Here is a 115,343-nt window from a genome sequence, read left to right as displayed (position 1 = left end):
ATCGAACGCCTTCTTCGCCTTGCGATCCCACACCAGCGCCTCGAACCCGGTGTTGCCATGCGCCCCGCCGCTATAGATGTAGAGGCTGCCCGACAGCACCATGAAGCGCCGGGTATCGGCGGTCACCGACCACTCGCGGGCCATATCGCGGTTGCAGCCGAAACAGCCCTCGGCGTCGGCAAAGGACAGGCCTTCGACAAAGTCGGCCTTCTGATCGGCGAGCAGGTCGGCACGCTCGGCGGTGAAGCGGCGGACGAGCGCGGGGACGGCGGCTACCTCGGCGGGCCAGGTGTAACGGAACAGGCGGGCGACCTCGCTGCCGGAAACGGCGCGGGTTTCGCTGTCGGTGAACAGGACGGTGCCGGGGGGCAGGACTTCGGGTGCGGGCTCGGCGTCTTGCGCGGTGTCCTGAGCGGCGCCAGGCGCGGCGGCGGCGAGCAGCAGGCCGATCAGCACGGCTTTGCGCACGGTTTGTGCGATCATTGTCGCAGCTTTGTCGCGCCAATGCTGTTTCACGTGAAACATTCGCCCCGTCATCATCCCCTCCCGGTGCTGGCCGAATCTGCTGGTGACATCGGCGCAGGGGTGATTATGGAACGGGAATGAGCGAACCCAAAGCACTGATCCGGCCCGACCGCGGCGAGGATGCGATTGCCATTCACCTCATCAATAAGGACGGCTTCGAAGCCTTTGCGAAGGGGCTTTCCGCGAGCCAGCGCGCCAGTCTTGCCGCGCAGAAGTTCGAGGGTGGGGGCTATCAATACGCCATCGTGCCCGACGGGGATTCGTGGTTTGTTGTCAGCGGGGTCGCCAACCCGGACAGCCTCTCCAGCTGGTGTCTGGCCAAGCTCGCCGAGGAACTGCCGGAGGGGGTGTACCGGGTGGCGAATGTCGATCCCGGCCCGGCCATGTTCGGATGGGTGACCGGGCAATACCGCTTCACCCGCTACAAGAGCGAGGACAAGAGCCAGGGGCCGCGCGTGCTGCTCACCGGGCAGGTGGCGCTGATCGATGCGCAAGTTGCTGAGGCACAAGCCGAATGTTCCCTGCGCGACCTCGTCAATGCGCCACCTGAGGACATGGGGCCAGCCGCGCTGGAGGCCGAGTGCGAAAAGCTCGCCAAGGCGCACAAGGCTGACCTCACCGTGGTGCGCGGCGATGCCCTGGAACAGGACTATCCGATGGTGCACGCCGTCGGCCGGGCAGCGGTGCGGCATCATGCGCCGCGGCTGATGCACCTCACCTGGGGCGATCCGGCCCACCCGGTGCTGGCCGTGGTCGGCAAGGGGGTGTGCTTCGACAGCGGCGGGCTCGACATCAAGCCACCTGCCGGAATGCGGCTGATGAAGAAGGACATGGGCGGCGCGGCCCATGCGCTGGCGCTGGCGGGGCTGGTGATGGCTTCGCGGCTGAAGGTGCGGCTGCATCTGCTGATCCCGGCGGTGGAAAATGCCATTTCGGGCAATGCCTTCCGTCCCGGCGATGTGCTCAGGACGCGCAAGGGGCTGACGGTCGAGATCGACAACACCGATGCCGAAGGGCGCCTGATCCTCGGTGACGCGCTGACCCGCGCTTCGGAGGAAAACCCTGATCTGATCGTCGATTTCGCGACCCTGACCGGCGCGGCGCGGGTGGCGCTTGGCCCCGATCTGCCCGCCCTCTTTGCCCGCCGGGACGAGACCGCCGAGGCTTTCCTCGCAGCCGGCAAGGCCCACGATGATGCCGCATGGCGCTTGCCGCTGCACGAGGCCTATCGCGAATATCTCGCCTCGGACGTCGCCGACATGGCGAACTCGGCGAGCAATCCCTTTGCAGGGGCGAGCGTCGCGGGGCTATTCCTCGACCGGTTCGTGGGAGAGGGGATCGACTGGGTGCATTTCGACACCTTTGCCTGGTCACCCGCCCCCAAGCCGGGCCGCGCACGCGGCGGTCGGGGGTTGGGCCTGAGAGCCGCATGGCACGCGATCCGCGCCCGCTATGGCAGCTAAGCTTGCTCCAGAGGCGACTTGCGGCTAACGGGCCTGCCACGCTGCGCTCTGGGGAGAGGTCGCCGCGTCACCTGAGAAGGCCAACGGAACGCAGATGAGCGGCGCGACGCCCAACCCTACCGATTATGCCGTGCCTGAGGGCGTGCTGGGTCTGAAAGGCCCGGTGGAAAAGCCCGCGCCCGGCACGCTGCCCCTGCGCGGCGATCTGGCGCACATGGCGCTCGCCGGGAGCCATCTGGCGGCGCATTACGTGATCCCTCATGTCCATGCGGTCGGTGCCGAGGGCGCAGGGCTTCGCCTGAACCCACGCGCCGATGCCGATGTGTTCGCCCAGCTTGCCGCCGGGAGCCGGTTCGAGCTGCTCGATGTGGCGGGCGAATGGGTGTGGGGCTGTCCGGGGCCGCAAGGGCCGGCAGGCTGGTGCCGGGCGAGCGAACTCGCCCCTGCGGACGCCTGACGCGCGGTGGCGATCCGGCTCTTCATCGACGGCGCGGCAGGCACCACCGGCCTTGAAATCCGCGAGCGTTTGCAAGGGCGCAGCGAGTTCGATCTGATCGTCTTGGGCGACGCCCAGCGCAAGGACGAAGCCGCCCGCCGCGATGCGCTCCACGCCGCCGACATCGCGATCCTGTGCCTGCCGGACGAAGCCGCGAAAGAGGCGGTGAAGCTGGCGGAGGGCTCGGGGACGCGCATCATCGATGCCTCCAGCGCGCACCGCGTCGCCGAAGGATGGACCTATGGCTTCCCCGAGCTGGTCGGGCACGAGGCCATCGCCAATGCCCAATTTGTAAGCAATCCGGGCTGCTACCCGACAGGCTTTCTCGCGCTGGTCGCGCCGCTGGTGCAAGCAGGACTGCTGCCCGCCGACTGGCCCTTCACCGTCAACGCCGTGAGCGGCTATTCGGGCGGCGGCAATGCACTGATCGACCGCTTCGAGGCCGAACCCGACATCGCCTTCCGCGCCTATGGGCTAGCCATGGGGCACAAGCACCTGCCCGAGATGCAGGCCTATGCGGGCCTTGCCCACCAGCCGGTGTTTTCACCGAGTGTCATTCCGGCGCATCGCGGCATGGTGGTCGACGTGCCGCTGCCGCTGGGCGCGCTGCCCGGCCAGCCGCGCGGCGCGGCGCTCCACGCGGCGCTCGCCGCCCATTACGCGGACAGCGCCTTCGTCACGCTCGCCCCGCTCACACCAATCCCGAGCGAACTGCTTCTGCTTAAGTCCGCAGCGCCATGGGACGGGCTGTCACTGCACGTTTGCGAAAGTGCCGACGGCACACAGGCGCGCCTGATCGCCGTGCTCGACAATCTCGGCAAGGGCGCATCCGGGGCCGCGATCCAGAACCTCAACATCATGTGCGGCCTGCCCGAGACCACGGGTCTTCGCCTGTAACCGCATCAAGGTTTGCTTAAAATTTAGGCAGGGCGTGATCTTATGCTGTGCACCATTGCGCAGCGCACCATAATCTTGCTAACCGCCCCTCATCGGCGAAAGACATCCTCTTCCTTGAGTCTTCAAGCGGCAAGGATCGTTCACAGCCACACCTTTAGGCTTGGCGCACAGCTTGGCACGGTTCTTGTTAAGAATCTGTCAGCAACCAGCGAACAGGCGCGGATGGGGACGACGTGAAAAAGATCGAAGCGATCATCAAACCCTTCAAGCTCGACGAAGTGAAGGAGGCGCTGCACGAAATCGGCGTGTCCGGGATCACCGTCACCGAAGCCAAGGGTTTCGGCCGCCAGAAGGGCCATACCGAACTCTATCGCGGCGCCGAATATGTCGTCGACTTCCTGCCCAAGGTGAAGCTCGAAGTCGTGGTCGCCGACGATCAGGCCGAGCGTGTGGTCGAGGCCATCGCCTCTGCCGCTCAGACCGGCCGGATCGGTGACGGCAAGATCTTCGTCACCCCGATCGAAAGCGCGCTGCGCATCCGTACGGGCGAGACCAACGACGACGCGATCTGATTTTCCACCCTCTCCTGCCCGCCATGTGCGGCGGGCTACGCATAAACCGGAGGCAATACCAAAATGTCGAAAGCAAAAGACGTCCTGAAGAAGATCAAGGACGAGGAAATCGAGTGGGTCGATCTGCGTTTCACCGATCCCAAGGGCAAGTGGCAGCACCTGACCATGGTCGCAGGCGTCATGGGCGAAGACGAGCTTGAGGACGGCCTCATGTTCGACGGCTCGTCGATCGCCGGCTGGAAGGCGATCAACGAATCCGACATGATCCTCAAGCCCGATCTGTCGGAAGTCTGGACCGATCCCTTCAGCGCCACGCCGATGCTGATCATCAACTGCGACATCGTCGAGCCTTCGACCGGCGACTGGTACAGCCGCGACCCGCGCACCACCGCCAAGCGCGCCGAAGCCTACCTCAAGTCGACCGGCCTCGGCGACACCGTCTACGTCGGCCCCGAAGCCGAATTCTTCATGTTCGACGACGTCCGTTTCGAGGACGGCTATTCGGGCTCGGGCTTCTCGATCGACGATATCGAACTGCCGACCAACACCGGCAAGGAATATGACGGCGGCAACATGGCCCACCGTCCGCGCGCCAAGGGCGGCTACTTCCCCGTCGCGCCGGTCGATTCGGCCGTCGACATCCGCGCCGAGATGGTCTCGACCATGCTCGAAATGGGCCTGCCCTGCGACAAGCATCACCACGAAGTCGCCGCTGCCCAGCACGAACTGGGCCTGACCTTCGGCACGCTGGTGCAGACCGCTGACCGGATGCAGATCTACAAGTATGTCGTGCACCAGGTCGCCCATGCCTATGGCAAGACCGCGACCTTCATGCCCAAGCCGATCAAGCAGGATAACGGCTCGGGGATGCACACCCACATGTCGATCTGGAAGGACGGCAAGCCGCTGTTTGCGGGCAATGAATATGCCGGCCTGTCGGAAATGTGCCTCTACTACATCGGCGGTGTCATCAAGCACGCCAAGGCGCTGAACGCCTTCACCAACCCGACCACCAACAGCTACAAGCGTCTGGTGCCGGGCTTCGAGGCGCCGGTGCTGCTGGCCTATTCGGCGCGCAACCGCTCGGCCTCGTGCCGCATCCCCTATGGTTCGGGTGAAAAGGCCAAGCGCGTGGAATTCCGCTTCCCCGACGCGATGGCCAACCCTTACCTCGCCTATTCGGCGCTGCTGATGGCCGGTCTCGACGGGATCGAGAACAAGATCCATCCGGGCGAGGCGATGGACAAGAACCTCTACGATCTGCCGCCGGCCGAACTCGCCGAAGTGCCGACCGTGTGCGGTTCGCTGCGTGAAGCGCTCGACAGCCTCGCGGCTGACCACGACTTCCTGCTCAAGGGCGACGTGTTCACCAAGGACCAGATCGAAGCCTACATGGAACTGAAGTGGGAAGAGGTGATCCGCACCGAAACCACCCCGTGCCCGGTCGAATTCGACATGTATTACTCGATGTAATCCGACCCGGATTTCATCAAGACAGCAAAAGGCCCGGAAAGGTTCGTCCTTCCGGGCCTTTTTCGTGGCTCCTGCCCGGCGCTATTTGACAGGATTGGCCGTGAGTGCAGCGGCAAAGATCCGGTGGGTCGCCATCGCCCCGTCAAGGCACACCTGTTCGAGCAGCGCCGGATCGACACGGTACTGGTAGTTCGAAAAGTCATAGGCCCGGGTCGGCCGCCCCGGCACTGCCCCGCCCGGATCGGTCCACCAGGCATTGCTGGCGACATAGGAATTCCAGCGATCGACCTCGTCGCGGTTGTTGAAGCTGCCGGACTTGATCATCTCCCCCGCCTGCCCCAGCGCCACCCGATCCTCCAGCCGCAAATGGCCGCCCTCGCCCGCCAGCGCGATCTTGGCGTGATAGAAGCCGAAGCTGGTGAGCACCGGCACCAGATACATCCCCGGCTGAATCCCGACCGAGGCATTGCCGCCATAGACCTTGTGCCCGCTGCCGGTGAGCGCGGCAAAATCGAACACGATGCGCGGCAGCATCACCAGCGCCTTGGTCTCGACGCTGAGCGCATTGACCGCGCGCCAGTTGCCCAGCGCAAACGGCGACTGGTCGGACAGCGGCGCATCAAGGTGCAGGTTGATGAGCGGCTGATATTCAGGCGTCACCACCGCGATGGTGCGGGCATCGGCAAAGGGCTTCTTGACGAAGGGATCCTGCGTGACGGTGAGTTTCTGCACCGCCTTGCCCGTCATGAACTCGTCGGACGACACGACCGTGCGCCCGGTCGCCCGGATCTGGCCCACGAAGTCGGCGAACATCGCGTGGGCGATGCGGCGCAGCATCGCCGCATCGACCCCCACCAGATCGGCAGCGGCCTCCATCTGCACATTGCCCGCATCGCCCGTCGCACTGATCCCGCTGCGCAGCACCATGCCGAAACGGTAGGACGGGATCACGATGCGCTGACTGCGGGCGAGGACCTTGGCCATCGCCGTGTCGAAATTCTGCGCCGCAAGCGCGCCCACGCCGATCATCTTCTGCGCTGCCAGAGCCGGGGTGGCCGCTCCGCCGCCGATCAAGGCCGCGCCTGCCGCACCGATCGCTCCGCCCAGAACCGTCCGCCGATCCCATTGTGCGTGATCCATTACGCCCCTCCTCAAACCCCTATGGCCCCGGCCCAGGCTACCATCATGCGAGGGCCGACAACTTGGAAAAACCCGACCGGAATGCCCAGCCGCTGCGCAAGTGCGCTTCACCATGCCAACCCAAGCGGCTAAGCGGGCGCATCACATCCCTTCCGGAGCGCATCATGACTCAGTCCCTTCTGCTGGTGGCCGGCGGCCTTGTCCTGCTTGCGGTGGGCGGCGAGCTGCTGGTGCGCGGCGCGGTCGGCATGGCGGCAAGGCTGGGGATTTCGCCGCTGCTGGCGGGGCTGACGATTGTCGGCTTCGGCACCTCGACCCCGGAACTGGCGACCAGCGTGCAGGCCGCGATGGCCGGATCGCCGGGCATCGCGGTCGGCAACGTGGTGGGATCGAACATCGCCAACATCCTGCTGATCCTTGGGATTTCGGCGCTGATCCTGCCGCTGGCCGTCAACCCCCGCTCGTTCCAGCGCGATTCCATTGCGCTGGGTGGCAGTGCGCTGCTGTGCACCGGCGCGGTGCTGCTGGGGTCGCTCGGGCCGCTCACCGGGATCGTGCTGCTGGGCTGTCTGGTCGGCTATGTCTGGTGGGCCTACACCTCCGAGCGCGCGGCGGATGATGACGAATGCCACCGCCACGAGGCCGAGGCCGAAGACCGTCCCGTGCCGCCCGATACCGGCCCGGTGATCCTTGGCGGGATGATAATTGCAGGGCTGGCGGCGGCGATTTTCGGCGCGGGCTGGTTGGTCGACGGGGCCACCGTGCTGGCGAGCGCGGCGGGCGTATCGGAGAGCGTGATCGGTCTGACCGTGGTCGCGGTCGGCACATCCCTGCCCGAACTGATTGCCTGCATCGTCGCGGTGATCCGCAAGCACGCCGATGTGGCGCTCGGCAATATCGTGGGCTCCAACATCTACAATGTGCTTGGAATTCTGGGGGCAACCGCGATCATCCAGCCGATTGAAGTCCCCGCCGAAATTGCCGGTTTCGATATCTGGGTGATGCTCGGCGTCACCGCGCTGCTGCTGGTGCAACTGCGCAGCGGGTGGAAGCTCTCGCGGATCGAGGGGGCGCTGCTGGTGGTGCTCTATGCCGGATACACGCTGCTTCTGGCCACGCGCTGAGACATTCTTGCAACGCTGAACGCTTTATTCACAAAGACTTGGCGTGTGCAGGCTTGTCCTAGCAAACGGGCCGCCTAGTATGCCGCCACTGCACGGCGGGGGTTATGCCGTGCTCTCCAGAGAGAGGTCACCATGAAGATCACCAATGCGCCGCGTCGCCACCTGCTGGCGGGTACTGCCCTGTTTGCTTTGTCGATGGCCGCTGCTGCGACCCCGGCCATGGCCGTGGTTCCCAACGAAACCAAGACTCCCGCCGACATCGTCGACAACAACAATGTCTACAACGGCGTCGGGATGTTCTTCCGTTCCGATGGGTTCGTCTGCTCGGGCACGCTGATCAACCCGCGCACCGTGCTGTTCGCGGCGCACTGCGTCAATGACCTGCCGGAAGAGGCCTATAACGTCGATGACGTCCCGGCCGCCTGGTCGTTCAACGTCAATGCGCTGCCGGGCTTCCAGAACTGGTTTGCCAACAACTTCCGCAGCAACCCGAACCTCGGCGTGTTCAACGTCAACCGCATCTTCTGGGATGCGCGTTCGGTGCAGGACGCCTTCGGACTCGGCTTCATCGAGGCTGACATCGCGCTTGCGAGCCTTGATACCCCGGCGGCCGGCATCCCGACCTGGGCGCTGCTGTTCAGCACCCTGCCCGCGCCCGAGAGCATCGATCCGGTCACCGGCACGGGCTATCACGTCAACATCGTCGGTTACGGCGGCACGGGCAATGCGGCGCAGGGCGCGGTCAACGGCATCGACTGGCGCCGCCGCGCCGCGGAAAATATGCTCGGCGGGTTCTTCTCGCTCGATGATCGCGACAACGTGATCTTCGGCCCCGACGTGCCGACCTTCCCGCAGAACCTCTACCAGCTCGACTTCGACTCGCAGAACCGCCAGTTCTTCACCGACTTCAACGTTTATCGCGACGATGCCCTGCCCAACGAAGGCACCACCGCGGGCGGGGACTCGGGCGGCCCGCTGATCCTCGATGCGGCCAACAACGCGCTGACCAACGAGGACCTGGTGATCGGCGTCCTGTCGGGTGGATCGCGCTTCTTCGGCGGCCAACCGTTCAGCTCGATCGGCACCACCAGCTTCTACCAGCCGCTGTCGCTCTATTGGCAGTACATCGTCGAGAACAACCCCTACCGCTATGTCTCGGTCAAGGCCGGGAACGGCAACTGGGAAGACGCCAGCCGCTGGCAGACCGATCTCGACCCGATGTACCGCATCATCAATGCGCAGGGTCAGGTGGTCAACGGCCTGCCGACCACGCCGGAGCTTGGCCCTAACGGCACCGACGGTGACTTCGGCGCGATCTGCATCGAGTTCGAGGAACCGGGCGATTTCTGCACCGATCTTGCCACCGGCGAGACGACCGAAACCTTCCCCGGCGAAGGCGGCGGTCAGCAAAACTCGCGCGGCACCGCTGGCCTCACCAACAACCGCGCCCGCGTGTCGCTGGACGGTTCGATTTCGGCAGAGGAAGCGGCGCTTCCCGGCAATGTGACGACGCTCGAAGCCTCGCTCACCGCCCCGCGTGCCACCGCGCGCGCCGGTCTGGCAGCCGAAAACGCCGCGCAGAACGGCGCTGCAACCCTGCCTGCCCCGACGCTCGCCAATGGCCTGCCCGGTGCGACCGGCTTCGTGCCGAACAACATCAATGCCGTGACCACCGCGGAAACCCGCGTCGATCCGCGCTACTATGATGTCACCCTCGGCCAGACCGGCACCACCACGCTCAGCAGCACGGTCACCATCGACCGGCTGACCGTGCGTGGCAATGCCGGACTGACGGTCGCGGGCGCCGGCAACCTCACCTCGCTGATCGACATCAACCAGTTCGGCGGCCGGGTGAACGTCAATGGCGCGGTCACCTCGGTGGGCGATTACACGCTGTTTGCCGGGATGCTCGAAGGCACCGGCCGCGTGAATGCGCCGTTCCTCACCAGCGTCACGGGCATCTTCTCGCCCGCCACGATGGGCACCACCGGCACGCTGACGATCGGCGGCAATCTGGTGATGGCATCGGGCACCCAGTTCAACGTCGACCTCGGCACCGGCACCACGTCCGACCGGCTCGCCGTGACCGGGATCGCCAATGTCGGCGGTATCGTGAACGTGGGCACCGGCATCACCCAGCGGGTGAACGGCAATGGCCAGCTCTACACCATCGTCACCGGCACCGGAGGCGTCAGCGGCACCTTCACCGCGCGCTCGATCTCGGCGATCCTTGGTCAGCGCTTTATCTACAGCGCCAACGCGGTGCAGATGGAAATCACCGCAGCGAGCTATTCGTCGGTGATCGATCCGAACGATCCGGTGCAGGATGCCTATGCCCAGCTGTTCGACCAGAACCGCTCGAACGCTGCGCTGGCAGGCCTCTATGGCCTCGATTTCGAGACCGCTGGCACGATCCGCAGCACCTTCACGGGCCTTGCGCCGGTGAACGAACAGGCCACCCGTTCGGTCTCGCAGCTGTCGGTCAACCTGCTGCAGAACTTCAACGATGCCCGTCTGCGTGAGGCCGACAAGTCGCGCGCTGGCGGCAAGGTCGCTGTCACCGGGCGTCCGCTCGATCTGGCGCAGATGAGCTTCTCGCCCGCAGGCGCTCCGCTCGGCGGCGCGCTGATGGCGATGCAGGACGGCGGCGAAACCGAAATGACCGAGACGAGCCTGCCGGACAACGTCGGGATCTTCCTGTCGGGCGGCTATGTCAACGGCGACGCCGACAGCCTGCCGGGCTTCACGCAGGACACCGAGCTTGACGGCTACTTCATCGCCGGCGGTATCGAGTTCTATCCGGGCGACAACACCATGGTGGGTCTGTCGGGCTACTACAACACGATCGATGCCGACGTGCCGCTGGGCCAGCGCGTGGAGAGCGAGACCTACGCCGCCTCGCTCTATATGCGGCACGCCTTCACCGACGGGCCGGTGCTCGACGCGCAGTTCAGCATGGGGAGCCTCGGTCTCGACACAACCCGCTCGGTCCAGTTCCTGGGTGCGACCCAGACGCTCACCTCGACGTCGGATGATCGTCTGATCTCGGGCGCGCTGGGGCTGTCCTATGACATCAGCAGCGGCATCGGCACCTTCTCGCCGGGGATCGAGGCGCGGATCGCGAGCGTCGATCTGGGCGTCGCCCGCGAGACCGGCGGCAACACCGCGCTCGCTGTGTCGCGCGAGAACTTCGAGAGCAAGCAGGCGCGCTTCGGCTTCGATTACGAGAAGCTCGGCAAGGGCGTCTCGATCAACGCCAACGCCCAGCTTGTGTGGGAGTTCGAAGATGGCCCGCAACTGCTGGCTGCAAACTTCGCGCAAGGCACCGGACCGAACGCCAACTTCGTGCTCGACAAGGCCGATCACACCTGGGGTGAAGTCGGTATCAGCGCGTCGATCGGCGATGGCCCGCTCCAGCTGAGCGTCGGTGCGGACACCACGATTGGCCGCACCACTGCCGATGTGCAGGTGGTGCGCGGCACCGCGACCTACCGCTTCTGATTCCCTCGGATCAGGGCCACGAAAAAGGGGCGTCTGCCACGCGGCAGGCGCCCCTTTTGTTTGCCTTGGGTTTGCCGGTCAGCGGATGGTGAGCATCCCGCGGCGGCCGACCGCGATGAAGCTTGCGAGCAGCACCAGCACATAGAGCAGCGTCAGCAGATCGAGCGGCCGGGGCGCGCCGACATAGCCAAGGTGCGCGGCCATCGCCCAGACACCGATCACCAGCGACGCCAGCCCGTAACTCAGGGCGCCCGCCTCAAGATTAACGGCCGCCATCAGCTCGTCGCTGGCGCGATAGACCAGCACCGACAGGCCGATCCCGATCACCAGACACCCCGTGCCGATCGCCAGCGCAGCGCCCTGCGGCACCGGCCCATCGGGCGCGGCAAAGGCCAGCGTCATCAGCGACACGCCCCACAGCCCCATCGACCACCCCGACAGGATCAGCACCCGCTTCTGCTCGCGCAGTTCGTCGGCATCCTCGACATTGAGGAACCTGGCCCCGACGTTCGGACTGGCCGCACCCAGCCCGACGAACGCGCCGATCAGCACGTAAAGCGCGCCCACAACGGCCGCGATCATCGCTGAGGGTTCGAGGCCGCCCACCGCCGAACTGTCGATGAAATGCATCACCCCTGCGCTCATGGCGAAGCCCGCGACCCCGCCGATCAGTGCCGGGATCAGGAGCTTGCGCACCCAGCGCGGCAGGCCGGGTGCGGGGGCGGAGGACTTGTCTTGGGACATCATGCTTCAGGCTCCCAGTGATCGATGAACAGTTCCGGCACCGCGACCTCGAAAAGGCGCGCCATGCGCAGGGCGAGGGGGAGGGACGGATCATACTTGTCGGTCTCGACAGCGTTGATCGTCTGACGCGACACGCCGAGCCGCCGGGCAAGCTCGCCCTGGCTCCAGCCTTTTGCTTCGCGATAGTGCTTGAGGTGATTTTCCACCGTCGATCCCGGCTGCAAGTTGGTGAAGTGCATCCAGGCGCCGCCTTTGCTCGATCTCCGAATCCCGACGCCGCCTGACAAGAGCTCTTTACAGACAAGAACTCTTGTCAGTCAAGAACTCTTGTCACCTATCGCAGATTCCATTTTCCTACCTCGCAAGCCTGTGCCTAATACGCTGGTCTCACTGCATTTTCCTGCATCCGGAGGCGCTGCCATGACCGATCCGTCCCCCCCTTCCCTGCTCAGCGTCATGCGCAAGCTTGCCGCGATTCGCCGTCCGCGGACCAAGGTGCCGCACACCGTCAGCCCGGCGGGGATCGCGCTGATCAAGCGGTTCGAGGCTTGCGCCCGCCGCCGCGCCGACGGGATGATCGAGGCCTATCCCGATCCCGGCAGCGGCGGAGCGCCCTGGACAATCGGCTGGGGCGCGACCGGGCGCGACAGCTTCGGGCCCGGCATCATCGGCCCGCACACCCGCTGGACGATGGCGCAATGCGATGCCCGGCTGGTCGAGGATGTCGCCCGGTGTGCCGGACAGGTCGCCACCGTGATCGGCGCTGCGCCGACCACGCAGAGCCAGTTCGATGCGCTGGTCAGCTTCCACTACAACACCGGCGCCATCGCCCGCGCAACCTTGACCCGCAAGCATATCGCGGGCGACCATGCCGGAGCCGCGCGTGAATTCGGCCGCTGGAACCGCGCCTGTGGCCACGTGATGAAGGGCCTCATCCGCCGCCGCGCTGCCGAGGCGGAGCTTTACCTCAGTAATCCCGGCTGACCTGCACCAGCACCGAATCGCGCCCGATGGTCGACACCGTGCCCAGCAGGGCAAGCCAGCTGGTGATGCGATATTCGACCTGCGTCGCACTATAGCCGCGCCCGTCGGTGACCAGCTCGACATAGATCTGCCGGGTGATGTTCTTGCCGATGGCGATGCCCGTCTGCCGCCCGGTCAGCGGGTCGGCACTGACAATGCGCAACTGATCGAGCCCGATCGAGCGGCGCAAGCTGCCGATCGGGTCTAACCCCCCGCCCCCGCCCTGCAAGGCCGCCAGAGCCGCGGCCAGCTGCACCGCGTCCGTTGCCGAAAGCGAGGTCACCGAGCCTCCGAACAGCAACCGCGCGAGGATTTCCTCCTCGGGAAGCTCGGGGTCGGAGGAGAAGGTGATGGCGGGCGAAAGCGCGTTGCCGGTGATCGCAATATCGACATTGGTGCCGTTCTTGGCGGTTTCGGCCAGCACATCGAGGCGCGGGTTGATCGGCTCGTTCACGTCGAACAGGATCCGGCCGCGCGTGAGATCGAAGCGCGTGCCGGCGAAGGTGTAATCGCCCCGCACCAGTCGCGCGGTGCCGCCGATGCGCGGATCGTCAACCGTGCCGCGCAGGGCGATGTCGATGCCCCATTCGCTCTCAAGCCCGAGACCCTCGACCATCACCCGGCTCGGCGCGCTGGCATTGACGAGATAGCGCCACGCCGCATCGCGCGCGGAGACCTGCGTGCGCCCGCGACCGTCCTCTCCATTGATCTCGCGCGTGGCGATCCGCGGCAGCGCGCGATCCTCGTCGGCATTGCCCAGTGCCCACCGCGCCCGGTCGAGCGTGACCCGTCCGGCAATCGTGCCGCCCAGCCCATTGGAAACGATCCGCAGGGGGCCGGTGATCGTCGCTTCCAGCCCATTGCCGTCGAGCAGGCGCGCACCCTTGGCGGCGGCGCGCAGATCAAGCCCCGGCCCGCGCCCAGCCCCGATCCCGGCCAGATCGACCGTTCCGCTGCCGCTGATCGTGCCGCTGCCAGCGGTCGTCCCGGCAAAGCGTACAAGCTCGAGCCGCGATCCGGCAAACCGCCCGCGCGCATTGACCTTGGTGATGCGGGTGCCGGTGAGCGCGCTCTCGACCGTCAGATCATCGCTCGCAACGGTGCCGGTGATGCGCGGGTCGGCGAGCGTGCCTGTCGCCGTCGCCGCGATCCGAACCGGGCCAGCAAGGTCAAAGGCCTCGACCGCAGCCAGACGCCACAAGGTCTCAGCCGCGCCTTCGAAGGCGAGCCGCGCATCGAGCCGCCCGCGATTGAGCCGCTCGGTGATTGCGCCATCTTCGGGCAGACCGCCAATCCGCAACGCCACATCGCCGCGTCGTGCCTCGCCTTCAAACAGGCGCAGGGCGGCAGTGAGGCGCTGGGGCGCGAGGTCGACAACGCCAATCACGTTGATCGGCTTGGATGACAGCACAAGCCCGGCGCGGCTGAAGCGTTCGATCTTGCCCCGCGCCGAGGCCGAGGGCGGCGCGCGGCCGGTCTGGCGATAGTCGATCACCCCGGTCAGCCGCCCGCCAAGACCAAGGTCGGCACCCGCCAGATCGAGCAGGCGCAGCGGCATCTTCGAAAGCTTGAGTTCAAGCGCCGTCGTGCCGCCGCCGAAATTGCCGCTGGCAATGGCAAAGCCGCCGCCAAAGCCCAGCTGCGTGGGTGCAAGGTTCCAGCCCGGCTCGCCATCGCGCGAGGTCAGCACCGCGCGGCGGGGCATGGTGATCTCGGCCCCGCCATATTGCCCGCGCGCAACCGCCGCGATCCGTCCGGGCGCGACATCGGCATCGAAATTGAGCGCAAAGCGATCCGCCCTGCGGCCGGCGACGTTGCCGGTGACCTTGCCCCGGCCATTGGTGAGCGATGCCTTGGCGGTAAGGCTCGCCAGGCTAAGCCCGCCATATTCGAACCCTGCCGCCGTCACATCGGCATCGACACTGGTGCTGCCATCGGCATAGCGCCCGGTGGCGACGAGATCGGCGCGGGTGATGCTGATTGGCGTTGCGCCGCCAAAGGTGGCGTTGCGCGCTGCCAGATCGACCGCAAAGCCGATGGCGCCGGCCTCCTGGGATCGGAAGGCAAGCGTGCCATTGACCCCGCCGCCCACCAGTCGCAAATCACCGCGCGGGCCGGCATCCTCCAGCAGCACCTCGCCCGTCACGTTGGTGCGATAGACCTGAAGCCGGTCAATCGCGATCCGGGTGGGCGCATTTTCGGGCAGGAACAGGCCCAGCATCCCGTCGAACCGGCCGAGCAGCGAGTCCCCTTCAACCTCCAGCCCGAAGCCTTCAGCGCGCGGCGCGAGCGCGATGCGCACGTCCTTGAGGCCAGCGGCGGGATAGGGATCGGCCAGCACCAGCGTGCCGCGCGGGCCGTCAGCGGCCAGTTCGGCATCAATGGTGAAGGGGCCATATTGCGCCTGTCGCCCGCTGCCCGCAATCGCGGTGCGGGTGCCGCCGCTGCCGGGCACCACCTTGCTGTCGAGCCGGGCGGTGAGACGCGGGGCGGTGACGGTGGTGTTGCGCAGGATGATCGGCTGGCCTTGCCCCATCCCCAGCTCGCCCTTGAAGCGAACCGAGTCGCCCGCAAGGTTGACGATGGTGGCATTGCCGATCCGGCTGACGACGCCCGCCAGATTGGCGCGCAGGCTCCACGGCACAGCCGGGCCGAACTTCGCGAGGATCTTGGCATTGGCGGTGAGATCGCCCAACCCGTCGACCTTCAGGCGCTCGGCCGTGACCGGGCCGGCGATCGCATAGGCACCGGCTGGGATATTGCCCTCAAGGCTGAGCGTGGCGGCAAGGCCGGGAAAGCTGACCTCGGCGCGGTTTGCGGCGAGCCACTGGCGCGCCGTGTCATAGGTCAACAGGCCGGTGATGCGGCCACGAATGAGGCGCGGGTCGGCCTGCGGGTTGCCGGTCACCACGCGTTCGGCCGTCAGCGCCAGCGGCACGCGCAGCACGCCGCCCTCGAACCGCGCACTGCCGCTCTGGGCAAGGCCGCTGGCGACAACGCCCGAGGCGGCGAGGCGCGTGACGGCGATTTCGTGCTTGATCGCAAGATCGTCAAACGCGCCGGAAAGGCTCGCGGTGAGCGCTCCCCCTTCGATCCGCAGCGCCTCTCCGAACAGGTCGGGATCGCGCAGCGCCAGCTTCACCCGCGCCCCATCGACCTGCTTGTCGGCAAGGTTGGCGCTGCCCGCCGCGCGCCAATCGAGCGCGGAGGACACCGCGGCGAGGCGGCCTTCGACCACGCTGTCGGCCAGCGTGAAGCTCGCAGCCAGCGACAGCACATCGCCCGCAGCCCGGCCTGCCAGCGTCTCCGGCCCGAGCCCCGCGCGCAGCTGGCCGATCACGCCGTAGCGGCCTGCGTCATTGACCACCTGAAAGGCCGCGACCGGCGGGGTCTCGCCCGCATCGACACGCCGCGCCAGCGCCACGCCGCGCCAGCGCGCCCAGGTGCCATCACCGAGGATTCGCCCGCTATAGCCGCCCTCAAGCCCCGCCAGCCCCGCAATCACCCCGCCCGCAGGGGCAAGGGCATCGCCGGCAAGGTCGAAGCGGTCGCCATCGGGCTCGGCATCGAGCAGCAAGGTGAACCGGTCTGCCCGCCCCAGCCGCGCCTTGGCGTCGATCAGGGCGCGGCCCTTGCGGATATCGACCTGCGCGGTGAGATTGGCCCGCTCGTCCTGTGCCGTGGCGACGCCTTTGGCGATCACCAGATCCTCGATCGCGAGCTTGTCCACCCGGATGTCGAAATCGGGCAGCAGCGGCGCATCGGGATCGCCGGGGAGCAGTTCGGGGATCCGCGCCAGCCTGCCCCGCCGGGCGGTCACTTCACGGATGTCGAGCCCGCTCCACAGCCAGTTCAGCGGCCGCCAGTCGAGCCGCACTTCAGGGATGGTGAGGAACGCGCCCTTGGGATCGCTGACAGTCACCTGCCGCAGCACCGCCTGACTGTAGATGTCGCCCTCGATCCGCCCCACCTCGAACCTCAGGCCCGAGGCGGGAGCCACCGCTGCGATCTGATCGGCGATGAACCGCTTGCCCAGGGGTGTGGCGAGGAACAGCGCGACCAGCGCCAGCGGGCCGAACAGGATCGCCAGCGCCCAGCCGATGCGCTTGCCCCAGCGCCGCCCGCGCGGTGACGGCGGCGGCGGGGGCGGCGCGGTTGCGGGCATTTCGGGCGTGCTCTCCGCCATCAGAACGCCTGGCCGAGGCTAACATAGACCACCACCGGGCTATCGAAGGCGGTCTTGTTGAGCGGAGCGGCAACGTCGACGCGGATCGGGCCGAAGGTGGTCTTGTAGCGGATGCCGACGCCAGCGCCCCAGCGGATCTCGTCAAAGTCCGGGGTCGATCCGCGCGCGACCGATCCGGCATCGATGAAGGGCACGACCTCGACCGCACCGTCCATCAGCGGCGTTTCGATGCGCGCCTCCAGGGCGAATTCGACCAGCGAGGCACCGCCGGTCGGGTTGCCTGCCGCATCGCGCGGGCCGACGCCCTGGAACCCGTAACCGCGCACCGACGCCCCGCCCCCGCCATACAGCCTGCGCGAGGGCGCAATGTCGTCGATCCCCGCGCCCTGGATCGTTGCCGCGCGCACCCGCCCGGCGAGCACCGCGCGGCCGAAGGACTGGTAATAGCTCGCATCCCCCTGCGCGCGCAGATAAAAGCTCTCCGACCCGTCCGAACGCGACACTTCCGGTTCGAGGAACAGCGTTGCCCGGTAGCCCTCGCTCGGATCGAGCAGATCGTCGCTTGCATCCAGCGTGATGCTGCCGAAGAGCCCCGCGATCAGATAGGCCTGCCGCGCCTGCACCGCGCCCGGCGCGACCCGGATCAGGCGGTTGCGTTCATCGGTGTAGAGCAGTTCGCCGCCGACCTGCCAGCTCACCGGCTTCTGGAACAGGATGTTCGACACCTTCTCGAAGGTCGCCCGCATCCCGCCCCCGCGCGAATCCACCGCCTGCGTGGTGATGTCGCTCGCGAACAGATCCACGGTCAGCACCTGATCGCGCCCGAGGAAGTTGTTGCGCCGCACGCCCACGCTGCCCAGCACCTCGCGCGTGCCGAGGATGCCGCGCAGCCGCAGCGCACCTTCGGGCGGGAAAAGGTTGCGGTGTTCCCACCGGCCCTCGACCTTGAAGCCGTCCTCGGTGCCGTAACCGATCGCGCCGGCAATCGTGCGCAGGGGCGCCTTCTCGAGTGCAACGTCAAGCGCCACTTCGCCCGGCTGATCGGCGGTTGGCGCGCGGGTTTCGCGCGGGGTCACGGTCACGCTGGAGACAAGACCCGTGGCGATGATCGCGCGGCGCAGATCGGTCTCGAGGCTCTGCTGGAACACATCGCCCGGTTCAAAGCGCGCAATCCGCCCGAGATGCTTGCCCGACAGGAACCGCGGATCGCTGCTGACGACCTCGCCGAACACATATTTGCCCTTGGGTTCGACAGTCAGCGTGAGATCGCCTTCGGTGCGAGCGTGGTCGATCAGCAGTTCTGGCTCGGCCACCTCGGCGAAAGGATAGCCGCTTTCCCCCAGCGCCACGCGCAGCTCCAGCTCACGCTCGACGATCCGGTCGGCATAGAGGGGATCGCCCGGTTTGATCCCGAAGGCGGCCATCAAGCGGCTGGCATCCGGCTCGGGCAGCGCGGGCAGACGGCCCAGATCGATCACACCGAAGCGGTAACGCGGCCCCGGCAGGATATCGAAGCGCACACTCGGCTCGCGCGCGGCGGCCTCGGCAGCTTCGTCGCTGACGCTGCCCGCGCGCCTGCCGCCCGCCAGCTGGCGCACCACCTCGCCGTTGTAATAGCCATAGGTGCGCAGGATATCGCCGAGCAACTCTTCATCCGCCCGCGCCCGCGCAGCGATCTGCGGGACGGATTCGGCCCCGTCATCAAGCGCCCGCAAGGTCGACAGATCCTTGAACCGCTCGACAAACTCGCCCTTCTCCGGGAAGGCATCATCGGCCACCGGCAACGCCAGAACCAGCGTGCTGTTGATGCGCGTTTCCGCCAGTTCGGGTGCCTCGGCAAGCACCGGTGCGGCAATGCTGGCGAGCGCTTCGAGCGCGGGATCAGGCGGGAGCGGCTGCGGGTCTTCCAGCGCGAAATCGCTGAAGCTTGCCGCCATGCCGGGCGCGAGCGCGGGGGCGGGCGCGAGGCCTGAGGATGGATCGGCGGCGCGGTCGGGCAGACCGGTCTGAAGATCGGCAAAGGCCTCCTCGTTCAGAAAGGCTTCGCTGTCGGCCAGCGGGCTTGCCGGATCCGCGATCGGGGCGGCATTGTCCACCCCGCGGGTGGCCCAGGCTTCGGGGTTGCTGACCGCTTCGGCCGGGATCAGATCGTCAAGCGATTGCGGAACCGGGGCGGGTTCGGCCTCGGCTTCGGCCGGGCGCTGGTCGGTCGCAGGCGTTTCGGCGGGCTGATCCTGCCGGGCAGCGGCAGGCGCGGGGCTCATCAGCAGGGCGAGCGCAAGGCCCAGACCCAGCGACCCTGAGCCCATTCCGGTGACGATATCAGTACCGCTTACGCCTTTCGGCGCGGACTTAGCTGGCCGTGAATTTACCAGGCTGGCCATCCTTGCCCCGCACGCCTGCACCGGCGGTGACGAGGTTCTCATCCTGAGGACGGCGCGGCGCCGTGGCGGCGGCGATCAGCCGGTGCTGCTCGCTTTCCTCCATCAATTGCCAGCCTTCGCGGGTGAGGCGTTCGAGCGGGCGATACCGCACCTTGTACTGCATCCGCGGGCTGCCCTCGACCCAATAGCCGAGATAGACGTAGGGCAGACCTTCGGCTGCGGCGCGGCGGATATGGTCGAGGATAATGAAATTGCCGAGGCCCACGCGGCCCGGATGATCGGGCTCGTAGAAGGAGTAGATCATCGACAGCCCGTCACCCTGACGATCGGTGAGGCAAGCACCAACCAGCCGCCCCGGCTTTCCGTTCGGCCCGGGCTCGCGATATTCGGTGACCACCGTGCTGACCGGGGTGTGTTCGATCATGTCGGCATAATCGAGCTCGTCCATCGCCGACATCCCGCCATCGGGGTGGCGCTGGCCGAGATAGCGTGCAAGCAGCGCGAATTGCTCGTCGGTCGCCCAGGGGCGACATTCGGTGACGATGAGATCGCTGTTGCGCTTCAGATCGCGCTTTTGCGTGCCCGAAGGCTGGAACTGCCCGGCCAGCACCCGCACCGACACGCAGGCCTGGCAATCAAGGCAGGACGGGCGATAGGCCACCGTCTGACTGCGGCGAAAGCCGATGCGGCCGAGCGCCTCGTTGAGCTGGTCAGCGTGCGGCCCCTTCAGCTCGGTGAACACCTTGCGCTCGCTCCGGCCCGGCAGATAGGGGCACGGCGCAGGGCTGGTCACGAAGAACCGGGGAAAGCGGATCGGTGCCGTCACGGGTGGAGCCTATCCTTGCTGCGAGTGAATCGCGGGTCGTGAAAGTGTTAAGAAAATCTTATGCCCGCACCACAGTTCCGGTAAAAGTCCCTTAACCATGAAAATATCACGAAATACGCAGACACTCTCACGGCTCGTCGCAAAAGCGCGTCCGCTATGGCGCAAACCGGGACGGTTGCGCGCATTTTGGTAGAGGTGGGCGTCCCCGGCCTCAGCCGAGTTCGACGAGCTGCACTGTATAACCCTTGGCGCGCAGGCCTTCGACCAGCCGCTCGACCTGCTCGGCATCGCGCGCCTCACATTCGATGTCGGTGATCAGCCCCTTGGCCGGCAGGGTGGTGAAGATCCGCTGGTGATAGATCTCGATGATGTTGACGTTGTGCTCGTCGAACAGGCGCATCACCTTGAACAGCGCACCGGGGCGATCCTGCAGCGTGATCCTGAGGCGCGCGAGGCGGCCCTGCCGGGCAAGATCGCGCAGCAGCACATTGGCGAGCAGGCGCGTGTCGATATTACCGCCGCACAGCGCCAGCCCGATGCTCTTGCCCGCAAATCGCTTGGGACTGCCCAGCACCGCCGCAAGCCCTGCCGCGCCCGCACCCTCGACCACGGTCTTCTCGATCTGGAGCAGCAGCGCGACCGCCTTTTCGAGCGCCGGTTCGTCGACAAGCAGAATATCGTCCACCCGCTCAGCGATGACCTTCGAGGTGAAGTCGCCCGGCACCTTGACCGCGATGCCTTCAGCCAGCGTGTCGCCGCCGCACGGCAGGCTGCCACCCTTGATGCGGTCGAACATACTCGGGAACAGGCCCGCCTGCACGCCCACCACTTCAATCTTCGGATTGAGCGCCTTGGCGACCGTCGCCATCCCCGAGATCAGCCCGCCCCCGCCGATCGGCGTGACGATGCAATCGAGATCGGGCTTCACCTCCAGCATTTCCAGCGCGACGGTGCCCGCCCCGGCGGCGACATGGGGATCGTCGAAGGGGTGAACGAAGGTCAGTCCCAGCTCGCCTTCGAGCTTGCGGGCGTGGGCATAGGCCTCGTCAAAGGTCTCCCCTTCCAGCACCACGGTGCCGCCGACGCTCTCGGTCTGCATCACCTTCACCGTGGGCGTGGTGCGCGGCATGACGATGGTGACGGGCACGCCCAGCCGGGTGCCGTGGTAGGAAAGGCCTTGGCTGTGGTTGCCGGCCGAGGCCGCGATCACCCCGCGGCTGCGCTGTTCGTCATTGAGCAGCAACAGCGCATTCAAAGCCCCGCGTTCCTTGTAGGCGGCGGTGAACTGGAGGTTTTCGAACTTCAGCCAGATGTCCGCGCCGGTAATCTCCGACAGCGTGATCGAATGCATCATCGGGGTGTTGACCACCGCGCCCTTGATCCGCGCGGCAGCGGCGCGGACGTCGTCGAGGGTAAGGTCGGCCGGCGTGGCGGCGGCGCCCTTGGGATGCGAAATGGCTGGTTGTGTCGACATGGTGGGCGCGGATTAGAGCCTCGGGGACGCAAGGGCAATCAGCCTCGCGCCGATTTCGGCAAAGGAATTCTGTGCGGGGGTGAAAGTTGGCAAGCGCAGCGCAAGGCGATAGGCAGCGCGGCTGACGCATTTTCAATCAGGATCGCCATGCTTCACCTCACCGCCCGCGCGGCCCGCACCCTCGCTGCCGTCTCTGCCCTCGCCCTTGCCGCCCCTGCGCTGGCCGATACGCTGGTCGACAATGTCGATGGGGTGACGATCAATGCGCAAGGCAAGGTCGAACGCTTCAGCGGGCTTGTGTTCGACGATGACGGCAGGATTGTGCAGCTGCTGTCCCGCAACGACGCGCGCCCGCGCACCGATTACCTGATCGATGGCAAGGGGCAGGTGATGGTGCCCGGCATGATCGACGCCCATGTCCATGTCATGGACATGGGCTTTGCCGCGCTGACGCTCGACCTGTCGGACACGAAATCGCTCGATGAGGCGCTGGCGAAGATCAAGGCCTTTGCCGAGGCCAATCCGGGCCGCCCGTGGATTTTGGGGCGCGGGTGGAATCAGGAGAAGTGGGGCCTTGGCCGCTTCCCCACCGCCGCCGAACTCGACAGCGTGGTGGCCGACCGGCCGGTGTGGCTCGAACGCGCGGACAATCACGCCAATTGGGGCAACACGCTGGCGATCACCGGTGCAGGCGTGACCGCCAAGACCCCTGACCCCGCAGGCGGCAAGATCATCCGCGATGCCAAGGGCGCGCCTGCGGGCGTGTTTGTCGACAATGCGATCGGACTGGTCGGCAAGATCGTCCCCGCCCCCCGCCCCGAAGACCGCGACCTGGCCTTTGCCAAGGCGCAGGAGGTGCTGCTGAACTACGGCGTCACCGCGGTCGCCGACATGGGCACCAAGCTGCCCGACTGGATGACTTATCGACGCGCGGGCGACGAGGGCCGCCTGCAGATCCGGATCATGGCCTATGCCGATTCGTTCGAGACCCTCGAACTCGCCGCCGGGGCAGAGCCGACCGTGTGGCTGTACGACGACAAGCTGCGGATGGGCGGGATCAAGCTCTATCTCGACGGCGCGCTGGGATCGCGCGGGGCGAGCCTCAAGGCGCCCTATCACGATGATCCGGGGGCCAAAGGCCTGCCGTTTCTCTCGCCCGCCCAGCTGCGCAATCTGATGAGCCGCGCGGCGATGAAGGGGTTCCAGACCGCCGTTCACGCGATTGGCGATGCAGCCAATGCCGAAGTGCTGGGCGCGGTCGAGGAACTCTCCGAAAGCTACAAGGGTGACCGGCGCTGGCGGATCGAGCACGCGCAGATCATCGACCCGGTCGATATTGCGCGCACCGGCCAGCACGGGGTGATCGCCTCGATGCAGCCGCTCCACCAGACCTCCGACCGGCTGATGGCCGAGGCGCGGCTGGGGCCGGATCGGCTGGCGGGCGCCTATCCCTGGCGCAGCGTGCAGAAGGCAGGCGGGCGACTGGCCTTCGGCTCCGACGCGCCGGTCGAGCCTGCCGACCCATGGGCCGGAATGGCCGCCGCGATCAGCCGCACCGATGCCAAGGGCGAGCCTTTCGGCGGGTGGCTGCCGCAGGAGACGGTGAGCCGCGAAGCCGCGCTTGCCGGATACACGTCCGATGCCGCCTTTGCCGGGTTTGCCGAAGGACGCTTCGGCCGCCTGATCCCCGGCGAACGCGCCGACTTCCTGCTGATCGACCGCGACCCGCTGTTCGCCTCGCCCGAGGGCTTGCGCGAAACCAAGGTGATCGGGGTGTGGATCGGCGGGGTGAAGGTAAGAGGGGAGTAGTTACTCCGCCGCCTGCCCTGCCGCTTCCTCGGCCGCGCGCGCGGCCTTGTCGGCCGCGACCGCCTTCTCCTGAAAGCGCATCAGCACCAGCGAGGCTTCGAACAGCAGCCACAGCGGCACCGCCAGCACGATCTGCGAACCCGGATCGGGCGGTGTCACGATCGCCGCAATCACGAAGATCACCACGATCACATAGCGCCGCGCCGCCACCATCTGATCGCGGGTGACGATCCCGGCGCGGTGGAGCAGCAGCAGCAGCACCGGCAGCAGGAAGGTGAGGCCAAAGGCGAGGATGAACTGCATCACCAGGCTGAGATAATCGCCCGCGCTCGGCAAGGCCTGCACGTTGAGGCCGCCGGTCGTCCCGCCAAAGCCGAGGAAGAAGGTGAAGGCGACCGGCATCACCACGAAATAGGCAAGGCACGCGCCCGCCGTGAACAGGATCGGGGTGGCCAGCAGGAAGGGCAGAAACGCCTTCTTCTCCCGCGCATAAAGCCCCGGCGCGATGAAGGCCCACATCTGATTGGCGATCACCGGAAAGCTGACCATGAAGCCTGCGAACAGCGCGACCTTCAGCTCGACGAAGAACACTTCCGGAAGCTTGGTGAAGATCAGCTGGCCCTGCCCTTCGGGAAAGGCGTTCTTCAAGGGCTGCACCAGAATCCCGAGGATCTCGTCGGCGAAGTAGAAACACACCGCGAAGCCCACCCCCAGCGCCAGCAGCGCACGGATCACGCGGGTGCGCAGCTCGATCAGATGGTCGAGCAGCGGGGCGCGGGTTTCATCAAGGTCGTCGATCTTAAACATCGCCCGACCCCTTGGAGAGCGGCAGCGGCGGCTGCGCGGGGGGCGTTGCAGCGGGAGGAGCCTCGGGCGCTGGCGACGTATCCACCGGCGGCGTATCCACAGGAGTCGTTTCCACAGGAGGCGGCCCGGTCATCACCGGCGCGCCCGCCTCAGCCTCGGTCAGCGCGGCGGAACGGCGCATGATTTCCTCGTTCTGCGCCTTCCACTTCTTTTCCATTTCCTCAAGTTCAGCCTCGCGCACCATCGCGTCGATGCCGCTGCGGAAATGGGCCGAGATGCGCCGCATCTTGCCGATCCAGCGCCCGGCCGTGCGCATGGCGAGCGGCAGGTCTTTCGGCCCGATCACCACCACCGCGACGATCAGGATGACCAGCAGTTCTCCAGCGCCGATGTCGAACATATAGGGGTGCGGTCAGCCCGCCTCCTTGGGAAGGACGATCAGGCGCCGGGGGTATCGGACTTGTCGAGCGTCGTCGGCGCGGGGGTTTCGGCAGGCGTCGGCGCGGGGGCCGGCGGTTCGATCCGGGCGGCCTTGGCGGCGGTGTCCTCGGTCTCGTTCAGACCCTTCTTGAAGCTGGAAATGCCCTTGCCGAAATCGCCCATCATTTCGGCAATGCGACCGCGGCCGAACAGGATGAGCACGATCAGCAGGACGATCACCCAGTGCCAGATCGACGAAAAACCCATTGTCTCAACTCCACAAGTGCGGCCGGGGGTAAAAGGGCGCCGCATGACGGGGCGCGCCTCGCCGCTCTACTACCCCCCATCTAGGCCAAGCGGTTGCAGATTGCGAGTCAGTCCGCCAGATTCTCGTCGTCTGCGCTGGTGCCTTCGTCCGGTTCCTCGTCCGGCTCGAACCGCATCGCAGCCTCCATCGCCTCGTCGACGGGATCGAGCAGGCCCGCGGCGCGCAATTCGTCGATCCCAGGCAGGTCGCGGCGGCTGGCGAGGCCGAAGTGATCGAGGAATTCGGGCGTGGTGGCATAGATCACCGGGCGGCCCGGCACTTCGCGGCGCCCCGCCGGGCGCACCCAGCCCGCCTCCATCAGCACATCCAATGTGCCTGCGCTGGTCTGCACCCCGCGGATCGACTCGATCTCGGCGCGGCTGACCGGCTCGTGATAGGCAATGATCGCCAGCACCTCGGTGGCCGCGCGGCTCAGGCGGCGCACCTGCTCCTTCTCGCGCCGCAGCAGGTGGGCAAGATCGGGCGCGGTCTCGAAATGCCAGCGGCCCGCGCGCTCGACGAGATGCACCCCGCGATTGGCATAGCGCGCTTCGAGCAGGCCGAGTGCCTCGCGCACCTCACGGTGTTCCAGACCGCCCAGATGGCCTGCCAAGGCCTCGACGCTCATGGGGGTCTCGGCGGCAAACAGCGTCGCCTCGACCGCGCGTTCGAGCGTGCCGGGCTCCTCGCCCGTCATGCAGCCGCGTCCTTCAGCCGGCGGATGCGCAAGGGGGCAAAGGCGCCGTCCTGATCCAGCTCGGCCTTGCCGCGCTTGGTCAGCTCAAGCGCCGCGACAAAGCTGGAGGCGAGCGCCGAGCGCTTCAGCTCGGGCGAGGCGTGGGGCGGCAGGAAGTCCCTGATTTCCATCCATTCCAGCGTCACGCCCAGCATCGCCGCGACCCGCTCCAGCGCGGAATCGAGCGTCATCACCGGGCGGTTCGCAACATGGTAGATGCGCGGGGCTGTGCGCGCCTTGACCTGCCCGTAGGCCTGAATGAGCGTGAACAGGTCTGAGCGCCACACGGTCTTGCGATCCGTGCGCAGGCCTTCGGGGCTCCCTCGCAGAAACACGTCGCGCCCGATCCGGTCGCGCCCCATCAGCCGCGCCGCCGCCTCGCGCATCGCACCCAGCCGTTGCAGGCGCAGTTGCAGCTTGAGCGCGAGCTCTTCCGGCGAAGGGTCTTCCTGCTCGGCCTTGGGCAGCAGCATCGCCGATTTGAGGTAGGCAAGCCAGGCTGCCATGACGAGGTAATCCGCCGCCAGCTCCAACTTCAGCGCGCCCGCGCGCTCGATATAGGTGAGGTACTGGTCGACCAGCGCGAGGATCGAGATTTGCCTGAGGTCAACCTTCTGCCGCCGCGCCAGATCGAGCAGCAGGTCGAGCGGCCCTTCCCACGCGCCCAGCGCGAGGTAGAGCGCGTCGCCATCCTGCCGCCCGGCGTCGGGGGGGAACATGAAGGGCTGGTCGGCCTCGCTCATGCAGGGGTACCTGTCAGCGCCAGCAGCGCATCACGTTTCGCCAGCAATTCAGCTGCTTGCGGCGCGATGGCGGGCGCGATCCGGGTGCCCGCCAGCGCCCGGTCAAGCCGCGCGGCTGTGGTATCGGACATGGTCGGCAAGACCTCGCAGATGCCCACCATATCGTCCATTTTCGCCCAGCAATTCAGGATGATATCACACCCCGCCGCATGGGCGCGCGCGGCGCGTTGGGGGATCGAGCCGCCGAGCGCTTCCATGTCGATGTCGTCGGTCAGCAGCAGCCCGTCGAAACCGATCTGCCCTCTGATGATCTCGCGGATCACGGTTTCGGACAGGGTTGCCGGGTTTTCGGCATCCCAGGCGGTGAAGACCAGGTGCCCGGTCATGCCGATAAGCGCCTGATTCAACGTGCGAAATGGAGAAAGGTCATCCTCCAGATCGGTCGCGCTCGCGGTGACCGTGGGGAGCGCCTTGTGGGTGTCGACATCGGTGCGGCCGTGGCCCGGCATATGCTTGACGCAGCCCGTCACGCCGCCTGCGGCCAACCCTTCGAGCACCGCCCGGCCCAATGCCGCCACCGCCATCGGATCGCTGCCGAAGGCGCGGTCGCCGATCACGTCATGGGCACCCGGCACGCGCAAGTCGAGCGGGGGGTGGTAGTCGACCGTGACCCCCATCGCCGACAGTTCCAGCGCCATCGCGGTCGCATTGGCGCGGGCCGCCTCGATTGCGCTGGCAGGCGCGATTTCGTACAGTTTTTCAAACGCTTCGCCCGCCGGATAGGCCGCCCAATGCGGCGGTCTCAGACGCGCGACGCGGCCACCTTCCTGATCGATCGAGACCAGCAGACGATCCCGCCCGTGGATGCTCCTGAGGTCATCGGTCAGCGCCCGCAACTGCACCGGATCGACACAATTGCGCCCGAAAAGGATATAGCCCGCCGGGTCGCATTCGCGGAAAAAAGCGCGCTCGTCCGCAGTCAGGACGGGGCCGCCAAGGCCGAAGATTGCCGGAATCATAAGGCGACAAGGTTCGCATTGCGGCGCGCGGCCTGCAAGGGCGGGCGGGTCTCAAGAGCGGGGAAAAGACCCGCAAAACCACGACAAGACGCTGCAACAGCCGCGCAAGCCCGGCAACGCCGCGCCGCCACGGCGCAGCCTACTTGACCTGGCAATCGACCCCGTCAGCCTTCAGCGCCGCGCACAGCCGATCAGCCTCGGCCCGGCTGCCCGCGACCGCCTGCAAGCGATAGACCGTGCCGATATCGACCTTGCCTTCGACCACCCGGTGCTTGACCCCGGTGAGCGCGTCGGTGCGCCTTGCGAGATCGACCCAGCCCTGTTCGGCGCGGGCGCGGGTGCCGTAGGCGGCGAGCTGGACACCAATGCCCGGCACCGGCGCGGCAGTCGACGCGGCGGCGGACGGGCTGGCTGCGGGTGTCGGGACTGCGGGCGCGGGGGAGGCTTCGGCCACCACGGCCGGGCGCGAGCCGCCCTCGCCCACCACCGGCGCGACATTGCCGGTGCCCGCGAAGGTCTTGCCGCCCGGATCCTCGGGCTTCTGCTTGATCGGCCCGGCGGGCGCTTCGATCACGCTGCCATCGGCCACCACATCGGTGCTGCTGGCGCGGTTCGAGACCCACCACACGCCGCCGACCACCGCGCCGAGCAAGGCCACCAGACCGACCGCGAAAAGCACGATCTGGCCCGTATCCAGCCCGCCCGCATCCTCGTCCTCCTCATCGGATTCGAGCCACGGCAGGCTGTCGGTGTCGGCCAGATCAAGCTCGCCTGCACCTTCCCCAAGGCCTTCGTCGTCCAGTTCTTCGTACTCGGCGTCGATCATGGCGATCCTTCGCGTTCCTCTGAGCCGTTACATGGATTCAACCGCCTCGACGCCCAGAACGCCAAGACCATTGCGGATCACTTGCCCGATCGCGGCGGCGAGGAAAAGCCTTGCCGCCGTCACTTGCGCATCCTGTTCCACGATGAAGCGCTTTTCCGGACGGTCGTTACCGAGGTTCCAGTAGGAATGGAGATCGGCTGCCAGATCATAGAGATAGAAGGCGATCCGGTGCGGCTCGCGCGCGCGCGCGGCGGCCTCGATCTCGCGCGGGAACTGCGCGGCGCGCGCGACGAGGGCCAATTCCTCCGCGCCCAGCCGGTCAAGGTCTGCGCCCGACGGCGTTAGCCCCGCGTCAGCCGCCTTGCGCAACGTCGAGCGGATCCGGGCATGGGCATATTGCACATAGAACACCGGATTATCCTTCGAGGCTTCGACCACCTTGTCGAAATCGAAGTCCATCTGCGCGTCGGGCTTGCGGGTCAGCATGGTGAAGCGCACCACATCCTTGCCGACCATCTCGACGACATCGGCAAGCGTGACGAAATTGCCCGCGCGCTTCGACATCTTGAACGGCTGGCCGCCCTTCATCAGCTGCACCATCTGGACGAGCTTGACCTCGAAGGGCTTCGGGGCCGCGCCATCCGCACTGGTCAGCGCGGCGACCGCGGCCTTGATCCGCTTCACCGTCCCCGCATGGTCCGCGCCCCAGATATCGACGAGGGCATCGGCGGTCTGCGCCTTCTGGAAGTGGTAGGCAAGGTCCGCGCCGAAATAGGTCCACGCGCCGTTCGACTTCTTGATCGGGCGATCCTGATCGTCCCCGAACTTGGTCGAGCGGAACAGCGGGAGTTGGACGGGTTCCCAATCCTCGGGCGGGGCTTTGCCCTTGGGGGCTTCAAGCACGCCGTCATAGACGAGGTCATGGTCGCGCAGCCATTGTTCGGCGGCATCGACCTTGCCCGAGGCCTGCAATTCGGCCTCGGAGGAGAACAGGTCGTGCGCGATGCCAAGCGTGGCGAGGTCGGCGCGGATCATGTCCATCATCGCCGCGACCGCGCGGGTGCGGAACAGGATGAGCCACTCGGCCTCGGGCGCGGCGGCGTAGGTTTCGCCGAACTCGGCGGCGAGCGCCTCGCCCACCGGCTTCAGATATTCGCCGGGATAGAGCCCTTCGGGAATCGTGATCTCGGCCCCCAGCGCCTCGCGGTAGCGCAGGTGCACCGAGCGGGCGAGGACATCGACCTGCGCGCCGGCATCATTGACGTAATATTCCTTGATGACCTTGTGGCCCGCGAATTCGAGCAGCCCGGCCAGCGCATCGCCCACCACCGCGCCGCGGCAATGGCCCATGTGCATCGGGCCGGTGGGGTTGGCCGAGACATATTCGACATTCACGACCTTGCCCCCGCCCATTCCGGAGCGGCCGTAATCGGCGGCAAGCTGGGCGATGGCCTGCAATTCGGCGAGCCAGGCGGCGGGCGCGAGGCGCAGGTTGATGAAGCCCGGCCCGGCAATCTCGGCGCTGGTGATGCCGGGGTGCACGGCGAGCTTGGCCGTGATCGCCTCGGCGAGCGCGCGCGGGTTGAGACCCGCAGGCTTGGCCAGCACCATCGCGGCGTTGGTGGCAAGATCGCCATGCGACGCATCGCGCGGCGGTTCCAGCGTGACATTGGCGAAGGACGTGTCCGCAGGCAGCGTCCCTTCGGCGACCAGATCGGTCAGCACTTGTTCGATCAGAGCCGCGTGGGCGGCGTAGAGAGTCTGGGTCATGGCGGTCTCGTGGCGGTGCGCGATGGTTCGCGCGTGCAAAGAAGGAAGCGGGGCCCCGGGTCAAGCCCGGGGAGACGAAAGAGGGACGCAACAGCCGCAAGGGCGCGTGTGGCACCAGAACGGTGGCAAAGCCACCGCAAGGCCGACCGGCCGCCCGCAGCGACGCGGCCTTCAGGCCGCATGAGCGAGGATTTCGCAGCCCGGAGGGGCTGCGGAAACGTCAACGCGTCGCGTTGTAACGCAATTGCGCCTCGGTCAGCTGGAAGCCGACCAGCATTTCGAAGCGGGTGCGCGCGATCGCGGCCTTCACTTCGGGGTCAGCCAGCGGATCGAGCGCGGCCTCGGTGTCCCCGGCGCGTCGTCGCTTGGTGATCTTCTGGCGGATGTCTTCGGGCAGCGCCGCATCGGCGCGGTTGACGAAGCTGCCCGCCTTGGCGGTGCCGGTGGCGCGATCCTGCCCGTCGGCGAAGGTCAGGCTGACCGTGCCGATCCGCTTGGAGACGACCGCGCTACCGCCACGCAGGACGGTGACGAAATAGGGCAGTTCCACCGTCCGCGCGCCGCGGGTGTCGCTGCGGCGGGCGTTCACGGTGAAGGTCGCCTCGGAATAGATCTGGTCGGCGCTGTCGTTGCAGGTCGAGCGCAGGTCAGTCATCGCCGCGCTGACATCGAGACTGGCGACGGTGGTGTCGGCCGCGTTGCGGAAGGTGGTGATGTCGCCGGTATAGTCGGGGATACCGACCGCCGGACACAGGGTCAGCACGCTGGCGATGCCGATGCCCTGATCGACCACCAGCTCACCCTTCTGCGAACAGGCGGCAAGCGCCGACACAGCGGAAAGGGCCAGAAATGCGCGTGCGCCAAGCTTCATCAAAGCCGTCCTCGAATTAAACGATCCCGTGCGCCCTAGCGAGGACGGGCCAAAAGCGCTAGGGGGGGTAACATGAACGCGCCCTTTCCCGCTGCCGAAGCGCCTGCCGCCAATCTCCCGCCCCTCAACCTGCTGATCGCTGCCCCGCGCGGGTTCTGCGCCGGAGTCGACCGGGCGATCGAGATCGTCGAGAAGGCGCTCGAACGCTATGGCGCGCCGGTCTATGTGCGCCACGAGATCGTCCACAACAAATATGTCGTCGAAGGGCTGAAGGCCAAGGGCGCGGTGTTCGTCAAGGAGCTGAACGAGGTGCCCGATGATGCGCCGGTGGTGTTCAGCGCCCACGGCGTGCCCAAGACCGTGCCGGCCGAGGCCAAGCGCCGCCAGCTGCTCTATGTCGATGCCACCTGCCCGCTGGTGAGCAAGATCCACCGTCAGGCCGAACGCCAGATCGAAAAGGGCCGCCACATCATCTTTATCGGCCATGAAGGCCACCCGGAAGTGATCGGCACGATGGGGCAGGTCGAGCCGGGGCAGATGACGCTGGTCGAGACGATCGAGGATGTCGACAAGCTGCCGTTCGATTCGGACGAGGAGCTGGCCTACCTCACCCAGACCACGCTGTCGGTCGACGACACGCGCGAGGTGATTCAGGCGCTCGAATGGCGTTATCCCAATATCCTCGGGCCGAAGGCGGAGGACATCTGCTATGCGACTTCCAACCGTCAGGCGGCGGTCAAGGAACTGGCGCATGACTGCGATCTGGTGCTGGTGATCGGCGCGCCCAATTCCTCGAACTCGCTGCGGCTGGTCGAGGTGTCGGAACGGCTCGGCACGCCTGCCAAGCTGATCCAGCGCGCCTCGGAAATCGACTTTGCCTGGCTCGACGGTGTGGAAACGCTGGGGCTGACTGCCGGGGCTTCGGCACCCGAGATTCTGGTGCGCGAGGTGGTCGAAGCGCTTGGCCGGCACCGCACGATCCACGAAAAGGAAATCACCGCCACCGTCGAGAAGATGGTGTTCAAGCTGCCCCGCCAGCTGACCGAATAGGCGCGTCGCGGAGGGGGATATGGCGGTCTATACCCATCTGGGCGCGGAAGACCTCGCCCGGCTGATCGGCGAATATGACGTCGGCGATCTGGTGATGGCCAAGGGCATCGCCGAGGGCGTGTCCAATTCGAACTGGCTGGTCGAGACGACCGGCAGCGGCGATAGCGGCACGCGCTTCATTCTGACGCTCTATGAACGGCGGATCGACTATGCCGATCTGCCCTATTTCCTCGCCCTGCTCGATCATCTCGCGGGCAAGGGCTGCCCGGTGCCGCGCACCATGCATGACCGCTCCGGCGCATCGTGGCGCATGGTCGAGGGCAAGGCGGCGGCGCTGATCGAGTTCCTGCCCGGTGTCTCCCCCACCCGCCCTACGCCCGCGCAGGCCCGCTCTATCGGGGCGGTGCTGGCGAACCTTCACCTTGCCGCGCAGGATTTCCCCCACACCCGCGCCAATGCGATGGACTTCGCCGCGAGCGCCGCGATCCTCGCCCAATGCGGTGCGGCGGCGCTGGGGACGATCGACCCGCAGCTGCCCGCGATGCTCGCCCATGCCGAGGCCGCCGCCGCGCTCGACCTTGCGGCCCTGCCGCAATCGCAGACCCACACCGACCTGTTCCCCGATAATGTCCTGATGCTGGGCGACCGGGTGACGGGGCTGATCGATTTCTACTTCGCCTGCACGGGGCCGATGGTGCTCGATCTGGCGGTGACCCATGCCGCGTGGTGCTTCGACGCGCAGAATGCCTACCGCGCGGATTGCGGCGCGGCGCTGATCGAGGGCTATCAGAGCGTGCGCCGCCTGTTGCCCGAAGAGCGCGCGCTGTTCCCCGCAGTGGCCAAGGGCGCGTGCCTCAGGTTTGTCGCCAGCCGCGCGGAAGACTGGCTCGACACCCCCGACGATGCGCTGGTGACGCGCAAGGACCCGATGCAATTCGTCCGGCGCTGGCGCTTTTACGACGAGAACGGCGCAGGGCTGCTTGCAGGGTGAGGCCCGGCCCGCCAAAGCCGCCGCGATGAAACAGGTCGACATCTTCACAGACGGGGCGTGCAAGGGCAATCCCGGCCCCGGCGGCTGGGCCGCGATCCTGCGCAGCGGCGGGCACGAGAAGGAACTGGTCGGCGGAGAGCCCGAGACGACCAACAACCGCATGGAGATGACCGCCGTGCTGCGCGGCCTCACCGCGCTGAAGGAACCCTGCGCGGTCACCGTCCACACCGACAGCCGCTATGTCATCGACGGGATGACCCAGTGGATCTTCGGCTGGCAGAAGCGCGGCTGGGTCAATGCGGCGAAAAAGCCCGTCGCCAACGAAGACCTGTGGCGCGAGCTGATCGCGGCGGTGCGGCCGCACAAGGTGTCATGGCAATGGGTGAAGGGCCACGCGGGCCACCCGGAAAACGAACGCGCCGACGCGCTGGCGAGCGAGGAAGCGGTACGGCAGGCCGATCCGAAATCGGCCTTCGGGCACTAGGCCCATTTCGTCATTGCGAGCGAAGCGAAGCAATCCATGGCGGAACCGCATCACAGGCGGATAGTGCGCGTGATGGATTGCTTCGTCGCCTTCGGCTCCTCGCAATGACGAGGTTAGGGATCAGCTATTATCTTCAACCTCGGCGTCGGGGCCGTTCTTCTTGATCGAATCGATGGCGTTCTGCGCGCTCGCCTTGCTCGAATAGCCCTGGGTCGAGAACATCACTTCCGAATTGTACTTGAACCGCACCCGGAACTCGCCCGCGTTATCCTTGTAGATCTCGAACTTGTGCGCCATCGCTACTCCCTCCTCATGTGGTTAATCCACGGCAAGGAAATGCCAGATGGGCGCGCGCTTGCCTAGGCGGATTGTAGCAGGCGGTGAGGCGCATAGGCGGAGGCGTCGATCCCCGCCGTCATCGCGTCCGCCCCCTGCCCCAGCAAGGTCTGCGCCGCCAGCCGTGCGGCGGCAGGTGCGGTCTGGATGCCGAAGCCGCCCTGCCCTGCAAACCAGAAAAACCCCGCCACCTCCGGATCAAAGCCATAGACCGGCATCCGGTCGGGCGCGAAGCTTCTGAGGCCCGCCCAGCGCCGCTCGACCGCCTCGATCCGCCAGTCGGTGACGTTCTGGAACCGGTCGATGGCGATGGCGACGTCAAGCTCCTCGGGCGCGGCGTCGCAGGGGTCGGAAGGGATTTCGTCATGCGGGGAGAGCCACAGGCGGCCAGCATCGGGCTTGAAATAGAAGCTGCCGCCGACATCGATCACCAGCGGCAGATCGGCCGGGGCCGGCGGGGCGACCCGCAACACGGCGACCGTGCGGCGGAAGGGCGCGATGCCGACCGGATGCACGCGGGCAGCGCGGGCGACCATGTCGGCCCAGGCTCCGGCGGCGTTGACGATGGTGGCGGCGCGGTGCGTCTCGCCGCGCTCGGTGGTGATGGTCCACGCCCCGCTCTCGCGCAGCAGCCCCGCCACCCGCGCGCGGCAGGCGATGTCCACCCCGCCGCGCCGGGCAAGGCCGAGGTAATGCTGGTGCAGCCCGGCGACATCGATATCGGCGCAGGCCGGCTGGTGCAGCGCCTCGCTCCATTGGGGGCGGATATGCGGCACGATGGCGGCGAGCGCTGCGGGCGTGAGCCGGTCCAGCGCCACGCCGGTGCCGTCATAGCTGGCGCGGAAGGCATCCATCGCCGCGCGGTCTTCCTCCCGCCCGACATAGAGCGCGCCGCGCGGGGTGAGGAACCCGTGTTCGGCCAGGTATGCGCCCGAGGCACGGGTCAGCGGCACCACGCCGGGGCCGCCGTAACATTCCTCCCAGAAGGCGGCCGAACGCCCGGTGGCGTGATACCCCGGCGCGTCCTCCGCCTCCAGCAGCAGCACGCGGGCGTGGGGCGCGAGTTCAGCCGCAAGGCTCGCGCCCGCCATCCCGGCGCCGATGATCGCAATATCGTGGATCATGCCGGAACCACGGGCCGAGGGGCGGCGGTATCGAGGAAGGCGGCAATGCGCGCCATGATCGGCCCGCGCACCGCATCCACCTCGCGCAGGACTTCGTGGAAGGCTTCGTCGCCCAGCGCCATCAGCTCGCCCTTGGGCAGGCGCGCGGCGGCGCGCAGGTTGGCGGGGTGGCTCACCAGCTTGTCGGCAGCGGTCGAGACGATCAGCACCGGCACCTGCACGGCTTCAAGCGCCCCGGGGGCTTCGAGCCGCGCCCACGAGGCATAGGCCTGTTCGACCCAGCGCCAGCTCGCCGGGCCCATCACCAGCTCGGGCCGCGCCCCGCGCCACCATGCCTCGTCGGCATAGCGTTCGGGATCGTGGGTGAGCAGGTTCGCGCGCGCGGCGGGCAGTTCGCCCGGCTTCTCGCTCCACTTCCACGCCTGCCGCAGCGGATCGCCGATCGCGCACATCGCCTGTGCGACCTTGTGCAGCACGGCAAGCGGCAGCGGCGGGCCGTTCACCCCGGTCATCGGCGCGCTGAGAATGACAGCATCGGGGGCGACGCGCTTTTCCGCCAGCGCGCGCAGCACGAGGTGCCCGCCCATCGAATGGGCAGCCAGCACGTGCGGCCCGGGTGTCTCGGCGACCCACAATTGCCACAGGTGGGCAAGATCATCGATCCAGATCGAGAAATTCTCGATATGGCCGGTCACCGCGTCGCGGCCCAAACGCCCTGATCCGCCCTGCCCGCGCCAGTCCGATCCGGTCACGCGCCACCCGGCTTCGTGCCATTCGTGCAGGGTTTCGAGATATTTCTCGTAGGCGTCCCCGCGACCGGGGAGGAACAGGATCGAGCCGCGCGGCGCGGACGGATCGGCGCCGGGCCAGTCGATCCGGCGAATGGCGTGGCCATCGGCGGCGTGCCACGTGCTCTCGTGCGCCTGGGGCGGAATGGCGCGGCGGTCGATCATGGCGCAACGCCCTTCCCGTTTCTCACCGCGAGGCTGCGAACTTGCCCGCAGGGCCGGGCTTGGAGTGTGGTTACTATTTGGTAAGTCATGGTCTGTAGAAGTGTCCCAATCGAGGACGGCCGGCGCAATCTCGCCCGGCCTCAATCGCGGGGCACGATGTCGATGAGTTCCATTTCCTACGGTCTGCTGATCGCCTTGGCAATTGCGCTGGTCTTTGCCGCAATGACCGACATCCGCCGCCGTCAGATCGACAATTGGCTGAACCTCGGCATTGCGCTGACGGCCCCTGCCTTCTGGTGGGCAAGCGGCATGGCGCTGTGGCCGGATGTGGCCATCCAGCTAGGTCTGGCGCTCGGCGCCTTCGCGGTGTTTGCCGGGCTGTTCGCCCTCAAGGTCATGGGCGGCGGCGACGTCAAGCTGCTGACCGCGCTGGCGCTGTGGGTCACGCCCTATCACTTCATGGAGCTGCTGCTGATCATGTCGCTCGCCGGGGGCGCGCTGACGATCGTGATGGCGGCCTGGCACGTCATGCGCCGCGAGCGCGACAAGCTGAAGATTCCCTACGGCGTTGCCATCGCATTTGGCGGGCTGTGGGTGCTGGCGATCAATTACCTGCCTGCCGGTCTGGGCGCGGTTCAGGCCGCATAACCCGATTTTAACCAGTCAGGACTTACGCATCGCAACCATACCTGCCCGCTAACCAACCACGGGCTTTTACGAGGGGGCTATTTGAGCCATGGATAGGAAGAAACTGGTTCTGCTGCTCGGTGCACTGATCATCGCGATCGGCACGGCGATTGCCGCGCGCAGCATGTTCGCCGGAGGCGCTGCCCCCGATGCCGAAGCCGCGGTGCCCACCGGGCCGCGGGTTCTGGTCGCCAAGCGGGCGCTGACCGCGGGCACGATCATCACCGCCGACGCGCTGGGCTTCCAGCCCTGGCCCAAGGAGCTGGTGCAGGACGCCTACTTCATCGACGGCGAAGCCGACATGAACAAGCTGCTCGGCACCGTCGTGCGCTACCCGATCACCGCCGGTGAGCCGGTGACGCAGGGCTCGCTGGTCGCGCCGGGCGATCGCGGCTTCCTTGCTGCGGCGCTTGGCCCGGGGATGCGCGCCGTGACCGTGCCGGTGTCGGCCCAGTCGGGTGTGGCAGGCTTCGTCTTCCCGGGTGACCGCGTCGACGTGGTGCTGACCCAGCAGGTCGAAGGCGATTGCGACAACTGCACGCTGCGCACGGCCGAAACCGTGCTGCGCAACCTGCGCGTCCTTGCGACCGACCAGACCACCGAAAAGACCACCGACGAGAACGGCAAGACCGTGGTCGAGCAGTTCAGCACGGTGACCCTCGAAGTGACGCCCAAGATCGCCGAGAAGATCGCGGTTGCCCAGACCATCGGCACGATCAGCCTGGTGCTGCGCTCGATCGCGGACAGCCAGTCCGAGCTCGAAAAGGCCGTGGCTGCGGGCGACATCCAGATCCCGGCCGGTGCGACGCCGGAACAGGAAGAAAAGATGCTCAAGGCGGCAATGGCCCGTCCGCTCGACAAGGGCACCACCTTTGTCACCGGCGGTGATGTCTCGCGCTTCCAGCGTTCGACCGTGCCGCCCAAGACCATGCCGCAGGCCCAGTCGGCCCCGGCTCCGGCCCCGGCCCGTGCAAGCGGCGGCGGCGGCGGCGGCGCGGCTCCGGTCTACACCGGCCCGAGCGTGCGCGTCACCCGTGGGCAGGCCACCACTGAAACGCCGGTCAGCGCCAAGGCTTCGAGCACGGGCGTGGTCGGCAGCACCGCGGGCGGCGTGCGCCGCGCCGGGCAGACCGTGCCGGCCGCTGGCATGACCGTGGTCAACTAAGGACGGGCCTGAGCATGACGAACACCATGATCCATCGTGCGCCGCAATCCAAGGCGACCCGTGGCAATCCCGAAGGGGGGCAACCCATGACACCCAAGTTCAAGATCAAGCTGCTGGTAGCCGCACTCGCTGCGACGCCGATGGCGGCCATGCCGGCGGCCACCGCCACCGCGCAGCAGGTCGTCCGTCCGTCGCAGGAAATCGTCCTGTCGATCGGCAAGGGCGAGCTGGTGACGGTGCCGGGCACCATGGCCGACGTGTTTGTCGCCAATGAAGCCGTCGCCGACGTCCAGGTGAAGTCGCAGCGCCAGCTTTACCTGTTCGGCAAGGCCGGCGGCGAGACCACCGTCTATGCCAGCAACGAACGCGGCGATGTGATCTTCTCGGCCAATGTCCGGGTCGGCTCGAACATCGGCAGCATCGACCAGATGCTCGCGATGGCGATGCCCGATGCCAAGGTGAGCGTGTCGACGATGGGCACCAACACCGTGCTGCTGACCGGCACCGTGAGCGCGCCGGAAGACGCGGCCGAGGCCGAGCGCCTCGTCAACGCCTTCCTCGGCACGGGCACCAATGTCATCAGCCGCCTCAAGACGGCCACCCCCTTGCAGGTCAACCTGCAGGTCAAGTTCGCCGAAGTCAGCCGCAGCCTCGTTCGCGAGATCGGCGCCAACCTGACCTCGGCAGATTCGACCAACGGGTTCCAGATCGGGATCGGCACGGGCCGCGGTGCGGTGGTGCAGTACAACCCCGGCGGGCCGGTCGGCACCAATGTCACCGAAGGCGGCGACGGCACCTCGGTGATCTCGACCACCGGCGGCACCACGCTGGCAGGCCTTGGCCGCCTGTTCGGGGTTGACCTCGCCGGCACGCTCGACCTCAGCGAGCGTCTGGGTCTGGTCACCACCATTTCCGAACCCAACCTCACCGCGCTGTCGGGCGAAACCGCGACCTTCCTGGCCGGCGGCGAATTCCCGATCCCGATCGCTCAGGGTCTCGGCCAGGTGACGGTGCAGTTCCGCCAGTTCGGCGTGAGCCTCGCCTACACCCCGACGGTGCTCTCGAACGGCCGCATCTCGATGCGCGTGCGTCCGGAAGTGTCCGAGCTCTCGACCCAGGGCGCCATCACCCTGAACGGCTTCCAGGTGCCGGCGATCACCACCCGCCGCACCGAAACCACGATCGAGCTGGGCTCGGGCCAGAGCTTCATGATCGCCGGGCTGATGAGCGCCAACTCGCAGAACCAGCTGGAAAAGGCACCGGGCCTCGGCGATGTGCCGATCCTCGGCAACCTGTTCCGCAGCCGTCAGTTCCGCAAGGGCGAGACCGAGCTGGTGATCATCGTCACCCCCTATCTGGTCAAGCCGGTGGACGCCAAGGACATCAAGCTGCCGACCGATGGCTATCGTTCGGCCAACGAGTTCCAGCAGTTGCTCGGCTACCAGAACAACGCCGGTATCTCGGGCGAAGCGCGCCCCGGGCCGACCGCTGCCGATCAGGAAGCGCCCGCCCCCAAGGTGAGCGATGCCGGTTCGGACGACGCGATCGCGCCGACCAGCCCGGAAAAGCCGCGCCGCGCGGAAAAGAAGAGCCGCAAGGGCGATCGTTCCGCCGCTGCGGGCGCCACCCCGGGCTTCAGCCTCTAACGTGAGAAAGGTGATTACGATGCCGAATGCACGAAACATCACGGTCTCCAAGCTCGCGCTGGCGCTGACGCTTGGCCTGGGCCTGGCTGGCTGCGGCGGGATGCCGCAGAACACGTCGCTCTACAGCGTCAAGCAGCCGGTGGTGGAACGCACCAACATGACGCTTGATGTCGCCACCACCACGGCCGGGCTGCCGATTTCCGAACAGCAGCGCCTCAACGGCTGGTTCGAGACGATGGACCTGCGCTACGGGGATCGCATCGCGATCGAGAACCCGGGCCAGAACCCGGCGGTGACCAATGCGATCCGCGACCTTGCGGCGCGCTATGGCCTGATGATCAGCGACACCGCGCCGGTGACGGCGGGCTATCTCCAGCCGGGTCAGGCCCGTGTGGTGATCACCCGTTCGAGCGCCAGCGTGCCGGGCTGCCCCGACTGGTCGGCCAAGTCCGACATGAACTATTCGAGCGGCCTCAGCCCCAGCTTCGGCTGCGCGATCAACGGCAATCTGGCCGCGATGGTCGCCGATCCGCAGGATCTGCTGGAAGGCAAGAAGGGCGCAAGCGAAACCGTGATCGCCACCTCGAACAAGGCGATCTCGACCTATCGTGACATGGAACCGACCGGCGCGTCCGGCCTGATGGATGCAAGCGCAGGCGGCGGCGGTGGCGGCGGCGGCGGAGGAGGTAACTAAGCCATGAATGCACCCTGGAAATCGGGCTTGCCCGGCAATCGTGATCCCTTCTCGGCCTATATCTGCGACGACAACGCGCTGGATGTGCTGCGCCCGGTCGTGATCGAGCTCGGCTGGCAGCCGGAAAAGTGCAACAAGGGCGGCCTGCGCAACGCGGTGCAGTCGCTCTCGGTCAGCGCCTCGCCGGCGATCCTCGTGGTCGACCTGTCGGAAAGCGGCGATCCGCTCAACGACATCAACGCGCTCGCCGAAGTGTGTGAACCGGGGACGGTGGTGATCGCCATCGGCCAGGTCAACGACGTGCGCCTCTATCGCGATCTGCTCGCGAGCGGCATCCATGACTACCTGCTCAAGCCCTTGTCGCCGCAGGCGGTGCACGATGCGCTCAATCAGGCGCTGGCGGTGTTCATGAGCCCCAAGGCGGGCGATGCGGATGGCGCCAAGCGGCACATCTCGACCGCTGTGGTGGGCACCCGTGGAGGCGTTGGCGCTTCGACCATCGCGACCTCGCTCGCCTGGCTGTTCAGCGAGGCGCACAAGTCGCCGACCGCGCTGCTCGATCTCGATGTCCACTTCGGCACTGGCGCGCTGGCGCTGGATCTGGAGCCGGGCCGGGGTCTGACCGACGCGATCGAGAACCCGAGCCGCATCGACCCGCTGTTCATCGAACGCGCCATGGTGCGCGCCGGTGACAACCTCTCGATCCTCTCGGCGGAAGCCCCGATCAACCAGCCGCTGATGACCGATGGTTCGGCCTTCGTGCAGCTGGAAGACGAGTTCCGTCAGGCGTTCGAGATGACGGTGATCGACCTGCCGCGCAATATGCTCATCAACTTCCCGCAGCTGCTGGCTGACGTGAATCTGGTGGTGCTGACCTGCGAGCTGACGCTGGCCTCGGCCCGCGACACGATCCGGCTGCTGTCGTGGCTCAAGACCAATGCGGCCCACGCGCATCCGATGATCGTGGCCAACAAGGTGCAGCCGGCGCTGGCCGAAATCAGCAAGGCCGACTTCGAGGCTTCGATCGAACGCAAGGTCGACTTCGTCGTGCCTTACGACATCAAGGCGGCCTCGAACGCGGCCAAGCTGGGTCAGGTGTTCGTCGATGCCAACCGGTCGAGCAAGGCAACCGTAGCGATCCGTCAGATTGCCGAGCGCGTGATGGGCGTAAGCTCGGACGACGTGGCGCCGTCGGGCGGGGAGAAGAAGTCGCTGCTCGGCAACTTCGACTTCAAGGCCATGCTCGCCAAGAAGCCCAAGGTCGATCTGACCAAGGCCGACTGATGCAACGGCGCGCGGGGACAGCAGGGCCACAGCCCCCCTGCCCCGCGCCCGCCACCCCAAGGATTTGCGCCACCGCTTAGTGGCGGACCAGGCAGGACTTATCGATCATGGACGTCATCCAAACCCTGCTCATCACGCTGGTGATCTTCATCGCGCTGGTTCTGCTCTATTCGCTGATCGCCGGGTCAGGCGTGGCCAAGGCGCAGAAGCGCCGGATGCAGGCGCTGCGCTACCGCCACTCGGAAAGCGTCGATGCCAAGGTCGATGCGCAGTTCAAGCGGGCGGTCGCGGCGCGCAAGCCCAAGACCTACAAGGTCGCCGGCTCCGGCTCGCGCACCGAAGCGCTCGCCATGCGCCTCAACCGTACCGGCAAGACGTGGACGGTGACGCAGTACATCTATGCCACGGTCGGGCTGGCGCTGGCGTTTTCGGTGGTGATGTTCGTCTTCACCCAGGCGCTGATGCTGTCGCTCGGCGTCGGTCTGCTGCTCGGCGCGGGCCTGCCGCACATGGTGGTCGGCCGCCTCATCAACAAGCGCACCAACGCGTTTGTCTCCAAGTTTCCCGACGGGATCGAACTGCTGGTGCGCGGCCTGCGCTCCGGTCTGCCGGTGACCGAGACGCTGCAGATCGTCTCGACCGAAGTGCCCGGCCCGGTCGGCTATGAATTCAAGACCGTGATCGACCGCATCAAGGTCGGCAAGACCATGGAGGACGCGCTCCAGGACACCGCCGACAAGCTCGGGATCCCGGAATTCAACTTCTTCACCATCACCCTGGCGATCCAGCGCGAGACGGGGGGCAACCTTGCCGAAACGCTCTCGAACCTGGCCAACGTGCTGCGCCAGCGCGCCCAGATGAAGCTGAAGATCAAGGCGATGAGCGCCGAATCCAAGGCCTCGGCCTATATCGTCGGCTCGCTGCCCTTCATCGTGTTCGGGATGATTCTCTACATCAACCCGGAATACATGGGCGGCTTCTTCACCGATGATCGTCTGATCGTCACAGGGCTCGGCGCAGGCGTGTGGATGGGCATCGGGGTCGCCATGATGGCCAAGATGGTCAACTTCGAAATCTGACGGCGGGGGGCATATTCCAATGATCAATCAACCCACCGGTCCCACGCTGCTCGGCTTCGACGTCATCGTCGTCGGCACCGTGCTGGCAGGGCTTGCCGCCTTCGCGGTGATGCTGGCGATCTACGCTGCGGTCACGATCCGCGATCCGATGGCCAAGCGCGTCAAGGCGCTGGAAGGCCGGCGCGAACAGCTCAAGGCGGGGATCGTCACCTCCGGCTCGAAGAAACGCACCAGCCTCGTGAGGCGCACCGACACGACCGACAAGGTCAAGGAAGGCCTGGGGCGCCTGAACGTGCTTCAGGAAAGCCAGATCAAGGACATCCAGCAAAAGCTGGCGCACGCGGGTTACCGCAACAAGGAACTGGCGGTCATCATCATCGGGATCCGCGCGATCCTGCCGATCGTGATCGGCATCACCATGGCGACGCTGATCTACTGGCTGGAAATCTGGCCCGACCTGTCCCCGATGAAGCGCCTCGGCGCCTTCGCGATCAGCGTGTTCATCGCCTACAAAGGCCCGGAAATCTTCCTCAAGAACAAGGCCGACAAGCGCACCAAGGAAATCCAGAAGGGTCTACCCGATGCGCTCGACCTGCTGGTGATCTGCGCCGAGGCCGGTCTGACGGTCGACGCTGCCTTCAACCGCGTCGCCAAGGAACTGGGCCGCGCCTATCCCGAACTGGGCGACGAATTCGCCCTCACCGCGATCGAGCTGTCGTTCCTCAACGAACGCAAGATGGCGTTCAACAACCTCGCCTACCGCGTCAATCTCGAAGCGGTGAAGGGGGTGGTGACGACCATGATCCAGACCGAACGCTACGGGACGCCGCTCGCCTCCGCGCTGCGCGTGCTGTCGGCCGAATTCCGCAACGAGCGCATGATGCGCGCCGAGGAAAAGGCCGCGCGTCTGCCCGCGATCATGACCGTGCCGCTGATCGTGTTCATTCTGCCGACGCTGTTCGTCGTGATCCTTGGCCCGGCGGCCTGTTCGATCTCGGACAACCTCGTCAACAAGTAAGGCGATTGCCGGAAGTTCCTGCCAAACGGACTGCCGGACTGCTGTGGGGGCCGGGGCGGGGATCTACCCCTGCTCCGGCCCTTCGGCTGTTGCGCCGGCAAGCGTCATGGCCCGATCGCGCAGGCCGGCCAGCAGGCGGCGCAGCATGATCTCTTCATCGGGGGCAAGCCCGCTCAGCAGCTCGCGTTCGGTCGCGCGGGCGAGCGGCATGACCTCGGCATGGATCGCCGCGCCCTCCCCGGTCAGCGCCAGCAGGTAGGAACGGCCATCATCGGGATGCGGCACCCGCGCGATCAGCCCGCGTTCTTCCAGCACCTTGACCGCGCGATTGACCGCAACCTTGTCCATCACCGTCGCTGCGGTCAGCGCGCGCTGGGTCATGCGGCCGCCCCCTTCACCGCCGTCGCCCAACACCGCCATCACCCGCCATTCGGGGATCTTGAGCGCAAACCGCTTGCGATAGCGCTCGGCGATGAGGGCGCTGACGGCGTTGGAGGTGACCGAGAGCTGGTAGGGCAGGAACCCCGCCAGCTGGCCACCGCCGGCCGCTGCGGACGGATCACGCATAGGGCCGCGCGTCCCACCAGGGGTAGAAATCAGGCATATCGGCGCTGACCTTGCCGGGATAGGCGGGCGCACGCTTTTCAAGGAAGCTCGCGATCCCTTCCTTCGCGTCCGCGCCGCGGCTGAGGCGATAGATAGCGCGGCTGTCGATCTTGTGGGCCTCCATCGGATGATCGGTGCTCGCCAGCCGCCACATCATCGCCCGCGTCATCGCGACCGAGATCGCCGAGGTGTTGTCGGCAATCTCCCGCGCCAGCGCGTGCGCGGCAGGCAGCAGATCGGCAGGCGCGTGGACCGAGCGCACCAGCCCGCCCGCCTTGGCTTCGGCTGCGTCGAACACTCGGCCGGTATAGCACCATTCCAAAGCCTGCTGGATGCCGACGATGCGCGGCAGGAACCAGCTCGATGCGGCTTCCGGCACGATCCCGCGGCGGGCAAAGACGAAGCCGTAGCGCGCGGTCTCGCTGGCGAGGCGGATGTCCATGGCGAGCTGCATCGTCGCGCCCACGCCCACGGCCACGCCGTTGCAGGCGGAAATCAGGGGCTTCTTCGATTCGAACAGCCGCAGCGTCAGCAGACCGCCGCCGTCGCGCACCTTGGGGTCGGACAGGTCGGCGACCTCGGTGGGGTCGGAGAACACCTGCCCGCCGCCCTCGGGCGTGAGGTCAGCCCCGGCACAGAACGCCCGCTCGCCGCTGCCGGTAAAGATCACCGCGCGCACGCTGTCGTCAGCGTCGATGTCATCCATCGCCGCGATGATCTCCTCGCCCATGATGCGGGTATAGGCGTTCATCTTTTCGGGGCGATTGAGCGTGATCGTGGCGATGCCATCGGCCTTGTCGACGATGATCTGGGTGTATTGGGTCATGCGTGTCCTCTCGTTCCTGTTGGCGGTGTGATGCCATGCCGGACGCAAAAGAAAACCCCCGCAAATGGGAGCTTTCCGCGCGAGTTGCAGAGCTGATCCATCGGGCTTATGGCACAGGGCATGACCCAAGCAGCGGCACCCCTCGACGCCGGCCCGCGGGCGCGACTGCGCGATCCGGCCTATTTCGCGCTCCACCTCAAGGCCGCCGCCGCGATCCGGACGGTCGCCACGATGGGATGGTACGATTCCCACTTCCTGCGTCGTTTCGAGATTGCCCGGCACTATCTGGCCGACGTGCGACCCGATGCCCTGCCCGCCTTCCTCGACAGCTTCGCGGCGCTCAAGCCGCCCGCGGACTTCCGCGAGATGGTGATGGAAGATGTGTTTGATCCGGCCACCTGCGCCGCCATCCTCGCCGCCAGCCGCTCGGCCAAGCCGGACGATGCCGAGGAGCAGGCGACGGAAAACCAGCAATTCGGCCGCGACGTGGTGTGGGATCACCCCTTCTTCCTCGAATTGCAGGAACAGCTGCGTCCCCGCATCGAAGCGCTGGTCGGTCGCCCTCTGGTTTCAAGCTACAATTTCCTCAGCCGCTATGGGGCCAGCGGCAAGTGCGATCTGCACATGGATCATCCCGATGCGATGTTCACATTCGACTACTGCATCGAGCAGGACGCGGTCTGGCCGATCTATCTGAGCCGGGTGGTCGAATGGCCCACGGCCGAATTCGCACGGGGCTTTGACCAGGAAGCGATCATCGCCAATCCGGAATATGACTTTGCCGAACACCTGCTGCGCCCCAATCAGGCGCTGCTGTTCAATGGCAGCTCGCAGTGGCATTACCGCCGCCCCAAGGAAGCGGGCGGCTTCTGTCACCTGCTGTTTTTCCACTATATCCCGGCAGGGTGCGAGGCGCTGGTCGACCCGGCGCTGTGGGCAGGGCATTTCGGGATCGCGGAGCTTGAGCCGCTGTGCGACCTGTTTGTCGATCCGAAAATCGACGGCCTCGGCTGAGGCCAGGATGCCCCTCCCCGCCGCCGGGCGACGGGAAGGGGCGAAAGGTGATCAGCGCGGGGCCATGCGGATCGCGCCGTCGAGGCGCACGTCCTCGCCGTTGAAGTAGCCGGTCTCGATCATGGTCATGGCGAGCTTGGCATATTCCACCGGCATCCCGAGGCGCTTGGGGAACGGCACCGACGCGGCCAGCGCATCGCGCACGTTCTGCGGCGCGGCGGCGAGCAGCGGGGTGTCGAAGATGCCCGGCAGGATGGTGTTGACGCGGATGCCCTCGTTCATCAGGTCGCGCGCGATGGGCAGGGTCATGCCGATCACGCCCGCCTTCGAGGCGGAGTAAGCCGCCTGGCCAATCTGGCCGTCTTCACCGGCAACCGAAGCGGTGTTCACGATCGCGCCGCGCTCGCCGAATTCGTCGATCGGGTCGAGCGTCATCATGCCAGCCGCCGACTTGGCGATGCAGCGGAAGGTGCCGATCAGGTTCACCTGAATGACGAAATCGAAGGCCGAGATCGGGAAGTGCTTGATCGAGCCATCTTCCTTCGAGCGGCTGGCGGTCTTGATCGCGTTGCCGATCCCGGCGCAGTTCACAAGGATGCGCTCCTGCCCGTGGGCCGCGCGGGCCTTGGCGAAACCGGCATCGACGTCTTCGTCGCTGGTCACGTTGACCTTGCAGAACACGCCGCCGATTTCTGCCGCGAGGGCTTCGCCCTTTTCCTCGTTCATGTCGAAGATCGCGACCTTCGCGCCCTTGGCGGCCAGCGCGCGGGCGGTCGCCGCGCCGAGGCCCGAGGCACCGCCGGTGACGACGGCGGGGGTATTGGCTGAAACTTCCATTGGTTAGTCCTCTCAGATGGGAATGATTAGAGCGCCTCGATGATGGTCACGTTGGCGACGCCGCCGCCTTCGCACATCGTCTGGAGGCCGTACTTCTTGCCGTGGCGCTTGAGCGCGTGAACCAGCGTCGCCATCAGCTTGGTTCCCGACGCGCCGAGCGGGTGGCCCAGCGCAATCGCGCCGCCGTGGACGTTGAGCCTGGAGGGGTCAGCGCCGGTGTGCTTGAGCCATGCCAGCGGCACCGAAGCAAAGGCTTCGTTGACCTCGAACAGATCGATGTCGTCGATCGTCATTCCGGCGCGCTGCAACGCACGGTCGGTGGCGAACAGCGGCTCTTCCAGCATGATCACCGGATCGCCCGCGGTCACGGTGAGGTTGTGAATGCGGGCAAGCGGGGTCAGGCCATGGGCCTTCAGCGCCGCCTCGGACACCACCAGCACCGCCGACGAGCCATCGCAGATCTGGCTCGAAGAGGCCGCCGTGATCGCGCCATCGGGCGAGAGCAGCTTGACGCCCGAAATGCCTTCCAGCGTCGCATCGAAGCGGATGCCTTCATCGACGGTGTGCATCTGGGTGCCTTCCGGCGTTTCGATCTCGACCGCGACAATCTCGCGCTCGAAGGCGCCGGCCTTGGTGGCCGCAATCGCCTTTTCGTGGCTCGACAGGGCAAAGCGGTCGAGATCGTCCTTGGTGAAGCCATGCTTCTTGACGATCATCTCCGCGCCCATGAACTGGCTGAAGTTGATGCCGGGGAACTTCTCCTCGAGGCCCGCGGCCTTCTGGAGCAGGCCTTCCTTCATGTGCAGCGTGACGTTGGAGCCCATCGGCACGCGGGTCATGCTTTCCACGCCGCTGGCAATGACGACATCCTGCGTCCCGCTCATCACGGCCTGGGCGGCGAACTGGATCGCTTGCTGACTGGAGCCGCACTGGCGGTCGATGGTGACCGCGGGTGTCGACTGCGGGAGCAGCTTCGAGGCGAGCACGCCCATGCGGCCCACTTGCAGCGCCTGCTCGCCTGCCTGACTGACGCAGCCGGTGACGACGTCGTCGATCGCCTTGGGATCAATGCCCGAGCGCTCGACGATGGCATCGAGCGATTTTGCCAGCAGATCGACCGGATGCACCCCGGCCAGACGCCCGCCGCGGCGACCGCCGGCGGTGCGGACGGCTTCGACAATATAGGCTGTGGTCATGTCTCTCTCCTCCAACTGGCCCGGACGGGCCCGGCGCGCGGCCAACAATCAGTTTCGCTTCGCCACTCGCTTGTGGCAACGCGCGTATTGAAGCGCCACGCGCAAATCAAGCAGACAAAAATCGCAGGGGGTCAAATCGGGCGGCCTGTGGGGTCTATGCCAACTGTTGCAGAAGCGTAACACGTTTTGCGCAAGCGCAACGCACGGCGCGAATTGGGTTTGCACTGCACTATGGCTTGGAGCATTCCGCCCCGTGGAGAGGGCTATTTACGTGATTTGTCACGAGCCCTTGACGCATAAAGTGTCAATACACCTGGTCAAACCTAGAGGAGGAAGACCACCATGAAGAAGCACGCGCTTCTCAAGGCCGGTGCGGCAACCGCCGTTATCGCGCTTACTGTCGCCGCCCCTGCCTTCGCGCAGGACGCCGACGTCACCACTGATACCGCCGCAGAAGAAGATGCCGGTGCGCCGATCGTCGTCACCGGGACTCGTCTGCGCTCGCCGAACCTTGAATCGGCCAGCCCCGTCACCGTCGTGACCGCGGAAGAGTTTGCCCTGACCGGCACCACCCGCGTGGAAGACCTCATCAACTCGCTGCCGCAGGTTTTCGCAGCGCAGGGTGGTAGCGTCTCGAACGGTTCGACCGGTACCGCGACCCTCGACCTTCGTGGTCTGGGCGCCGAGCGTACGCTCGTCCTCGTCAACGGCCGTCGCCTCGCGCCCGGCACGCCGAGCACTTCGGCTGCTGACATCAACATGATCCCGGCCGCTCTGATCGAGCGCGTCGACGTGCTGACCGGCGGTGCTTCGTCGGTGTACGGTGCGGACGCGGTCGCGGGCGTTGTGAACTTCGTTCTCGACACCGACTTCGAAGGCTTCAAGATCAACGCCAACTACGGCGTGTACAACCACAACAACCGTGCCTCGGCCGACATTCGCGGTGCGAACGACGCGCGCGGCTTCGGCTACCCGACCGGCATGGTCACCGATGGCGGCACCTTCGACGGCACCATCGCCTTCGGCAGCAGCTTCGACGATGGCCGCGGCCGCGTCACCGCCTATGTCGGCTACCGTAAGATCGACCCGGTGCTCCAGGCCCGTCGTGACTACTCGGCGTGCTCGCTCTCGGCCAACACCGCAGCGTCGGTTGCCGGCGGCGGTCGTCTGTACAACTGCGGCGGTTCGGCCACCTCGGCCACCGGCACCGTGTTCTACAACGAAGGCTTTGGCGCTGACTTCACCTCGACCCTCGCGCAGTTCGGCCCGAACCGCACGCTGCTCGCAGGCACCACGCCGTTCAACTTCGGCCCGCTGAACTACTTCCAGCGCCCGGACGAGCGTTACACCGCCGGCCTTTTCGCCGACTACGAAATCTCGAGCGCGATCAAGCCCTACATGGAGTTCATGTTCATGGACGACCGTACGGTCGCCCAGATCGCTCCGTCGGGTAACTTCGGCAACACCCTGTCGATCAACTGCGACAACCCGCTGCTTTCGGCCGGCCAGCGCGCCGAGCTGTGCAACAGCGCCAACCTGCTCGTCAGCCCGCTGCCGGGTAACGCCTTCATCGTGACCGGCAACGTTGCCGCTGAAAACGCCGCTCGCGTTGCGCGCGGTCTCGGCGAGCCGCTGCTGCCGACCACGCCGTTCAACTTCATCGACCCGCTGACCGGCACCACCTACAACCGCGCCTTCGCACAGATCCTGCGTCGTAACGTGGAAGGCGGCGCCCGTCAGGACGACCTGCAGCACGTTTCCTACCGCGCCGTCATCGGCGTGAAGGGCGACCTGTCGCCGGCATGGTCGTATGACGCGTTCTACCAGTATGGCCGTAACAACTACGCCCAGACCTACCTGAACGACTTCTCGGTCTCGCGCCTCGGCCGTGCCCTCGACGTCGTCACCGGCCCCGGTGGCACCCCGGTTTGCCGTTCGACCCTCGATGGTTCGGACCCGAACTGCGTGCCGTGGGACATCTTCTCGCCGGGCACCGTCGCCCCGAGCGCGGCTTCGGTCGCCTACCTCTCGACCCCGGGCTTCTCGCGCGGCGTCGTGGAGCAGCAGGTCGCCAACGCGTTCCTGTCGGGTTCGCTGGGTGAGTACGGTCTGAAGACCCCCTGGGCCGACCAGGGCGTCGACATCGTTCTGGGTACCGAATACCGCAAGGAAAGCCTGCAGTTCAATTCGGACACCGCCTTCTCGACCGGCGACCTTGCTGGTCAGGGCGCGGCGACCCTGCCGGTTTCGGGCAGCTTCGACGTGACGGAATTCTTCACCGAAATCCGTATCCCGATCGCGCAGGACAGCTGGGTGTATGACTTCACCCTCACCGGCGGTTACCGTTATTCGGACTACAGCACCGGTGCCACGACCGACACGTTCAAGATCGAAGGCGAATTCGCCCCGATCCGTGACTTCCGCATCCGCGGTGGTTTCAACCGTGCCGTCCGTGCGCCGACCGTGCAGGATCTGTTCGCGCCGAACCTCGTCGCTCTCGACGGTTCGTCCGACCCCTGCGCCGGCTTCGTCATCACTGCCGCGAACACCGGCTGTCTGGCCCAGGGCCTGAGCGTCGGCCAGTTCGTCGCTCCGAACCCGGCTGACCAGTACAACGGCTTCGTCGGCGGCAACGCCAACCTCAACCCGGAAGAAGCCGACACCTACACCGTGGGTGTGGTGCTGACCCCGGGCTTCCTGCCTGGCTTCACCGCCAGCGTCGATTACTTCAACATCGACATCACGCAGGCGATCGGTGGCATCGGTTCGGACACCATCCTCGCGGCCTGTACCGCGACGGCGGATCCGTTCTTCTGCGGCCTGATCAACCGTGACCCGACCGGTTCGCTGTGGCGTTCGGCGCAGGGCTTCACGACCAACGTGACGCAGAACATCGGCGGCTTCTCGACCTCGGGTATCGACGCCCAGGTTAACTACAGCACCGAAATCGGCGATGTCGGCACCCTGACCTTCAACTTCCTCGGCACCTACCTCGATGAGCTGGTGACCGACACGGGGGTCACCATCCCGGGTCTCGACCAGACCTTCGACTGCGTCGGTCTGTACGGCAACGTCTGCGGTTCGCCGAACCCCGAGTGGCGTCACCAGGCCCGCGTCGGCTTCAACTTCCGCAATGGCTTCGGCGCTTCGGTGCGCTGGCGCTACTTTGACGGGGTTGGCCTCGACTCGGTGTCGACCAACACCAACCTGAGCAACACCGGTGGTACCGGTCCGTCGCCGGGTGGCGTTGCCCGTCCGGGTGCTGCCGGCTTCGATGCCGTCAACTACTTCGACCTGACCTTCACCTTCGACGCAGGCGATAACTTCAACTTCGTCCTCGGTGCGAACAACGTGCTCGACAAGTCGCCGCCGACCACCGGCTCGCAGGCTTGCCCGGCCGGCCCGTGCAACGGCAACGTCTACGCGCAGGTCTATGACGCGCTGGGTCGTTACCTGTTTGCCGGTGTGACGCTTGATTTCTAAGCGTCCACGTCGCTAGACAACGAATGGCGGGCCGAAAGGCCCGCCATTTTCGTTTGGGGAACCCGAAAGCTTGCAACCCGCCGAAGCCCAAGCCCGGATCGCGCAGTTTCCGCTGCATGATCCTGCTGCCGCGCTCGGCGCGGGGCTGGCCTTGTTGAAGGGCGATTTCCCCGAACGCCTGCTTCCCCTCGCCCGCGACCTTGCGCAGCGGCACCCCACAAGCGCGAAGGCCCACCAATTGCTCGGCCTTGCTGCCCGCGCCTGCGGGGAGAGCGTGATCGCTTACGAAGCCTTCCGCGCCGCCGCCGCCCTCGCGCCGGGCGACGCGCTGATTGCCCACTCCCACGCCCGCACCGCGCTTGAGGCCGGCCTGCCTGCCGCCGCCCTGTTCGCCGCCGCCGCCCCACTCGCCCCGCAGGACGGGACGGTCCTGATCGGCCACGCCACGGCCCTGTTTGCCGAAGGACAGCCCGAGGCCGGGATTGCCATGCTCATCCGCCTCACCGCCGCCAATCCGCTCTGGCTTGACGGGCACCGCAGCTTTGCCGCGCTGAGCGGGCAGATGGGCGGCGATCCGCTCGCCAGCACCGCCGCCGCGCTCGACCGCACCCCGCGCTCGCCCGAGTTGCACCACTGCGGCATCGCGATCGCCCTGCAGGCCCGCGACCTGCCGCGCGCCGCCGCCGCCTGCGCCGCTGCCGAGGCCGCACTCGGCCCCCAGCGCTGGATCAGCCTGATGGCCGGCCACATCGCTTCGGAAAGCGGCGCGCTCGATGCCGCCGACACCCACTTCGCCGCCGCCGGCCCGCCCGACAATGCCAGCGAGGCGTGGATGCACGCCCGCCACCACCTGCGCCGCGCCCGGCCTGAGGCTGCCGCCGCCGAGCTCGAACCGCGCCTCGCCGATCCCGGCGCGCTGGCGCTGTGGCCCTACCTCTCGCTCGCGTGGCGCATGATGGATGATCCGCGCGCCGCATGGCTGGAAGGCGATCCGCGTCTTGTCGGTGTCTATGACATTGGCCTTTCCCCCGCCGAGCTTGCCGCGCTTGCCGATCACCTGCGCAGCCTCCACCGCGCCACGGCTGATCCACTCGACCAGTCGGTGCGTGGAGGCACGCAGACCGACGGCAATCTGCTGCTGCGCGCCGAGGCGCCGATCCGCGATCTCAGGGCACGCCTGCTCGCTGTGGTGGAGCGCCATGTCGCGCAGTTGCCCGCGCCCGAGCCCGGACACCCCACCTTGCTGGCGGGCCGCACCCCGCTGCGGGTTGCGGGGGCATGGTCAGTGCGGCTGACCGATGCCGGGCACCACACCGATCACGTCCACCCGCAGGGCTGGTTCAGCTCCGCACTTTACCTCGCCTTGCCCGAAACACTGGGTCACGGGGGCGAGGATCACGCGGGCTGGCTTGGTCTGGGCGAAGCGCGCGATCTGGTTCCCGGCCTTGCACCCTACCGCTTGGTCGAGCCCAAACCCGGCCGCCTCGTGCTGTTCCCATCGACCATGTGGCATGGTACGCGCCCCTTCCCAAAGGGCGAAAGATTGACCGTCGCCTTCGATATTGCCCGCCCCCGACAGGACTGACTCTCATGCAACCCGCCCCCCCGACTGCCACTCTGCCGCCTGCCCTTGCCGAAGCGATCCGTCTGCGGCAGGCGGGCGATGCCGCAGGCGCGCTGGCACTGGCCGAGCGCCATGCCAGCCCCAGTGAGGCGGGCGCACCTTTCCTTGCGATTGCCGGCCTTGCCGCGCTCGAACTGGGCGATGGCGCGCGGGCGCTTTCGCACCTTGAGCCGCTCGCCCGGATGCGACCCGATGATGAGGAAATTCGCGGCGACTATGCCAAGGCGCTGCTGGCGGTGGGACGCGAGGATGATGCGCTGGCGCTTTCGGCTGGCTCTGCCTTGCCTGCGCTTGCTCGGATCGAGGCGTGGGTCCGCCAGCAGCGCAGCGAATTCGGCCCCGCGGTCGCCGCCTATGCCCGCGTGTTGCAGGGCGAGCCGACCGATGCGGCAAGCTGGAACAACCTCGGCAATATCCACGCCGGCGCCGGGCATTTCGATCAGGCGATCACGGCCTTCGAGCACGCGATCACCTATCAGCCCGACGAGCCGGGAATGTATCTCAACCTCGCCGACGTGCTGCGCCGCGCTGACCTTGGCGGGCCGCGCCTCAAGGTCGCGCGCGATGTCGCCGAGCTCGCGCCCGACAACCGCGCCGTGCAGACCGAGCTGGCGATGGCGCTGGCACATAACGAGCTGCTCGACGAAGCCATCGCGGTGTTGGAAGCGGCGGTGGCGCGTTGGCCGGAATTCGGCGAGTCCCATCTCGAACTCGGGCGACTCTACGAGGCGACCAACCGCACCGAGGCGCTGGCCGCGCTGCTGGCGAGCCTCGATCCCGCCACGACCCCGCCCGAAGCCGCCTTCCTCCACGCCTGGCTCGCCCAGCGCGAGGGGCGGTTCGAAGATGCCGCGCGCCATGCCGAGGCAATCCCGCCGACGATCCACCCGATGCGGCGCGAGGCGCTGATCGGCAATATCGCCGAGCGGCTGGGCGATAGCGCGCGCGCTTTTGCGGCCTTCACCGCGATGAACGCCGCCGCCATCGCCGAGGCGCCGCCGCGCAGGGGGCCGAGTTACCGCGAGGGCGTGGAAGCCGATCTGGCGCGCTGGACGCCCGGTTGGGCCGCGCGCTGGACGCCGCCGATCAGCCCCGACCCTGCGCACCGCGATCCGGTGTTCCTCGTCGGCTTCCCGCGCTCGGGCACGACCTTGCTCGATACGATGCTGATGGGCCTGCCCGATCTGGGCGTGCTCGAAGAACGCCCGATGCTGGCCGAGACCTTGCGCATGGCCGGCAATGCCGATCTGGCCGCGCTGACCGCAAGCCAATGCGCCCAGCTGCGCGCCGCCTATTTCGACAGCGCCCGCCGCAATGGCTGGGACGGGAACCGCTGGCTGGTCGACAAGCACCCGCTTAACATGGCGCGCGCGGTCGCGATCCACCGGATCTTCCCGCAGGCGCGCTTCATCCTCGCCGAGCGGCACCCGGCGGACGTGGTGCTGAGCTGCTTCATGGCGAACTTCACGCTCAACCACGCGATGCGCAGCTTCACCGAGCTTGAGGAAGCCGCGCGCACCTATGACACGGTGTTCCGCGCCTGGCACCGCGCGGGCGAGCTGTTCCCGATCAACGCCCACGCCGTGCGTTACGAGCGGCTGGTCGAAGATCCGCGCGGCGAATTGCAGCCGCTGGTGGAATGGCTGGGGCTTGGCTGGGACGACCGCCTGCTCGACCACACCGAAACCGCACGCAGCCGCGGACGGGTGCGCACCGCAAGCTATGCCCAGATCGGCGAGCAGCTCTACACCCGCGCGCGCGGTCGCTGGCAGCGCTACGGCGATCAGCTCGCGCCCGTCATGTCGATCCTTGCGCCCTGGGCCGAACGGATGGGCTACGACGCCTGAGCCGCGTTCTGCCGGTTTGCCATGCTTGGCTGGGCGGAGTAATCACACGCCAGAAGGAGCGGGCCGCACACGGCCCTGAGCGAGGGGAGATGACGATGATGAGCCGAACCCGTTACGCCGCCGTGGGCTGCATGACCATCGCCGCGCTGGCCGCCGCCGCCGCTGCTCCGCTGGGTGCCAAGGACAAGGACAGCGGGGACGAGAGCGCCTATGTCACTGCCCTGCGCGAATGTCAGGCCAAGACCGACCCCGCCGAACGGCTCGCCTGCTACGACACGGCGGTGGCCGCGATGGTTTCGGCCACCAGCGAGGGCGAAGTGCAGGTGGTTGACCGCGAGGCCGTGCGCGAAACCCGGCGCAAGCTGTTCGGCTTCACCCTGCCCGACCTCGGCATCTTCGGGGGCAAGAGCGACAAGGACGACCCCGAGCAGGAAGAGGAGTTCACCACGCTCAACACCACCATCACCGGGGTGCGCGGGGTGAGTGGCACCTATGTCCTGACCACCGCCGAGGGCGCGCAATGGCAGCTCGACGAGCTTCCCGCGCGGCTGATGAAGCCGAAAATCGGCCAGACGCTGGAAATCAAGAAGGGCGCGCTCAGCAGCTACTTCCTGCGGATCAACGGCCAGAAGGGGGTCAAGGGCCGCCGGGTGCAATAGCGGCTCAGGCGCGCTCTGCGGCGCAAAGCAAAAGGGCGCGGCCATCGCTGGCCGCGCCCTTTGTGTTTCGGCGATCGCCTGCGCCTTACAGCCCGCCCGGGCCGCAATCGTTGGCGAGGTAATCGAGCATCTTGGTGTAAAGCTGCTGCTGATGCTTGTACATCAGGGTGTTGTAGAAGTGATCGGCACCCGCCAGCGTGATGAATTCCCCGGTCTTCCCAGCGGCCTCGAAGGCCTTCTGGTAATCCTTCATGTGGTAATACATCACGCGCCGGTCGACATCGCCGTGGATCATCAGCAGCGGAATGTTGACCTTGGCGACTTCCTTCATCGGGTTGACACCAATCATCCCGCGCCGCTTCGACCATTCGTCGAGCGCCTTGAGATCAGGGTTCCGGCGGCCCATGTGCTGCTTTTCCGGATCGGCCACTGCCGCGCCGGCGATGGCGCATTGGTAGAGCTGCTCTTCCCGGCTGAGCGACACGAGCGCGGCATAGCCACCATACGACCAGCCAAAGAACGCCACGCGGTCAGGATCGACGAGGCCCTGTTCGATCAGGTACTTGACCCCATCGTCCTTGTCGTCCTGCATCCGGCCGCCGTGCTCGCCATAACCGGCATCGAAGTGCTTCTGGCCCCAGCCCACCGAAATCCGGTTGTCGGGGTGCAGCACCATGTAGCCGGCATTGGCGAGCATCTGCCCCCATTCGTCATAGCCGACCATGCCGTTGACGTGCGGGCCGCCATTGTGCTGCACGATCAGCGGGAACGGCCCCTTGCCCTTGGGGATCGTCACCCATGCCGGGATCTCGAGCCCGTCACGGGCCTTGTAGCGGATGTATTTCACATCCGAGAGCTGCTCGGGATTGACCAGCGGGTTACGGCTGCCAAGCTTGGCGAGCTTCCCGTCCTTGACCAACCAGAACGACCCCGGATCGCGCGGGCCGCGGTTGGTGACGATCATCGACTTGCCGTCGAGCGAACGGCTCGCGATCGAGACCTGCCAGGCATAGGGGATCTGCTGTTCGAGCGCCTGGTAAAGCGCCTTTTCCTCCTCGTCGAACCAAAACCGCTCCATCTTCTCGCCCGGATAGCGGGCGGCCACCAGCTTGTCGTTGCCGGGGATCGAATGGAGCTGAATGCCCATGACGTCGGCATCCTGCGCCTGGAACAGCTTCTTGCCGATCTTGCCGGTGGTGAAGTCGAATTCGTACAGCCCCGCCTTGTCTTCGCCATCGGGGTTTTCGATCAGGTATCCGATATTCGGGTTTTCCGGATCGAAGCCGACGATGCCGTGGAACCCGCCGAGGATGCGGTAGAGGTTCTTGGGATCGTTGAGGTCGAATTCCTGGAACTTCTTCCACTCGCTGTCGCCGGGAAGGCGATAATAGGAGCTGACCGTGCCCGCAGCCGTATCCTGCGACTGGGTGAAGCGCGGGTTGCCTTCATTGTCCCAGCGGTCAACCACCGGGAACTTGCCTCCGCCGCGCAGCACCAGCTCGCGCGCACCGGTCTTGAGGTTGTACTTGTAGTAGGAACGCGGACGGAAAGCGGCGAAGGGATCAACCCCGGTGCCGTCGCCCACCGTGGTGCCGGTGCTGACCAGAATGTGATCAGGGTCGTTGGGCAGCAGGTTGACGATCCCGAAATTGCCATCGACCGCGGTGAACTTGTTGGCCGAGACGCTGTAGGAATAGGTCTTGTAATCGCGGACGTCTTCCTCGGGACCCTTCACGGTCTTGCGGTTGACCTGCCAGGCCGATCCGAAAATCACGTCATTGCCGATCCACTGCCCCGAGACGATCTCCATCGGATCGGCGTTGAGGCGGCGCAGCGGCTTGGACAGGTCGTCGGTGCGATAGATTTCGAGGATGTATTCGCCCTCACGGCTTTCGACCTTGTGCACCAGCACGTGCTGGCCGTCAGGCGAGATCTGCACCTGATCGACGACATCGCGCAGCGCCCAGACGTCCACGGGCACGGTGCCCTGCGCCAGCGTGGGAGCGGGGGCCGCGATCAGCAGGCCGATGGCCGAGACGCCGATCAGCGCGGCGGCGAGCGAGGTTTTGAGAAGTTTCATGTTCCGAGCGTGCCCTGGTGTCATTGCAGATAACATGGGCGGGAGCCGATCCGGCTAGGGAGCCGCTGCCCCGCCCTCAAACGAAAAATGCGGCCTCTCGGCGTTCGCCGGGAGGCCGCATCCTTTCAGTCCATCAGACCTTCATCGATCAGAAGCGGTAAAGCAGCTGACCGAAGAATTCGCGGCCGTTGAGGTCGTAACCACCACCCAGCGGGGTGTTGCCGATCGCCAGCACTTCCGCGCTGTCGACCCGCGGCGGGGTGCGGTTGAAGACGTTGTTGACGCCGAAGATCAGACGCAGATCGCCATTGTCCCAACGGATCGAAGCGGTGTGCTCGAAGTACTCGTTGGCGAAGCCGACGTTGCGGCAGAACACGCCGTCACCCGGCACGATCCCGTTGACCGCGTTGAGGTTCGGAGCCGCCACGTTGCGCGAACCGCTGCCGAGGCAGGTGTTGGCAACGACGCCGGTCGCAACGCCATCCGGGCCGAAGCCGAAGGCATCCGAGAACGGATCGACGAAGTCCGGATCCTGCGACACGTCACCGATGTAACGGGTCTGCCAGGTGAACAGGAAGTCGTCATAGCGCACGTTGAAGGTCGCACGGCCAATCCAGCTCGGGAAGAAGAAGCGGCCGGCGAAGTCGTCGGTCAGACGGTTGCCATTCGCATCCCGGGTGGTGGTCGAACGCTCGATCAGGTGGTTGGCGGTCAGGTTCAGGGTGAGGTCGAATTCTTCACCGCCGACAGTCACAGGGTAGCTGAAGGTGGTGTTGATATCGATCCCGCGGACGCTTTCTTCATCGAGGTTGATGAAGGCCGCCTGCACCTGGGTGATCAGGAAGCGCGCCGAGGCCTGGTCGCTGAAGGTGATACGGTCACAGAACGGGCTGCGGCCACCTTCGAGGCGGGTGAAGCAGTCGTTCACGATGAACGTGCCGGTCGCTTCAACGATCGAGTCCTTCAACTTGATGTCGTAGTAGTTGAAGTTGAAGGCGAACTCGAAGCCGCTGGCCCAATCTTCCTCGAACGCGAAACCGGTCGTGATCGAACGCGAGGTTTCCGGATCGATGTCGAGCGAGCCGCCGCTGAAGATCTGCGTGCTGGTCGCCTGGATCGTGTTGCCGAGCAGCGGGTCGGTACCGACGCGGGTCGGGTCGCGGCCTTCGCGGCGGCAGTTGGCGAGGATCGCCGGGTCACGGGTATCATCGGCTGCGCTGTAGCCATTCACCGAGAAAGCGGCGGCCGGCACGGCGCAGGGGTCGATGATGTTGCCGAAGCCCGACTGGCTCAGCAGGAAGTTCTCGCGCAGGTTCGGCGCACGGAACGAGGTGCCGTAGCTGAACTTGAGCAGCAGCGGGGCCACCGGACGCCAGCCGCCCTTGAGCGAGAAGGTGCCGTTGGTGCCGTAGAACTCTTCGTCGGTCAGACGGCCCGAGAGGTTGACCGTCAGTTCCTCGACCAGCGGCTTGCCGGCCTGGAGCGGAAGGTCGATTTCGCCGTAGACTTCGCGGATCCACTTGGAACCGACCGCGCCGCCGTCAGCGAAGAAGCCCCAGAACAGGCCGTTCGAAGCCACGAAGTTCGGCTGCGAGTCGATCGAGTCTTCGCGCCACTCGCCGCCGAGCACCACGCCCACCGGGCCAGCCGGCAATTCGAACAGGTCACCGGTGATGTAACCCGAGATGATCTTCTGTTCGTAGACGGTGTTGAACGACCGCTCACCGAACAGGTAGTCACGCTCGGCCTGGGTGGCGAAATCGCCGATCGGGCTGCCGGTCCCCGGAGTCCCGTAAAGAGTCGGGGAGAACAGGTTCACCGGGACGCAGCCCGCGATGAGATCGGGAGCAGCGAAGGTCGGGTTGCGCAGGCCAGCCGCGTTACACGGCGTACCAGCGGCCACACCGGTGGTCGCAAGCAGCATCGGGCTGACTTCGAGGCTGATGTAGTCATCGGCAATGCCGTCGCCATCATTGTCGAAGGTGTTGCGCGGGTTGCCGGTCGGGTTGAAGTCGGCCGTCGGGTCGATCCCGAGCGCGAGCGCCAGCTTGTCTTCACGAATACCGCGACGGACGGTCTTACCGATCGAGCGCGAGTAGACGCCCGACAGGTCGAAGGTCCAGCTCGAACCGATGAAGGGCAGGTCACCGCGAACACCGATCACGCCGCGATACTGTTCGGTCTGGACGTCGACGTTGTTACGGTCGCCGCGGACGAACGGGATCGGACGCACGGCCAGCGTGGCCGCCGAACCCAGCGGAGCTGCGCGGCCGGCGTTGGGCTGACCGGGCAGGATCTGCTGGAAGTTGTTGTCGAGCGCACGACAGTCAACGCCGCCAGCCGCCTGGTTACAGGGGTTGAAGGGGTTGCTGGCCGGAACCCAGGGGAAGAACTGCGGGGTGCCGCTGTTTTCCGTGAAGGATTCAAAGCGGTTGTAGCTCGCTTCGAAATAGGGGGTGATGTTGGCATCGCCCGGCAGGACGTATTCACCATAGGTGAACAGGCTGTAGGTGTCCTGCTGCGGGATGAAGGTACGGCCCGGCTCGACCTGACCGTAATCGACCAGGAAGATGTCGGCCACGCCGTCGCCATTGCGATCCTGCGGCACGTTGAAGGCGTTGAAGTTGTCCGAGAAGCCCGGAACGCCGGTGTTGCCAGCGATCGCCTGACCCGAGCGGGTCAGACCATAGTTGCGCGGATCGAAGTACACGTCGCCAAAGCGGGTGCCCGGAGCGCCCGACAGCTGGATACGGCCACCGACGTTGCCCGGCTTACATTCCTGAATCGGAAGACCGATGGTGCCGTTGCTGCGGTTGCGCACGTTGGCATTCGACTGCACGTCGAAGGTCAGGATGTTGCCGTTCTGATCGATTTCGATGTGACGGTCGCAGCCCGCGAGGAACGGACGGTCATCGAGCAGGATCTTGTCGACCCGGCGCCATTCCGCCCCGATGCCGAACACGGCACGGTCGGTGTTGAAGCCCCACGCCGCGCTGACGGTGAAGTCGTCACCGGCGCCATATTCGTTGATGTTGCCGTTCAGCTGGACTTCGAGACCGTCAAAGTCCTTGCGCAGAATGACGTTGACCACGCCCGCAACCGCGTCCGAACCGTAAACCGACGAAGCACCGTCGGTCAGGATGTCGTAGCGGTCGACCAGCGAGGACGGCAGCAGGTTCAGCGACGGGTTCGACGGCGCACCTTCCACGCCCGCGGGCGAGAGGCGGCGGCCGTTGATCAGCAGCAGGGTGCGGTCCGCACCAAGGCCGCGCAGGTTCAGCGTCTGCGAGCCCGGGCCGTTGTCGAGCACGAAGCCCTGGAAGGTCGCGTCGATCTGCTGACCGGCAGCGGCTTCCGAACGCTGCAGAATCTGCGCCGGGTCGAAGGCGCCGACGGCCTGCTGGTTTTCGGTGGTGAGCACCTGAAGCGGCGAGATCGACGAGTAGGTGTCGCGCACGATGCGCGAACCGGTCACCGTGATGTTGCCTTCACCCGTGCGGCCCTTGGCGTCGGTGCCGACGCTGACCTCTTCTTCCTCTTCGTCCTGCGCCGGCTCGTCAGCGTCCTGCGCGTAGGCCGGCCCGGCGATCGCGAAGGCAATCGCCGACGCGGAGAAGGCCAGAGCCTTGATCGAATTGCTGTGAATTTTCTTCATGGTCACTCCAGTTGCCCAAACCGGAGAACGACAAGCAACCATCGCCGCCAACCACATAATTGCCCCATGTGGAAGGCGCGCGCATCAAAGGTTACCTACGTCAGTCCCCGCAGTGACCGTTTTGTGCAATGGCGAAAGTTTGATGTCAAAGCGCCCCGTCGCAAGACCGAAATTTTCCGGGGGGTGTTGCGTTAATCCCACATTCAGGGGGCGGTCACCGCTTACCCCGCAACATTGTTAGTTTGTGGCTTTGCGAATGTTAAAAGATAGGGTGGCTTGCACGCAACAAACCGCCCCACTTCCCGGATCGAACGACGCAAGCTTACAATCTTGCGCAGCCAGCTTTTGCCATTCTGCCGCGCCAAGTCAGCGAATCGTCATCTCCAGCTGGCCGTCACCCTCGTCGATCACCAGCGTGCTGCCATCGCGCAATTGCCCTGCCAGCAGCATTTCTGCCAGCGGGTCCTGCAGATAGCGCTGCACCGCGCGCTTCAGCGGCCGGGCGCCATAGACCGGATCATAGCCCACCCGCCCGAGCCAGCGCAGCGCCGCCTCAGTGAGGTCGAGCGTGATCTTGCGATCGGCGAGCAGCTTCTGGACGCGCCCGACCTGGATCTGGACAATCGGCGCCATGTGCTCCTGCGCCAGGCGGTGGAACAGGATGATCTCGTCGAGGCGGTTGAGGAATTCGGGCCGGAAATGCCCGCGCACCACATCCATCACGTCCTTCTCGACGCTGGCGACTTCCGCGCCGTCGGGCAGGTTGGCGAGATACTGGCTGCCGAGGTTGCTGGTGAGGATGATCAGCGTGTTGGCAAAGTCCACCACCCGGCCCTGCCCATCGGTGAGGCGGCCGTCATCGAGCACTTGCAGCAGCACGTTGAACACGTCCTGATGCGCCTTTTCGACCTCGTCGAACAGCACCACCTGATAGGGACGGCGGCGCACGGCCTCGGTCAGCACCCCGCCCTCTTCATAGCCGACGTAGCCCGGAGGCGCGCCGATCAGGCGGGCGACGGCGTGCTTCTCCATGAATTCGCTCATGTCGATGCGCACCATCGCGCTGTCGTCGTCGAACAGGAACCCGGCGAGCGCCTTGGTCAATTCGGTCTTGCCGACGCCGGTCGGGCCGAGGAACAGGAAGCTGCCGAGCGGGCGGCCCGGATCCTGCAGCCCTGCCCGCGCGCGGCGGACGGCCTTGGAGACCGCCTCGATGGCCTGTGACTGGCCGATCACCCGCTTGCCGAGGATGCTCTCCATCTGGAGCAGCTTCTCGCGCTCGCCCGCCATCATCCGGTCGACTGGAATGCCGGTCCAGCGGCTGACGACGCTGGCGATGTCCTCCTCAGTCACTTCCTCGCGCAGCATGGCGTTGGCGGCCTGGCCCTGGGCTTCGGCAAGCTGCTTTTCCAGTTCGGGGATGCGCCCGTATGACAGCTCCCCGGCCTTCGCCAGATCGCCTTCGCGCTGGGCCTGTTCGAGCTCCAGCCGCGCCGCGTCGAGCGCTTCCTTGATCCGGCCTTCCGCCGCGATCTTGTCACGCTCGTTCTGCCAGCGGGTGGTGAGTTCAGCCGACTGCTGTTCGAGGTTCGCCAGCTCCTCGCGCAAGGCGACGAGGCGATCCTTGGAGTTCTGGTCGGTCTCCTTCTGGAGCGCCTGTTCCTCGATCTTCAGCTGGATGATCCGCCGGTCGAGCCCCTCGATCTCTTCGGGCTTGCTCTCCACCTCCATGCGGATGCGGCTCGCCGCCTCGTCCATCAGGTCGATCGCCTTGTCGGGCAGGAAGCGGTTCTGGATGTAGCGATCGGACAGCTTCGCCGCGGCGACAATCGCGCCGTCGGTGATGCGCACGCCGTGGTGCAGCTCGTACTTGTCCTTGATCCCGCGCAGGATCGAGATGGTGTCTTCCACCGTCGGCTCGGCAATGAACACCGGCTGGAAGCGCCGCTGGAGCGCGGGGTCTTTCTCGACATATTTCTGGTATTCATCGAGCGTGGTTGCGCCGATGCAGTGCAGTTCGCCGCGCGACAGGGCCGGCTTCAGCAGGTTCGATGCATCCATCGAACCTTCGGACGCGCCCGCGCCGATCAGGGTGTGCATCTCGTCGATGAACAGGATGATCTGCCCCTCGGCGTGCTTGACCTCGTCGAGCACGCTCTTCAGCCGCTCCTCGAACTCGCCGCGATACTTCGCGCCCGCGATCAGCGCGCCCATGTCGAGCGACATGAGCGTGCGACCCTTGAGGCTGTCGGGCACGTCGCCGTTGGCGATGCGCAGGGCCAATCCTTCGGCGATAGCGGTCTTGCCGGTGCCGGGCTCGCCGATCAGCGCAGGGTTGTTCTTGGTGCGGCGGGCGAGAATCTGGATCGTGCGGCGGATTTCCTCGTCGCGGCCGATCACCGGATCGAGCTTCCCGTCGCGCGCGGCCTTGGTCAGGTCGCGGGCGAATTTCTGCATCGCGTCATAGGTGTTCTCGGCCCCCGCGCTGTCGGCCTTCTTGCCGCCGCGCAGCTGCTCGATCGCGGAGTTGAGCGCTTGCGGCGTGACGCCAGCAGCCTTCAAAGCCTCGCCAGCAGGCGTCGAAGACAGGGCAAGCGCCGTCAACATCCGCTCAACCGTGACATAGGAATCGCCCGCCTTATCTGCCAGCTGCTCGGCCGTATCAAGCAGGCGCACCGCGTCATTATCGAGCCCCGGCGTGGCCTGCGCACCGCTGCCGGTGACCGCCGGGATCTTCGAGAGGCCCGCATCCACTGCGGTCGCGGCGAGCGGCGCCTGCCCCCCTGCGCGCTGGATCAGGCCGGCGGCCATGCCCTCGTTGTCCTCCAGCAGCGCCTTGGCGATGTGGAGCGGGGTGATGCGCTGGTGATTGAGCCGGATCGCGACGGTCTGCGCGGCTTGCAGAAAGCCCTTTGCGCGGTCGGTGAACTTTTCGAGATTCATGGTCGTCCAAACCCTCCAAACATACCCGTCAGCAGATAGTGTTGCACAATGGCAACACAAGCCCTGCGCGCGAATATTCCGCATCAGGTGTATTACCCGAGTAGGTGGGTTCGCCAAGTGGTCGCTGCAAGAGGCAGGCGCCAGCCTTGACCTCGCCCGTGCGCCAAGCGAAGGAAGGCGCTCACGATTTGGGAGAGAAATCGGTCATGGTCTGGTTGAAGCGCGGCGCGATTGCGCTGGTGGGTGTGCTTGTGCTGGCCTTCGTGGTGCTTGCAACCTGGGAGCCCTTCGCCGCCAGCGCCGCGCCCGCCGCGCCGACCCGCACCTACACGGCCGAGATCATCCGCGACGAATGGGGCGTGCCCCACATCACCGGCAAGACCGATGCCGACACCGCCTTCGGCGTTGCCATCGCCCATGCCGAGGACGATTTCTTCACGCTTCAGGATGTCGTCGCGATGGCCCGCGGCCGCTATGGCGCGGTGGCCGGGGAAGACGGGGCCAAGGTCGACTATGTCTACCACCTGATCGACGCGCGCGGCACGGCGGAGCGCGAATATCCCAAACTCCCCGCCGATACCCGCGCGCTGTTCGAGGCCTATGCGGCAGGGCTCAACCAATATGCCGAGGCCCATCCGGGCGAGGTCAAGCTCGCCAATCTCTTCCCGGTCAGCGGGCTGGATGTCGCAGCGGGGTTTGCGCTGCGCCAGCCGTTCTTCTTCGGGCTGGACGGGGTGATCGGGCCGCTGGTGGCGGGCGAGGAACTGCGCCGCGAGCATGGCCCCGACATTCCCGGCTTCCCGCGCCCGCCCCTGCCGGGCGGTGAGCCTGCCGCCGAAGCCGCGCCCAAGCAGGCCCGCGCCCGCGTTCTGCCGCTGGGCGAGGATGCCGAACACCTCGGCTCCAACGCCTTCGCCGTCGCGCCGAAGAAGGGCGGCGGGGTCACGACCCTGATCTCCAACTCGCACCAGCCCCTGCGCGGCGGGGTGGCGTGGTACGAACTTGTCGTCGAAAGCGGCGAAGGCTGGCACTTTGCAGGTGCGAATTTCCCCGGATCGCCCTTCCCCTTCCTCGGCCACAATGAACATCTCGGCTGGACGAATACGGTCAACACCCCCGACATGATCGACGTCTACCAGCTGGAGCTGGACGAGACCGGCACGCGCTACAAGCTCGACGGGCAATGGCGCGATCTGGAGAGCAAGTGGGTGACGCTGCCGGTCAAGCTGGGGCCGGTGGTGCTGCCGGTGCGCAAGGAAGTGCTGCGTTCGGCCCACGGCCCGGTGATCCGGAATGCCAAGGGCGCCTTTGCCATCCGCTATGGCGGGATCGGGCAGTTGCAGCAGCTCGATGCCTATTACCGGCTGAACAAGGCCAAGACCTTTGCCGAGTGGGAAGGCCAGCTGTCGCGCCTCGCGATCCCTTCGACCAACTTCATCTATGCCGACGCGGGCGGCACCATCGCCTATGTCTATAACGCCGCGATCCCCAACCGGCCGACAAGCGTGAAGGCCGACTGGCGCAGCGTGCTGCCGGGCAACCGCAGCGATCTGATCTGGGACGGCGCGGTCGCCTACGAGACCCTGCCGCGGATCGTGAACCCGGCAAGCGGGTGGCTCTACAATTCGAACAACACACCCTTCACCGCCGCCGGCGCCGGGAGCGACCTCGACCCGCAGGCGTTTGCGCCGATCATGGGCATCGAACTCAAGCAGACCAACCGCTCATGGCGCGCCTACAAGCTGCTGAGTGAAGCCAGCCTGCTCGACAGGCGCGCGCTGGAGGCGATCAAGTATGACACCGGCTACGAGCGGCAGGGCTATGTCGCGCGGCTGTTCGATGCGCTGGCCGGGCTGAAGGCGCAAGGCAAGCTCGCCGAGGCGCGTGATCTGCTGCTGGCCTGGGACTTCAACGCCGACGGCAAGGGCCGTGCCGATGCGCTCGCGCTGCTCATCATCCGCGACTTCATGGCCGCCGATTACAACAACAAGCCCTTCCCCGACGTCGCCGAAAAGCTTGGGGCCGCTGCCGACCACCTCACCACCCACTTTGGCCGCCTCGATCCGCCGATGGGTGATCTGCTGCGCCTCAGGCAAGGCGAGCTTGATCTGCCATTGGACGGCGGGTCGGACACCCTGCGCGCCTCGACCACCTGGGACGTGGCCGAAGATGGACGGCTCAGCCTCAAGCATGGCGACAGCTTCATTATGTGGATCGAATGGGCGCCCGGCGCGCGCGTCTCCTCGCGCTCGGTGCAGCCCTTTGGCGCGGCGAGCACGCGGCCTGCCAGTCCGCATTACACCGACCAGATGCAGCTGTTCGTCGATCACAAGCTGAAGCCGGTGCATTTCTGGCGCGATGATCTGCTGGCGAATGCCAGCAGCCGCCGGACTGTCACCAATTCGGGCACCAAAGCGCGCTGATCTGCGTATCTCTCCTGTCTGATCCCTCCATCGGAGCTTTCGTCCATGACCCACCGTTTTGCCGCCGCCAGCCTTTCGGCGCTCGCCCTTGCGCTTGTCGTCCCGGTCGCCCCGGCGCTGGCCGATAATCACACCGCGCCTGCCGCGGCTGCTCCGCAGGCGACGACCGACCTGCCGACGCTCGTTTCGCAGGTGAAGATCCCCTACGAAGAGTTCGAGCTCGCCAACGGTCTCACCGTGCTGGTGCACGAGGATCGCAAGGCGCCCGTGGTCAATGTCACCGTGTGGTACAATGTCGGATCGAAGGACGAGCCCGAGGGCAAGACCGGCTTTGCCCACCTGTTCGAACACCTGATGTTCAACGGATCGGAAAACGCCCCCAACGACTACTTCCAGTACCTCGCGGAAATGGGCGCGACCGATTACAACGGCACCACCTGGTTCGATCGCACCAACTACTTCCAGACCGTGCCCAAGCCCGCGCTGGAACGCGCGCTGTGGCTGGAAAGCGACCGCATGGGTTACCTGCTGGGCGCGGTGACGCAGGGCAAGCTCGATAACCAGCGCGGCGTGGTGCAGAACGAAAAGCGTCAGGGCGACAACGAACCCGGCGGGCTCGTGTTCTACGACGTGCTCAAGACCCTGTTCCCCGATGGCCACCCCTACCAGCACGAAGCGATCGGCTCGATGGCCGACCTTGATTCGGCCTCGATGGAGGACGTGAAGAGCTGGTTCATCGACAATTACGGCCCCAACAACGCCACCCTGGTGATCGCGGGCGACATCTCGGCGGCTGAGGCCAAGCCGCTGGTCGAAAAGTATTTCGGCGGCATCAAGCGCGGCCCCGTCAACGATCCGGCGCAGGCCGATGTTCCGACCCTCAAGGAGCCGGTGCGCAAGACCTTCAAGGATCAGGTCGCGGCCACCAGCGTCACCCGCTATTGGGCGACCGAAGGGATCACCGGCAAGGACCGCATCGCGCTCGACGTCGGTGCCTCGATCCTCGGCGGGCTGGCTTCCAGCCGGCTCGACAATGTGCTGGTGCGCGACGAACAGCTCGCGGTCAGCGTTTCGGCGGGCAATTCGGCCTTCCACCGCATCGGCATCTTGCAGGTCGAAGCGACCGCCAAGGACGGGGTCGATCTCGCCGTGCTCGAAAAGCGCATGGACGAGGTGGTCGCCAAGCTGATCGCCGAAGGCCCGACCGAGGACGAAGTGCGCCGCGCGGTCACCAGCAACCTTGCCCGCACGATCCGCGGGCTGGAGCAGGTCGGCGGGTTCAGCGGCAAGGCGCAGACCCTTGCCGAAGGCGAAGTGCTGGCGGATGATCCGGCATTCTACGCCAAGGAATTCGAGGCGCTCGCACGGCTCACCCCGGCTGACGTCAAGGCGGCGCTGGCCAAGTGGATGACCCGCCCGGCGATGACCGTGGTGCTCGAACCCGGCGCGCGCGATGCAAGCTACGAGGAAGCCTCCTCGGTCAAGGCAGAGGGCGCAAACGCCTCCGAACGTGACCGCGCTGCCGAAACGATCACCGTCTCCGAAGTGCGCCCCGCGCCGCCGATCAACACCATCGCCGAGCTGGACTTCCCGACCATCGAGCGTGCGACGCTCAAGAACGGGATGAAGGTCAGCTACGCCCGCCGCACCGCGGTGCCTGCGACCTATGTCACCATGAGCTTCAACGCGGGCGGCGCGGCTGACCCGGCAGGCAAGGAAGGGCTGCAGGGGCTGACACTGGCGCTGTTCGACGAAGGCACGACCAAACTGTCCGCGCAGCAGATCGCCGAGGCGGGCGAACGGCTGGGGGCGAGCGTTTCGGCTGGCGGGAGCGATGACCGCTCGACCTTCACGCTCTCGGCGCTGACCGCAAACCTTGCGCCCAGCCTCGATCTGATGCGCCAGATCATGCGCGAGCCGGCGTTCAACCCCGACGACATCGAGCGTCTGCGCACGCAGACCGTCACCGGCATCCGCCAGTCGATGAAGTCGCCGCAGGGCATCGCCCAGCGCACCATTTCGCCCGAATTGTTCGGCACCGGCACGCCCTATGGCGGCGTCGCCTCGGTCGCGAGCGTCAGCAGCATCAGCCGTGATGATCTGGTCGCCTTCAAGGACAGCTGGATCCGCCCCGACAATGGCGAGGTTTTCGTCATTTCGGACAAGCCGCTGGCCGAGATCGTGACCGCGCTCGACGCCGCTTTCGGCGACTGGACAGCACCGGCCGCACCCAAGGGCACCAAGGCCTTCGCCGCCACTGCCGCGCCCAAGGGCAACCGGATCATTCTGGTGAACCGCCCCAATTCGCCGCAGAGCTTCATCCTCGGCGCGCAGATCACCCCGCTCGATGCCGGCGATCCGGAATTCATCGCCTTCAACAGCGCCAACAATGCGCTGGGCGGCAACTTCCTCGCGCGGCTCAACATGAACCTGCGCGAGACCAAGGGCTGGAGCTATGGCGTGCGCGGCGGGACGCAGGCGCGCGAGAATGCCGTGATCTATGCGATCTCGGGCGGCGTGCAGGCGGATCGCACCGGGGATTCGCTGGCGGAAATGCTGCGCGAGACCAAGGAGTTCCTGACCGTCAAGGGCGTCACCAGCGAAGAGCTCGAACGCTACAAGGCGAATGACATCGGCGCGCTGCCGGGCCGGTTCGAAACCAGCCCCGCCGTGCTCGGCGCGATGCAGAGCAATGCCCTGTTCGGGCGGCCGGACGATTATCAGGAAAAGCTCGCGGGCATTTACAGCGCGCAGACCACCGCAGCGCTTGATGCCGCGGCGCGTTCGGCGATCGACACCGACAAGTTCGTGTGGGTCGTGGTGGGCGATGCCAGCAAGGTGCGCAGCCAGCTCGAACCGCTCGGCCTGCCGATCGAGCAGCGCGAGATGGAAGGCGAGTAAGAAACAGGTCGGCGCGCTTTGGCCCAAATCCGGTTGAAGCGCGCTGACACTCGTGTAAATAGCGCATCCTGAAGTGCCGGGTCGCCCAAGGCCTGCACCCAACTCGAGGGAGTGGAATATGTCTGTTGCAGGTACCTACAAGACCACCGTCAAGAGCCCGATGGGCGACCAGACCGGCACCCTGACCGTCGTGCCCGATGGCGACACCTTCAGCGGCTCGCTGGTCGGCAGCCTCGGCTCGATGGACATTGCCGGCGGCACGATCGAAGGCAACACCATCAAGTGGAAGATGAACATGGTCGTCCCCATGCCGATGACGCTCGATTGCGAAGCGACCATCGACGGCGACAGCCTGACCGGCTCGGTCAATGCCGGCGCTTTCGGCGCGATGCCGCTGTCGGGCACCCGCGAGGGCTGATCGCCCCTCCCGCAGTTACCAGAAGGGCCGCCGGAGCACCCGCTCCGGCGGCCCTTTTTTCGTGGCTGGATTGCCCCTGTTCAGGTCAGCGCGCTATTCTGGCCGCAATCGCCTTTGGGGAATGATCCGATGAAGCCTGTCTCCGTGCTCGCCGCCGCCGCCACTGCCACGCTTGCCCTGGGAGGCTGCATGACCATCCCCGACAGTCACCCGCTGGCCGGCACCGAATGGCAGCTGACCGCGATCGACACCTCGGGCAGCACCACGACGCTCACCCCCGCCCTGCAACGCCGCCACACCATCGCCTTTGCCGACGGGGGCGAGCTTCAACTCCAGCTCGATTGCAACCGCGGGCGTTCGACCTGGACCGCGGGCCAGCCTGCCAATGGCGCTGGCCAGATCAGCATCGGCCCCATCGCTGGCACCCGCATGGCCTGCCCTGCCCCCAGCTTCGGCAACGACCTCGCCGGCCTGTCCGATGCCGAACGCTTCACCACCACGCTCGATGGGCGGCAGCTGGTGATCGAAACCCCCGGCTTGCGCTACACCTTCGCTGCCGCCGAATAGGCCAGCCTCCCGCCATCCGACCAAGGTCTAGCTTTCGCCGCAGGCCGTTCCGGGCGACTTTGCGATCCTCGACACCAACGGCGCGCGGGCGACGGGCAGGGAGATCGAGCGCACTAGCGGGAGAGCGACAATGGCGACGACATATGACGGCGCGCTGCCCAAGCATCACGAGGTCACGGGGACGGAAAAGCGCGTCATCCTCGCCTCGTCGCTGGGGACGGTGTTCGAATGGTATGATTTCTATCTCTACGGCCTTCTGGCGACGATCATTTCGGCGCAGTTCTTCTCGGGCGTAAACGAGACCACCGGCTTCATCTTCGCGCTCGCGGCGTTTGCGGCAGGCTTTGCGGTGCGGCCCTTCGGCGCGCTGGTGTTCGGGCGGCTGGGCGACCTTGTTGGGCGCAAGTACACCTTCCTTGTCACCATGGGCCTGATGGGCTTTGCGACCTTCACCGTCGGCGTGCTGCCCTCCTACGCCAGCATCGGCGTGGCGGCGCCGATCATGCTCGTCGCGCTGCGACTGGTGCAAGGCCTTGCGCTGGGCGGCGAATATGGCGGGGCTGCGACCTACGTCGCCGAACACGCGCCCAACAACAAGCGCGGGCTCTATACCAGCTTCATCCAGACCACCGCCACGCTCGGGCTGTTTGCCGCGCTGCTGGTGGTGATCGGCACCCGCACGATGATCGGCGAGGAAGCCTTCAAGGAATGGGGCTGGCGCGTGCCGTTCCTGGTGTCGGCGATCCTGCTGGGCGTGTCGCTGTGGATCCGGCTGCAATTGCAGGAAAGCCCGGTCTTCCAGAAGATGAAGGAGGAAGGCACCAACTCGAAGGCGCCGATTTCGGAAGCCTTCGGCAACTGGAAAAACGGCAAGTGGGCGCTGGTCGCGCTGCTGGGCGCGGTCGCGGGCCAGGCGGTGGTGTGGTACACCGGCCAGTTCTACGCGATGTTCTTCCTTGAAAAGATGCTGCTGGTCGATGGGGCCACCACCAACATCCTGATCGCGGTGGCACTGGCCATCGGCACGCCGTTCTTCATTTTCTTCGGCTGGCTGTCCGACCGGATCGGGCGCAAGAAGATCATCCTTGCCGGCTGCGCGCTGGCGGCGGTGACCTACTTCCCGGCCTTCCACCTGCTCTCCGAAGCGGCCAACCCGGCGCTTGCCCGGGCCCAGGCGGCAGCGCCGGTCAGCGTAATCGTGAATGATGGCGATTGCTCGGTGCAGTTCGACCCGATCGGCAAGAACACCTTCGACACCAAGAGCTGCGACATCGCCAAGGCGTTCCTTGCCAAGAGCGCGATCAGCTACACGGCGGTCGATGCCGAGGCCGGTGCGATCGCGCAGGTCACGATCGGCAGCCAGACCATCACCGCCCCCGATCCGGCCAAGGTGACGGGCGCTGCACGCAAGGAGGCCATCACCGCCTTTCAGGGCGAGTTGAAGGCCGCACTCGGCGCGGCCGGTTACCCCGCCAAGGCCGATCCGGCGCAGATCAACACCCCCATGGTGATCGCGGTGCTGACCTATCTCGTGCTGCTGGTGACGATGGTCTATGGCCCCATCGCCGCGCTGCTGGTGGAACTGTTCCCCACCCGCATCCGCTATACCGCGATGAGCCTGCCCTATCACATCGGCAATGGCTGGTTCGGCGGCTTCCTGCCCACCACCGCCTTCGCGATGGTCGCAGCGACCGGGGATATCTACTACGGGCTGTGGTACCCGATCGGTATCTGCGTGCTGACGGTGATCGTCGGCCTGATGTTCCTGCCGGAAACCTTCCGCCGCAACATCGACGACTGATCCAGCCCATACCCAGCCCGGAAGGGTCGCAAACGAGGGGCGGTATCCATGGCGGGTGCCGCCCCTTTGCATGGGCGCAAGGTTGCGATAGCTTGCCCGAGGAGGGAGAGGTCGGGGTCATGATGCTGGGCGCGGCGCTGGCTGCCGCCACACTCTATCTGGGCGCATTGTTCTGGCTGGCCGCATGGCGCGACCGGCAGCCGCCCGATGGCTGGCTGGGACGCCATGCCGGCACGATCTATGGCCTCAGCCTTGCGGTCTATTGCACCAGCTGGACGTTCTTCGGCGGGGTCGGGACTGCGGCGACTGCGGGCCTCGATTACCTGCCGATCTATCTCGGGCCGATCCTCGTCTTCACGCTGGGCTTTGGTCTGGTGCGCAAGATCCTCGCGCAGGCCAAGGCGCAGCATTCGACCTCGATCGCGGATTTCCTCTCGGCCCGCTACGGCAAGAGCGCGACGCTCGCCGCGCTGGTCACCGTCATCGCCACCTGCGGCACGCTGCCCTACATGGCGCTCCAGCTCGACGCGGTCGGCACCACGCTGCTGCTGATGGCCCCCGATCTGCGCACCCAGCTCGCCACGGACGAGCTGGTGCTGATCGTCGCAGGGCTGATGGGGCTGTTTGCGATCCTGTTCGGCTCGCGCCGCGCCGACCGCGCGGGCGACAATGCCGGGCTGGTGCTGACGATTGCGCTGGAGGCGTTGGTCAAGCTTGCCGCGCTGCTGGCGGTGGGGGCGCTGGCCGTGTGGGTGCTGGCGACGGGCGGCGGCCTGCCCCCGGCCAGCACCCCGCCCGCCCTGTTCGCCGCCGATCCGGTCGATGCGCGCTTCATCGTGCTCACCGCCATTTCCGCCGCCGCGATCCTGTGCCTGCCGCGCCAGTTTCACATGAGCTTTATCGAGGCACCCGGCGAACGCGCGGGGCGCGCGATGCGCTGGGTGTTCCCGGCCTATCTCGCCCTGACCGCCGCCGTGATCGTGCCGATCGTGCTGGCCGGGCAGTCGGTGCTGCCGCAGGGCACCGATCCCGATACGATCGTGCTTGCCCTTCCCCTCGCGAGCGATGCACCGTGGCTCGCGGTGGTGGTGTTCCTCGGCGGCTTTTCGGCGGCGACCGGCATGATCGTGGTGGCGAGCGTGGCGCTGTCGATCATGATCACCAATGATCTCGTCGCGCCGCTGCTGCTGCGCCGCGCGCTGGCCGGGCGCGGCGATCGCAGCCGGGTGCCGAGGCGGTTGCTGCTGATCCGGCGCTGCGTCATCGCCGCCCTGCTCGCCTGCGCCTATGCCTTCTATCGCGGCTTTGCCGGGATCACCGATCTCGCGGGCCTCGGCACACTCGCCTTTGCCGCGGCCGCGCAATTCGCGCCGGGGCTGGTGCTGGGCATGGTGAGCCAGCACGGCAACCGCGCAGGGATGCTGACGGGCCTTGCCACCGGCTTTGCCCTGTGGCTGGTGCTGCTGATCATTCCGGCCGCAAGCGGCACCCCGCCGCCGGTCAGCATCCATGCCGATCCGCTGGTTTCCGGCGTTGTCCTCAGCCTCGGCATCAATGCCGCGCTCTACTGGCTGGTCTCGGCGCTGGTGCGCCCCTCGCTGCTCGATTCCGCGCAGGCCGCCGCCTTTGTCGGCACGCCGATGCCGGGAGAGCTGCCGCGCCACGCCACCGCCAAGCGCGTGGGCGATGTGCGTGCGCTGCTGGTGCAGTTCGTCGGGCGCGAGCGGGCCGATGCCGCGCTCACGCCGCTGTCCTTGCGCGATGGCGATCCGGCGGGCGCAGCGGTGCTCGAGCTTGCCGAACGCGTGATTTCGGGCGTGATCGGCACATCATCGGCGCGGATGCTGGTGGGGTCGTGGGCGGGCGGCGATCCCATCCCCCTGCCCGAAGTCGTCGCGATGTTCGGCGAGACGGGCCGCCGCCTCAACTTTTCCGCCGACCTGCTCCAGACCGCGATCGAAAGCATCGATCAGGGCGTGGCGCTGGTTGACGGCGAGATGCGGCTGGTGGCGTGGAACAGCCGCTATCAGCAGCTGTTCGACCTGCCCGACACGCTGGTCAGCGTCGGCACGCCGATTGCCGATCTGATCCGCTTCAACTTGTCGCGCGGCCAGGCCTCCGAAGCCGAGATCGCCGATCAGGTCGAGCGCCGCCTCGCCTATATGCGCGCCGGGACAGAGCACCGGATCGAGCGGGTGCAGCACGATGGCCGGGTGCTCAGGATCGTCGGCGCGCCCACGCCGGGGGGCGGATACACCACCTCCTATACCGACATCACCGCCGACCGCCGGGCCGAACAGGCGCTTGAAGACAAGGTAGCCACCCGCACTCGCCAGCTCTCCGAAGCCAATGCCGCGCTGGCACTGGCGACACGGTCCAAGACCCGCTTCCTTGCGGCGGCCAGTCACGATCTGATCCAGCCCCTGAACGCTGCCCGGTTGTTCGCCTCGGCACTCGGCGAGGAAGTCGCGGGCCGCCCCGCGCTGGAGCGGCTGGTGGCTGATCTCGACGGGTCGATCGAAGCGGCCGACCGTCTGATCCGGGTGCTGCTGGAGATTTCCAAACTCGACAGCGGCGGCGTGGTACCCAAGCCCGAACCCCTCGCGCTCGACCGCCTGTTCGAGGATGTCGCGCGCGAATTCACGCTACAGGCGCAGGCCAAAGGCCTCACGCTGAAGCGCGCGCGCACCAGCGTGTGGGTCGAGGCGGATCGTGCCTTGCTGACCGCCATCATGCGCAATCTGGTGAGCAATGCGGTACGCTATAGCACAAGGGGCGGGGTGCTGATCGGGGTGCGGCGGCGCAGCGAACAGGCGGTGATCTGCGTGCACGACACCGGGCGCGGGATCGCGCCTGAGGATATCGAGCGGATGTTCGGAGAGTTCGAGCGCGGGTCATCGAACGACCGCGAAGGACTGGGGCTCGGGCTTGCGATTGTGCGGCGTTCGGCGCGCCTGCTCGGGATCGAGGTCGAGACGACGTCGATCCCCGGTCGCGGCAGCCGCTTTGCCCTCGCGCTGCCGGTGCTGCGCCGCGCCGCCGCCGCGCCGCCTGCGCCTGTGCCGCCAGCGCGGCGCTCCGGGCCTTTCGGCGGGGCGCGGGTGCTGGTGGTGGACAATGACCCGGCCGTCCTTGCCGCCACCGCCGCCTTGCTGGGCAAGTGGGGCATGGAGGTGGTCTGCGCTGCCAGCCGTGCTGAAGCCGCAGCCGTTATGCCTGACGCGCCCGACATCGCCATCATGGACTACCGCCTCGACGGGGCCGAGCGCGGCGATGCGGCCTATGCCATGCTGTGCGAGGCGTGGGGCGATCGCCCGCCGGCGATCCTGCTGACGGCGGAGGATTCAGGCGAGACCGAGGCTGCTGCCGGGCGGATGGGAGCACACCGGCTGCTGAAACCTGCGCCGCCTGCCGCGCTTCGCGCCCTGATCACGACCGCGCTGGCGCACGGCCGCGCTCAGGCTCTCGCCGAATCCGCGACCGGCTGATCGACCTCCAGCTTGGCTGCCAGCAACACCGCCTGCGTGCGGCTATTGACCCCCAGCTTGCGCAGGATCGCGGTGATATGCGCCTTCACCGTCGCCTCGGAGATCGCGAGTTCATAGGCGATCTGCTTGTTGAGCAGCCCCTGCCGGATCCCCGCCAGGATGCGCCGCTGGGCGGGCGTCAGGCTGGCGATGCGGGCGAGATCGTCGTCCGCGCCGGCTGCGCTTTCGGGAAACCAGGCATCGCCATCGCGCACCGCGGCCAGCCCTTCGCGTATCGCATCGAGGCTGGCCGACTTGGGGATGAACCCCGCCGCCCCGAGCTGCGCCGCCGCAGCCGCCACCCGCGGTTCTTCGCTCGCAGAGACAATCACGATCGGCAGGGCCGGGTAATCCTGACGCAGATCCATCAGCACGCTGAGACCGGAGGAATCGGCCATGTGCAGGTCGAGCAGCAGGGTCTCCGCACCGCCCTCGTGTAAGGCCGCGCGGGCTTCGGCGGCAGAGCTTGCCTCGATGATCGCCGCATCCGGCCACACCCGCCCCACCGCATGGGCGAGCGCGCTGCGGAACAGCGGGTGATCATCGGCAATGACGATGCGTCCCGACACCAGCGCCTCAGCGGTTCTGGCGGCCTTCGATCAGCCGGTCGACCAGCGAGGGATCGGCCAGTGTCGAGGTATCGCCGAGCGCGCCGAACTCGTTCTCGGCGATCTTGCGCAGGATGCGGCGCATGATCTTGCCCGAACGGGTCTTGGGCAGGCCGTCGGTGAAGTGGATGATGTCGGGCGTGGCGACAGGACCGATCTCCTTGCGCACCTGCGCCTTGAGCTCGGCCAGCAGCGCGTCGGTGCCCTCCTCGCCCGCATTGAGGGTGACATAGCAATAGATGCCCTGCCCCTTGATGTCGTGCGGATAGCCCACCACCGCGGCCTCGGCGACCTTGGGATGGAGCACCAGCGCGCTCTCGACTTCCGCGGTGCCCATGCGGTGGCCCGAGACGTTGATGACGTCGTCGACCCGCCCGGTGATCCAGTAATAGCCGTCCTCGTCGCGCTTGCACCCGTCGCCGGTGAAGTACTTGCCGGCATAGGTGCTGAAATAGGTCTGCACGAAGCGATCATGGTCGCCGTAAACGGTGCGTGCCTGCCCCGGCCAGGAGTGGGTGATGCACAGGTTGCCCTCGGTCGCGCCGTCGAGCACGGCCCCCTCGTTGTCGACCAGCTGCGGGCGGATGCCGAAGAACGGGAGCCCCGCGCTGCCCGGCTTCATGTCGTGCGCGCCGGGCAGCGTGGTGATCATGCAGCCCCCGGTTTCGGTCTGCCACCAGGTGTCGATCACCGGGCAGCGGCCCTCGCCCACGACGTCGAAATACCAGCGCCAGGCTTCGGGGTTGATGGGTTCACCGACCGAGCCGAGCAGGCGCAGCGAGGCGCGGCTGCGGCTGGTCACATGATGATCGCCCTCGCGCATCAGCGCGCGGATCGCGGTGGGGGCGGTGTAGATGATGTTGACCTGGTGCTTGTCGACCACGTCCCAGAAGCGCCCGTGATCGGGGTAATTGGGCACGCCCTCGAACACCACCGCCGTCGCCGCGTTGAACAGCGGGCCGTATACGACATAGCTGTGCCCCGTGACCCAGCCGATATCGGCGGTGCACCAGAACACCTCGCCGGGCTGGTAGTCGAAAATGTAGTGAAAGGTCGTCGCCGTCCACACGCCGTAGCCGCCGGTGGTGTGGAGCACGCCCTTGGGCTTGCCGGTCGATCCGGAGGTGTAGAGGATGAACAGCGGGTCTTCGGCGTTCATCACCGCGCAGGGGCAATCCTCATCGCTGGCGAGATCGGCGAGCCAGTGGTCGCGGCCATCAACCATGTCGATTGTGCCGCCGGTGTGCGAGATCACCAGCACGCCGTCGACCGGCGTCGCGTGCGCGGCCAGCGCGAGCGCGGCGTCGACATTGGCTTTCAGGGGAATATGCTTGCCGCCGCGCAGACCTTCATCGGCGGTGATGACGAAGCGGCTGCCGCAATCCTCGATCCGGCCTGCGAGCGCCTCGGGCGAGAAACCGCCGAACACCACCGAATGCACCGCGCCGATCCGCGCGCAGGCGAGCATCGCGACCACGCCTTCGAGGATCATCGGCATATAGATCGTGACCCGATCCCCGCGCCCGGCACCCAGTGCCTTGAGCGCGTTGGCCATCCGCACCACCTCCTTGTGGAGTTCGCCGTAGGTCAGGCTGCGGCTTGCGCTCGCCGGATCGTCCGGCTCGAAAATCAGCGCGGTCTTGTCGGCATGGGCGGGAAGATGGCGGTCGACCGCGTTGTGGCACAGGTTGAGCTGACCATCCTCGAACCACTTGATCCCGACCGGATCATAGGCCCAGTCGCCGCCGATGGTGGGTGCCTTGGCCCAGTCCAGCCGCTGCGCCTGCTCCAGCCAGAACGCATCCGGCGTCTCCACCGATGCCTTGTACATCGCGGAATATTGTTCGGGCGTGCAATGGGTGGGGGTGTGGGCGGTGGGCCGCTCGACAGCGTGGATCATCTCGACTCTCCCTTTTCTGACCCCTTGATACAACAGGCTACCAGCCGCGCGCCCTCAGACAAAGGTCTTACGACCATCGGCTAGCTGGGCGCGGATCATGGATCGGGCCATTCTCGCCTTCATAAACACAAGGATGGGAGGGTCTGATGTTTAACGTGTCCGCACGCCGAGGGCTGCGGGCGGCCTTGCTGGCCGCCACCGCTCTGTCGGCCACGCCGGCGCTGGCAGGGGAGGCAAGCGTCGAGGAGCGACTCGACCGGCTCGAAGCGCTGGTCGAAGGGCTGATCGCCCGGATCGACGCCGGGGCCGGAACACAGGCCCAGCAGGCGCAGGCGTTGCAGGAAGTGCGCGCAGAGACCGGGGCGATCCGCGCCGAACAACAAGCGATGCGCGCCGAGGTCGAAGCGACCGAGGAGGCCACCCGCACTCTCACAGCCAGGCAGGCGGAGATGTCGGACAAGCTGATCGACTTCGCAATTCCGCAAGGCGAAGGCTTTAAGGTGGGCAAGACCCGCGTCACCTATGGCGGCTATGTCAAACTCGATGCGACGAGCCAGCGCACCAGCGGCGGCCAGATCGCGGGCAATTCGATCCTGCGCGATTTCCTGTTCCCGTCCTCGATCCCGGTGGGCGGCCGGGCGAGCGGGTTCGACACCGATTTCTCCGCGCGCCAGACCCGCTTCCTGTTCAAGACCGAAACCGATGTCGGCACCGATCACAAGCTTTCCAGCCTGATCGAGCTCGATTTCAACGTCACCGATGGCGGGAATGAGCGGGTGACGAACAGCTTCTCCCCGCGCATCCGCCACGCGCTGATCAATTACGACAACTGGACCTTCGGGCAGGGCTGGTCGACCTTCCAGAACGTCGGCGCGCTGCCCGACAGCCTCGATTTCATCGGGGTCACGCCGGGCACGGTGTTCGATCGCCAGCCGCTGATCCGCTATACCAAGGGCGGTTTGCAGATCGCGCTGGAGCAGCCCGAAACCGTGGTCACCACCCAGACTGGTGGGATGGTGACTCCCGGCGACGATCAGGTGCCCGACATCATCGGGCGGTATAACTGGAGCGGCGACTGGGGCAGCTTCACCGCCGCCGGGATCGTGCGGCAATTGCACGTCTCGACCGACGATCTGATGGGCGTGGATGATGCCGCCTGGGGGTACGGGCTAAGCCTGTCGGGCAAGCTCAAGGTCGGCGAGACGGACGACCTGAGGTTCATGGCCACCGCGGGCGACGGGCTCGGGCGCTATATCGGGCTCAACATCGTCAATGATGCGGCGATCAAGCTGGACGGGACGCTCGATCCGATCTTCACTTGGTCGGGCTTTGCCGCCTATCGCCACGTCTGGGGCGACCGGCTGCGGTCGAACATCGCCGGTTCATATTTCAAGGCCGACAATCCCATCAGGCTCACCACCAATCAGGTCACCGACGAAAGCTGGAACGCCTTTGCCAATCTGATCTGGAACCCGGTCGGCCCGCTTAATGTCGGGATCGAGGTGATGTATGCCACCCGCACGCTGGAAGACGGGCGCAGCGGCAATCTGCAGCGAGTGCAGTTTTCGACCCAGTACAATTTCTGAAACCTCGCCCCTCATGCCAGAACGGCCGTGCCTCTGCTGCGCAGCAGAAGCACGGCCGTTCCGGTGTCAAGCCGCGCGCAAACCCCGCTTTGGATCGACAAGATCCCGCCAGAAACAAGCGATCCCGCCAGCCGCATCCGGCCAGCGGGATCGTGCATTTTGGCCAAGCGGCCAGCGTGGTCAGAAGCGGTAGGCGACCCCGGCGCTGATCACCCAGGGATCAAGCTTGTGCTCGGTCTCGATCGCCAGCGTGTTGCCGACATACCAGCGCGCGGTGGTGTCGATGAAATAGCGCTTCACATCCACGCTCAGACCCAGCCCCTTGTCGTTCAGCGGCACATCGAAGCCCGCTTGCAAGGCCACGCCGAATTCGTTCGACAGGTTGGTCTCGGTCACGCCCAGCGGCAAGGTCGCCGCGCCCGGCTTGTCGCCGACCCACAGGAAGTACGACGGCCCGGCCCCGACATAGGGTTTCACCCCGCCAAGGTCGAAGTGATACTTCACCGTCACGGTTGCCGGGATCAGCTTGGCATTGCTGACCAGCTCGGCCCCGGCAGGCAGGCCTGCGGTGGTATCGACATCGTGCTGGGTGATCCCGGCAATCGTCTCGATCGAGACAGCATCGCTCACAAAGTATTCGATCGCCAGCGTCGGCGTGACATTGTCGTTTGCCTTGGTCTGCAAGGTGGCCGGCAGACCGGGCAGATTGACGTTGATGTCCGTGATCTTGCCATCGGGCAGCACCGCCGTCCCGAGCACCTTGATCTGGATATCGCCGGCACCCGGCTTGGCATCTTCGGCCATCGCGGGCGCCCCGGCCAGCACCATGGCTGCGCCGCCAAGCATCAGAAGTCGCTTCATTTCCTTAGTCCTCATCAGCAGCAGTGGCCGCCCTCCGCGGCCCAGGATGGTTGCTGCCTGTGAGCGCCGGATAGCCGCGCTCGCACCTTGCACTCATTGATTCGGATCAAAGACCTTTTGCGCAGGCTGCCCCATTGCCGCACCATCATGGCGACACTCAGCCCACCTCCGCCCGGTCTCGGGCCTACCGATGCCCGCGATCCGGCAAGCGCTGCATTTCGTGCCGCGCTGCCAGAGGGCATGAGCAATGCCCCCATTGCCGACCAATTGTGGGCGCTGGGCGTTCTGGCGCGGCTGGCCAAGGGCGCGCAGCTCGCGCCCGATGCCGAGGACGACCGGCTGGTGTGGATTGCCACCGGCGCAGTCAAGCTGGTCGCCCCGCCACCGCAAGGCACGGCGGATAGTGTGCCTGGCGGACAGGTGCTGGCGTTCCACTTCGCAGGCGATCTCGTCTCGGTGTTGCGCCAGAGCGCCGGGAGCGCCTCGGGCGATCTGCGGCTGGTGGCGCTGAGCGATACCACACTGGCGATCTTCCCCGCCGACCGCTTTCTCGATGTCGCTCAGGCTGACCCGGCTGTGCTGCGATCAGTGCTGGCCCGCAGCCTTCAGGCGCTGCACCGCAGCCGCACCCGGATGATGCAGATGGGGCACAAATCCGCCGCCGCGCGGATCGCCGATTTCCTCGTCGCCATGGCGGAGCGGCTGGCCGATTGCACCTCCGGCCCCTGCACCTTCGCCCTGCCCATGAGCCGCCGAGACATCGGCGATTCGCTCGGCCTGACGATCGAGACCGTCAGCCGCCAGCTGACCGAACTGCGCGAGGCAGGACTGGTCGCAACCGAAGGCCGGTCGAACATCGCGCTCAAGGATGTGGGCGCTCTCGCCCGCATCGCGGGGCGCGGCCAGAACACCAGCGAGAAGCCGGACACAACCACAGAAATCTGACCGAATTTGATTTCGCTCAAACACAGGAATGACGGTGGCGGGTTAGACAGCCTGCCGACGGAAGGGATAAATCAACATGGAAACAGTCGTTAAGCGGCTGGGGGTCTGGGCGCTCGTCCTGCTCGCCAGCATCGCGGCCATCGCGCTCACGCCCGATGCGGGTTTTGCGATCCACATGGGCATTGTTGCTCTTGTGGCAGTGATCCTGATTGTCGCCACAGCCACCAGCTATGATCCGCTGGCCAAGGCCCAGAGCATCTTCAAGATGCCTCCGGGGCCGAGCCGCTATGACGATGACGTGGTGCGCTGGGGCGTGATCGCGACGATGTTCTGGGGGATTGCGGGGCTGCTCGCCGGGGTGTTCATCGCCGCACAGCTCGCCTTTCCCGACCTGAACCTTGAGCCCTACCTCAATTTCGGCCGCCTGCGCCCGCTGCACACCAGCGCGGTGATCTTTGCCTTTGGTGGCAATGCCTTGCTCGCCACCAGCTTCTACGTCGTGCAGCGCACCTGCCGCACCACGCTGGCGCTGCCGGGCGTCGCGCGTTTCGTGTTCTGGGGCTACCAGCTGTTCATCGTGCTGGCCGCGACCGGCTACCTGCTCGGCATCAGCCAGGGCAAGGAATATGCCGAGCCCGAATGGTATGTCGATCTGTGGCTGACCGTGGTGTGGCTTGCCTATCTGGCGGTGTTCGTCGGCACGATCCTCAATCGGCACGAACCGCACATCTATGTCGCCAACTGGTTCTACCTCGCTTTCATCGTCACCATCGCGATGCTGCACGTGGTCAACAACCTCGCGCTGCCGGTCAGCCTGCTGGGGGCCAAGAGCTACAGCGCCTTTGCCGGCGTGCAGGATGCGCTGACCCAGTGGTGGTATGGGCACAATGCGGTGGGCTTCTTCCTCACCGCGGGCTTCCTCGCGATGATGTACTACTTCGTGCCCAAGCAGGCCGGGCGGCCGGTCTATTCCTACCGCCTGTCGATCATCCACTTCTGGTCGCTGATCTTCCTCTACATCTGGGCCGGCCCGCACCACCTGCACTACACGGCGCTGCCCGACTGGGCGCAGACGCTCGGCATGGTGTTCTCGGTGATGCTGTGGATGCCGTCCTGGGGCGGCATGATCAACGGGCTGATGACGCTGAACGGCGCTTGGGACAAGGTGCGCACCGATCCGATCATCCGCATGATGGTGCTGGCGCTCGCCTTCTACGGGATGAGCACCTTCGAAGGCCCGATGCTGTCGATCAAGGCGGTGAACAGCCTTTCGCACTACACCGACTGGACCATCGGCCACGTCCACTCCGGCGCGCTCGGGTGGAACGGGATGATCACCTTCGCCTGCGTCTACTACCTCACCCCGCGCCTGTGGAACCGTGAGCGGCTCTACTCCCTGCGCATGATCAACTGGCACTTCTGGCTCGCGACGCTGGGGATCGTTTTCTACACCGCGTCGATGTGGGTCGCCGGGATCACGCAAGGGCTGATGTGGCGCGAATACGGGGCCGACGGATACCTGGTGAACAGCTTCGTCGATACCGTCGCGGCGCTCCATCCGATGTACATCCTGCGCATGGTCGGCGGGCTCATGTACCTCAGCGGCGCGATCATCATGGCTTACAACATCGCCATGACCATCGCCGGAAAGCTCCGCACCGAAGCCCCGATGGACGACACCGCGCATGACTATGCCGCCGATCGTCCGATCGTTGCCCAGCCTGCCGAATAAGCGCTCATCAGGGAACCAAAGCCATGAGCAAGAATGCTTCGCACTCCGACGTCTTCGAGAGCCACAAGAAGCTCGAAAAGAACGTCACCCTGCTGGCCGCCGCGACCCTTGGTGTCGTGGCGATCGGCGGGATCGTGGAAATCGCACCGCTCTTCTGGATCGACAACACGATCGAGAAGGTCGAGGGGATGCGCCCGTACACCCCGCTCGAACAGGCGGGCCGCAATATCTATGTGCGCGAAGGCTGCTATGTCTGCCACAGCCAGATGATCCGGCCCTTCCGTGACGAGGTCGAACGCTACGGCCACTACAGCCTCGCCGCCGAATCGATGTACGATCACCCCTTCCAGTGGGGCTCGAAGCGCACCGGGCCTGATCTGGCGCGGGTCGGCGGGCGCTATTCGGATGCCTGGCACGTCCAGCACCTGAAGGCGCCGCGTTCGGTGGTGCCCGAAAGCATTATGCCCTCCTACAGCTTCCTTGCGGAAACCGCGCTCGAGGTGCCCGATCCGGCGGCCAACCTTTCGGCCCTGCGCGCCGTGGGCGTGCCCTATTCCGACAAGGACATCGCCGCAGCCGAGACCGATCTGATGGCGCAGGCCGATCCCGAAGCGGATGCGGGCGATCTCGCCGCGCGCTACCCCAAGGCGCAGATCCGCGACTTCGACGGCGACCCTGCCCGCGTGACAGAAATGGATGCGCTGGTCGCCTATCTCCAGATGCTCGGCACGCTGGTCGATGTGAACAGCGCCGCCGCGCAGGAGGAACTCACCAAGGCAGGAGCAGGCCGATGAGCCTTTACACCGCCTTGCGCCATTTTGCCGACAGTTACGGTCTGGCGGTGATCTGTGCGCTCTATCTGACCCTGTGCCTGTGGCACTTCCGCCCCGGCGCCAAGCCCCATGTGGCCGCCGCCAAGCACTCGATTTTCAGGGATGACGACCATGAGCAGCAATAAGCGCATCGACGAGCCCACCGGCACCGAATTCGTCGGCCATGAATGGGACGGGATCGAGGAGCTCAACACGCCCTTGCCGCGCTGGTGGCTCTATACCTTCTACGCGACCATCGCTTTCGCGGCGGCCTATGTGGTGCTCTACCCCGCCTGGCCGATGATTGAGAGCGCGACCGCAGGCACGCTGGGCTGGTCGAGCCGGGGTGATCTCGCCGCCGACATCCGCGCCGCTGAAGCCGCGCGCGCCGGGACCGTGGCAAAGATCGCCGCCACCCCGATCGAAGCGCTGCCGGACAACCCCGAACTGATGCAGGCCGCCGTTGCTGGCGGGGCTGCGGCGTTCAAGGTCAACTGCGTCCAGTGCCACGGCGCGGGCGCAGCGGGATCGCCGGGCTATCCCAACCTCAATGATGACGACTGGATCTGGGGCGGCACGCTGACCGACATCGAATACACCCTCACCCACGGCATCCGCTGGGAAGCGGCCGAGCAGACCCGCGCCAACTTCATGCCCGCCTTTGCCGGCGTGGTGCAGCCGGCCGAAGCCAAGGCGCTGGCCGGTCATGTCCTCTCGCTCAGCGGCAAGGCCAAGGCCAGCCCGCAAGGCGCGCAATTGTTCGCCGACAATTGCGCCGCCTGCCACGGGAGCAGCGGCGAGGGCATAGCGGCGATGGGCGCGCCTGCGCTCAATGACGCGATCTGGCTTTATGGCGGCACCGAGGCCGACGTAACGAAGCAGATTCTCGCCCCCCGGCACGGCGTGATGCCAGCCTGGCAGGGACGGCTTGATCCGGTCACGATCAAGATGCTCGCCGCCTATGTCCACTCGCGTGGCGGCGGACAGCAGCCCGCTCCCGCGGCACCTGCGGCCCCCGCCCCTGCACCGCAGGTCGCAAGCACCAACTAAGGCTGATCCGATGGCTGACATGGACGAGCTTGAGCGCCCCACCCCGCCCCCCGCTCCGCCGCGCCCGGCTGCCCCGGGCGCGCGGGACTGGGGCAAGGCGCTCGGCTCCCCCGCCCCCGACACCGCGCCCGAACAGGACGTGGGGTTCATGGGCAGCGCGCTCTACGAAAAGGGCAAGACCGTCCATAACAAGCGGATCGACGGGCCGTTCCGGCGCTTCAAGTGGCTGGTGATGCTGGTCACGCTGACGATCTACTACGTCACGCCGTGGATCCGCTGGGACCGCGGGCCTTACGCCCCCGATCAGGCGGTGCTGGTCGATCTCGCCAACCGCCGCTTCTATATGTTCGACATCGAGATCTGGCCGCACGAGTTCTATTTCGTCGCTGGCCTTCTCATCATGGCGGGGATCGGCCTGTTTCTCGTAACCTCCGCCGTGGGCCGGGCATGGTGCGGCTATGCCTGCCCCCAGACGGTGTGGACTGATGTCTTCCAGCACGTCGACCGCTTCTTCGACGGCGACCGCAATGCGCGGATGCGGCTCGACAAGGCACCCTGGACGGCCTCCAAGATCGCCCGGCGCACGGCCAAATGGGCGGTCTATCTTGCCATCGCCTTCTGGACCGGCGGCGCGTGGATCATGTATTTCGCCGACGCGCCGACGCTCACGGTCGACTTCTGGACGGGCAACGCCGCGCCGGTGGCCTATGCCACGGTCGCCGTGCTGACCGGCACCACCTTCTGGCTCGGCGGTTTCATGCGCGAGCAGGTGTGCATCTATATGTGCCCCTGGCCGCGCATCCAGACCGCGATGCTCGACGAGAAATCGCTGATCGTCACCTACAAGGACTGGCGCGGCGAACAGCGCGGCAGCCTCAAGAAGGCGGCCAAGAACCCAGACGCCTATGGCGACTGCATCGATTGCAATATGTGCGTCGCGGTGTGCCCCACGGGCGTCGACATCCGCGAAGGCCAGCAGATCGGCTGCATCACCTGCGGCCTGTGCATCGACGCCTGCGACCGGGTGATGAACGAGGTCGGCCGGCCGCGCGGGCTGATCGATTATGCGACGCTTGACCAGTGCAAGGCGGAAGCCGCAGGCGCACCTGCCACCCCGGCGTGGAAGGCACTGCTGCGCCCGCGCACCTTCATCTACCTGGGCGTGTGGAGCGCGATTGGGGCGGGCCTGCTGTTCGCGCTCGGCACCCGCACCCACACCGACCTCACGGTCGCACCTGATCGCAACCCGCCTTTCATGTTGCTGAAGGATGGCTCGGTCAGAAACGCCTACACGCTGCGCCTGCGCAACATGGAGGCACGCCCGCGTGACATGGAAGTCGCGCTCACCGGCCTGCCGACAGGCGCGGTGATGTGGACCGATGCTGTCAGCCTCGAAGACGCCGCAAGCGTGCAGGTGATCGAAGTGCCGGCCAACGCAACCAAGGTGGTGCGCGCCTATGTCATGCTGCCGCCCGGCGCCACGGCGAGCAGCTTCACCTTCCGCCTGACCTCGCTTGACGAACAGCGGGAAACAGATCTCGCCGAAACCACCTTTGCCCAACCTGCCTCAAGCGTGCCGGAGAACGAGTGATGACCAAGCGCAGCAGCACCATCACCGGCAAGCACATGGCGATGATCTTCATCGCCGGCTTCGGCATCGTCATAGCCGTCAATCTGTTCATGGCGCTTCGGGCCGTGGGCGGATTTCACGGGACTGTGGTCGATAATTCCTATGTCGCCAGCCAGAAATATAATGGCTGGATCGCCGAGGCCGAGAAGGAAGGGCGGCTGGGTTGGCAGGTCGATGGGGCGCAGCGCGCCGATGGTCGCATCGTGCTGACCGCTGCCGGAGTGCCCGATGATGCGACATTCCATGCCGTCGCCGAACGCCCGCTTGGCGAACGCGAGACGACGGTTCTGACCTTCTCCCCTGACGGAGCCAACCGCTGGGTATCGCGCGAAGCGGTCGATCAGGGGCGCTGGCAGGTGGTGGTCAGGATCACCGCCGCCACCGGCAGCAGCGATCCGCAGGTGTGGAGCGGGATTGTCCACTTGCCATGAACGCTCCTGCCCTCATCCCGGCTGACGCCACCCTTGCCACCACCCGGCTGACCGTGCCCGGCATGAAATGCGCCGGATGCATCGGCAAGATCGAGCGCGAGCTCGCCAGGCAGCCCGGCATCACGGCCGCCCGCGCCAACCTGTCGGCCAAGCGCGTGGCGATCCGGCATGATCCCTCGCTCGACGAAGGCGCGCTTGTCGCGGCCCTGCTGGCGCTGGGGTTCGAGGCGCAGCCGGTCGCCGACAATCCGCTTGGCACCGAAGCCGCCGAACAGAAGCGCCTGAACCGCGCGCTTGGGGTCGCCGGGTTCGGGATGATGAACATCATGCTGCTCTCGGTCAGCGTCTGGTCGGGCGCGGATGGGGCAACGCGGGCGCTGTTCCACTGGCTCAGCGCGCTGATCGCCTTGCCGGTGATCGCCTATGCCGGACGCCCCTTCTTTGACAGCGCGTGGATGGCGCTCTCGCATCGCCGCACCAACATGGATGTGCCGATCAGTATCGGGGTGATCCTTGCCACCCTCATGTCACTCTACGAGACGATCACCGGCGGGGCGCACGCTTTCTTTGATTCAGCGGTGATGCTGCTGTTCTTCCTCCTCGCAGGCCGCGCGCTCGACGCCGAGATGCGCACCCGCACCCGCGCCGGGATCGGCGCCTTGCTCGGGCGGATGGGGCGCTCGGCCAGCGTGATCGCGGCGGACGGCAGCACCCGGCGCGTGGCGGCGGGGGATCTTGTCCCCGGCATGATGGTGCTGGTCGCGGCAGGCGAAGCGCTTGCCGCCGATGGCGAGGTGGTCGAGGGGCGCGGCGCGCTCGACAATGCGATGCTCACTGGCGAGAGCGCGCCCGAACCGGTCGGGCCGGGAACTGTCGTCCACGCGGGCGCGATCAACCTGGGCGCGCCCTTGCGCATCCGCCTCACCCATGTCGCCGAGGACACCGCGATTGCCGAGATCGCGCGGCTGATGGACGAAGCCGGGCAATCGCGCAGCCACTATGTCCGCATCGCCGACCGCGCGAGCCGCCTTTATGCGCCGGTGGTGCACACGCTGGCGCTCGCCGCCTTTGTCGGCTGGATGATCGCAGGTGCCGGCTGGCACGCATCGCTGACCATTGCGATTGCGGTGCTGATCATCACCTGCCCTTGCGCCATGGGGCTCGCCGTCCCCGCCGCGCAGGTGGTGGCGAGCGGCGCGCTGCTCAAGCGCGGCCTGCTGGTGAAGGACGGCAGCGCGCTGGAACGCCTCGCCGAATGTGATGTCGCCCTGCTCGACAAGACCGGCACGCTCACCCTGGGGACACCGCGCGCCGACATCGGCGGGCTGGATGCCGAGGCGCGCAGCATCGCGCTCGGCCTCGCGCAGACCAGCCGCCACCCCCTCAGCCGCGGCCTTGCCGCAGCCGCCATGCGCGATGGCGTCGTGCCCGCCGCTGTCGAGGATGTGCGCGAGACCAGCGGCATGGGACTGATCGGGCGCTGGCACGGGCTGCCGGTGGCGCTGGAACGGCCCGCCGATGCGGCCGAAGCCCTCGCCACCACGCTGCGGATCGGCGAGACCTGCCAGACCATTGCCTTCAGCGATCCGCTGCGTCCCGACGCCGCGCAGGCGCTCGCCGCCTTGCGGGCGGAAGGGCTTGCGGCGAGCATCCTGTCAGGTGATCGCGCCGCGCCGGTCGCGGCGGTGGCGCAGGCGCTTGGTCTTGATGCGCAGGCCGAAGCCTCGCCGCAGGCCAAGCTTGCGGCCCTCGAAAGCCTGAAAGCAGCAGGGCATCGCCCGCTGATGGTCGGCGATGGCCTCAATGACGGCCCCGCGCTCGCCGCCGCCCACGCCTCGATCGCGCCCGGCACCGCGTCTGACGCCAGCCAGCAAGCCGCCGATGCGGTGTTCATCGGCGAAGGGCTGATGCCGGTCGCGCTCGCGGTGCGCGTGGCGCGGCGGACGATGCGGATCGTGCGCGAGAATTTCGGCTTTGCGATTGCCTATAACGCGCTCGCCATCCCGCTTGCGCTGACCGGGCAAGTCACGCCGCTGGTCGCGGCCATTGCCATGTCGGCCAGCTCGCTGGTGGTGGTCGCCAATTCGCTGCGGCTGGCCCGGAGCGCCGCGCAGTGACCGGCCTCGCCTTCCTTATCCCGATCGCGCTCGGCATGGGGCTGATGGGGCTGTTCGCCTTCCTCTGGTCGATGCGCGAAGGGCAGTATGACGACATGGACGGCGCGGCCAGCCGCATCCTGATCGACGATGAGGACGAGCCGCGGTGAGCCGGTCGCTTCTGCCGTTTGCGCTTGCCGCTCTGGTGCCGGTGATGATCGGCCCCCTGCCCGCCTCGGCGTCCGCCGCGGGCAGGACGATCACCGCGCAGCTGTGCAACGGCGGCACCCTCACCATCCCGATCGGCGATGGCGAAAAACCCGCCGATGATGGCGCCTGCCATCCCAAGGGCTGCCACGCGGGAACCTGCCGCGAAAAGGGCCGCGAGGGGAAATTGATCTCGCGCAAAGACGGCTAGGGCCACGCGCCTATTGAGGGTGTCTTGGCGCGCACCGCGGGACGGGCGGCCTGCCGCGACGAAGGAGCGCCCGAAGCCATGTGGACCTATCACCCCGACCTGCTCGCCCGCGCCGTGCCGCGTTACACCAGCTATCCCACCGCCGCCGATTTCGGCACGCTGCCCGACGGCGCGATCGAGGGAGCGATTGCCGGGGCCGATGGCGATGTCTCGCTCTACCTCCACATCCCCTTCTGCGAGCAGATCTGCTTTTACTGCGGCTGCAACACCGGCAAATCGGGCAAGCGCGCGCGCGTGGAGGCCTATCTCGCCGCGCTCCACGCCGAACTGGCGACCGTCGCCAGTCTGCTGCCCGCCACCGCGCGGGTGCGGCGCATCGCCTTTGGCGGGGGCAGCCCCAACGCGATCCTGCCGGGCGAATTCCTGGCACTGGTGGACGCGCTTCACGCCCACTTCCCGCTTCACGCGCCCGCATGGTCGATCGAGCTCGACCCGCGCAGCCTCAATGCCGAATGGAGCCGCGTGATCGGCAGTGTCGGGATCACCCGGGCGAGCATGGGGGTGCAGACCTTTGCTGCCCACTGCCAGAAGGCGATCGGGCGCGAACAGCCGACCGCGATGATCTGCCGCAGCACCGATTGGCTGCGTTCGGCGGGCGTGACCTCGCTCAATTTCGATCTGATGTATGGCCTGCCGCACCAGACCGCGACCGACCTTGCCGATTCCATCGCCATGACGGTGAAGCTCGGCGCAGACCGGGTGGCGGTGTTCGGCTATGCTCATGTGCCGCATCTGGTGCCGCGCCAGACAATGATCCCCGATGGCGCGCTGCCGGGGGCCGAGGCGCGCTTTGCCATGGCGGCAGAGGCCTATGCCCTGCTGACCGCGCAGGGGTATGATGCTGTCGGCTTCGATCATTTTGCCCTGCCTCACGATCCGATGGCGCAGGCGGTGCGCAGCGGTCGGCTGCGGCGCAATTTTCAGGGCTTCACCGATGATCCCGCCGAGGTGCTGATCGGCATGGGCGCGAGTGCGATTCATGGCTTTCCCGGATTGCTGGCGCAGAACGACAAGCACACCGGGCGCTACCGCCAGCTTTCGGGCGAAGGGCGGCTTTCGGCCAACCACGGCATCGTCCGCAGCCCCGCCGATCAGCAGCGCGGCGCGGTGATCGAGGCGCTGCTGTGCCATTCCGAGGCCGAGCTGCCCCCCTGCCTCCTCGCCGATGTGCGGCCGCGCCTTGCCCCCTTCACCGACGCAGGCCTGGCCAGCCTCAATGCCAATCGCCTCACGATCCTGCCCGGCGGCCTGCCCTATGCCCGCGTCATCGCCAGCCTGTTCGACGCCTACCGCGAAGCCGCCCCGCGCACCTTCAGCTCGGCGATCTGACCTTTCCCCTCCCTTACGGCGCGGCCCCTGCCATGGAAGTGCCATTATTTGCGGCGATGCATCTGCCGCAAAACGACAAGCGAGGTGCATCCACGGCGCATATAGTCACTGTATCAAGGGGGGAGTAAATCATGGCAGTTACCGATCACGTCGATCTCAATGGCTTCATGGAGGGCGTCAAGAAGCGCAATCCGTACCAGCCGGAATTCGTCCAGGCCGTCCAGGAAGTGGCCGAGGACATCTTTGATTTCATGCAGGACAAGGAGGAGTATCACTCCCAGCAGATCCTGCGCCGCATTGCCGAGCCTGACCGCGTGGTCTCCTTCCGCGTGTGCTGGGAAGACGATAACGGCAACATCCGCGTCCAGCGCGGCTGGCGCGTCCAGAACAACAACGCGATCGGCCCCTACAAGGGCGGCATCCGCTTCCACCCTTCGGTGACCGAGTCGGTGCTGAAGTTCCTCGCCTTCGAACAGACCTTCAAGAATGCGCTCACCGGCCTTCCCATGGGCGGCGGCAAGGGCGGGTCGAATTTCAACCCCAAGGGCAAGAGCGTGCGCGAGATCATGCGCTTCTGCCAGTCCTTCATGACCGAACTCTACCGCCATATCGGCGCCGACATTGACGTGCCGGCGGGCGACATCGGCGTGGGCGGGCGCGAGATCGGCTTCATGTTCGGCCAGTACAAGCGCATCACCAACAACTTCACCGGCGTGCTGACCGGCAAGGGGCTGGAATGGGGCGGCTCGCTGATCCGCACCGAGGCGACCGGATACGGCGCGGTCTATTTCCTCGCCAATATGCTGGCGACCAAGGGCGAGGATCTGACCGGCAAGACCGCCGTGATCTCCGGCTCCGGCAATGTCGCGACCCATGCGGCGGAGAAGATCGTCCAACTCGGCGGCAAGGTGCTCACGCTGTCGGACAGCGGCGGCTTCATCCATGATCCCGACGGCATCAATCAAGAAAAGATCGACTGGGTGAAGACCCACAAGACCCACCGCCGCGGGCGGATCGAGGAATATGTCGAGGCTTTCCCGGGTGCGACCTTCCATGCCGGCAAGACCCCCTGGGGCGTGCCGTGCGATGTGGCCCTGCCCTGCGCGACGCAGAACGAGCTGCTGGGCGAGGATGCCAAGATGCTGGTCGCCAACGGCTGCCGCGCGGTCAGCGAAGGCGCGAACATGCCGACCGACCTCGACGGCGTGCACACCTTCAAGCACCACAAGATCCTCTACGCGCCGGGCAAGGCCTCGAACGCGGGCGGGGTTGCGGTCTCGGGCCTCGAAATGAGCCAGAACTCCGAACGCCGCTCGTGGAAGGAGGAGGAATTGCAGCAGATGCTCAAGGACATCATGTCCGGCATCCACAATTCCTGCATCAAGTACGGCGATCAGGGCGGCGGCTATATCGACTATGTGAAGGGCGCGAATATCGCGGGCTTCAAGAAGGTCGCCGACGCGATGCTGGCCTTCGGGGTGGTCTGACGCACGCTGCTGATCGGGAGCATTGCAGAGCGGGAGCCTGACCTTTCGGGCTCCCGCCGCTGCGGGGCAGGCTGATTTCCTTTGGCAGTCAGCCGATTTTCCGCCATGCACCCGCTGCTGGGGGGTGCGGGTGCCGATGGTGCTGCGAGGACGCTGGCCTCCTCGATCACCCGGAATTGACCGCCCCCATGAACTTTGCGTCATCAATCCCGCTCGACGAAGCGACACAGACCGCGTCGCGCCGCCGCTCAAATCTGATCTTCTTCGTTCCCTTTCCGGAACTGGCGCTGGCCCTGTCATTCCTGGCGCTGGGGTCGTTGATCGCAGCGCGTTTCGATCTCGATTTCTCGCTTCCCGCCAGCCAGTCGCTGGCCTTTACCGGGATGAGTTACGGCGTGCCGTTGACGCTGATCGGCCTGCTCGGCGCCTATCTGGTGGTGACCAAGCAGATGATGCGGCTGGTCTACTACGCCAGCGCCGCGCTTGCCTACGGCATCATTCTGATCACCCATTTCAACATCAAGATGTGGATGAGCCTCGTCAATCCGCGCCTGTGGGACGGGTTCTACTGGCAGACCGATCAGATGGTGCGGCCGCTGGTGGATCTGGCATTTGCCGTCCACCATCTGGTCGACCGGATCATGCCTGCGGGCGAGCATCTTTATCTCTTCGCCTTCCTGGCGATGTTTGCCGGCAGCATCATCGTCCATTCGATGCAGGCCTTCATCGTGTTCCGCAAAGTCATCTTCGCCGCGATGCTGGTGCACGTGCTGGGCGCGCTTTCCTATCTGATCATGCCGGCTGTTGGCCCGTTCCTCTACGAGCAGGGCGTCAATGCGCTGGAGGGCGCGCGGCAGGCGCATATGTTTGGCGGTTACCGGGCGCTGATCGCGGGCGGGCGGCCATGGATCGCGGACAACGGAAGCCAGTTCATGTTCGCCGCCGTCGCCGCCATGCCGTCACTGCACGTCGCCTCATCGGCGGTTTTCGTCCATTACGCATGGAACCACGCGCGCTGGTTGGGCGTGGCCTATCTGCCGCTGTTTGCCTTCATCATCTTCGAGGCCGTCGCGACGCGCTGGCATTACTGGATCGATGTGGTCGCAGGACTGGCGCTGACGGGCTTGGCGATTGCCATTACCACGGCGGTGTTCCGCGCCATCGAAGCCCACGATCCGGCGGGCCTTGGCGCGCCTATTCGATCCCCAGCGATGCCGCCTGCTGCCTGAGCTGCGCGGCCTGCGCAGGGTTCGCCTTCACCGCCGCCTCGAGCGCCGCTTTCGCCTTGGCAGGTTCGCCCAGCGTCATGCGGCTGCGCATCAGCATCACCCAGCCGTCGAGGTTCTTCGGCTCCTTCTGAAGCCGCGATTCAAGCTGCGCGACCATGCCTTCGGCCATGGCCCGCTGTTCGGACGGCTTCATGCTGCCCGCCGCCGCGACCTCCGCCGCGCTTGGCCCGCGCACATTGGGGCTGGCGGCATCGCCTGCAACGCTGCCCGATCCCGGCGCGATCAGCGCGCCCTTGCGCTGGCTTTGCGCCTTGGCGATCCGGTCGGCGACATCAATGGAATTGACCTTGCCCACCTGTTCGATGGTGCGCACCAGATCGGCCTCCCACGGCGCGCCCTGCGGCGAATCGGCCAGCAGATCGAGCCATGCGGCAATCGCGCCGGCGTGATCCTTGTCGAGATCCTTCTTGGCCGCGAGGAAATAGCGCGCGCGTGGATCCTGCGGGTCGAGCGACACGGCCTTTTCAAACGCCGCCAGCGCCTCGGGCGGCAACGGATCGCGCTCGCTCGCCAGCACCAGCGTCTCGCCCAGCGCCGACCACAGCACCGCCTCGTCCGGCGCGATCTCCAGCGCGCGGCGATAGGCAGCGGCGGCATCGGGGAACTTGCCCTCGCCGAACAGGGCGAAAGCAAGGTCGCTCCACGGCCCGGCATCGTTCTTGGAAGCCTCGGCCGCAGCGCGCAGCTGTTCGATCGACGGCGAACCGTCACCGGCAGCCGCGGGTGCCTCGGCCCCGCGCGATCCTTCATAGACATTGAACCCGATCGAGCCTGCCGCCAGCAGCAGCGCCGCCCCCAGCATGATCCACCCGGCGCGCGATGTTCCGCCCGTCGGCGGCTGTTCCCCTTGTCCCATGCATCAAGGGCTAGCAGCACGCAGCAAAAGGGGCAATTCTCTCTGGCATCGCAAGGCGTTTTGGGTATGGTGTCGGCAGGGGTGCGATCTATCCGATAGGGGGGAGGATAGGTGGGCGATACGTTCAAGGTGGCCATTATCGGTTCCGGGCCTGCCGGCCTGAGCGCAGCGGCGCGTGCGGCGGCGCTGGGGCTGAGCCATGTGCTCCTCGAAAAGACCGATCACCTGTCGGACACGATCTACAAGTACCAGAAGGGCAAGCACGTCATGGCGACGCCCAGCAATCTGGTATTGAGGTCCGACATCGACTTCGACGCGGGCAAGCGCGAGACGATCCTCGGGATCTGGGACGAACAGATCGAAGGCCACAAGGTCAACGTGAAATACATGGCCGAGGCCAAGGCGATCCGCGGCACGGGCGATGCGATTGCGGGTTCGGTGCAGCAAATCGTCACCCGCGCGCGCGACGGCACCAAGAACGTCAAGGAAATCCAGCGCCACGCCCCGCCCTATGCCATTGAATTGACGAATGGCGAGGTGGTGATGGCCGAGAACGTCATCCTCGCCATAGGCACGCAGGGCAACCCCAACCGGATGCGCTGCCCGGGCGCTGATCTACCCCATGTGCAGTACCAGCTCGACGATCCGGCCGAATATGTCGACGAGCATATCGTCATCGTCGGCACCGGGGACGCCGGGATCGAGAATGCGCGCGGCCTGGCCGAAGACCCGGCGCAGAGGAACACCGTCTCGATCCTCAACCGCGGCACCGAATTCCCGACCGCCAAGGCCGCCAACGTCAGCGCGCTGATGGCCGATCACGAGGCGGGCAAGCTCACCGTCAGGAACGAGAGCGAGACCAAGTCGATCGAGCCCGGCTGGATCACACTGACCACCCGCGACGGGGAGATTCGCATCCCCTGCGACCGGATCATCGCCCGCATCGGCTCGGCCCCGCCGCGCGCCTTTGTCGAGGAATGCGGGATCGAGTTCACCAGCGAGGATCGCGGCGCTTTCCCGCGCCTCAGCCCGGTGTTCGAATCGACCGCACCCGGCATCTTCGTGATCGGCGCCCTGGCGGGCTATCCGCTGATCAAGCACTGCATGAACCAGGGCTACGACGTCATCGAGTTCATCAACGGCAACACCGCGCTGAAACCGGCGGACGAGCCGATCATTGCCGCCAAGTTTGCGGGGCTCCCCGGCAACCGCTCGACCGAGGACTGGCTCGAATTCCTGCGCGCCAATGTGTCGATCCTCAATGGCATGAACCCGCTCCAGATGCGCGAATTCATGCTCGATTCGGAGGCGAAGTTCTTCCGTGCGGGTGAGGTGATCTTCGAACGCAACGCGCCGGGGTCCTCGCTGTTCGGGATCGCCAGTGGATCGGTGGCGGTCGAGGTAAATCCGGCTGACCCGTCGATCACCATTCCCATCGAACAAGGCTCGATCTTCGGGGAAGTCGGCCTGATTTCCGGCCGCCGCCGCGGCGCGACGATCCGGGCGGCGGAAGATACGGTGGTGGTGGAAATCTCGCGCCTTGCCGCCCTGAAGCTGCAATCGCAGGTGCCATCGGCCAAGAAGGCGATCGAACGCATCTCGATCGAGCGGCAGTTGCTCCAGATGTTCGGCTCCGGCCTCACGCGCGAAGACGTCGCGCCGCTGGTGGAGGCGGCGCAGGTGCAGGAAAAGCGCGCAGGCGATGTGGTCGTCACCGAAGGCGCGGACGACAAGGACATCTACATCATCCGGCGCGGATCGATGATCGTCGAAAAGCAGATCGGGGATCGCCCGGTGTTCCTCTCCTACCTGCCTGCGGGCAGCTACTTCGGCGAAATGGCGGTAATCGACGGGAGCGCACGCACCGCGACGGTCAAGGCGGCGATCAAGTCGGAAGTGATCCGCCTGCCCGGCGAAGGCTTCCTCGCGCTGATGGACACAAACCCGCGCCTGCGCGAACGCGCGCTCGCCGACATGGCCGGCCGGCGCGCCACCAATGCCTTCATCGAAGGGCAGAAGGACAGTTTCTCGGGCGCGGTCGACCTCTATTCCAAGACCGCGCAGTTCCTGGTCGACAACGGCATCGGCGAGGCGACCGACGTGCTGCTGATCGACGAGAAGCTGTGCATCGGCTGCGACAATTGCGAAAAGGCCTGCGCCGACAGCCATGATGGGCTTTCAAGGCTCGATCGTGAGGCGGGCAAGACCTACGCCCACTTGCACGTCCCCACCTCCTGCCGCCACTGCGAACACCCGCATTGCATGGCCGATTGCCCGCCCAACGCGATCAAGCGCGGGCCGGACGGTGAGGTGTTCATCGACGAGACCTGCATCGGCTGCGGCAATTGCCAGCGCAACTGCCCCTATGGCGTGATCCGCATGGACGCCAAGCCGCCCAAGAAGCCGAGCCTGCTGCAATGGATGCTGTTCGGCAAGGGGCCGGGGCCGGGCGAGGCGTCCTATAGCTGGCGCAAGAAGGCCGCCGAAAAGGAAGGCGCGGCCAAGCCCAAACAGGCGATCAAGTGCGATATGTGCTCCGGCATCGACGGAGGCCCGGCCTGCGTGCGCGCCTGCCCGACCGGCGCTGCCATCCGCGTCAGCCCGGACAAGTTCCTGACCTTCACCAAGCTGACCGAGGACGTCGAATAATGGCGACCAAGGCAGCACCGGCAAAAGGCGGCACCGGCAGGTTCTCGCAGGACGAGAAGCGCCGCGATTCAGATCACGTCAGCTTCCTGAAGCATCGCAAGTTCCGCTGGCTGTGGATCGCGCTCGCGCTGAGTGCGGCGAGCATTGCCGGATACCTGCTGATCGACCAGCAGCCGCGCCCCAATGGCGGCACCTGGTATGGCTATACGCTCGGCACCATCGGCGTGTTGCTGATCCTGTGGCTTTCGCTGCTGGGGGTGAGGAAGCGGCGGATCAATCCCGGCGTGTGGAGCCTCAAGGCGTGGACATCGGCGCACGTCTATCTTGGCCTGTCGTTGATCGTGATCGGCACGCTGCACACCGGGTTCCAGATTGGCTGGAATGTCCACACGCTCGCCTATGTGCTGATGCTGCTGGTGATCCTGACGGGCATCTATGGCGTGGTGGTTTACGCGACCCTGCCGCAGAGCCTCAGCGCCAACCGCAAGGAAATGACCCGCGCGCAGATGCTGGATGCGCTGACCGCGCTCGACCGCCAGCTTGAAAGCGCCGCGCAGCCGCTGTCGCGGGCCGAGGCCGATCTGGTGATCGCGGCGCTGGGGCAGGACCCGTTCTATGGCGGGCCGATCGCGCGGCTCACCGCCAGCTACCCCGGCTGCGCCACCGCGCGCGCGCTCAAGGCGATGGGCACGTCCGAGGCCGAGGCGCGGGTCGCCGGGCTGCTGGAGAAGCGCCGCGACCAGCTCGCGCAGATTCGCGGGCAATTGCGCATCCGGGCGATGCTGGAGATCTGGCTGTTCATCCACATCCCGCTCACCATCGCCCTGATCGCCGCGCTCACCGCGCACGTCATCAGCGTGTTCTACTACTGGTGAGGAGGCGGCCATGGCATTCCTGATCCGCACCATCGATTTCACCGCCGCAGGCCGCGAGATCATCCGCGACCGGACGGTTGACCAGCCGAGCCTGACCGTGGGCCGCGCTGCCGAAAACGACATCCACCTGCCCGATCTCGCGGTCGAACAGCACCATGTGCGGATCGACACCGCCGCCGATGGCACGCTGACGGTCGCAGCGCTGGGCACACTGGGCTTCGGGCTCGATGGCCGGGTGGTCAATGACGGGGTGATCGACCCGCGCACCGGGGGCGAGATTGCGCTGGGTGCAGCGCGGCTCGCGATTGCGCGCGAGGGCGACGGCACGATCCTCGTCACCATCCGCCAGGTCGTTCCCGACGAGGGCAAGGGTGACGCCCTGCGCGGCTTTGCGCTCGCCAGCGTGCTGCCGTCCAAGCGGGCGATGAGCTGGGTGTTTGCAGGCGCGATCATCCTGCTGTTGCTGATGGTGCCGGTGGCGAGCCACCTGCTGCGCTCGCCCGCCAAGCCCGACCCGACCGGCAAGACCCCGGGCGCGGTGCTGATGGACAGCGCATGGACCAGCGGCGAGCTCTCGCTGAAACACCACAGCCTCGAAGACAATTGCGAAAGCTGCCACGTCGCCGCCTTCGAAAGCGTGCAGGATGAAACCTGCATAAGCTGCCACAAGGAGACCGGCGATCACGCCCCGATGGGACGCCTCGCCAAGGGGATGCCGGCGCTGTCGCCCGGCGATGCGCTGCAATGGAAGATTGCGGAAGGCTTCGGCAAGGAAGGCCCGCTGGGCTGCGTCGCCTGCCATTCCGAACATGAAGGCCCGGTGCGCACCCAGGCCGGGAGCGAGGCATTCTGCGGCGATTGCCACGAGAAGCTTGACACGCGCCTCACCGACACCGCGCTCGCCAATGCGCATGATTTCGGCAAGAGCCACCCGCAGCTGCGCCCGGTCTATTTCGCCAGCTTCGGCGCGGCCAAGCCCGTGCGCGCTGCGCCGGGATCAAAGCCGGTCGAACGCTCGGGCCTCGTCTTCCCGCATGATGTCCACATGAACCCGCGCGGCGGGGCTGCACGCATGGCGGTCAGCCTCGGCCAATATGGCAAGCCCCTCGAATGCAAGGATTGCCACAGCCTCACCCCTGACCGCATGAGCTTCAAGCCGGTGCAGATGGAAGAGGATTGCGAGGCGTGCCATTCTCTGGTTTCGGGACGGACCGCGGTGGGCGGCTTCAGCAAGCTGCGCCACGGGGATGTGAAGGATCTGGCCGAGGATCTCGCCCGGATCAGCACGGGGCCGCGTCCGCGCGTGGCCGCTGGCCCGGCGCGTCAGCGCCCCGGCCAGATCGGCAGCGCCTCACCCTACCGCGCGGATTTCGGCCGCCCCGTGCGCGCCTATATCGGGTTGTCGAATGCGCTGTCGGTCGGCGGCGTTTGCACCGAATGTCACCTGCCTTCCCGAGGGCCGACGGGGCAGGCCGACCTCATCCCGGTCAATCTGCCCGACCGATTCCTGACCTCGAGTTTCTTCAATCACGAGGCGCACAAGAAAGAAAAATGCACCGATTGCCACGCCGCCGATACCTCGAAGGTGGCAACCGACCTGCTGATCCCCGATCTCAAGAGCTGCCGCGAATGTCACCTTGGCGCGGCCGCGGTGAAGACCGCGAAGATCGTGCCCTCGGACTGCGCGATGTGCCACGCCTACCATGTCCCTGCCGGGCAATGGACCGGCCTCAAGGCGCCCGCGGCCCCCGCGCCGCATTACAAGCCGCCGCCGCTGCCGCCCGGCCCTGCCAAAACAACGGTTGCAGCCGTTGCAAGGGCCGCTAGGAAATAGGAATGGGGGCCGACACCGCATCCTCGCGCGCCGTGCTGATCGCACAATTGACCGATATTCATGTCGGTTTTGCCCCCGATGAAAAGCCCGAAGAGCTCAACCTCACCCGCTTCCGCGCCGCGCTCAAGCGGCTGATCGATGGGCCGAACCGGCCGGATATGCTGGTGCTGACGGGCGACATCACCGATCACGGCGATGCAGAGAGCTTTGCCAAGACCGTGGCCATGCTCGATGGCTGCCCCTTCCCGGTGCTGCCGATGGTGGGCAACCACGACAGCCGCGCCGGGTTGTTGGGCGCTTTCCCGCAGGTGGTGCCGGCAGAGGGCGGCTTCCTGCACTATGTGGTCGATGCCGGGCTGGGCCTCAGGATCATCTGCCTCGATACGCTGGAGGATGGCCGCCACGGCGGCGCCTTTTGCGAGCGACGCGCCGCATGGCTGGCGGCGCGGCTGGCCGAGGCGCCGGATACGCCGACCTTGATCTTCATGCATCACCCGCCGGTTGTCGCCGGGATCGACTGGATGGACCCCGCGCCCGACGAGCCGTGGATGGTGCGCCTGCGCGATGTGCTGACCGGGCAGGATCAGGTGCTGGCGATCCATTGCGGTCACCTGCACCGCCCGATTTCAACGCAGTTCGCCGGCATCCCGCTCAGCGTCACCCCCTCCTGCGCACCGCTGGTGGCGATGGATCTGACCCCGATCGATCAGGACATCCCCGATGATCGCGAGCTGATCACCACCGAGCCGCCGACCTATGCGCTGCACCGCTGGGACGGCACGAACCTCGTGTCGCATTACGAACGGGTGGGCGACTGGCAGGTGCTGGCGCGCTTCCACGCAGGCCTGCAACCGATGATCCGGGGAATGTTCGCCGAGCGGTGATCGGTGTTCTGCTTTCCTCGTCATTGCGAGGAGCCGAAGGCGACGCGGCAATCCATCAACAGCCCTGTCGGAAGCGGCGACGTCGGTTTATGGATTGCGTCGCTTCGCTCGCAACGACGAGAGTATAACTACTTCCGCGCTGCCTGCCGTCCGGCGGGCGGGGGCAGGCCCACCCAGCGCTTCATGTCGACATCGTCGCTGACCTTCCACGGCACGCCGCTGCGGGTCAGGAACAGCTGCTCCATCTCCGAGCGGGTGAAGGGCCGCGAGCCCAATCGCCCGAACACCGCCATCTGCCCGCCGGTCTCGTCAACCGCACGGTCACGGTCGAGCCCCTTGGACATCGCAATCGCGGGCGAAGGCGTCTTGGCCCAGGCGATCAACTCCGGCTTGGGCGCGGGGCTGAAGCCGTAGAAATTGCGCTGGCTGTCTGGGCTGGTGAGTTGCAGCACCTTCATCCCGTTCTTCCCGTCCGCCACATAGGCGAACAGCGAGGCGTTGGTGGTGCCGACGATCACATCCTCGGCATCGTTCAACTGCCCGCCCAGCGTGACCTTCTGATAGACCTTGGGCGCGCGCGGGTTGGTGACGTTGAGGATGACCAGCCCGTCCCCCTTGGCGGCGACATAGGCATAGGTGCGGGCGATATACATCCGGCGCGCATCAGCCAGCGGCACGGTGCCTTCGGGCACGGCGACGGGCGCGCGCAGGTTGGTGACGTCGAACAGCTTCACCCCGTCAGCGTCGGTGACCCACAGATAGCGGAACTGCACCGCGCTCGCCCGCGCATCGCGCAGGGGCTGCACGGCGGCGAGTTTGGGCGCCTCGGGATTGGCGAGGTCGACCACCACCAGCCCCTTGTCGGCGGTGATATAGGCAATCTCGCCCGCCAGCGTGATGTGCCGCGCACCGGTGAGCACCCCGTCGGGGTTCCACGCGGTGCGCCCGTCGGCATAGGTCAGGCGCTTGAGCTTGTTGTTGCGGAATTCGCCGTCCGCCAGCGTGTTGACGTTGACGAGGATCAGGCCCTCCACCGCATCGGTGATCGCGGCAAAGTTGTAGATCGGCAGGAACGCCTGCTCCTGATTCATCGCGCGCATTTCGGGCGTCGAGCGGGTGGGCGCGATCGGCTGGTTGGTCGCCAGCGCCATGCAGGTCGCGTTGGTGGTCTTGACGTTGGTATCATGCCCCAGCGCGCTGAATGGCCCCTTGAGGATGCGTTCCGAGGTGCCCTTGTTGGCGATGCTGGCCACGTCATAGGCGGTGAACCCGCCGCTGCCTTCGGCGACGAACATGTATTCGCCGCGCAGCTGGAGGCAGCCCACGCGATCCTTGGTGCCTTCGTGGACGTTGACGAATTCCTCGAAATTGTGAGTCTCGCCCGAGAGCTTCTCGTCGAAGGTCTTGCCGCGCACCCAGTTCTTCAGCTCGCGCCCGTTCTGGTCGACATGCAGGCCCCACCAGTCGGGGTAGGCATAGCGGTGAAGGTAGGAGCCGATCACCGCCTGAGGTTCATCATATTCGGTCACGCGGGTCGCCTGGAAGCCGCCTTCGAGGCCGCTCCACGCATTCAGCCCGACGAAGTTGACGTAGTTCGTGCCCAGCAGGAAGAGCTGCGCCATGATGGCGTTGTTGTCTTCCTTTGCCGACAGGTGGCAATCGGTGCAGGTCTTGGTTTCGGTCTTGCGCACGGTGTGCGGGAAGTGCGGCGCGAAGGCCTGGCTGGAGAAGCCGATGGCCGAAATCGGCGGCTGCTGCACATAGATGCGTTCGCGGTTGATGTTGGTCGACGACAGCACCAGCGCCGAGGACGAGCGTACCGGGGCGATCTGGTTGCCCTTGGTGGTCATCGACTTGCCGAGCTGGAACATCTCGTCACGCGCGACCTGCGGGTTGTAGGTCGCAAAGTTGCGCGTCTCCTCACCCTCATAGCGGTGCATCTTGGTCTTCCAGTTCGCCTCGATCGGCAAGTGGCACCCGCCGCAAGAGGTCGTCCACGAAAGGTGGCAGGTGAAGCACGCCATTTCGGGGTCGCGGTGCGCGCGATCATCGCCGCTGATGCCGAGGCCGAATTCGAAATTGCCGGTCTCCGCGCCGTAACGGCTGACAAGCTTGGCGCGCGCGGCCTTGGCGTTGAACACCGGGGTGGCCGGATCGACCACATCCTTGACGAGGCTCATCTCCCATTCGAGACTGGGATCGACGATCGAACGCTGCACCAGCTTGCGCCTGCCATCGGCCCCTTCAAGCCATTCGAAGCGGCGCTTGCCATCGGGGTTGCGCAGCAGGCTGAGGTCATGGCCTTCGGGCGGCGCGGCGGGGCCGCTGGTGCGCAAGGTCGGGTAGGCATCGGGCGTGCCGTGGCAGTCCTTGCAGCCGATCTCGATCGCGTTGGCAACCTCGCCATAGATCAGGCCATTGCCGTGGCTGTCCTGTTCGAAGTGGCAATCGGCGCACTGCATCCCGATCTCGGCGTGGATGTCCATCATGTGGACTGCCTTGCCGGGGTTGGTGCCGGCGGGGACGAACTTGCCCTCGCCCTGCTTGCGCCACTTCTCCGGATCGTCAGGGTCAACGATCTTGCCGTCCGCATCGAGCAGATTGCCCTCGCGGTCGCGCTTGAAGATCGCGCGGAAGTTCCAGCCGTGGCCGTGATAGTCGGCGAACTGGGTGTCCTTGAGCTTGGGGTTCAGGTCATAGACGTTGCGCAGGAAGTCGACATCGCCCCACAGCCCGCGCGCAGCGGCGCCTTCGGGGTTGCGGTCGTTGATCGCACGGACTTCCTCGGCGGTGGGGTACTTCTGCTCCTTCGGCCACATGAACGGCGCATCGCTCTCGTAATCCCACATGGTGTAGCCGAGGAACGAGTTCAGGAAGATATTGGGCTGGTGCATGTGACAGTTCATGCACTGGCTGGTCGGGATCGCGCGGGTGAAGACGTGGCCAAGCGGGTGGCCCTTCTCCTTCACCTCGCCGCTGGCGGTCAGCAGGGCATCGTCGGCGCCCTTTGGCTTGTCGCCGTGGTCGTCGTGCGCGTCGTGATCGCCCGGCTGCTTGACCGCCCCGTGGCCGCTGGTCTTCTCGCCGTGCCCATCCTCGGCGTGTTCGACCTTGCCCGCAATCGTCGGGTCGACCGTCATCGACTGTCCGTCGCGGCCGAACTGGGCATAGACCAGCGAGTGGCGCGGCTCGCGGTCGTTGGCGTAGACCACGTGGCACGAGGCGCAGCCCGAGTGGCGATAGTCGCCCGGCTGGTCGTTGGTGCCCATGAACCAGGTGAAGGGATCGTTGAGGCGGGTCTTGTGGATGTTGAGCGCCGGGATCGCCACGCGCAGGCCGGTGCCGGGGCCGCGGTTCGATTGCTTGAGGTCGGGCCGCCCCGGCTCCTCGAGGCGCTGAATCGAACCCGTCGGGTTGGGCAGGCCGATTTCGGGGAACTGCGAGTTGATCGTGCGCCCGCCGCGTTCAAACACACGGAACACATCGCCCGGCGGGATCACGTGCCAGGTCGGCAGCGGATACATCTCCGCGAGCACCCCGCGCGCGACCTGCTCGGGCGAAAGCTTGCCGTCCGACCCGGCGCCCGGCGTGGTCAGCTTGGCGGGCAGACCGTCGCGGGTATAGGCCTCGCCCAGCAGGTAGTTCTTGTAGGGCAGGATGCCGTTGTTGTAGCTCGCCCCGCCCCAAAGCATCGCGCCGGTCGCCATGATCGAGCGTTCCGCCGCTTCGATCGCCTGGATGTGGCACGCCCCGCAGGCATCGCGCGCGACGCGGTAATCGGACGGGTTCACGAACTTGATGAACTCAGGGCTTTCCTTGTTGAGCAGCGCGTAGGACCGCTTCGGGTTGGCCGATGACGGGAAGTGCCAGCTGTTCGGATACTTGGGCAGCACGTGCGCCTTGTCGCGCGCGGCGACGTAATCGGGGTGATCGTGCGCCAGCTCGGAATTGCCCTCGATGGAGGCATTGCCACCGTGGCAATCGGTGCAACCCAGCCGCACGGCGGGGGTGACGTGCATGGTCGGCGCGTCGGTCTTGACGTGGCAGGTGTTGCAGCCGGCGGACTTCGCTTCCATCTCCGCCACCGATTGCCGGGCAGGCGCAGGGGGGGCAAACACCGCGGTGTAATCGCGCTTGACCGGCTTTTCCTTGTCCGAGGCCTGCGGCGATCCGGCGAACAGGCCGATGGCCAGCACCAGCGCCGCGGCCAGCAGCGCGATGTGGCGGGTGAAGGATTGGGTCAGCGCGCGCATCAGTAGGTCAACACCACGTTGGCGAGGATCGAGACGAATTCCTGTCCGCCGCCGCCCCGTGCAGTGAACAGATCCTTGAACCCGTCCCCTGCCACCAGCGTCGCGGCGGAGAGGCGGAAGACGAGGTTCTGGTTGGCCTTGGGCCGCCAGATCGCCGAGGCGGACAGGTCAAAGCCGATCTCCTTGGGGATCGAGCCTTCGTTGCGCAGCGCCTGCAGCGTCGCCGTGTTCTCGAACCACAGGTGATTGGCATTGGCCGAGAGGCGGAATTGCGGCGTCAGATCGAAATCCGCGCCGACCCCTGCAAGGATCAGCCCCGGATTGTTGAAATTGCTCTGCCCCTGCTCCTTCGAGGAGCGCAGCGAATTGAGCAGGCCGTTGCGGCCATTGACGCTGACCGCGCGCCCGCCGCCGGCAAAGGGGATCGTCTGGCGGATCCAGTAGGATGTATCCGCGCCCGCAAACACCGGGTTTTCGAAGATCGCATCGAACCCGCCCTCGGTGTTGTCATAGGGGTCTTCGTCCCCGCTGGCATAGGCGGCCGACAGGCGGAAGCGCATCCAGTCGCGATCATAGCTGGCTTCGATGGCGGCGAACTGCGCGTTGATATCGGCCGGGCGGTCGGTGAAGAAGCTGTTGCGATCCTCGCCCAGCGCCCAATAGAAACTGCCGGTGAGGTTGACCCGCCCGATCCGGCCATCGGCGTTGTAGCCGAGGTAGACCGCGTCGTAATCTCGGCCCCTCAGCGTGCCGAGCAAGGCCGGGCGCACCGGGAAGCCGTTGTCGTCGATCTCGATGTCGTTCGCCTCGCGGTTGCGGTTGTAGACGACCGTGACCTGACTGGTCAGCGCCGGGATCAGGAAGTCCTGCCGATAGGCATTGGCGACGAAGACGAAGTCATCGCGCGGGCTCTTGACGATGGAGTTGAGGCCCGAATTGGTGTCCTTCTCCAGCCGCCAGAAGGCGCCGAGGTTGAACTGGAAGCGGTTGTTGTCGCGCGATCCGAACAGGCGCACGCCCAGTTGCTGGTCGTTGAACAGGAAGCCGCGGAAATCCGACTGGAACGGCTGGATGCCGGCGCGGATCGAAATGAAGTCGAAGCGGTCGGTGTCGAACTGGCCGAAGTGGTAATCCACAAAGGCTTCCTGCACCCCGAGGAAGTGATCGAGCCGGTGCGAGGGGCGCGACGGCTCGACAAACAGCACGCGCCGTTCGGGCACATCGACATAGTTGACGTTGTAGGCCAGCGTCAGGCGGTATTCGATGGTCGGCGGCTTGAAGGTGGTCATCCCCTTCAGCAGCGCGAAACCGGCGATGAAGGTCTGGCTGAAGACCTGGCTGAAATCATTGCCGAACACGTCGTTGCGGTCCGGGTCTTCGGTGGTCTGCACGCCGACAGGGATCGGGAAGGTGCGCGGTTCGTAGACCGAATCCGAAATCAGGTTGGCGACGAAGAACCAGTCATCGCCCTTGATCGGCAGCCAGGGCACCTTCTTGCGATCGATCGGGCGGTCGCCCTTGTAGGTGTTCTGGTGATAGGGATCGAACAGGTTTTCCTTCACCAGCCCAAGGCTCTCGATCAACCGCCAGCGATCGGGGATCGGCAATTGATCGGTCGGAAAGGCGCTCGGCGGCGGGGCGCGCACCGCGCCTTGGTTGTTCTGTTCGATCCGCTCGGGCAGCGGGGCGGTGTAGCCGGGGCGTTCGCGGCCCTCGATGATACCGGGATCGACCGGGGGCGTGTCCACCTCCCAGTCCTGCGGCGCGGGCGCAGTCGCAGGGGCTTCACCCGGCGGCGGCGTGGCCGGCTGCGCAACCTCGGGCGGCGGCGCGGCCTGAAGCAGCAGCAGCGCAGGCAACAGCGCGGAAGGCAGCAGGGCCATCTACAGCCCCTCGCACACGTTCTGGGTCGCCGTGTCGACGAAAGGCGCGAAGGGGCAGTTGACGTAGCGCAGGCGCACCTGACGGCTGCCGACCTGCACCACGATCCGATCAGCCCGCATCGCCGCAGGCGCATTGCCGAGGCCGCCCCCGGCCCGCACCGCGCCGTTATGCACGCCGAGGAAGCTGATCATGTCGTCCTGGTCGATCCCGTCACCCGACACGCCAATTGCGCCGACCAAGGTATTGCCGCGATAGACCGGCACCGATCCGGGGAAGATCTGGATCCCGTTCGCCAGCCGCGGATTGCCGCCCGCCACCCCCGGCAGGCTGGTGCAGGCCCGCGGGGTATCGGCCCCGCTCTGGCCGGTGACAAAGGCCAGATGCTGGGCGAGATTGCCGAGCACCAGCGCACTTTGCAGCCCGGTCGAGAAAGGATTGAACTGCGCAATCGGGCGCGAGAGCGGCCCGTTGGCCGTGCCCAGCTCGCCATCGGGGAAATAGGGCCGCGACAGGTTGCCATTGGCACGGTCAGAGAAAGCGGTCGCCCCGGTCAGCGCAGCAGGATCGCCGAGGAAATTGCGCAGCCGCGTCACGAACTGCGGCACCTCGCCGCCCGCTGCCGAAAGCTCGGCAGCGGCGAAGGGGGCGGAGAAGAAATTGGCGGTGCGCGCCTTCTGCAAGCTGACGTCGATCCCGAAGATCGGCGCATCGGGCGAACGCACCATTCCCAGCACGGCCCCGCGCGTATCGACGAGGCTGATCGTCACCTGCGCGCGGCTATCAAGCGGCTGGCGGATCTGCGCCCGCGCGCGGCTCATCACGGTGAAGGCTTCTTCGAGGATCGTGCGCGCTTCGGCAGCAGTCAGCGGGCTCGCCACCGCGCCCGCATCGGTCGCACCGCGCACGGGGAAGCGGTTCACGCCCGCGCCGTTCGAAAGGACGAAGGCATCGCGGTTGCTGAATTCCGCCGAGGTCGAGGCGCGCACGCCCGACGCCTCGGTGCCGTAGGCAACGCCCGCCAGCAGGCCGGCCCCGCTGTAATAGCCCGTCACCGGCACCAGCGCGCCTGCCGTGCCGGCAAAGGTCGCGCCCGCGACATTGCCGATCTGGCTGTATTCGACATCGGTATAGCGCAGCGAAGTGCCGTCTGCCGTGATGCGGTTGGCGCGGATCGATTCCGGTGCCTCGAACCCGACCGTGCCCGCGAGCGCAATCGCTTCATCAAGGTCATTGTCGCGGTCGAGAACATTGGCGTCGAAGCCATAGGCGCCGTCGGCGATCACCCCGATCCCGCCGACGACCACGCCGTTGCGGTAGAGCGGGAAGCCGCCCGGATCAGCCGCCAGCCCGAGCGGCGAGCGCTTGGGGCCGATCAACCCGTCGCTCGCGCGCGCGGCAAGGTCGGAGCACGGCAGCTGGCTGAACTGCACCCCGAACAGCGGGCCGCTCTCCAGCCCGGCAGTTGTCGGTGCAGGCGGGAAGTGCTCCTGCACGATGAAGCTCGCCGTGCGGCTGGAGAAGGCGTTGCCGCCGCTCGACAGATAGGCACCGGTAATCGCCTTGGCGATCGCCGCCCCGGCGCTGGGGATGACGAGCCCCTGCACATCGATGTTCTGGCCATTGGGCGCGTCGGAAATCCGCGCGGTGCCCGCAGCGCCGGGCATGGCAAAGACCGCCAGCACGTTGCCCACTCGGTCGGTCACGGCAATGGTGGCAGCGGCGCCCCGTGCACGCGCTTCGGCGGCGGCTTGCGCGATGATCGTGCCGACCTGCGCGGAGGAGAGGCTCTCGGCAGCCGGCACGCTGAAGACCTGCCCTGACGGGGGCGGCGTGGGCGTGGGCGTTGGCCCGCCGCCGCCAGTGCCGCCGCCGCCCGAACTGCTCCCCCCGCCCCCGCACGAGGCGAGCACCAGCGCGCTTGCTGCAATCCAGCCGGTTCTGATCCCCCCGACGCGCATCTCTATTGCAGCCTGCCGATCGCGCCCGCGGCGGATTTGAGCGCGGCGCGGAAGTCGGCCGGGCGGTAGGCGTTGGGCTCTTCAACCGCCTTGTAAGCGCGGGCGATGTCGCCCCTGATCCCGGCTGCCGCGCCCTGCGTCACCCGGCCCTCCTTGACGAGAGCGTTGAGCAAGGTGTCGATCGCCATCACCGCCTGCACCGATCCGGCATAGTCGGTGAAGCGCTGGCTCGTGGCCTCGCCCGCGATGATCGCGATCACCTTGAAGGCATCGCCGCTGCCAAAGCCGCGCGCCGACAGCGCATCGGACAAGGCGCCCGCGCGCGAGGAAAGCGTCTGGGCGGCGCCGCGGGCCTCGGCCGGGCCAGCGCCAAACGCCTTGTGGAAGTCGCGCGCGGCGGTCTGGAAAGCGGCCGCCTCGCCCGGCACCAGTGCCCCTGCGACCGCCTGGAGCATGATCATGTTTTCGTCATTGAAGGGCGGGTTGCCGAAGGGGATGGGCCGCGCCGGATTGGTCTCGAAGGTCAGCTTGCGCTGCGGGCCATCGGTGATGGTGCGGTGGCACGAATGGCAATCGAGGAAGTAGAACTGCGGGAACGCGCCTTCATAGGCCAGTTTGGGCTGGGCAAACAGGCTGGTCGACCGCCGCACCGCTTCGGCCTGCCCGACCGCCCACAGCCGCACGCCATCGGGCACGCTCTTCCTTGCGGTGTAATCGCCGTCGATCTGGTGGTGCTGCTGGAGCGAGGAGAACAGGTCGAGCTCGAACGACACGCGCGGGTGCCCGGCGGCCATCATCGCATGGGTGACGAACTGGCCGGGCTTGGCCGAGCCATAATGGCAATCAAGGCACACCCCGGCGCGCACCTTGGGATTGTCGAGCGGGGTGAGCCCCGCTGCCACGTTGGAGGCGTGCGTGGCGGGCAGCGCATAGTGCTCCGCCAGCCATGTCCCGCCCGACGCACCGTGGCAGCTTTCGCAGCCGACGCCGTCGGTGAGGGTAAACTTGGGGCCGCGGGCGCCGGCGGGCGCGTTGGTGGCATGGCAGCCGAGGCAGGCGGGCGCGGATTGCGCGTTGCCAAGCCCGAGGCTCGCCGCGATCTGCTGGCCGCGCCGCCCGCCGAGCACGGCATAGGCGCGGCTGTGCGCGCCGCTGGGCGAAGAGGGTTCCTGCCAGGTGGCGATCTCGTCCTGACGAACAACCGCACCATTGCCTTCCGCGCGGCCGTGGCAGGTCGAACCGGCGCAGGTCGCCACCCCTTCGAAGGTGCCGTTACCGATCGCGATCGATGCGGGATAGACCAGCGCCAGAGCAATCACCGCCAGCACACGCAGTGCGCCGGGCCGCTGTGCGACCCGTGTGATCCTGCCTGACCAAATTCGCCTCATCCCATCCCCCCCGAGATGATCGCCTGACGTGAGAGCGGCTCCGGTACCGCTGCAATCCCTGACAGGCTAGCACCGCGCCCCCGCGCGATGCTTGTAACCCTGCGTCAGGTTTCGTTCCCCGTCTGCCGATTCCCCCGTCTGGCTGACCCACGCCCTTGTCCCAAGCTTGGGGGCGCGATGCAACAGGCAATCGACATCATGCACGCTTGTTCAGGGCGCAACCTCTTCGGCAGGAGCGGATTCCTCGAGGCTGGCGGCAAGCGATTCGAGCTGCACCGAACAGCCCTTGGCGATCAGCGCTTCGGCCAGGGCATCGGGCGTTTCGTAGTCATCGGCCAGCAGCACGAAATTGACTTGCGCGCTGGAGGCATTGTCCGGCCCGGTAATGTTATAGGGCACACCCTCGACGATCGGCAGGCGCGCCGGATCGAGCGCGGCGACGGTTACGGTATCGTCGAAGGTGACATCCACCGAAGCGCCGTTTTCGCGGTTGAACATCCGGTAGGTGCTGATCCCGGTCGCCGGACGCCACAAGCGGACGGTGGCCAGATCATAGAGGCAGATCGTGCCCGAACGGGTGACATCGACATACCAGAGGTTGGGGTTGGTCGGGATGCCGTCGGTCACGTCGCGCACCGCCCCGGTGCGCACGCGGGTGGCGGCGCGCTTGCGGGTGAGCGAGGCGAAACGGTCAGCGGCAACCTGCGGGCGATCGCCCACGCGGAAGGTGCCTGCGCCCTTGATAACGCGCGTCCCTTGCGCGGTCAGCACGGTGACCACATCGCCCGCCTTCAGGGTGATCGAGGCGTTGTCGTCGATCTTGGTGCCGACCGGATACTTGGTCGAAGAGGGGCCGGTGGACTTGACCACCACCCCGGCCATCGCCGCCACCGGCAAAGCCAAGGCGGCCCCGGCAAGCGCGAGTGCGGCGAAATTGCGCTTCAGTCTATCCGAGAACATAGGTTCCTCCCTCGTCGCCATCTGCAATGCGCCGCGCGAGATTGCGCAACGCTGAATCCTCGGGATGGCGCGCAGCCACCCCCTCCACTAGCCGCACTGCGGCGGCGCGGTCGGTGACGGACAGCACACTCGCCTCTACCAGAGCGGCGCGATCTTGCGCGGGAAATTCGGGTGCGGGCTCGAACAGTTCAACCGGCCGCGCGCGCCCGCGCAGCACCACCCGCCCCATTGGCCGCCACCAATCAAGCCCCGAGGCCTCGGCGAATTCGCGGCTCGCCATCACCGCCGAATCGAGTGCCTTGTTGGCCGCTTCAAGCCGCGCGGCGGTGTTCATCGAATCCCCCAGCGCGGTGTACTGGATGCGATTGGCACCCCCGAAATTGCCGATCACCGCCTCGCCATAATGCAGGCCCACGCGGGTCTTGCCGATCGGCGGCAGATCCGGGTCCATCGCGGCGACCTCGGCGCGGAAGGCCTCGCCCGCCTGCCACATGGCGTAACCCGCCCGCGCCGCGCGCATCCCGTCGTCGGGGCGACTGATCGGCGCACCCCAGAAGGCGACCACGGCATCGCCCACGAACTTGTCGATCACCCCGCCATGATCGAGCACCACCTGGCTAAGCACATCAAGATAGCGGTTGAGCAGCTTTGCCACCATTTCCGGCGCGATCGCGTGGCTCATCTTGGTGAAGCCTTCCAGGTCGCTGAACAACACGAAGATCGTGCGCTTCTCGCCGCCAAGGCTCAGCAGCTCGGGCTTTTCGATGATCGCCTGGGCAATGTCGCGCGGGATATACTTGCCCAGCGCCCCAGTGGCGAAATTGCGCTGCACCGCGCCCGATGCGCGCGCCGTGGTGGTGACGGCGGTGAAGACGATGATCCACCCGATCAGCCAGCCGACCACCGGCAGGCCATAGGTGTCGACATTCTGGAACTGCAACAGAAACGGCGTGCCCTGAAACAGCACCAGCTGCGCAACGCCAAACAGCGCCAGCCGCCGTGCGGGCCATTCGAGCAGTGCGGTCAGAACCGCGATCACAACCACCAGCGCCGCCATCGCCCACAGCACCCATGTCTCGATCGGCCTCAAGAGGCGGTTGTCCAGCATCTGGGCGATGATTTCGGCATGGACCGCGATTCCCGCCGGAACTTCGCCATTGATCGAAGTGAAGGTCGTCTCGACCCGGTCATAATCGACAATATCGCCGCCGATCAGGATATACTTGCCGGCATATTGCTCCTTGAGGAACGGGAGAATCTCGGGATCGGGATCGACGAAGAGGTCGATCTGGGCCGGGGGAAACAGCACCGAATCTTGATACTTGGCGCGGCGGTAATCGATCGCGCCTTCGTAACCGGCAAAGGCCTTGGCGGGTTCACCGGCTTCGGCCAGCATCACCCGCCCGAGCAGGGGCGGCAGGCCGGGGCGGATATCGGGCCACAGCCGGGTCGCGCCGAAGGTGTTGTCGAGCCGGATGCTGGCAGGCTGGGCATTGCTGCCCTCGAGCCGCGCCATGAAGGCTTCGAGAAACTGCTGCTGTTCGTATTCGATATCGTCCGGGTTGGTCGCCTTGGCGGCATAGGCGACCGCGACCGGAGTCTTCATGCTGCGCAGCGCCGCGATCAGCTCCTCATCCTCGTCCTGCGGCTGATCGAACAGGATGTCGATCCCGATCGCCTTGGGCTCGAAGGTGTCGAGCGTGCGCAGGGTCTTGGCCAGCAGGCCGCGATCGAGGGGCGAGCGCTTGCGCGCCGCAATCAGCGTCTGGTCGGTATAGACCACCAGCACCACGCGCTTGTCTTCCTCGACCAGGTCGGCCGCGTAATAGGCGCGCAGGTCATAGAGCGCCCGCTCGGCCTCGCTGGTGAGCGGGGTGGGCTCTGTGCCATCGGGCAGCACCCAGCTGTAACGCGCGATCAGCAGCGCCACGCCAAGCAGCATGACCGTCAGCGCCAGCTGGACGGTGCCCGCCTCGCGCACATTGTGCCAGCCGCGCGTCAGCCAGCCAAAGCGCGCGGCAAAGCTGGCGGACGTGTCGTTCATCGCAAGGGCAACGCCGCCTCAGCGCGCCAGTTTGGCAGCGCCATCGCCCACCACGGCGAAGGCCGACCAGTAGAACGGGTGCGATGTTTCCGCGCTGTCCATCAGCGCTTCCTGCGAAGCCCGCAGCGCCTCGGCGGTGCTGCGCCCGTCCTCTGCAAACAGGCCCGAAACCAGCCGCCCGGTCGCGTCGAAATCATCCGGCACGGGCCAATGGCTCGCCAGCACGGTGCGCCCGCCTGCGCCGACAAAGGCGCGCACCAGCCCGTCGAGCGCAAACTCGCCCCCGCTCGTCACCCCCGCCTCGCGGGTCGCGCCCACGGTGGCGGTGCCCGCCGTGTCGCAGGCCGAGAGGATCACGAGATCGGCATCGATCCTGAGGTCGAAGATTTCACCGAAGCTCAAAAGGCCGTCAGAGCCCGCGCTGGCATCGAAGCTGGTCAGCAGCGCAGGGCGCGGCGGACATTCGGGCTGGGGCGCGGTCACAAGGCCGTGGGTGGCAAAGTGCAGGATGCGGAACTCGGACAGGTCGGGCAGCGCCTGAATGGCCGTGTCGGTGAAAGCCGCGCCCGTCAGCACCTGTGTCCCTGAGGAAAAGCGCGCCGCTGCCTCGCGCAGTTCGGTCGCCTTGACCGGCCGCGCCCAGATATTGGGCGACCACAGACACTTCTCGCCCGCCTCCAGCGCCGCACGGGTGCGCGCGGCGCCGGGCGTCGCATTGCCGATCGGTGCGTTTTCGCCGAGGCCGAGATAGGCGCGCTTGCCATCGGACGGACGGCTGGCGCGAACATCGCGGAAGGCGGCGGCCGCCACTGCGGTGCTCACCTGCGTCTGCCGCCCGAGCCATTTGGTGCCGCGGAAATCGTACTCGTCCGCGTCCTTGACCTTCATCCGCGCCTCATAGGCCGCGACGCTGGCATCGTCGGTGACGAGCAGGTTGATCGGCAGCTTGAGCATCGCGCCATCGGGCTCGAACACCACGTGCCGCGCCTTGGGCAGATCATCGGCCACCGGCGCGAACAGCTTGACATAAAGCTGGCGCGCGGCGGCAATGTCGAAGGGATAGGTCAGCACCTGCCCGCCTTCGACCACCGCGATGCTGTCGCGGATCTGGTTGACCATGCTTTCGATCTGCTTGGGGCTGGCATCGGTGCGCCACACCCGCGCGCTGTCGCGGGTGGCATAGACGACATAGGCCTCCCGCTCGAGCGTCACCAGTTTCACATAGGCTTCGCCCTCGGTGAGAATGGCCTGAAGATCGGACAGCGCGATCCCCGCCCCGCTCACCGCACGATAGCGCGGATAGGCGGCAAGGCGCGTCAGCACCTCGGATTGCTGGGCCTGCAACTGCTCAAGCCGGGTGCGGCGCTCGGCGATCTGGGTGGCCTGCCGGGTCTCGGCCTCGGGGAGGCTCTCCAGCTCGAGCAGCGCGATCCGCAACTGCTCGATCCCGCGGCCGAGATTGGTCGCGGT

At 66.4% G+C, this 115,343-nt stretch carries 86 protein-coding genes (2 of these 86 running past the window's edge); 48 read left to right on the top strand and 38 right to left on the bottom strand.

Features of this window, described 5'->3' with window-relative positions; genetic code table 11:
• Positions 1-483, bottom strand: the 5' portion of a protein-coding gene (locus tag PS060_RS10160; RefSeq protein WP_273982915.1) for a DUF4163 domain-containing protein. The gene continues 336 nt to the left of window position 1, outside the view; only the first 483 of its 819 coding nucleotides appear in the window; the start codon lies at positions 481-483; its stop codon lies beyond the left edge, outside the window.
• Positions 484-602: 119 nt separating this feature from the next.
• Here PS060_RS10160 and PS060_RS10155 point away from each other — a divergent pair, with 119 nt between their 5' ends.
• From PS060_RS10155 to glnA, 5 genes are all read left to right on the top strand, one after another.
• Complete coding sequence (locus PS060_RS10155) at positions 603-1,988, top strand: leucyl aminopeptidase family protein (protein WP_273982914.1); 1,386 nt, start codon at positions 603-605, stop codon at positions 1,986-1,988.
• A 94-nt stretch (positions 1,989-2,082) separates the two neighbouring features.
• Positions 2,083-2,445 carry a hypothetical protein gene (locus PS060_RS10150; RefSeq protein WP_273982913.1) on the top strand — a complete coding sequence of 121 codons (363 nt, stop codon included), beginning with the start codon at positions 2,083-2,085 and terminating at the stop codon, positions 2,443-2,445.
• 6 nt (positions 2,446-2,451) lie between these two features.
• The gene (gene argC / locus PS060_RS10145) at positions 2,452-3,381 is read left to right on the top strand and encodes an N-acetyl-gamma-glutamyl-phosphate reductase (RefSeq protein ID WP_273982910.1); all 930 of its coding nucleotides are present in this window, start codon (positions 2,452-2,454) and stop codon (positions 3,379-3,381) included.
• 233 nt (positions 3,382-3,614) lie between these two features.
• Positions 3,615-3,953: a P-II family nitrogen regulator gene (locus PS060_RS10140; RefSeq protein WP_273982908.1), complete on the top strand. Its 339-nt coding sequence runs from the start codon at positions 3,615-3,617 to the stop codon at positions 3,951-3,953.
• 63 nt (positions 3,954-4,016) lie between these two features.
• A complete protein-coding gene (glnA, locus tag PS060_RS10135; protein WP_273982907.1) occupies positions 4,017-5,426 on the top strand; it encodes a type I glutamate--ammonia ligase in 1,410 nt (469 codons plus the stop codon).
• Between the two features lie 81 nt (positions 5,427-5,507).
• On the opposite strand, the gene PS060_RS10130 is transcribed toward glnA, so the two are convergent.
• Positions 5,508-6,566 (bottom strand): hypothetical protein, encoded by a 1,059-nt coding sequence (locus PS060_RS10130; RefSeq protein ID WP_273982905.1) that lies wholly within the window; start codon positions 6,564-6,566, stop codon positions 5,508-5,510.
• Between the two features lie 164 nt (positions 6,567-6,730).
• Here PS060_RS10130 and PS060_RS10125 point away from each other — a divergent pair, with 164 nt between their 5' ends.
• Together PS060_RS10125 and PS060_RS10120 are read left to right on the top strand one after the other, a co-directional pair.
• Positions 6,731-7,690: a calcium/sodium antiporter gene (locus PS060_RS10125; RefSeq protein ID WP_273982903.1), complete on the top strand. Its 960-nt coding sequence runs from the start codon at positions 6,731-6,733 to the stop codon at positions 7,688-7,690.
• Between the two features lie 132 nt (positions 7,691-7,822).
• Positions 7,823-11,191, top strand: coding sequence for an autotransporter domain-containing protein (locus PS060_RS10120; protein WP_273982901.1), 3,369 nt, complete (start codon positions 7,823-7,825; stop codon positions 11,189-11,191).
• A gap of 78 nt (positions 11,192-11,269) precedes the next feature.
• Here the strand turns inward: PS060_RS10120 and PS060_RS10115 are convergent, their stop codons facing one another.
• A complete protein-coding gene (locus PS060_RS10115) occupies positions 11,270-11,938 on the bottom strand; it encodes a hypothetical protein (protein WP_273982899.1) in 669 nt (222 codons plus the stop codon).
• Positions 11,935-12,174, bottom strand: coding sequence for a helix-turn-helix transcriptional regulator (locus PS060_RS10110; protein ID WP_443112378.1), 240 nt, complete (start codon positions 12,172-12,174; stop codon positions 11,935-11,937). Before PS060_RS10110 ends, PS060_RS10115 begins: the two co-directional genes overlap by 4 nt.
• A 181-nt stretch (positions 12,175-12,355) precedes the next feature.
• Here PS060_RS10110 and PS060_RS10105 point away from each other — a divergent pair, with 181 nt between their 5' ends.
• Positions 12,356-12,919: a lysozyme gene (locus PS060_RS10105; protein WP_273982897.1), complete on the top strand. Its 564-nt coding sequence runs from the start codon at positions 12,356-12,358 to the stop codon at positions 12,917-12,919.
• On the opposite strand, the gene PS060_RS10100 is transcribed toward PS060_RS10105, so the two are convergent.
• The 4 genes from PS060_RS10100 to PS060_RS10085 all read right to left on the bottom strand — a co-directional run bounded on the left by PS060_RS10100 (position 12,903) and on the right by PS060_RS10085 (position 21,828).
• On the bottom strand, positions 12,903-17,144 hold the full coding sequence (locus PS060_RS10100) for a translocation/assembly module TamB domain-containing protein (RefSeq protein WP_273982895.1): 4,242 nt from the start codon (positions 17,142-17,144) through the stop codon (positions 12,903-12,905). The two genes, PS060_RS10105 and PS060_RS10100, sit on opposite strands and share 17 nt — an antisense overlap.
• Positions 17,144-19,408, bottom strand: a complete 2,265-nt coding sequence (locus tag PS060_RS10095) for a BamA/TamA family outer membrane protein (RefSeq protein ID WP_273982893.1) — start codon at positions 19,406-19,408, stop codon at positions 17,144-17,146. The genes PS060_RS10100 and PS060_RS10095 overlap by 1 nt, the downstream gene beginning before the upstream one ends.
• An 88-nt stretch (positions 19,409-19,496) precedes the next feature.
• The gene (locus tag PS060_RS10090) at positions 19,497-20,354 is read right to left on the bottom strand and encodes an arginyltransferase (protein WP_273982892.1); all 858 of its coding nucleotides are present in this window, start codon (positions 20,352-20,354) and stop codon (positions 19,497-19,499) included.
• A 211-nt stretch (positions 20,355-20,565) separates the two neighbouring features.
• Positions 20,566-21,828, bottom strand: a complete 1,263-nt coding sequence (locus PS060_RS10085) for a threonine ammonia-lyase (RefSeq protein WP_273982891.1) — start codon at positions 21,826-21,828, stop codon at positions 20,566-20,568.
• A 147-nt stretch (positions 21,829-21,975) separates the two neighbouring features.
• Between PS060_RS10085 and PS060_RS10080 the strand changes: the two genes are divergently transcribed.
• Positions 21,976-23,637, top strand: coding sequence for an amidohydrolase (locus tag PS060_RS10080; RefSeq protein WP_273982890.1), 1,662 nt, complete (start codon positions 21,976-21,978; stop codon positions 23,635-23,637).
• Here PS060_RS10080 and tatC read toward each other — a convergent pair whose 3' ends face one another.
• The 9 genes from tatC to PS060_RS10035 all read right to left on the bottom strand — a co-directional run bounded on the left by tatC (position 23,638) and on the right by PS060_RS10035 (position 31,136).
• Entirely contained in the window at positions 23,638-24,444 is an 807-nt protein-coding gene (gene tatC / locus PS060_RS10075; protein ID WP_273982888.1) for a twin-arginine translocase subunit TatC, read from the bottom strand.
• The gene (gene tatB, locus PS060_RS10070) at positions 24,437-24,844 is read right to left on the bottom strand and encodes a Sec-independent protein translocase protein TatB (protein WP_273982887.1); all 408 of its coding nucleotides are present in this window, start codon (positions 24,842-24,844) and stop codon (positions 24,437-24,439) included. The genes tatC and tatB overlap by 8 nt, the downstream gene beginning before the upstream one ends.
• Positions 24,845-24,882: 38 nt before the next feature.
• Complete coding sequence (locus PS060_RS10065) at positions 24,883-25,131, bottom strand: twin-arginine translocase TatA/TatE family subunit (protein WP_273982885.1); 249 nt, start codon at positions 25,129-25,131, stop codon at positions 24,883-24,885.
• Positions 25,132-25,238: 107 nt separating this feature from the next.
• Positions 25,239-25,868: an SMC-Scp complex subunit ScpB gene (gene scpB, locus PS060_RS10060; RefSeq protein WP_273982884.1), complete on the bottom strand. Its 630-nt coding sequence runs from the start codon at positions 25,866-25,868 to the stop codon at positions 25,239-25,241.
• Complete coding sequence (locus PS060_RS10055) at positions 25,865-26,650, bottom strand: segregation and condensation protein A (RefSeq protein WP_273982882.1); 786 nt, start codon at positions 26,648-26,650, stop codon at positions 25,865-25,867. Before PS060_RS10055 ends, scpB begins: the two co-directional genes overlap by 4 nt.
• A complete protein-coding gene (gene nagZ, locus PS060_RS10050) occupies positions 26,647-27,669 on the bottom strand; it encodes a beta-N-acetylhexosaminidase (RefSeq protein WP_273982880.1) in 1,023 nt (340 codons plus the stop codon). The genes PS060_RS10055 and nagZ overlap by 4 nt, the downstream gene beginning before the upstream one ends.
• Before the next feature lie 139 nt (positions 27,670-27,808).
• Positions 27,809-28,495 (bottom strand): SPOR domain-containing protein, encoded by a 687-nt coding sequence (locus tag PS060_RS10045; protein ID WP_273982879.1) that lies wholly within the window; start codon positions 28,493-28,495, stop codon positions 27,809-27,811.
• Positions 28,496-28,522: 27 nt separating this feature from the next.
• The gene (gene argS, locus PS060_RS10040) at positions 28,523-30,265 is read right to left on the bottom strand and encodes an arginine--tRNA ligase (RefSeq protein WP_273982878.1); all 1,743 of its coding nucleotides are present in this window, start codon (positions 30,263-30,265) and stop codon (positions 28,523-28,525) included.
• Positions 30,266-30,485: 220 nt separating this feature from the next.
• Positions 30,486-31,136, bottom strand: coding sequence for a hypothetical protein (locus PS060_RS10035; protein WP_273982876.1), 651 nt, complete (start codon positions 31,134-31,136; stop codon positions 30,486-30,488).
• Between the two features lie 72 nt (positions 31,137-31,208).
• Here PS060_RS10035 and ispH point away from each other — a divergent pair, with 72 nt between their 5' ends.
• The 3 genes from ispH to rnhA are packed head-to-tail and all read left to right on the top strand — an operon-like array spanning position 31,209 to position 33,661.
• Positions 31,209-32,186 (top strand): 4-hydroxy-3-methylbut-2-enyl diphosphate reductase, encoded by a 978-nt coding sequence (gene ispH, locus PS060_RS10030; RefSeq protein ID WP_273982875.1) that lies wholly within the window; start codon positions 31,209-31,211, stop codon positions 32,184-32,186.
• Positions 32,187-32,205: 19 nt separating this feature from the next.
• A complete protein-coding gene (locus tag PS060_RS10025) occupies positions 32,206-33,177 on the top strand; it encodes a homoserine kinase (protein WP_273982873.1) in 972 nt (323 codons plus the stop codon).
• 25 nt (positions 33,178-33,202) lie between these two features.
• Positions 33,203-33,661: a ribonuclease HI gene (gene rnhA, locus PS060_RS10020; protein WP_273982872.1), complete on the top strand. Its 459-nt coding sequence runs from the start codon at positions 33,203-33,205 to the stop codon at positions 33,659-33,661.
• 120 nt (positions 33,662-33,781) lie between these two features.
• On the opposite strand, the gene PS060_RS10015 is transcribed toward rnhA, so the two are convergent.
• From PS060_RS10015 to PS060_RS10005, 3 genes are all read right to left on the bottom strand, one after another.
• Complete coding sequence (locus tag PS060_RS10015; RefSeq protein WP_081095341.1) at positions 33,782-33,958, bottom strand: YegP family protein; 177 nt, start codon at positions 33,956-33,958, stop codon at positions 33,782-33,784.
• A gap of 62 nt (positions 33,959-34,020) precedes the next feature.
• Positions 34,021-35,121 carry an NAD(P)/FAD-dependent oxidoreductase gene (locus tag PS060_RS10010; RefSeq protein ID WP_273982866.1) on the bottom strand — a complete coding sequence of 367 codons (1,101 nt, stop codon included), beginning with the start codon at positions 35,119-35,121 and terminating at the stop codon, positions 34,021-34,023.
• Positions 35,118-36,074, bottom strand: a complete 957-nt coding sequence (locus tag PS060_RS10005) for an alpha/beta fold hydrolase (protein WP_273982865.1) — start codon at positions 36,072-36,074, stop codon at positions 35,118-35,120. Before PS060_RS10005 ends, PS060_RS10010 begins: the two co-directional genes overlap by 4 nt.
• 156 nt (positions 36,075-36,230) lie before the next feature.
• Here PS060_RS10005 and PS060_RS10000 point away from each other — a divergent pair, with 156 nt between their 5' ends.
• From PS060_RS10000 to PS060_RS09970, 7 genes are all read left to right on the top strand, one after another.
• Positions 36,231-36,722: an A24 family peptidase gene (locus PS060_RS10000; RefSeq protein WP_273982863.1), complete on the top strand. Its 492-nt coding sequence runs from the start codon at positions 36,231-36,233 to the stop codon at positions 36,720-36,722.
• A gap of 88 nt (positions 36,723-36,810) precedes the next feature.
• Entirely contained in the window at positions 36,811-37,926 is a 1,116-nt protein-coding gene (gene cpaB / locus PS060_RS09995; RefSeq protein WP_273982861.1) for a Flp pilus assembly protein CpaB, read from the top strand.
• A gap of 86 nt (positions 37,927-38,012) precedes the next feature.
• Complete coding sequence (locus PS060_RS09990) at positions 38,013-39,572, top strand: type II and III secretion system protein family protein (RefSeq protein ID WP_273982860.1); 1,560 nt, start codon at positions 38,013-38,015, stop codon at positions 39,570-39,572.
• A gap of 19 nt (positions 39,573-39,591) precedes the next feature.
• On the top strand, positions 39,592-40,266 hold the full coding sequence (locus tag PS060_RS09985; protein WP_273982859.1) for a CpaD family pilus assembly protein: 675 nt from the start codon (positions 39,592-39,594) through the stop codon (positions 40,264-40,266).
• Positions 40,267-40,269: 3 nt separating this feature from the next.
• Entirely contained in the window at positions 40,270-41,550 is a 1,281-nt protein-coding gene (locus PS060_RS09980; RefSeq protein ID WP_273982857.1) for a pilus assembly protein CpaE, read from the top strand.
• 107 nt (positions 41,551-41,657) lie between these two features.
• Entirely contained in the window at positions 41,658-42,629 is a 972-nt protein-coding gene (locus tag PS060_RS09975; protein WP_273982855.1) for a type II secretion system F family protein, read from the top strand.
• Between the two features lie 19 nt (positions 42,630-42,648).
• Entirely contained in the window at positions 42,649-43,647 is a 999-nt protein-coding gene (locus PS060_RS09970; RefSeq protein WP_273982853.1) for a type II secretion system F family protein, read from the top strand.
• A gap of 63 nt (positions 43,648-43,710) precedes the next feature.
• Here PS060_RS09970 and PS060_RS09965 read toward each other — a convergent pair whose 3' ends face one another.
• Positions 43,711-44,214: a MarR family winged helix-turn-helix transcriptional regulator gene (locus tag PS060_RS09965; protein WP_273982851.1), complete on the bottom strand. Its 504-nt coding sequence runs from the start codon at positions 44,212-44,214 to the stop codon at positions 43,711-43,713.
• On the bottom strand, positions 44,207-45,079 hold the full coding sequence (locus PS060_RS09960) for a crotonase/enoyl-CoA hydratase family protein (protein ID WP_273982850.1): 873 nt from the start codon (positions 45,077-45,079) through the stop codon (positions 44,207-44,209). The genes PS060_RS09965 and PS060_RS09960 overlap by 8 nt, the downstream gene beginning before the upstream one ends.
• 120 nt (positions 45,080-45,199) lie before the next feature.
• Here PS060_RS09960 and PS060_RS09955 point away from each other — a divergent pair, with 120 nt between their 5' ends.
• Positions 45,200-46,093 (top strand): hypothetical protein, encoded by an 894-nt coding sequence (locus tag PS060_RS09955; protein ID WP_273982848.1) that lies wholly within the window; start codon positions 45,200-45,202, stop codon positions 46,091-46,093.
• A gap of 51 nt (positions 46,094-46,144) precedes the next feature.
• Here PS060_RS09955 and PS060_RS09950 read toward each other — a convergent pair whose 3' ends face one another.
• A complete protein-coding gene (locus PS060_RS09950) occupies positions 46,145-46,930 on the bottom strand; it encodes an SDR family NAD(P)-dependent oxidoreductase (protein WP_273982846.1) in 786 nt (261 codons plus the stop codon).
• 26 nt (positions 46,931-46,956) lie between these two features.
• Positions 46,957-48,126 (bottom strand): acetyl-CoA C-acetyltransferase, encoded by a 1,170-nt coding sequence (locus tag PS060_RS09945; RefSeq protein WP_273982843.1) that lies wholly within the window; start codon positions 48,124-48,126, stop codon positions 46,957-46,959.
• A gap of 342 nt (positions 48,127-48,468) precedes the next feature.
• Between PS060_RS09945 and PS060_RS09940 the strand changes: the two genes are divergently transcribed.
• The 4 genes from PS060_RS09940 (at position 48,469) to PS060_RS09925 (ending at position 55,739) form a co-directional block, all read left to right on the top strand.
• Positions 48,469-51,609 (top strand): TonB-dependent receptor domain-containing protein, encoded by a 3,141-nt coding sequence (locus PS060_RS09940; protein ID WP_273982842.1) that lies wholly within the window; start codon positions 48,469-48,471, stop codon positions 51,607-51,609.
• A gap of 70 nt (positions 51,610-51,679) precedes the next feature.
• Positions 51,680-53,194, top strand: a complete 1,515-nt coding sequence (locus PS060_RS09935) for a putative 2OG-Fe(II) oxygenase (RefSeq protein WP_273982840.1) — start codon at positions 51,680-51,682, stop codon at positions 53,192-53,194.
• 5 nt (positions 53,195-53,199) lie between these two features.
• Positions 53,200-55,080 carry a tetratricopeptide repeat-containing sulfotransferase family protein gene (locus PS060_RS09930; RefSeq protein ID WP_273982839.1) on the top strand — a complete coding sequence of 627 codons (1,881 nt, stop codon included), beginning with the start codon at positions 53,200-53,202 and terminating at the stop codon, positions 55,078-55,080.
• 95 nt (positions 55,081-55,175) lie between these two features.
• Positions 55,176-55,739: a hypothetical protein gene (locus tag PS060_RS09925; RefSeq protein WP_273982838.1), complete on the top strand. Its 564-nt coding sequence runs from the start codon at positions 55,176-55,178 to the stop codon at positions 55,737-55,739.
• Positions 55,740-55,824: 85 nt separating this feature from the next.
• Here the strand turns inward: PS060_RS09925 and PS060_RS09920 are convergent, their stop codons facing one another.
• From PS060_RS09920 to clpB, 3 genes are all read right to left on the bottom strand, one after another.
• Positions 55,825-57,819 carry an alpha/beta hydrolase family protein gene (locus PS060_RS09920; protein ID WP_273982837.1) on the bottom strand — a complete coding sequence of 665 codons (1,995 nt, stop codon included), beginning with the start codon at positions 57,817-57,819 and terminating at the stop codon, positions 55,825-55,827.
• Between the two features lie 148 nt (positions 57,820-57,967).
• On the bottom strand, positions 57,968-61,474 hold the full coding sequence (locus tag PS060_RS09915; protein ID WP_273982835.1) for a TonB-dependent receptor domain-containing protein: 3,507 nt from the start codon (positions 61,472-61,474) through the stop codon (positions 57,968-57,970).
• 366 nt (positions 61,475-61,840) lie between these two features.
• Positions 61,841-64,417, bottom strand: a complete 2,577-nt coding sequence (gene clpB, locus PS060_RS09910; RefSeq protein ID WP_273982833.1) for an ATP-dependent chaperone ClpB — start codon at positions 64,415-64,417, stop codon at positions 61,841-61,843.
• Positions 64,418-64,623: 206 nt separating this feature from the next.
• Between clpB and PS060_RS09905 the strand changes: the two genes are divergently transcribed.
• The 6 genes from PS060_RS09905 (at position 64,624) to PS060_RS09880 (ending at position 76,015) form a co-directional block, all read left to right on the top strand.
• Complete coding sequence (locus tag PS060_RS09905; protein WP_273982832.1) at positions 64,624-66,840, top strand: acylase; 2,217 nt, start codon at positions 64,624-64,626, stop codon at positions 66,838-66,840.
• 45 nt (positions 66,841-66,885) lie between these two features.
• A complete protein-coding gene (locus PS060_RS09900) occupies positions 66,886-69,741 on the top strand; it encodes a M16 family metallopeptidase (protein WP_273982831.1) in 2,856 nt (951 codons plus the stop codon).
• 118 nt (positions 69,742-69,859) lie between these two features.
• Positions 69,860-70,159, top strand: coding sequence for a hypothetical protein (locus tag PS060_RS09895; RefSeq protein WP_273982828.1), 300 nt, complete (start codon positions 69,860-69,862; stop codon positions 70,157-70,159).
• Positions 70,160-70,288: 129 nt separating this feature from the next.
• On the top strand, positions 70,289-70,726 hold the full coding sequence (locus PS060_RS09890) for an META domain-containing protein (protein WP_273982826.1): 438 nt from the start codon (positions 70,289-70,291) through the stop codon (positions 70,724-70,726).
• 130 nt (positions 70,727-70,856) lie between these two features.
• Positions 70,857-72,527: an MFS transporter gene (locus PS060_RS09885; protein WP_273982825.1), complete on the top strand. Its 1,671-nt coding sequence runs from the start codon at positions 70,857-70,859 to the stop codon at positions 72,525-72,527.
• A 119-nt stretch (positions 72,528-72,646) separates the two neighbouring features.
• Positions 72,647-76,015 carry a sensor histidine kinase gene (locus tag PS060_RS09880; RefSeq protein ID WP_273982823.1) on the top strand — a complete coding sequence of 1,123 codons (3,369 nt, stop codon included), beginning with the start codon at positions 72,647-72,649 and terminating at the stop codon, positions 76,013-76,015.
• On the opposite strand, the gene PS060_RS09875 is transcribed toward PS060_RS09880, so the two are convergent.
• Entirely contained in the window at positions 75,985-76,623 is a 639-nt protein-coding gene (locus PS060_RS09875; RefSeq protein WP_273982822.1) for a response regulator transcription factor, read from the bottom strand. The genes PS060_RS09880 and PS060_RS09875 overlap by 31 nt on opposite strands.
• 7 nt (positions 76,624-76,630) lie before the next feature.
• On the bottom strand, positions 76,631-78,562 hold the full coding sequence (gene acs, locus PS060_RS09870; protein WP_273982821.1) for an acetate--CoA ligase: 1,932 nt from the start codon (positions 78,560-78,562) through the stop codon (positions 76,631-76,633).
• A 146-nt stretch (positions 78,563-78,708) separates the two neighbouring features.
• Between acs and PS060_RS09865 the strand changes: the two genes are divergently transcribed.
• A complete protein-coding gene (locus tag PS060_RS09865; RefSeq protein WP_273982820.1) occupies positions 78,709-80,148 on the top strand; it encodes a DcaP family trimeric outer membrane transporter in 1,440 nt (479 codons plus the stop codon).
• A 180-nt stretch (positions 80,149-80,328) separates the two neighbouring features.
• On the opposite strand, the gene PS060_RS09860 is transcribed toward PS060_RS09865, so the two are convergent.
• Positions 80,329-81,009, bottom strand: coding sequence for an OmpW/AlkL family protein (locus PS060_RS09860; RefSeq protein ID WP_273982818.1), 681 nt, complete (start codon positions 81,007-81,009; stop codon positions 80,329-80,331).
• A gap of 147 nt (positions 81,010-81,156) precedes the next feature.
• Between PS060_RS09860 and PS060_RS09855 the strand changes: the two genes are divergently transcribed.
• The 13 genes from PS060_RS09855 (at position 81,157) to PS060_RS09795 (ending at position 94,228) form a co-directional block, all read left to right on the top strand.
• Positions 81,157-81,954 carry a Crp/Fnr family transcriptional regulator gene (locus PS060_RS09855; protein ID WP_273982816.1) on the top strand — a complete coding sequence of 266 codons (798 nt, stop codon included), beginning with the start codon at positions 81,157-81,159 and terminating at the stop codon, positions 81,952-81,954.
• Positions 81,955-82,030: 76 nt separating this feature from the next.
• Positions 82,031-83,686: a cytochrome-c oxidase, cbb3-type subunit I gene (ccoN, locus tag PS060_RS09850; protein ID WP_273982815.1), complete on the top strand. Its 1,656-nt coding sequence runs from the start codon at positions 82,031-82,033 to the stop codon at positions 83,684-83,686.
• 23 nt (positions 83,687-83,709) lie between these two features.
• Positions 83,710-84,480: a cytochrome-c oxidase, cbb3-type subunit II gene (ccoO, locus tag PS060_RS09845; protein WP_273982814.1), complete on the top strand. Its 771-nt coding sequence runs from the start codon at positions 83,710-83,712 to the stop codon at positions 84,478-84,480.
• Complete coding sequence (locus PS060_RS09840; RefSeq protein ID WP_273982812.1) at positions 84,477-84,644, top strand: cbb3-type cytochrome oxidase subunit 3; 168 nt, start codon at positions 84,477-84,479, stop codon at positions 84,642-84,644. Before ccoO ends, PS060_RS09840 begins: the two co-directional genes overlap by 4 nt.
• Positions 84,631-85,548 carry a cytochrome-c oxidase, cbb3-type subunit III gene (gene ccoP / locus PS060_RS09835; RefSeq protein ID WP_273982811.1) on the top strand — a complete coding sequence of 306 codons (918 nt, stop codon included), beginning with the start codon at positions 84,631-84,633 and terminating at the stop codon, positions 85,546-85,548. Before PS060_RS09840 ends, ccoP begins: the two co-directional genes overlap by 14 nt.
• A gap of 148 nt (positions 85,549-85,696) precedes the next feature.
• A complete protein-coding gene (gene ccoG, locus PS060_RS09830) occupies positions 85,697-87,139 on the top strand; it encodes a cytochrome c oxidase accessory protein CcoG (RefSeq protein WP_273986899.1) in 1,443 nt (480 codons plus the stop codon).
• Positions 87,139-87,609, top strand: coding sequence for a FixH family protein (locus tag PS060_RS09825; protein ID WP_273982810.1), 471 nt, complete (start codon positions 87,139-87,141; stop codon positions 87,607-87,609). The genes ccoG and PS060_RS09825 overlap by 1 nt, the downstream gene beginning before the upstream one ends.
• Positions 87,606-89,726 carry a heavy metal translocating P-type ATPase gene (locus PS060_RS09820; RefSeq protein ID WP_273982808.1) on the top strand — a complete coding sequence of 707 codons (2,121 nt, stop codon included), beginning with the start codon at positions 87,606-87,608 and terminating at the stop codon, positions 89,724-89,726. Before PS060_RS09825 ends, PS060_RS09820 begins: the two co-directional genes overlap by 4 nt.
• Positions 89,723-89,875, top strand: a complete 153-nt coding sequence (ccoS, locus tag PS060_RS09815) for a cbb3-type cytochrome oxidase assembly protein CcoS (RefSeq protein WP_273982807.1) — start codon at positions 89,723-89,725, stop codon at positions 89,873-89,875. The genes PS060_RS09820 and ccoS overlap by 4 nt, the downstream gene beginning before the upstream one ends.
• Positions 89,872-90,123: a hypothetical protein gene (locus tag PS060_RS09810; protein WP_273982806.1), complete on the top strand. Its 252-nt coding sequence runs from the start codon at positions 89,872-89,874 to the stop codon at positions 90,121-90,123. Before ccoS ends, PS060_RS09810 begins: the two co-directional genes overlap by 4 nt.
• Before the next feature lie 78 nt (positions 90,124-90,201).
• Positions 90,202-91,512, top strand: coding sequence for a radical SAM protein (locus PS060_RS09805; RefSeq protein WP_273982805.1), 1,311 nt, complete (start codon positions 90,202-90,204; stop codon positions 91,510-91,512).
• A gap of 131 nt (positions 91,513-91,643) precedes the next feature.
• Positions 91,644-92,999 carry an NADP-specific glutamate dehydrogenase gene (gene gdhA, locus PS060_RS09800; protein WP_273982804.1) on the top strand — a complete coding sequence of 452 codons (1,356 nt, stop codon included), beginning with the start codon at positions 91,644-91,646 and terminating at the stop codon, positions 92,997-92,999.
• Between the two features lie 188 nt (positions 93,000-93,187).
• Positions 93,188-94,228, top strand: a complete 1,041-nt coding sequence (locus PS060_RS09795) for a phosphatase PAP2 family protein (RefSeq protein WP_273982803.1) — start codon at positions 93,188-93,190, stop codon at positions 94,226-94,228.
• On the opposite strand, the gene PS060_RS09790 is transcribed toward PS060_RS09795, so the two are convergent.
• Positions 94,194-95,144, bottom strand: a complete 951-nt coding sequence (locus PS060_RS09790) for a tetratricopeptide repeat protein (protein WP_273982802.1) — start codon at positions 95,142-95,144, stop codon at positions 94,194-94,196. The two genes, PS060_RS09795 and PS060_RS09790, sit on opposite strands and share 35 nt — an antisense overlap.
• Positions 95,145-95,255: 111 nt before the next feature.
• Here PS060_RS09790 and PS060_RS09785 point away from each other — a divergent pair, with 111 nt between their 5' ends.
• Genes PS060_RS09785 through PS060_RS09770 form a run of 4 tightly spaced genes read left to right on the top strand, consistent with a single transcriptional unit; the run spans position 95,256 to position 101,386 of the window.
• Positions 95,256-97,793 carry a cyclic nucleotide-binding domain-containing protein gene (locus PS060_RS09785; RefSeq protein ID WP_273982801.1) on the top strand — a complete coding sequence of 846 codons (2,538 nt, stop codon included), beginning with the start codon at positions 95,256-95,258 and terminating at the stop codon, positions 97,791-97,793.
• Entirely contained in the window at positions 97,793-98,668 is an 876-nt protein-coding gene (locus PS060_RS09780; protein ID WP_273982795.1) for a hypothetical protein, read from the top strand. Before PS060_RS09785 ends, PS060_RS09780 begins: the two co-directional genes overlap by 1 nt.
• A 10-nt stretch (positions 98,669-98,678) precedes the next feature.
• Positions 98,679-100,502 carry a cytochrome c3 family protein gene (locus tag PS060_RS09775; RefSeq protein ID WP_273982793.1) on the top strand — a complete coding sequence of 608 codons (1,824 nt, stop codon included), beginning with the start codon at positions 98,679-98,681 and terminating at the stop codon, positions 100,500-100,502.
• Positions 100,503-100,504: 2 nt separating this feature from the next.
• On the top strand, positions 100,505-101,386 hold the full coding sequence (locus tag PS060_RS09770) for a metallophosphoesterase (protein WP_273982791.1): 882 nt from the start codon (positions 100,505-100,507) through the stop codon (positions 101,384-101,386).
• 128 nt (positions 101,387-101,514) lie between these two features.
• On the opposite strand, the gene PS060_RS09765 is transcribed toward PS060_RS09770, so the two are convergent.
• The 7 genes from PS060_RS09765 to PS060_RS09735 form a co-directional block, all read right to left on the bottom strand.
• Positions 101,515-105,639, bottom strand: a complete 4,125-nt coding sequence (locus PS060_RS09765) for a hypothetical protein (RefSeq protein WP_273982788.1) — start codon at positions 105,637-105,639, stop codon at positions 101,515-101,517.
• Positions 105,639-107,522 carry a hypothetical protein gene (locus PS060_RS09760; protein ID WP_273982786.1) on the bottom strand — a complete coding sequence of 628 codons (1,884 nt, stop codon included), beginning with the start codon at positions 107,520-107,522 and terminating at the stop codon, positions 105,639-105,641. The genes PS060_RS09765 and PS060_RS09760 overlap by 1 nt, the downstream gene beginning before the upstream one ends.
• Positions 107,523-109,481 (bottom strand): heme-binding protein, encoded by a 1,959-nt coding sequence (locus PS060_RS09755; RefSeq protein WP_273982784.1) that lies wholly within the window; start codon positions 109,479-109,481, stop codon positions 107,523-107,525. It lies immediately after the preceding gene.
• Between the two features lie 2 nt (positions 109,482-109,483).
• On the bottom strand, positions 109,484-110,869 hold the full coding sequence (locus tag PS060_RS09750) for a multiheme c-type cytochrome (protein WP_273982783.1): 1,386 nt from the start codon (positions 110,867-110,869) through the stop codon (positions 109,484-109,486).
• A gap of 210 nt (positions 110,870-111,079) precedes the next feature.
• Positions 111,080-111,829 (bottom strand): hypothetical protein, encoded by a 750-nt coding sequence (locus PS060_RS09745; RefSeq protein ID WP_273982781.1) that lies wholly within the window; start codon positions 111,827-111,829, stop codon positions 111,080-111,082.
• Positions 111,816-113,873, bottom strand: a complete 2,058-nt coding sequence (locus PS060_RS09740; protein ID WP_273982779.1) for an adenylate/guanylate cyclase domain-containing protein — start codon at positions 113,871-113,873, stop codon at positions 111,816-111,818. The genes PS060_RS09745 and PS060_RS09740 overlap by 14 nt, the downstream gene beginning before the upstream one ends.
• Positions 113,874-113,891: 18 nt before the next feature.
• Positions 113,892-115,343, bottom strand: the final stretch of a protein-coding gene (locus tag PS060_RS09735; RefSeq protein ID WP_273982777.1) for a CHAT domain-containing protein. 1,614 nt of this gene lie beyond the right edge of the window; only the last 1,452 of its 3,066 coding nucleotides appear in the window; its start codon lies off the right edge, out of view; its stop codon occupies positions 113,892-113,894.

The sequence above is a fragment of the Erythrobacter sp. BLCC-B19 genome, assembly GCF_028621955.1.
GTDB lineage: Bacteria > Pseudomonadota > Alphaproteobacteria > Sphingomonadales > Sphingomonadaceae > Erythrobacter.
The sequence above is the reverse complement of the archived record's forward strand: the minus strand, read 5'-3'. Positions and strand labels throughout refer to the sequence as shown.

What these genes read in the sequence shown, in the direction of transcription:
- PS060_RS10080 (WP_273982890.1), top strand. Translation starts at nt 21,976, where the DNA reads ATGCTTCACCTCACCGCCCGCGCGGCCCGCACCCTCGCTGCCGTCTCT.
- PS060_RS09960 (WP_273982850.1), bottom strand. Translation starts at nt 45,079, where the DNA reads ATGACCCAATACACCCAGATCATCGTCGACAAGGCCGATGGCATCGCC.
- PS060_RS09920 (WP_273982837.1), bottom strand. Translation starts at nt 57,819, where the DNA reads ATGAAACTTCTCAAAACCTCGCTCGCCGCCGCGCTGATCGGCGTCTCG.
- PS060_RS09745 (WP_273982781.1), bottom strand. Translation starts at nt 111,829, where the DNA reads ATGTTCTCGGATAGACTGAAGCGCAATTTCGCCGCACTCGCGCTTGCC.
- PS060_RS09930 (WP_273982839.1), top strand. Translation starts at nt 53,200, where the DNA reads ATGCAACCCGCCCCCCCGACTGCCACTCTGCCGCCTGCCCTTGCCGAA.
- PS060_RS09780 (WP_273982795.1), top strand. Translation starts at nt 97,793, where the DNA reads ATGGCGACCAAGGCAGCACCGGCAAAAGGCGGCACCGGCAGGTTCTCG.
- PS060_RS09865 (WP_273982820.1), top strand. Translation starts at nt 78,709, where the DNA reads ATGTTTAACGTGTCCGCACGCCGAGGGCTGCGGGCGGCCTTGCTGGCC.
- PS060_RS09915 (WP_273982835.1), bottom strand. Translation starts at nt 61,474, where the DNA reads ATGAAGAAAATTCACAGCAATTCGATCAAGGCTCTGGCCTTCTCCGCG.
- acs (WP_273982821.1), bottom strand. Translation starts at nt 78,562, where the DNA reads ATGATCCACGCTGTCGAGCGGCCCACCGCCCACACCCCCACCCATTGC.
- PS060_RS09860 (WP_273982818.1), bottom strand. Translation starts at nt 81,009, where the DNA reads ATGAAGCGACTTCTGATGCTTGGCGGCGCAGCCATGGTGCTGGCCGGG.
- glnA (WP_273982907.1), top strand. Translation starts at nt 4,017, where the DNA reads ATGTCGAAAGCAAAAGACGTCCTGAAGAAGATCAAGGACGAGGAAATC.
- argS (WP_273982878.1), bottom strand. Translation starts at nt 30,265, where the DNA reads ATGACCCAGACTCTCTACGCCGCCCACGCGGCTCTGATCGAACAAGTG.
- PS060_RS09965 (WP_273982851.1), bottom strand. Translation starts at nt 44,214, where the DNA reads ATGCGTGATCCGTCCGCAGCGGCCGGCGGTGGCCAGCTGGCGGGGTTC.
- ccoN (WP_273982815.1), top strand. Translation starts at nt 82,031, where the DNA reads ATGGAAACAGTCGTTAAGCGGCTGGGGGTCTGGGCGCTCGTCCTGCTC.
- PS060_RS09900 (WP_273982831.1), top strand. Translation starts at nt 66,886, where the DNA reads ATGACCCACCGTTTTGCCGCCGCCAGCCTTTCGGCGCTCGCCCTTGCG.
- PS060_RS09760 (WP_273982786.1), bottom strand. Translation starts at nt 107,522, where the DNA reads ATGGCCCTGCTGCCTTCCGCGCTGTTGCCTGCGCTGCTGCTGCTTCAG.
- PS060_RS10085 (WP_273982891.1), bottom strand. Translation starts at nt 21,828, where the DNA reads ATGTCGACACAACCAGCCATTTCGCATCCCAAGGGCGCCGCCGCCACG.
- PS060_RS09755 (WP_273982784.1), bottom strand. Translation starts at nt 109,481, where the DNA reads ATGCGCGTCGGGGGGATCAGAACCGGCTGGATTGCAGCAAGCGCGCTG.
- PS060_RS10025 (WP_273982873.1), top strand. Translation starts at nt 32,206, where the DNA reads ATGGCGGTCTATACCCATCTGGGCGCGGAAGACCTCGCCCGGCTGATC.
- PS060_RS09825 (WP_273982810.1), top strand. Translation starts at nt 87,139, where the DNA reads ATGACCAAGCGCAGCAGCACCATCACCGGCAAGCACATGGCGATGATC.
- PS060_RS09950 (WP_273982846.1), bottom strand. Translation starts at nt 46,930, where the DNA reads ATGGAAGTTTCAGCCAATACCCCCGCCGTCGTCACCGGCGGTGCCTCG.
- PS060_RS10100 (WP_273982895.1), bottom strand. Translation starts at nt 17,144, where the DNA reads ATGGCGGAGAGCACGCCCGAAATGCCCGCAACCGCGCCGCCCCCGCCG.
- PS060_RS09975 (WP_273982855.1), top strand. Translation starts at nt 41,658, where the DNA reads ATGGACGTCATCCAAACCCTGCTCATCACGCTGGTGATCTTCATCGCG.
- PS060_RS10130 (WP_273982905.1), bottom strand. Translation starts at nt 6,566, where the DNA reads ATGGATCACGCACAATGGGATCGGCGGACGGTTCTGGGCGGAGCGATC.
- PS060_RS09905 (WP_273982832.1), top strand. Translation starts at nt 64,624, where the DNA reads ATGGTCTGGTTGAAGCGCGGCGCGATTGCGCTGGTGGGTGTGCTTGTG.
- PS060_RS09775 (WP_273982793.1), top strand. Translation starts at nt 98,679, where the DNA reads ATGGCATTCCTGATCCGCACCATCGATTTCACCGCCGCAGGCCGCGAG.
- PS060_RS10065 (WP_273982885.1), bottom strand. Translation starts at nt 25,131, where the DNA reads ATGGGTTTTTCGTCGATCTGGCACTGGGTGATCGTCCTGCTGATCGTG.
- PS060_RS09770 (WP_273982791.1), top strand. Translation starts at nt 100,505, where the DNA reads ATGGGGGCCGACACCGCATCCTCGCGCGCCGTGCTGATCGCACAATTG.
- ccoG (WP_273986899.1), top strand. Translation starts at nt 85,697, where the DNA reads ATGGGCAGCGCGCTCTACGAAAAGGGCAAGACCGTCCATAACAAGCGG.
- PS060_RS10120 (WP_273982901.1), top strand. Translation starts at nt 7,823, where the DNA reads ATGAAGATCACCAATGCGCCGCGTCGCCACCTGCTGGCGGGTACTGCC.
- tatC (WP_273982888.1), bottom strand. Translation starts at nt 24,444, where the DNA reads ATGTTTAAGATCGACGACCTTGATGAAACCCGCGCCCCGCTGCTCGAC.
- ccoO (WP_273982814.1), top strand. Translation starts at nt 83,710, where the DNA reads ATGAGCAAGAATGCTTCGCACTCCGACGTCTTCGAGAGCCACAAGAAG.
- PS060_RS09895 (WP_273982828.1), top strand. Translation starts at nt 69,860, where the DNA reads ATGTCTGTTGCAGGTACCTACAAGACCACCGTCAAGAGCCCGATGGGC.
- ispH (WP_273982875.1), top strand. Translation starts at nt 31,209, where the DNA reads ATGAACGCGCCCTTTCCCGCTGCCGAAGCGCCTGCCGCCAATCTCCCG.
- PS060_RS09855 (WP_273982816.1), top strand. Translation starts at nt 81,157, where the DNA reads ATGGCGACACTCAGCCCACCTCCGCCCGGTCTCGGGCCTACCGATGCC.
- tatB (WP_273982887.1), bottom strand. Translation starts at nt 24,844, where the DNA reads ATGTTCGACATCGGCGCTGGAGAACTGCTGGTCATCCTGATCGTCGCG.
- PS060_RS09945 (WP_273982843.1), bottom strand. Translation starts at nt 48,126, where the DNA reads ATGACCACAGCCTATATTGTCGAAGCCGTCCGCACCGCCGGCGGTCGC.
- PS060_RS09985 (WP_273982859.1), top strand. Translation starts at nt 39,592, where the DNA reads ATGCCGAATGCACGAAACATCACGGTCTCCAAGCTCGCGCTGGCGCTG.
- PS060_RS10095 (WP_273982893.1), bottom strand. Translation starts at nt 19,408, where the DNA reads ATGAGCCCCGCGCCTGCCGCTGCCCGGCAGGATCAGCCCGCCGAAACG.
- PS060_RS09880 (WP_273982823.1), top strand. Translation starts at nt 72,647, where the DNA reads ATGATGCTGGGCGCGGCGCTGGCTGCCGCCACACTCTATCTGGGCGCA.
- PS060_RS10055 (WP_273982882.1), bottom strand. Translation starts at nt 26,650, where the DNA reads ATGAGCGAGGCCGACCAGCCCTTCATGTTCCCCCCCGACGCCGGGCGG.
- PS060_RS10015 (WP_081095341.1), bottom strand. Translation starts at nt 33,958, where the DNA reads ATGGCGCACAAGTTCGAGATCTACAAGGATAACGCGGGCGAGTTCCGG.
- PS060_RS09990 (WP_273982860.1), top strand. Translation starts at nt 38,013, where the DNA reads ATGACACCCAAGTTCAAGATCAAGCTGCTGGTAGCCGCACTCGCTGCG.
- PS060_RS10035 (WP_273982876.1), bottom strand. Translation starts at nt 31,136, where the DNA reads ATGAAGCTTGGCGCACGCGCATTTCTGGCCCTTTCCGCTGTGTCGGCG.
- ccoP (WP_273982811.1), top strand. Translation starts at nt 84,631, where the DNA reads ATGAGCAGCAATAAGCGCATCGACGAGCCCACCGGCACCGAATTCGTC.
- PS060_RS10045 (WP_273982879.1), bottom strand. Translation starts at nt 28,495, where the DNA reads ATGATCGACGCCGAGTACGAAGAACTGGACGACGAAGGCCTTGGGGAA.
- PS060_RS10115 (WP_273982899.1), bottom strand. Translation starts at nt 11,938, where the DNA reads ATGATGTCCCAAGACAAGTCCTCCGCCCCCGCACCCGGCCTGCCGCGC.
- PS060_RS09820 (WP_273982808.1), top strand. Translation starts at nt 87,606, where the DNA reads ATGAACGCTCCTGCCCTCATCCCGGCTGACGCCACCCTTGCCACCACC.
- PS060_RS10005 (WP_273982865.1), bottom strand. Translation starts at nt 36,074, where the DNA reads ATGATCGACCGCCGCGCCATTCCGCCCCAGGCGCACGAGAGCACGTGG.
- PS060_RS09970 (WP_273982853.1), top strand. Translation starts at nt 42,649, where the DNA reads ATGATCAATCAACCCACCGGTCCCACGCTGCTCGGCTTCGACGTCATC.
- PS060_RS10155 (WP_273982914.1), top strand. Translation starts at nt 603, where the DNA reads ATGAGCGAACCCAAAGCACTGATCCGGCCCGACCGCGGCGAGGATGCG.
- PS060_RS09795 (WP_273982803.1), top strand. Translation starts at nt 93,188, where the DNA reads ATGAACTTTGCGTCATCAATCCCGCTCGACGAAGCGACACAGACCGCG.
- PS060_RS09740 (WP_273982779.1), bottom strand. Translation starts at nt 113,873, where the DNA reads ATGAACGACACGTCCGCCAGCTTTGCCGCGCGCTTTGGCTGGCTGACG.
- gdhA (WP_273982804.1), top strand. Translation starts at nt 91,644, where the DNA reads ATGGCAGTTACCGATCACGTCGATCTCAATGGCTTCATGGAGGGCGTC.
- PS060_RS10150 (WP_273982913.1), top strand. Translation starts at nt 2,083, where the DNA reads ATGAGCGGCGCGACGCCCAACCCTACCGATTATGCCGTGCCTGAGGGC.
- PS060_RS09885 (WP_273982825.1), top strand. Translation starts at nt 70,857, where the DNA reads ATGGCGACGACATATGACGGCGCGCTGCCCAAGCATCACGAGGTCACG.
- scpB (WP_273982884.1), bottom strand. Translation starts at nt 25,868, where the DNA reads ATGACGGGCGAGGAGCCCGGCACGCTCGAACGCGCGGTCGAGGCGACG.
- PS060_RS10000 (WP_273982863.1), top strand. Translation starts at nt 36,231, where the DNA reads ATGTCGATGAGTTCCATTTCCTACGGTCTGCTGATCGCCTTGGCAATT.
- PS060_RS10110 (WP_443112378.1), bottom strand. Translation starts at nt 12,174, where the DNA reads ATGCACTTCACCAACTTGCAGCCGGGATCGACGGTGGAAAATCACCTC.
- PS060_RS09840 (WP_273982812.1), top strand. Translation starts at nt 84,477, where the DNA reads ATGAGCCTTTACACCGCCTTGCGCCATTTTGCCGACAGTTACGGTCTG.
- PS060_RS10105 (WP_273982897.1), top strand. Translation starts at nt 12,356, where the DNA reads ATGACCGATCCGTCCCCCCCTTCCCTGCTCAGCGTCATGCGCAAGCTT.
- PS060_RS09750 (WP_273982783.1), bottom strand. Translation starts at nt 110,869, where the DNA reads ATGAGGCGAATTTGGTCAGGCAGGATCACACGGGTCGCACAGCGGCCC.
- PS060_RS09955 (WP_273982848.1), top strand. Translation starts at nt 45,200, where the DNA reads ATGACCCAAGCAGCGGCACCCCTCGACGCCGGCCCGCGGGCGCGACTG.
- PS060_RS09940 (WP_273982842.1), top strand. Translation starts at nt 48,469, where the DNA reads ATGAAGAAGCACGCGCTTCTCAAGGCCGGTGCGGCAACCGCCGTTATC.
- rnhA (WP_273982872.1), top strand. Translation starts at nt 33,203, where the DNA reads ATGAAACAGGTCGACATCTTCACAGACGGGGCGTGCAAGGGCAATCCC.
- nagZ (WP_273982880.1), bottom strand. Translation starts at nt 27,669, where the DNA reads ATGATTCCGGCAATCTTCGGCCTTGGCGGCCCCGTCCTGACTGCGGAC.
- PS060_RS10125 (WP_273982903.1), top strand. Translation starts at nt 6,731, where the DNA reads ATGACTCAGTCCCTTCTGCTGGTGGCCGGCGGCCTTGTCCTGCTTGCG.
- PS060_RS09890 (WP_273982826.1), top strand. Translation starts at nt 70,289, where the DNA reads ATGAAGCCTGTCTCCGTGCTCGCCGCCGCCGCCACTGCCACGCTTGCC.
- PS060_RS09925 (WP_273982838.1), top strand. Translation starts at nt 55,176, where the DNA reads ATGATGAGCCGAACCCGTTACGCCGCCGTGGGCTGCATGACCATCGCC.
- PS060_RS09790 (WP_273982802.1), bottom strand. Translation starts at nt 95,144, where the DNA reads ATGGGACAAGGGGAACAGCCGCCGACGGGCGGAACATCGCGCGCCGGG.
- PS060_RS10010 (WP_273982866.1), bottom strand. Translation starts at nt 35,121, where the DNA reads ATGATCCACGATATTGCGATCATCGGCGCCGGGATGGCGGGCGCGAGC.
- clpB (WP_273982833.1), bottom strand. Translation starts at nt 64,417, where the DNA reads ATGAATCTCGAAAAGTTCACCGACCGCGCAAAGGGCTTTCTGCAAGCC.
- PS060_RS09765 (WP_273982788.1), bottom strand. Translation starts at nt 105,639, where the DNA reads ATGCGCGCGCTGACCCAATCCTTCACCCGCCACATCGCGCTGCTGGCC.
- cpaB (WP_273982861.1), top strand. Translation starts at nt 36,811, where the DNA reads ATGGATAGGAAGAAACTGGTTCTGCTGCTCGGTGCACTGATCATCGCG.
- PS060_RS09980 (WP_273982857.1), top strand. Translation starts at nt 40,270, where the DNA reads ATGAATGCACCCTGGAAATCGGGCTTGCCCGGCAATCGTGATCCCTTC.
- PS060_RS09805 (WP_273982805.1), top strand. Translation starts at nt 90,202, where the DNA reads ATGTGGACCTATCACCCCGACCTGCTCGCCCGCGCCGTGCCGCGTTAC.